The 111026-nt window shown below is 66.2% G+C and carries 105 protein-coding genes, 2 tRNA genes and 1 riboswitch; of the genes, 57 read left to right on the forward strand and 50 right to left on the reverse strand.

All coding sequences use genetic code 11. The features are described from left to right. Nucleotides 1-492: 492 nt before the first annotated feature. The 6 genes from BM075_RS17125 to mntR form a co-directional block, all read right to left on the reverse strand. Nucleotides 493-1272, reverse strand: coding sequence for a succinate dehydrogenase iron-sulfur subunit (locus BM075_RS17125; RefSeq protein WP_093361924.1), 780 nt, complete (start codon nucleotides 1270-1272; stop codon nucleotides 493-495). Nucleotides 1273-1352: 80 nt separating this feature from the next. Further along, a complete protein-coding gene (locus BM075_RS17130; RefSeq protein ID WP_093361925.1) occupies nucleotides 1353-1769 on the reverse strand; it encodes a hypothetical protein in 417 nt (138 codons plus the stop codon). Beyond that, entirely contained in the window at nucleotides 1769-3574 is a 1806-nt protein-coding gene (gene sdhA, locus BM075_RS17135) for a succinate dehydrogenase flavoprotein subunit (RefSeq protein WP_093361926.1), read from the reverse strand. The genes BM075_RS17130 and sdhA overlap by 1 nt, the downstream gene beginning before the upstream one ends. A gap of 20 nt (nucleotides 3575-3594) precedes the next feature. Then, complete coding sequence (locus BM075_RS17140) at nucleotides 3595-3987, reverse strand: succinate dehydrogenase, hydrophobic membrane anchor protein (protein WP_093361927.1); 393 nt, start codon at nucleotides 3985-3987, stop codon at nucleotides 3595-3597. A gap of 13 nt (nucleotides 3988-4000) precedes the next feature. Beyond that, nucleotides 4001-4396, reverse strand: coding sequence for a succinate dehydrogenase, cytochrome b556 subunit (gene sdhC / locus BM075_RS17145; RefSeq protein WP_093361928.1), 396 nt, complete (start codon nucleotides 4394-4396; stop codon nucleotides 4001-4003). 226 nt (nucleotides 4397-4622) lie between these two features. Continuing rightward, nucleotides 4623-5057 (reverse strand): manganese-binding transcriptional regulator MntR, encoded by a 435-nt coding sequence (gene mntR / locus BM075_RS17150; protein ID WP_093361929.1) that lies wholly within the window; start codon nucleotides 5055-5057, stop codon nucleotides 4623-4625. Nucleotides 5058-5303: 246 nt separating this feature from the next. On the opposite strand from mntR, the gene BM075_RS17155 reads away from it, so the two are divergent. Continuing rightward, nucleotides 5304-6563, forward strand: a complete 1260-nt coding sequence (locus BM075_RS17155; protein ID WP_245758891.1) for an Nramp family divalent metal transporter — start codon at nucleotides 5304-5306, stop codon at nucleotides 6561-6563. Here BM075_RS17155 and BM075_RS17160 read toward each other — a convergent pair. The 4 genes from BM075_RS17160 to BM075_RS17175 are packed head-to-tail and all read right to left on the reverse strand — an operon-like array spanning nucleotide 6560 to nucleotide 9236. Next, on the reverse strand, nucleotides 6560-7591 hold the full coding sequence (locus BM075_RS17160) for a MaoC family dehydratase (RefSeq protein ID WP_093361931.1): 1032 nt from the start codon (nucleotides 7589-7591) through the stop codon (nucleotides 6560-6562). The genes BM075_RS17155 and BM075_RS17160 overlap by 4 nt on opposite strands. Nucleotides 7592-7593: 2 nt before the next feature. Next, the gene (locus BM075_RS17165; RefSeq protein WP_093361932.1) at nucleotides 7594-7797 is read right to left on the reverse strand and encodes a DUF1737 domain-containing protein; all 204 of its coding nucleotides are present in this window, start codon (nucleotides 7795-7797) and stop codon (nucleotides 7594-7596) included. A gap of 4 nt (nucleotides 7798-7801) precedes the next feature. Further along, on the reverse strand, nucleotides 7802-8356 hold the full coding sequence (locus BM075_RS17170) for an NnrU family protein (protein WP_093361933.1): 555 nt from the start codon (nucleotides 8354-8356) through the stop codon (nucleotides 7802-7804). Nucleotides 8357-8366: 10 nt separating this feature from the next. Next, entirely contained in the window at nucleotides 8367-9236 is an 870-nt protein-coding gene (locus BM075_RS17175) for an HpcH/HpaI aldolase/citrate lyase family protein (protein WP_093361934.1), read from the reverse strand. A 476-nt stretch (nucleotides 9237-9712) separates the two neighbouring features. On the opposite strand from BM075_RS17175, the gene mdh reads away from it, so the two are divergent. The 8 genes from mdh to lpdA all read left to right on the forward strand — a co-directional run bounded on the left by mdh (nucleotide 9713) and on the right by lpdA (nucleotide 20469). Continuing rightward, complete coding sequence (mdh, locus tag BM075_RS17180; protein WP_093361935.1) at nucleotides 9713-10675, forward strand: malate dehydrogenase; 963 nt, start codon at nucleotides 9713-9715, stop codon at nucleotides 10673-10675. A gap of 299 nt (nucleotides 10676-10974) precedes the next feature. Next, complete coding sequence (gene sucC / locus BM075_RS17185; RefSeq protein ID WP_093361936.1) at nucleotides 10975-12168, forward strand: ADP-forming succinate--CoA ligase subunit beta; 1194 nt, start codon at nucleotides 10975-10977, stop codon at nucleotides 12166-12168. A 127-nt stretch (nucleotides 12169-12295) separates the two neighbouring features. Beyond that, nucleotides 12296-13177, forward strand: a complete 882-nt coding sequence (gene sucD, locus BM075_RS17190) for a succinate--CoA ligase subunit alpha (RefSeq protein ID WP_093361937.1) — start codon at nucleotides 12296-12298, stop codon at nucleotides 13175-13177. Nucleotides 13178-13445: 268 nt separating this feature from the next. Next, nucleotides 13446-16397: a 2-oxoglutarate dehydrogenase E1 component gene (locus BM075_RS17195; protein WP_093361938.1), complete on the forward strand. Its 2952-nt coding sequence runs from the start codon at nucleotides 13446-13448 to the stop codon at nucleotides 16395-16397. Between the two features lie 4 nt (nucleotides 16398-16401). Then, nucleotides 16402-17934 carry a 2-oxoglutarate dehydrogenase complex dihydrolipoyllysine-residue succinyltransferase gene (gene odhB, locus BM075_RS17200; protein WP_093361939.1) on the forward strand — a complete coding sequence of 511 codons (1533 nt, stop codon included), beginning with the start codon at nucleotides 16402-16404 and terminating at the stop codon, nucleotides 17932-17934. 14 nt (nucleotides 17935-17948) lie between these two features. Then, on the forward strand, nucleotides 17949-18077 hold the full coding sequence (locus BM075_RS25205; protein WP_425445201.1) for a hypothetical protein: 129 nt from the start codon (nucleotides 17949-17951) through the stop codon (nucleotides 18075-18077). Between the two features lie 70 nt (nucleotides 18078-18147). Then, a complete protein-coding gene (locus BM075_RS17205) occupies nucleotides 18148-19008 on the forward strand; it encodes a sulfotransferase family 2 domain-containing protein (RefSeq protein WP_143089902.1) in 861 nt (286 codons plus the stop codon). Between the two features lie 66 nt (nucleotides 19009-19074). Beyond that, a complete protein-coding gene (gene lpdA / locus BM075_RS17210; RefSeq protein ID WP_093361941.1) occupies nucleotides 19075-20469 on the forward strand; it encodes a dihydrolipoyl dehydrogenase in 1395 nt (464 codons plus the stop codon). A gap of 135 nt (nucleotides 20470-20604) precedes the next feature. Here lpdA and BM075_RS17215 read toward each other — a convergent pair whose 3' ends face one another. The 3 genes from BM075_RS17215 to BM075_RS17225 form a co-directional block, all read right to left on the reverse strand. Continuing rightward, nucleotides 20605-21300, reverse strand: a complete 696-nt coding sequence (locus tag BM075_RS17215; protein WP_093361942.1) for a sulfotransferase — start codon at nucleotides 21298-21300, stop codon at nucleotides 20605-20607. 106 nt (nucleotides 21301-21406) lie between these two features. After that, nucleotides 21407-24763 (reverse strand): carbamoyl-phosphate synthase large subunit, encoded by a 3357-nt coding sequence (carB, locus tag BM075_RS17220; RefSeq protein WP_093361943.1) that lies wholly within the window; start codon nucleotides 24761-24763, stop codon nucleotides 21407-21409. A 97-nt stretch (nucleotides 24764-24860) separates the two neighbouring features. After that, nucleotides 24861-26210: a glycosyltransferase family 87 protein gene (locus BM075_RS17225; RefSeq protein ID WP_177208399.1), complete on the reverse strand. Its 1350-nt coding sequence runs from the start codon at nucleotides 26208-26210 to the stop codon at nucleotides 24861-24863. A 188-nt stretch (nucleotides 26211-26398) separates the two neighbouring features. Between BM075_RS17225 and BM075_RS17230 the strand changes: the two genes are divergently transcribed. Then, nucleotides 26399-26713 (forward strand): DnaJ family domain-containing protein, encoded by a 315-nt coding sequence (locus tag BM075_RS17230; RefSeq protein WP_177208400.1) that lies wholly within the window; start codon nucleotides 26399-26401, stop codon nucleotides 26711-26713. Between the two features lie 21 nt (nucleotides 26714-26734). Here BM075_RS17230 and BM075_RS17235 read toward each other — a convergent pair whose 3' ends face one another. The 6 genes from BM075_RS17235 to BM075_RS17260 all read right to left on the reverse strand — a co-directional run bounded on the left by BM075_RS17235 (nucleotide 26735) and on the right by BM075_RS17260 (nucleotide 31631). After that, a complete protein-coding gene (locus BM075_RS17235; protein WP_093361946.1) occupies nucleotides 26735-27736 on the reverse strand; it encodes an aldose epimerase family protein in 1002 nt (333 codons plus the stop codon). A gap of 70 nt (nucleotides 27737-27806) precedes the next feature. After that, complete coding sequence (locus BM075_RS17240) at nucleotides 27807-28667, reverse strand: SMP-30/gluconolactonase/LRE family protein (RefSeq protein WP_093361947.1); 861 nt, start codon at nucleotides 28665-28667, stop codon at nucleotides 27807-27809. Continuing rightward, a complete protein-coding gene (locus BM075_RS17245; RefSeq protein WP_093361948.1) occupies nucleotides 28664-29269 on the reverse strand; it encodes a 2-dehydro-3-deoxy-6-phosphogalactonate aldolase in 606 nt (201 codons plus the stop codon). Before BM075_RS17245 ends, BM075_RS17240 begins: the two co-directional genes overlap by 4 nt. After that, nucleotides 29266-30174: a 2-dehydro-3-deoxygalactonokinase gene (locus BM075_RS17250; protein ID WP_093361949.1), complete on the reverse strand. Its 909-nt coding sequence runs from the start codon at nucleotides 30172-30174 to the stop codon at nucleotides 29266-29268. Before BM075_RS17250 ends, BM075_RS17245 begins: the two co-directional genes overlap by 4 nt. A 6-nt stretch (nucleotides 30175-30180) precedes the next feature. Then, nucleotides 30181-30951 (reverse strand): SDR family NAD(P)-dependent oxidoreductase, encoded by a 771-nt coding sequence (locus BM075_RS17255; RefSeq protein ID WP_093361950.1) that lies wholly within the window; start codon nucleotides 30949-30951, stop codon nucleotides 30181-30183. 125 nt (nucleotides 30952-31076) lie between these two features. After that, entirely contained in the window at nucleotides 31077-31631 is a 555-nt protein-coding gene (locus tag BM075_RS17260; protein WP_093361951.1) for a gamma-glutamylcyclotransferase family protein, read from the reverse strand. Nucleotides 31632-31703: 72 nt separating this feature from the next. Continuing rightward, a riboswitch (glycine riboswitch) is annotated at nucleotides 31704-31798 on the forward strand. A 151-nt stretch (nucleotides 31799-31949) separates the two neighbouring features. Here BM075_RS17260 and gcvT point away from each other — a divergent pair. The 3 genes from gcvT (at nucleotide 31950) to gcvP (ending at nucleotide 36427) form a co-directional block, all read left to right on the forward strand. Beyond that, the gene (gene gcvT / locus BM075_RS17265; protein WP_093361952.1) at nucleotides 31950-33071 is read left to right on the forward strand and encodes a glycine cleavage system aminomethyltransferase GcvT; all 1122 of its coding nucleotides are present in this window, start codon (nucleotides 31950-31952) and stop codon (nucleotides 33069-33071) included. 16 nt (nucleotides 33072-33087) lie between these two features. Next, on the forward strand, nucleotides 33088-33447 hold the full coding sequence (gene gcvH, locus BM075_RS17270; RefSeq protein ID WP_093361953.1) for a glycine cleavage system protein GcvH: 360 nt from the start codon (nucleotides 33088-33090) through the stop codon (nucleotides 33445-33447). Nucleotides 33448-33589: 142 nt separating this feature from the next. Then, a complete protein-coding gene (gene gcvP / locus BM075_RS17275) occupies nucleotides 33590-36427 on the forward strand; it encodes an aminomethyl-transferring glycine dehydrogenase (protein ID WP_093361954.1) in 2838 nt (945 codons plus the stop codon). Between the two features lie 160 nt (nucleotides 36428-36587). Here gcvP and BM075_RS17280 read toward each other — a convergent pair whose 3' ends face one another. The 4 genes from BM075_RS17280 to fsa all read right to left on the reverse strand — a co-directional run bounded on the left by BM075_RS17280 (nucleotide 36588) and on the right by fsa (nucleotide 39983). Continuing rightward, nucleotides 36588-37292, reverse strand: coding sequence for a CDP-alcohol phosphatidyltransferase family protein (locus BM075_RS17280; protein ID WP_093361955.1), 705 nt, complete (start codon nucleotides 37290-37292; stop codon nucleotides 36588-36590). Between the two features lie 88 nt (nucleotides 37293-37380). Further along, a complete protein-coding gene (locus BM075_RS17285; protein ID WP_093362074.1) occupies nucleotides 37381-38295 on the reverse strand; it encodes a tyrosine recombinase XerC in 915 nt (304 codons plus the stop codon). A 2-nt stretch (nucleotides 38296-38297) separates the two neighbouring features. Continuing rightward, nucleotides 38298-39011: a DUF484 family protein gene (locus BM075_RS17290; protein WP_093361956.1), complete on the reverse strand. Its 714-nt coding sequence runs from the start codon at nucleotides 39009-39011 to the stop codon at nucleotides 38298-38300. A 318-nt stretch (nucleotides 39012-39329) separates the two neighbouring features. Continuing rightward, nucleotides 39330-39983 (reverse strand): fructose-6-phosphate aldolase, encoded by a 654-nt coding sequence (gene fsa, locus BM075_RS17295; RefSeq protein ID WP_093361957.1) that lies wholly within the window; start codon nucleotides 39981-39983, stop codon nucleotides 39330-39332. A gap of 224 nt (nucleotides 39984-40207) precedes the next feature. Here fsa and BM075_RS17300 point away from each other — a divergent pair, with 224 nt between their 5' ends. Next, complete coding sequence (locus tag BM075_RS17300) at nucleotides 40208-42406, forward strand: primosomal protein N' (RefSeq protein WP_093361958.1); 2199 nt, start codon at nucleotides 40208-40210, stop codon at nucleotides 42404-42406. Between the two features lie 111 nt (nucleotides 42407-42517). Here BM075_RS17300 and BM075_RS17305 read toward each other — a convergent pair whose 3' ends face one another. Next, nucleotides 42518-43582 (reverse strand): YeeE/YedE family protein, encoded by a 1065-nt coding sequence (locus tag BM075_RS17305; protein ID WP_093361959.1) that lies wholly within the window; start codon nucleotides 43580-43582, stop codon nucleotides 42518-42520. Nucleotides 43583-43746: 164 nt separating this feature from the next. Between BM075_RS17305 and BM075_RS17310 the strand changes: the two genes are divergently transcribed. The 21 genes from BM075_RS17310 to folD all read left to right on the forward strand — a co-directional run bounded on the left by BM075_RS17310 (nucleotide 43747) and on the right by folD (nucleotide 62533). Further along, nucleotides 43747-44982 (forward strand): MFS transporter, encoded by a 1236-nt coding sequence (locus tag BM075_RS17310; protein WP_093361960.1) that lies wholly within the window; start codon nucleotides 43747-43749, stop codon nucleotides 44980-44982. Nucleotides 44983-45048: 66 nt separating this feature from the next. Continuing rightward, complete coding sequence (msrA, locus tag BM075_RS17315) at nucleotides 45049-45711, forward strand: peptide-methionine (S)-S-oxide reductase MsrA (RefSeq protein WP_093361961.1); 663 nt, start codon at nucleotides 45049-45051, stop codon at nucleotides 45709-45711. Continuing rightward, a complete protein-coding gene (locus BM075_RS17320) occupies nucleotides 45712-46275 on the forward strand; it encodes a P-loop NTPase family protein (RefSeq protein ID WP_218152874.1) in 564 nt (187 codons plus the stop codon). It begins immediately after the preceding gene. An 89-nt stretch (nucleotides 46276-46364) separates the two neighbouring features. Next, nucleotides 46365-47237, forward strand: coding sequence for a 50S ribosomal protein L11 methyltransferase (locus BM075_RS17325; RefSeq protein ID WP_093361962.1), 873 nt, complete (start codon nucleotides 46365-46367; stop codon nucleotides 47235-47237). Nucleotides 47238-47315: 78 nt separating this feature from the next. After that, nucleotides 47316-47663, forward strand: coding sequence for a hypothetical protein (locus BM075_RS17330; RefSeq protein ID WP_093361963.1), 348 nt, complete (start codon nucleotides 47316-47318; stop codon nucleotides 47661-47663). A gap of 202 nt (nucleotides 47664-47865) precedes the next feature. Then, nucleotides 47866-48369 carry a crossover junction endodeoxyribonuclease RuvC gene (gene ruvC, locus BM075_RS17335; protein ID WP_093361964.1) on the forward strand — a complete coding sequence of 168 codons (504 nt, stop codon included), beginning with the start codon at nucleotides 47866-47868 and terminating at the stop codon, nucleotides 48367-48369. Continuing rightward, nucleotides 48366-49028, forward strand: a complete 663-nt coding sequence (gene ruvA, locus BM075_RS17340) for a Holliday junction branch migration protein RuvA (protein ID WP_093361965.1) — start codon at nucleotides 48366-48368, stop codon at nucleotides 49026-49028. Before ruvC ends, ruvA begins: the two co-directional genes overlap by 4 nt. A 106-nt stretch (nucleotides 49029-49134) precedes the next feature. Continuing rightward, entirely contained in the window at nucleotides 49135-50166 is a 1032-nt protein-coding gene (ruvB, locus tag BM075_RS17345; protein ID WP_093361966.1) for a Holliday junction branch migration DNA helicase RuvB, read from the forward strand. A gap of 170 nt (nucleotides 50167-50336) precedes the next feature. Continuing rightward, nucleotides 50337-50729: a tol-pal system-associated acyl-CoA thioesterase gene (gene ybgC, locus BM075_RS17350; RefSeq protein WP_093361967.1), complete on the forward strand. Its 393-nt coding sequence runs from the start codon at nucleotides 50337-50339 to the stop codon at nucleotides 50727-50729. A gap of 156 nt (nucleotides 50730-50885) precedes the next feature. Further along, on the forward strand, nucleotides 50886-51581 hold the full coding sequence (tolQ, locus tag BM075_RS17355) for a protein TolQ (RefSeq protein ID WP_093361968.1): 696 nt from the start codon (nucleotides 50886-50888) through the stop codon (nucleotides 51579-51581). 3 nt (nucleotides 51582-51584) lie between these two features. After that, nucleotides 51585-52064 carry a protein TolR gene (gene tolR / locus BM075_RS17360; RefSeq protein ID WP_093361969.1) on the forward strand — a complete coding sequence of 160 codons (480 nt, stop codon included), beginning with the start codon at nucleotides 51585-51587 and terminating at the stop codon, nucleotides 52062-52064. After that, complete coding sequence (locus BM075_RS17365; RefSeq protein ID WP_245758892.1) at nucleotides 52057-53277, forward strand: energy transducer TonB; 1221 nt, start codon at nucleotides 52057-52059, stop codon at nucleotides 53275-53277. The genes tolR and BM075_RS17365 overlap by 8 nt, the downstream gene beginning before the upstream one ends. Nucleotides 53278-53351: 74 nt before the next feature. Continuing rightward, nucleotides 53352-54683: a Tol-Pal system beta propeller repeat protein TolB gene (tolB, locus tag BM075_RS17370; protein ID WP_093362077.1), complete on the forward strand. Its 1332-nt coding sequence runs from the start codon at nucleotides 53352-53354 to the stop codon at nucleotides 54681-54683. Beyond that, the gene (locus BM075_RS17375) at nucleotides 54662-55204 is read left to right on the forward strand and encodes a hypothetical protein (RefSeq protein ID WP_093361970.1); all 543 of its coding nucleotides are present in this window, start codon (nucleotides 54662-54664) and stop codon (nucleotides 55202-55204) included. Before tolB ends, BM075_RS17375 begins: the two co-directional genes overlap by 22 nt. Nucleotides 55205-55343: 139 nt before the next feature. Continuing rightward, nucleotides 55344-55862: a peptidoglycan-associated lipoprotein Pal gene (gene pal, locus BM075_RS17380; protein WP_093361971.1), complete on the forward strand. Its 519-nt coding sequence runs from the start codon at nucleotides 55344-55346 to the stop codon at nucleotides 55860-55862. A 10-nt stretch (nucleotides 55863-55872) separates the two neighbouring features. After that, complete coding sequence (ybgF, locus tag BM075_RS17385; protein ID WP_093361972.1) at nucleotides 55873-56697, forward strand: tol-pal system protein YbgF; 825 nt, start codon at nucleotides 55873-55875, stop codon at nucleotides 56695-56697. Between the two features lie 16 nt (nucleotides 56698-56713). Further along, on the forward strand, nucleotides 56714-57952 hold the full coding sequence (tilS, locus tag BM075_RS17390) for a tRNA lysidine(34) synthetase TilS (protein WP_093361973.1): 1239 nt from the start codon (nucleotides 56714-56716) through the stop codon (nucleotides 57950-57952). Between the two features lie 123 nt (nucleotides 57953-58075). Further along, nucleotides 58076-59998: an ATP-dependent zinc metalloprotease FtsH gene (ftsH, locus tag BM075_RS17395; protein WP_093361974.1), complete on the forward strand. Its 1923-nt coding sequence runs from the start codon at nucleotides 58076-58078 to the stop codon at nucleotides 59996-59998. Then, nucleotides 59995-60786: a methyltransferase domain-containing protein gene (locus BM075_RS17400; protein ID WP_245758893.1), complete on the forward strand. Its 792-nt coding sequence runs from the start codon at nucleotides 59995-59997 to the stop codon at nucleotides 60784-60786. The genes ftsH and BM075_RS17400 overlap by 4 nt, the downstream gene beginning before the upstream one ends. Nucleotides 60787-60842: 56 nt before the next feature. Continuing rightward, complete coding sequence (locus BM075_RS17405) at nucleotides 60843-61442, forward strand: MOSC domain-containing protein (protein WP_093361975.1); 600 nt, start codon at nucleotides 60843-60845, stop codon at nucleotides 61440-61442. 197 nt (nucleotides 61443-61639) lie between these two features. Further along, entirely contained in the window at nucleotides 61640-62533 is an 894-nt protein-coding gene (folD, locus tag BM075_RS17410) for a bifunctional methylenetetrahydrofolate dehydrogenase/methenyltetrahydrofolate cyclohydrolase FolD (protein ID WP_093361976.1), read from the forward strand. 48 nt (nucleotides 62534-62581) lie between these two features. Here folD and pdeM read toward each other — a convergent pair whose 3' ends face one another. Together pdeM and panC are read right to left on the reverse strand one after the other, a co-directional pair. Beyond that, nucleotides 62582-63250 (reverse strand): ligase-associated DNA damage response endonuclease PdeM, encoded by a 669-nt coding sequence (gene pdeM / locus BM075_RS17415; RefSeq protein ID WP_093361977.1) that lies wholly within the window; start codon nucleotides 63248-63250, stop codon nucleotides 62582-62584. 74 nt (nucleotides 63251-63324) lie between these two features. Beyond that, nucleotides 63325-64170 carry a pantoate--beta-alanine ligase gene (panC, locus tag BM075_RS17420; RefSeq protein WP_093361978.1) on the reverse strand — a complete coding sequence of 282 codons (846 nt, stop codon included), beginning with the start codon at nucleotides 64168-64170 and terminating at the stop codon, nucleotides 63325-63327. Between the two features lie 215 nt (nucleotides 64171-64385). Here panC and BM075_RS17425 point away from each other — a divergent pair, with 215 nt between their 5' ends. Continuing rightward, entirely contained in the window at nucleotides 64386-66887 is a 2502-nt protein-coding gene (locus tag BM075_RS17425; protein ID WP_093361979.1) for a GcvT family protein, read from the forward strand. Between the two features lie 78 nt (nucleotides 66888-66965). Here the strand turns inward: BM075_RS17425 and BM075_RS17430 are convergent, their stop codons facing one another. Then, nucleotides 66966-67310 (reverse strand): carboxymuconolactone decarboxylase family protein, encoded by a 345-nt coding sequence (locus BM075_RS17430; RefSeq protein ID WP_093361980.1) that lies wholly within the window; start codon nucleotides 67308-67310, stop codon nucleotides 66966-66968. A 341-nt stretch (nucleotides 67311-67651) separates the two neighbouring features. On the opposite strand from BM075_RS17430, the gene BM075_RS17435 reads away from it, so the two are divergent. Beyond that, nucleotides 67652-68098: a CBS domain-containing protein gene (locus BM075_RS17435; protein WP_093361981.1), complete on the forward strand. Its 447-nt coding sequence runs from the start codon at nucleotides 67652-67654 to the stop codon at nucleotides 68096-68098. Between the two features lie 65 nt (nucleotides 68099-68163). On the opposite strand, the gene BM075_RS17440 is transcribed toward BM075_RS17435, so the two are convergent. Genes BM075_RS17440 through xdhA form a run of 8 tightly spaced genes read right to left on the reverse strand, consistent with a single transcriptional unit; the run spans nucleotide 68164 to nucleotide 78440 of the window. Next, nucleotides 68164-69240 carry a BMP family ABC transporter substrate-binding protein gene (locus BM075_RS17440; RefSeq protein WP_093361982.1) on the reverse strand — a complete coding sequence of 359 codons (1077 nt, stop codon included), beginning with the start codon at nucleotides 69238-69240 and terminating at the stop codon, nucleotides 68164-68166. A gap of 2 nt (nucleotides 69241-69242) precedes the next feature. After that, a complete protein-coding gene (locus tag BM075_RS17445) occupies nucleotides 69243-70055 on the reverse strand; it encodes an ion transporter (RefSeq protein ID WP_093361983.1) in 813 nt (270 codons plus the stop codon). Between the two features lie 17 nt (nucleotides 70056-70072). After that, on the reverse strand, nucleotides 70073-71005 hold the full coding sequence (locus BM075_RS17450) for an ABC transporter permease (RefSeq protein WP_093361984.1): 933 nt from the start codon (nucleotides 71003-71005) through the stop codon (nucleotides 70073-70075). Further along, nucleotides 71005-72090 (reverse strand): ABC transporter permease, encoded by a 1086-nt coding sequence (locus tag BM075_RS17455; RefSeq protein ID WP_093361985.1) that lies wholly within the window; start codon nucleotides 72088-72090, stop codon nucleotides 71005-71007. The genes BM075_RS17450 and BM075_RS17455 overlap by 1 nt, the downstream gene beginning before the upstream one ends. Next, nucleotides 72087-73646 carry an ABC transporter ATP-binding protein gene (locus tag BM075_RS17460; protein WP_093361986.1) on the reverse strand — a complete coding sequence of 520 codons (1560 nt, stop codon included), beginning with the start codon at nucleotides 73644-73646 and terminating at the stop codon, nucleotides 72087-72089. Before BM075_RS17460 ends, BM075_RS17455 begins: the two co-directional genes overlap by 4 nt. Next, nucleotides 73643-74605: a xanthine dehydrogenase accessory protein XdhC gene (xdhC, locus tag BM075_RS17465; protein WP_093361987.1), complete on the reverse strand. Its 963-nt coding sequence runs from the start codon at nucleotides 74603-74605 to the stop codon at nucleotides 73643-73645. The genes BM075_RS17460 and xdhC overlap by 4 nt, the downstream gene beginning before the upstream one ends. Then, nucleotides 74602-77016 carry a xanthine dehydrogenase molybdopterin binding subunit gene (gene xdhB, locus BM075_RS17470; protein ID WP_093361988.1) on the reverse strand — a complete coding sequence of 805 codons (2415 nt, stop codon included), beginning with the start codon at nucleotides 77014-77016 and terminating at the stop codon, nucleotides 74602-74604. The genes xdhC and xdhB overlap by 4 nt, the downstream gene beginning before the upstream one ends. Then, nucleotides 77013-78440, reverse strand: coding sequence for a xanthine dehydrogenase small subunit (gene xdhA, locus BM075_RS17475; protein ID WP_093361989.1), 1428 nt, complete (start codon nucleotides 78438-78440; stop codon nucleotides 77013-77015). Before xdhA ends, xdhB begins: the two co-directional genes overlap by 4 nt. A gap of 302 nt (nucleotides 78441-78742) precedes the next feature. Between xdhA and dnaE the strand changes: the two genes are divergently transcribed. The 6 genes from dnaE to BM075_RS17505 all read left to right on the forward strand — a co-directional run bounded on the left by dnaE (nucleotide 78743) and on the right by BM075_RS17505 (nucleotide 85271). Continuing rightward, a complete protein-coding gene (gene dnaE / locus BM075_RS17480) occupies nucleotides 78743-82201 on the forward strand; it encodes a DNA polymerase III subunit alpha (RefSeq protein WP_093361990.1) in 3459 nt (1152 codons plus the stop codon). 157 nt (nucleotides 82202-82358) lie between these two features. Further along, nucleotides 82359-82766 carry a universal stress protein gene (locus BM075_RS17485; protein WP_093361991.1) on the forward strand — a complete coding sequence of 136 codons (408 nt, stop codon included), beginning with the start codon at nucleotides 82359-82361 and terminating at the stop codon, nucleotides 82764-82766. A gap of 86 nt (nucleotides 82767-82852) precedes the next feature. After that, nucleotides 82853-83698: a DUF6206 family protein gene (locus BM075_RS17490; protein ID WP_245758894.1), complete on the forward strand. Its 846-nt coding sequence runs from the start codon at nucleotides 82853-82855 to the stop codon at nucleotides 83696-83698. Between the two features lie 69 nt (nucleotides 83699-83767). Beyond that, nucleotides 83768-84088, forward strand: coding sequence for an antibiotic biosynthesis monooxygenase family protein (locus BM075_RS17495; protein WP_093361993.1), 321 nt, complete (start codon nucleotides 83768-83770; stop codon nucleotides 84086-84088). Between the two features lie 188 nt (nucleotides 84089-84276). After that, on the forward strand, nucleotides 84277-84780 hold the full coding sequence (locus tag BM075_RS17500) for a rhodanese-like domain-containing protein (RefSeq protein ID WP_425445202.1): 504 nt from the start codon (nucleotides 84277-84279) through the stop codon (nucleotides 84778-84780). Between the two features lie 83 nt (nucleotides 84781-84863). Then, nucleotides 84864-85271 carry a universal stress protein gene (locus tag BM075_RS17505; protein WP_093361995.1) on the forward strand — a complete coding sequence of 136 codons (408 nt, stop codon included), beginning with the start codon at nucleotides 84864-84866 and terminating at the stop codon, nucleotides 85269-85271. Here BM075_RS17505 and BM075_RS17510 read toward each other — a convergent pair whose 3' ends face one another. From BM075_RS17510 to uvrB, 4 genes are all read right to left on the reverse strand, one after another. Next, the gene (locus tag BM075_RS17510) at nucleotides 85272-85784 is read right to left on the reverse strand and encodes a YdcF family protein (protein ID WP_093361996.1); all 513 of its coding nucleotides are present in this window, start codon (nucleotides 85782-85784) and stop codon (nucleotides 85272-85274) included. Nucleotides 85785-85883: 99 nt separating this feature from the next. Next, nucleotides 85884-86612 carry a hypothetical protein gene (locus BM075_RS17515; protein ID WP_093361997.1) on the reverse strand — a complete coding sequence of 243 codons (729 nt, stop codon included), beginning with the start codon at nucleotides 86610-86612 and terminating at the stop codon, nucleotides 85884-85886. 114 nt (nucleotides 86613-86726) lie between these two features. Next, nucleotides 86727-86957 (reverse strand): hypothetical protein, encoded by a 231-nt coding sequence (locus BM075_RS17520; RefSeq protein WP_093361998.1) that lies wholly within the window; start codon nucleotides 86955-86957, stop codon nucleotides 86727-86729. A 531-nt stretch (nucleotides 86958-87488) separates the two neighbouring features. Further along, nucleotides 87489-89693, reverse strand: a complete 2205-nt coding sequence (uvrB, locus tag BM075_RS17525) for an excinuclease ABC subunit UvrB (RefSeq protein WP_093361999.1) — start codon at nucleotides 89691-89693, stop codon at nucleotides 87489-87491. Between the two features lie 455 nt (nucleotides 89694-90148). On the opposite strand from uvrB, the gene BM075_RS17530 reads away from it, so the two are divergent. Beyond that, complete coding sequence (locus BM075_RS17530; RefSeq protein ID WP_093362000.1) at nucleotides 90149-90460, forward strand: ETC complex I subunit; 312 nt, start codon at nucleotides 90149-90151, stop codon at nucleotides 90458-90460. 86 nt (nucleotides 90461-90546) lie between these two features. Then, nucleotides 90547-90623 (forward strand) — tRNA-Arg (locus BM075_RS17535). A 47-nt stretch (nucleotides 90624-90670) separates the two neighbouring features. On the opposite strand, the gene BM075_RS17540 is transcribed toward BM075_RS17535, so the two are convergent. The 3 genes from BM075_RS17540 to BM075_RS17550 are packed head-to-tail and all read right to left on the reverse strand — an operon-like array spanning nucleotide 90671 to nucleotide 93492. Then, entirely contained in the window at nucleotides 90671-91018 is a 348-nt protein-coding gene (locus BM075_RS17540; RefSeq protein WP_093362001.1) for a response regulator, read from the reverse strand. A gap of 4 nt (nucleotides 91019-91022) precedes the next feature. Continuing rightward, complete coding sequence (locus BM075_RS17545) at nucleotides 91023-92024, reverse strand: sensor histidine kinase (protein ID WP_177208401.1); 1002 nt, start codon at nucleotides 92022-92024, stop codon at nucleotides 91023-91025. A gap of 58 nt (nucleotides 92025-92082) precedes the next feature. Next, complete coding sequence (locus BM075_RS17550) at nucleotides 92083-93492, reverse strand: ATPase domain-containing protein (RefSeq protein WP_093362079.1); 1410 nt, start codon at nucleotides 93490-93492, stop codon at nucleotides 92083-92085. A gap of 379 nt (nucleotides 93493-93871) precedes the next feature. On the opposite strand from BM075_RS17550, the gene BM075_RS17555 reads away from it, so the two are divergent. Genes BM075_RS17555 through BM075_RS17565 form a run of 3 tightly spaced genes read left to right on the forward strand, consistent with a single transcriptional unit; the run spans nucleotide 93872 to nucleotide 96819 of the window. Next, nucleotides 93872-95089, forward strand: a complete 1218-nt coding sequence (locus tag BM075_RS17555; protein WP_093362003.1) for an NAD-dependent epimerase/dehydratase family protein — start codon at nucleotides 93872-93874, stop codon at nucleotides 95087-95089. A gap of 6 nt (nucleotides 95090-95095) precedes the next feature. After that, nucleotides 95096-95938 carry a glycosyltransferase gene (locus BM075_RS17560; protein ID WP_093362004.1) on the forward strand — a complete coding sequence of 281 codons (843 nt, stop codon included), beginning with the start codon at nucleotides 95096-95098 and terminating at the stop codon, nucleotides 95936-95938. Continuing rightward, entirely contained in the window at nucleotides 95935-96819 is an 885-nt protein-coding gene (locus BM075_RS17565) for an NAD-dependent epimerase/dehydratase family protein (RefSeq protein ID WP_093362005.1), read from the forward strand. Before BM075_RS17560 ends, BM075_RS17565 begins: the two co-directional genes overlap by 4 nt. Nucleotides 96820-96839: 20 nt before the next feature. On the opposite strand, the gene BM075_RS17570 is transcribed toward BM075_RS17565, so the two are convergent. Then, nucleotides 96840-97172 carry a GYD domain-containing protein gene (locus tag BM075_RS17570; RefSeq protein ID WP_177208402.1) on the reverse strand — a complete coding sequence of 111 codons (333 nt, stop codon included), beginning with the start codon at nucleotides 97170-97172 and terminating at the stop codon, nucleotides 96840-96842. Between the two features lie 79 nt (nucleotides 97173-97251). Further along, nucleotides 97252-98091, reverse strand: a complete 840-nt coding sequence (locus tag BM075_RS17575; protein ID WP_093362007.1) for an SDR family NAD(P)-dependent oxidoreductase — start codon at nucleotides 98089-98091, stop codon at nucleotides 97252-97254. 171 nt (nucleotides 98092-98262) lie between these two features. On the opposite strand from BM075_RS17575, the gene BM075_RS17580 reads away from it, so the two are divergent. Beyond that, on the forward strand, nucleotides 98263-98868 hold the full coding sequence (locus BM075_RS17580; RefSeq protein ID WP_093362008.1) for a LysE/ArgO family amino acid transporter: 606 nt from the start codon (nucleotides 98263-98265) through the stop codon (nucleotides 98866-98868). 61 nt (nucleotides 98869-98929) lie between these two features. Then, the gene (locus BM075_RS17585; RefSeq protein ID WP_245758895.1) at nucleotides 98930-99829 is read left to right on the forward strand and encodes a DMT family transporter; all 900 of its coding nucleotides are present in this window, start codon (nucleotides 98930-98932) and stop codon (nucleotides 99827-99829) included. Nucleotides 99830-99845: 16 nt separating this feature from the next. Here BM075_RS17585 and BM075_RS17590 read toward each other — a convergent pair whose 3' ends face one another. Both BM075_RS17590 and BM075_RS17595 read right to left on the reverse strand, forming a co-directional pair. Beyond that, on the reverse strand, nucleotides 99846-100301 hold the full coding sequence (locus tag BM075_RS17590) for a DUF1178 family protein (RefSeq protein ID WP_093362009.1): 456 nt from the start codon (nucleotides 100299-100301) through the stop codon (nucleotides 99846-99848). Nucleotides 100302-100377: 76 nt separating this feature from the next. After that, the gene (locus tag BM075_RS17595; protein WP_245758896.1) at nucleotides 100378-100857 is read right to left on the reverse strand and encodes an NUDIX hydrolase; all 480 of its coding nucleotides are present in this window, start codon (nucleotides 100855-100857) and stop codon (nucleotides 100378-100380) included. A 256-nt stretch (nucleotides 100858-101113) separates the two neighbouring features. On the opposite strand from BM075_RS17595, the gene BM075_RS17600 reads away from it, so the two are divergent. Together BM075_RS17600 and BM075_RS17605 are read left to right on the forward strand one after the other, a co-directional pair. Continuing rightward, a complete protein-coding gene (locus BM075_RS17600) occupies nucleotides 101114-102238 on the forward strand; it encodes an acetoin utilization protein AcuC (protein WP_093362010.1) in 1125 nt (374 codons plus the stop codon). A 163-nt stretch (nucleotides 102239-102401) separates the two neighbouring features. Next, nucleotides 102402-103463 carry a DUF2235 domain-containing protein gene (locus BM075_RS17605; RefSeq protein WP_093362011.1) on the forward strand — a complete coding sequence of 354 codons (1062 nt, stop codon included), beginning with the start codon at nucleotides 102402-102404 and terminating at the stop codon, nucleotides 103461-103463. Between the two features lie 10 nt (nucleotides 103464-103473). On the opposite strand, the gene BM075_RS17610 is transcribed toward BM075_RS17605, so the two are convergent. Beyond that, nucleotides 103474-103779, reverse strand: a complete 306-nt coding sequence (locus tag BM075_RS17610; protein ID WP_093362012.1) for a hypothetical protein — start codon at nucleotides 103777-103779, stop codon at nucleotides 103474-103476. A gap of 158 nt (nucleotides 103780-103937) precedes the next feature. Next, complete coding sequence (metF, locus tag BM075_RS17615; RefSeq protein ID WP_093362013.1) at nucleotides 103938-104804, reverse strand: methylenetetrahydrofolate reductase [NAD(P)H]; 867 nt, start codon at nucleotides 104802-104804, stop codon at nucleotides 103938-103940. 93 nt (nucleotides 104805-104897) lie between these two features. On the opposite strand from metF, the gene BM075_RS17620 reads away from it, so the two are divergent. From BM075_RS17620 to BM075_RS17630, 3 genes are all read left to right on the forward strand, one after another. Continuing rightward, nucleotides 104898-105806 carry a LysR family transcriptional regulator gene (locus BM075_RS17620; protein ID WP_093362014.1) on the forward strand — a complete coding sequence of 303 codons (909 nt, stop codon included), beginning with the start codon at nucleotides 104898-104900 and terminating at the stop codon, nucleotides 105804-105806. A gap of 99 nt (nucleotides 105807-105905) precedes the next feature. Further along, nucleotides 105906-106694 carry an inositol monophosphatase family protein gene (locus BM075_RS17625; protein ID WP_093362015.1) on the forward strand — a complete coding sequence of 263 codons (789 nt, stop codon included), beginning with the start codon at nucleotides 105906-105908 and terminating at the stop codon, nucleotides 106692-106694. Nucleotides 106695-106736: 42 nt separating this feature from the next. Continuing rightward, nucleotides 106737-106931, forward strand: a complete 195-nt coding sequence (locus tag BM075_RS17630) for a Flp family type IVb pilin (protein WP_093362016.1) — start codon at nucleotides 106737-106739, stop codon at nucleotides 106929-106931. Between the two features lie 36 nt (nucleotides 106932-106967). Here the strand turns inward: BM075_RS17630 and BM075_RS17635 are convergent, their stop codons facing one another. Further along, nucleotides 106968-107699, reverse strand: coding sequence for a rhomboid family intramembrane serine protease (locus BM075_RS17635; RefSeq protein ID WP_093362017.1), 732 nt, complete (start codon nucleotides 107697-107699; stop codon nucleotides 106968-106970). A 120-nt stretch (nucleotides 107700-107819) separates the two neighbouring features. Here BM075_RS17635 and BM075_RS17640 point away from each other — a divergent pair. Together BM075_RS17640 and BM075_RS17645 are read left to right on the forward strand one after the other, a co-directional pair. Beyond that, nucleotides 107820-107905: transfer RNA gene (locus tag BM075_RS17640), tRNA-Leu, on the forward strand. A gap of 131 nt (nucleotides 107906-108036) precedes the next feature. Next, complete coding sequence (locus BM075_RS17645) at nucleotides 108037-109821, forward strand: ABC transporter ATP-binding protein/permease (RefSeq protein ID WP_093362018.1); 1785 nt, start codon at nucleotides 108037-108039, stop codon at nucleotides 109819-109821. A gap of 6 nt (nucleotides 109822-109827) precedes the next feature. On the opposite strand, the gene ychF is transcribed toward BM075_RS17645, so the two are convergent. Further along, nucleotides 109828-110925, reverse strand: coding sequence for a redox-regulated ATPase YchF (gene ychF, locus BM075_RS17650; RefSeq protein ID WP_093362019.1), 1098 nt, complete (start codon nucleotides 110923-110925; stop codon nucleotides 109828-109830). Nucleotides 110926-111026: the final 101 nt, after the last annotated feature.

The raw sequence follows: 111026 nt of genomic DNA on the forward strand, positions 1-111026 counted from the left end.
GTAGCGGGCGGGCTTGGGCTTGCTCATGTACCTCGTCTAACCGCATGAATTCCCGATGTGAATCCTTCACCGGCTGAGTTCTGCAACAACGCCCCCCTAAAGCCCAATCCGCTTATATTCACGCATTACGACCGCATCTGCCAATGACGGCACCCATTGCCGAGCAGTGAAGCGTCGCAAAGGTCCTGGTTCTGTGCGCATTTTCGGAAGAAGGTTGGTTCGGCTGGCAGTGCCGAGGTCGCATGTCGTCATAAGTGCCGCTGACGTAGAGCGCAGCATTGAGCAAAAGGGCGTCTCGCCGAAATTCACCGCGTTCAAGCCGGATGGCGGCTCCGCGCCGATTTTGACCTTGAAAAGACCCTGAAACGATGCCGCCCCGCGGCAAATCGGAGGCGGCCTGAAAGGCGCGCGGGGCGAGATGCAGTGTCGGCACGTGCCATAAAAAATGCCCGGCCGCTGGGGCCGGGCATTGGGACCGTCGGGGACGGTGTCTTAGAGGATGCGGTCCTGCGCCAGCAGCCGGATTTCGGCGATGGCCTTGCCGGGGTTGAGGCCTTTGGGGCAGGTCTGCGTGCAGTTCATGATGACGTGGCAGCGGTAGAGCTTGTAGGGGTCTTCCACGTCGTCGAGGCGCTCGCCGGTGGCCTCGTCGCGGCTGTCGATCATCCAGCGATAGGCGTGCAGCAGCGCGGCCGGGCCGAGGTAGCGGTCGCCGTTCCACCAGTAGGCGGGGCAGGACGTCGAGCAGGAGGCGCAGAGCACGCATTCGTAGAGACCGTCGAGCTTGGCGCGGTCTTCCGGGCTTTGCAGCCATTCCTTCTCGGGCGTCGGGGTCTTGGTTTCCAGCCAGGGCATGATGGAGGCATGCTGGGCATAGAAATGGGTAAGATCCGGCACCAGGTCCTTCACGATGGGCATGTGGGGCAACGGATAGATCTTCACGTCGCCTTTCTGCTCCTCGATGCCCCAGATGCAGGCGAGGCGGTTGATCCCGTTGACGTTCATCGCGCAGGAGCCGCAGATCCCCTCACGGCAGGACCGGCGGAAGGTCAGCGTGGGGTCGATCTCGTTCTTGATCTTGATGAGGGCGTCCAGGATCATCGGCCCGCAGTCGTCGAGGTCGATGAAGTAGGTGTCGAGCTGCGGGTTTTTCCCGTCGTCCGGGTTCCAGCGGTAGATGACGAACTTCCGAACGTTCTTGGCGCCCTCCGGCTTGGGCCAGGTCTTGCCAGTCTTGATCTTGGAGTTCTTGGGTAGGGTGAATTGAACCATTTGGTCACCTCAGCTTGCTGCCAGCGGCACGCGGCCGCCGCATTGCTTGGGTTCGGGAAGGGAGCGAGGAGCGCGCCGCATCAGCGCCGCGCCCACTGGCAATAGAGGTCGCCCTTGTAGAGGATGGACGGGCTGCGGCCGCAATCCGTGCGGTAGTAGCCGCCCGGCGCGCGGATGGAGCGGACGACGGTGCGTTGCCGCGCCGTCAGCCCTGCATCCACGGGGCCCAGACCGAGCTTGCGCGAGGCGCAGGCGTTGATGGCATCCGCATCCGCGAAGGTCACCCGGTCGTAGGGCACGATCCGCACCGACATGGTGATGTCGCTCACGGGACCTCTCCACTGTTCCAGGTAGGCCGCACCGCCGACGCCTTGCATGCGCTTGCATTCCAGCAGAACCGATCGCTGTTCCTCTACGGCAGTCAGTGCAGAGGCGGCGCCCGGCAGGGCTATGGCAAGCGCGATGGCGCTCATCAGCAGTTTGACCCGGTCTGACATCAGTAAACCCTCGCTTTCGGTGCAATCTTGTTGAGATCGATTCCACCTTCGTCCTGGGTCGACAGCGGGTCAAGATGCACGGGGCGATACTTCAGCGTGACATCCGGCCCGTCGACCCAGGCAAGCGTGTGCTTGCGCCAGTTCTCGTCGTCGCGATCCGGGTGATCTTCCGACGCGTGTGCCCCGCGGCTTTCCTTGCGGGCCTCGGCGCCGACGATGGTCGCCATCGCGCAGTCCATGAGGTTGGTCAGCTCCAGCGTTTCCATCAGGTCGCTGTTCCAGACCAGGGACCGGTCGGTGACCTTCAGGTCCTCGACCTTGGCGGCAACCGCCTTCATCTTCTCGACCCCTTCCGACAAGGTCTTGTCGGTGCGGAAGACGGCGGCGTCGGCCTGCATGGTCTTCTGCATCTCGTCGCGGAGATCGGCGGTGGAGATGCTGCCGTCGGCGTTGCGGAACTTGTCGAACCGGGCGATGGCCGCGTCCAGGCTGGCCTTGTTCAACTCGGGGTTCGGGGCCTCCGGGTCGACGACTTCGCCGGCCTTGATGGCAGCGGCGCGGCCGAAGACCACGAGGTCGATCAGCGAGTTGGAACCGAGGCGGTTGGCGCCGTGGACGCTTGCGCATCCCGCTTCGCCCACGGCCATCAGGCCGGGTGCGATGGCGTCGGGGTTCTCTTCCGTCGGGTTGAGCACTTCGCCCCAGTAGTTGGTGGGGATGCCGCCCATGTTGTAGTGCACCGTCGGCAGAACCGGGATCGGCTCCTTCGTCAGGTCCACGCCGGCGAAGATCTCCGCGCTCTCGGTGATGCCCGGAAGGCGCTCGGCGAGCGTCTCGGGGGGCAGGTGGTTGAGGTGCAGGAAGATGTGGTCCTTGTTTGGGCCCACGCCGCGGCCTTCGCGGATCTCGATAGTCATGCAACGCGAAACCACGTCGCGCGAAGCGAGGTCCTTGTAGGTGGGCGCGTAGCGTTCCATGAACCGCTCGCCTTCGGAGTTGGTCAGATAGCCGCCCTCGCCGCGGGCGCCCTCGGTGATGAGGCAGCCCGAGCCGTAGATGCCGGTCGGGTGGAACTGGACGAACTCCATGTCCTGCAGCGGCAGGCCGGCGCGGGTGATCATGGCGTTGCCGTCACCGGTGCAGGTGTGCGCCGAGGTGGCGGAGAAGTAGGCGCGCCCGTAGCCGCCGGTGGCCAGGACGACCATCTTGGCGTTGAAGGCGTGCAGCGTGCCGTCGTCGAGCTTCCACGCCAGAATGCCCTGGCAGGAGCCGTCTTCGCCCATGATCAGGTCGGTGGCGAAGTACTCGATGAAGAACTGCGCGTCGTTCTTGACGGATTGGCCGTAGAGCGTGTGCAGGATCGCGTGGCCGGTCCGGTCGGCGGCGGCGCAGGTGCGCTGCACCGGGGGGCCTTCACCGAATTCGGTGGTGTGGCCGCCGAACGGCCGCTGGTAGATCCGCCCCTCTTCTGTGCGGGAGAAGGGCACGCCGTAGTGCTCCAGCTCGTAAACGGCCTTCGGCGCCTCGCGGGCCAGGTACTCCATCGCGTCGGTGTCGCCGAGCCAGTCGGAGCCCTTCACGGTGTCGTACATGTGCCACTGCCAGGAGTCCGGGCCCATGTTGCCGAGCGAGGCGGCGATGCCGCCCTGTGCAGCGACGGTGTGCGAGCGGGTCGGGAAGACCTTGGTCACGCAAGCGGTCTTCAGCCCCTGTTCGGCCATGCCGAGCGTGGCGCGCAGGCCCGCGCCGCCGGCCCCTACGACGACAACGTCATAGATGTGGTGGGTGATGTCGTAAGCGGTCATTTGTTCTCTTTCTCCCAGGCTCAGACGGGCACGATCATGGAAGCGATCAGGATCTTGACCAGGGCGAACAGGCCGAGGCCACAGAAGAACCAACCGAGCGCGGTGGTGATGATCATGCCGGCGAAGTCCCAGCCGTGCGGGACGTAATCCTCGAACACCTTCTTGATGTTGAAGCGCCAGTGGTAGGTCGTGGAGACCACGAAGAGGCCCATGATGACCATGTTGAATGGCCGGGTGAGCCCCTCGACGACGACCTCGTAGGGGGCGCCGATGAGTGGCGCGATGCGGAACAGGAACAGGATGACCAGCGCGGTCATCATGTAGGAGCTGTAGGTCACCTGGAGCTGATGGTCCGCCCCGTGGGCAACGGAGCCCTTGCCTTCGGCCCGCTTGCGATCTGTCAGGTAGTGCATGGCGTCCTCCGGGTCAGACGATGAGCAGGATGATCGCGGTCAGCACAGCGCCGACGACCGATCCGATGACGATTCCCCAGCCGAGCTTCTCGGCGGTTTCCAGTTCCAGGCCGACCGCCTCGTCCCAGATGAGGTGACGGATGCCGCCCAGCATGTGGTACCACAGCGCCCAGATCAGGCCGAACCACACGAGCTTGGCGAGCCAGAAATGGGTGAGCCACGCCATGTGCGCCTCGTAGGTCTCCGGACCTGCGGCGGCGGCCAGAAGCCACCAGAGCACCATGACGATACCGACCGTCGACCCGTTGCCCGTGATCCGGATGAGGATCGAGCTGACCATGAGAATGTGTGGCTTGTAGATCTGAAGGTGGGGCGACAGGGGGCGGTTCCCCCGGTTCACGTCTGCCATAGACCTGACTCCTTTGTTGACGCGGGACCGGCCCCGCCATTGCCCCCTTCTCTAATACTTCCTGAGGGCGTGTCACGTGGATGCGTGGGGAATCGGCGCGATAAATCGGCGCAACGGGTCTTCTGTATCTGGTATGCGCGGGGCGCTTTGCTAACCTGCCCAGCCGCTTAGGCGCCAGGCTGCAGGGCCAGACGGGGTCGGCGCGATTGGCCGTAGCGGCGGGCGGTCAGCTCTTCCGCAGGTGCGCCTCGAACGCCTTGAGCGTTTCGTCGGAGACGAAATGCTCCATCCCCTCCGCGTCGATCTCGGCGGTTTCGGAGGAGACGCCGACGGCGATGAGGAAATCCACCACGGTCCTGTGGCGGGCCCGCACCCGCTCGGCCAGCGTCATGCCTTCCTCGGTGAGAAACACGCCGCGATACGGCCGGGAGACGGCGAGGCCCTCACGCTTCAGGCGCGCCACGGCCTTGGTCGCGGTGGGGTGGGTGACGCCCATCCGGCTGGCGATGTCGGTGATTCGGGCTTCGCCGAACTCCTGCATCAGGTCGCCGATCATCTCGGCGTAGTCCTCCAGCACCGCCATAGCCTGGGATTCCCGCGCCCGGTTGAAACGGTCGGGTTCAACGGGCGCACCGTCATTCCTGGGGCTGTCGGTCGGCATGTCTTCCCCGTCTTGCAGGCGGCGCCAGTAATTCCGCCGGTGCCGCGAACGAGGGCATACACTACACGTGCGGTCGATTTTCGCAATGTCGCGGGGCTGTGCGGACCGCCACACGGTCAGCGTGCCGAAGACGGTTGACAACAGTTTAGCCTTGGCTACATCGACGGAGTGTCGGAGCACGTATCAAGGCGTGCCGGGGCAAGGGTTACCATGGACAGAAGTTCGACGAGTCGTGCGCAGCGTGGCATGGCGCAGGTTCTGGCGGGCAAACGACGGGGGCCGCGGGCGGCGCTGTTGTTTGCCGGGCCGGCGATTATCGCCTCCGTGGCCTACATGGACCCGGGCAACTACGCGACCAACATCCAGGCCGGGGCGGGGTACGGGTATACGCTGCTCTGGGTCGTGCTGATGGCCAACCTGATCGCGATGCTGTTCCAGGCGTTGTCGGCGCGGCTGGGGATCGTGACCGGCAAGAACCTCGCGGAGCTGTGCCGGGACAACTTCTCCCGCCCGGCGGTCTGGATCATGTGGGCGGTCAGCGAGGTCGCGGCCATGGCGACCGACCTGGCGGAGTTCCTCGGCGGTGCGATCGGGCTGGCGCTGCTGTTCCACATGCCGCTGATCGCGGGGATGACGGTGACGGCGGTCGTCACTTACGGCATCCTGCTGTTCGAGGCGCGGGGCTTCCGGCCGATGGAGCTTATCATCGGCGCCTTCGTGGGCGTGATCGGCCTGTGCTACCTGATCGAGGTTTGTATCGCCCCCATCGCCTGGGGCGAGGCGGCGACCGGGCTGCTGATGCCGACCATGCCGGACGCGACCGCGCTGCTGATCTCGGTCGGCATCATCGGCGCGACGGTCATGCCGCACGCGATCTACCTGCATTCCGGGCTGACCCAGGGCCGCACCCGCATCCGGACCGACGCCGAGCGCCGCCGGGTCGTGCAGTTTTCCAACCGCGAGGTGGTCATCGCGCTCGCCGTGGCGGGGATGGTGAACATGGCGATGGTCATGATGGCGGCCAGCGCGTTCCATCGCGGCCACAGCGAGGTGGCGGAGATCGAGACCGCCTATCACACCCTCACGCCGCTGCTTGGGGCCGCGGCCTCCGGGTTCTTCCTGGTCTCGCTGATCGCCTCCGGCATCTCCAGTTCGGTGGTGGGGACGATGGCGGGGCAGCTCATCATGCAGGGGTTCCTGCGGGTGCGCGTGCCGATCTGGTTGCGGCGGTTGGTGACGATGACCCCGGCCTTCGTAGTAGTGGCGATGGGGGTCAACGCGACGCAGGCGCTGGTGGTCAGCCAGGTGATCCTGAGCATTGCCCTGCCGGTGCCGATGGTGGCGCTCATCATCTTCACCTCGCGTCGGGACATCATGGGAGACTTCGCCACCGGCCCGCTGGTGCGGACGCTGGCGGTCGTCGGTTCCGTCGCGGTGCTCTCGCTGAACTTCGTGCTGCTGGCGCAGGTGTTCGGGGTGGCGATCCCCGGGCTGGCGGCGGGCTAGGTCGGCATCAGGGCCCAATAGTCGAGGTCGAGCAGGACGTCGGGCAGGTACTTGCCGTCGTCGCCCCGCAACTGGAAGGGCGCGCCGCCCCGGGTGGCCACCAGCCTGAGCCGGATCGCGCCGACGCCGGGCGCGGAGGTCTCGGCGGTGTCGAGCACCTCGGACCAGGCCTTCACGGTGTCGCCGGCGTAACACGGGTTCGCGTGGGCGCCGCCGTTCAGGCCGACGATCATCTGCGCGTTCGCAAGGCCGTTGAAGCTGAGCGCGCGAGCCATGGAGATGACGTGGCCGCCGTAGATGAGGCGCTTGCCGTCCTCGCGGAAGGTGGCGTCGAAGTGCACCTTGGCCGTGTTCTGCCACAACCGCGTGGCCATCATATGCTCGGCTTCCTCGATGGTGCAGCCGTCCACATGGTCGATGGTCTCGCCGACCTCGTAGTCGCCGAGCCTGTGTGGCTCTCCAGCCAGCGCGACGTCGTAGCCGGTGAAGTCGAGGCCCTCTGGCACCGCGAGATCGAAGGGGGCCAGAACGGGCTTCAGTTCCGGCACGAAGGTATCGGGGGCGGGGGCGTCGAGGTCCTTCTTTCGGACCATGACCCAGCGCACGTATTCCAGCACCGCCTCGCCGCGCTGGTTGCGGCCCGTTGTGCGCACATAGACCACGCCCGACTTGCCGTTGGAGTTCTGCTTCAGCCCGATCACCTGGCTTTGCGAATGGAGCGTGTCGCCGGGATAGACGGGCTGCAGGAACCGCCCCTCCGCGTAGCCCAGGTTGGCGACAGCGTTCAGCGAGATGTCGGGCACCGTCTTGCCGAAGACCGTGTGGAAGGTAACGAGATCGTCCAGCGGCGCGGCGGGAAGGCCGCAGGCGCGGGCGAATTCGTCGGAGGAGGCGAGCGCGTGCCGGGCGGGGTAGAGCGCGTGATAAAGCGCGCGCTCGCCGCCCGAGAGCGTGCGTGGGACGGCATGGTCGATGACCTCGCCGAGTTGGTAGTCCTCGAAGAAGCGCCCCGGATTGGTCTTGGCCATGGTCATTGATCTCCCAGCTTGAGGTCCGGGCTGTAAGTGCCCGGGGCGTCTTTCACCACCGCCTGGCCGCAGCGCATCACGCCGCGCGCCGCGTCGAAGGCGTAGGTGGGCTGGCCGTGGAGGTGCCAGCCCTTGTTCAGTGCGGCCGTCACCTTGTGGCAGAAGGCGGACGTGTCGTCCTCGGTCAGGAACCGGTAGATCTTCATGCGGTCATCCGAAGGGGTAATAGCCGAGCCAGCTGTGGATCAGCCCGATCACGATCAGCAGCACGGCGCTGGCGGCGAGAAACATCGCGTCCTTGCCGTAGGTGCCGGGCGCCGGGGCGGTCCATTCGGGCTCTGCGCGGTTGATAAGGACGGGCGCGGTCAGCGACCAGCTCAGGAGCCCGCCGAACAGCACGATGGACGCGAGATCGCCGTTCACCAGCAGGTGCGCCACGGCCCAGAGGCTGAAGCCCGCGAGCATCGGGTGGCGCATCCGGTTCAGGAGGCGGCCCTTCTTCGGCGCGGGGCTCATCATGAAGATCGCGATCAGCACGAGCAGGTTGTTGATGTGGGTGAAGAACGCCGGCGGGTACCAGACCTGCAGGACGGGCGTGCCGCGGAAGCCGATCACCATCAGGACGATCGCCACGACGAGCGCAATGGCGATGACGCCCTTGCCCTTTTCCGCGCCGAGGGACGCCCGCCGCTCCGGGGCGAACCGTTTGAGTTCATGCGCGCCCCACCAGAGCGCGACGCCGAGTATAAGTAGTATCCAGCCCATAAGGGCCTCCTCAGGTCATGGAAGAAATGGCGTCCGCCTTGGCCAGCGTCGCCTTCGCGGTGACAATATGCAGGTTCTCCACGATCTTTCCATCGACAACCGCGACGCCCACGCCCTTCGCCTCGGCCTCCTCGAAGGCGGCGATCTGGCGGCGGGCCAGCTCGATTTCCGCGTCGCTCGGGGCGAAGACCTCGTTGGCGATCTCGACTTGGGCGGGGTGAATCAGCGTCTTGCCGTCCATCCCGAGGTCCCGGCCCTGTTCGCATTCCGCGCGAAGCCCGGCCTCGTCCTTGAAGGCATTATAGACGCCGTCGACGCAGATCAGCCCGTGGGAGCGGGCCGCCATGAGGCAGGTTTGCAGCGCCATTTGCAGGGGCAGCCTGTCGGCCCGGAAGCGGCAGTTCAGCTCCTTGGCGAGGTCGTTGGTCCCCATGATGAAGCCCCCCATGCGCGGCCCGGTGGCGATCGCGTCGGCATGCAGGATGCCGCGCGGGGTTTCCATCATTGCCCAGATCTGGGTGTCGGCGCAGGCGGGGTGCGCGTCCAGCTTCTCGGCGACGCGGTTCACCTGGCCAACGCTTTCCACCTTGGGCAGCAGGACGGCTTGGGGGCCGATGTCCATCGCCGCGGCAAGGTCGGCCTCGCCCCATTCCGTATCCGCCCCGTTCAGGCGGATGATCTGGGTGCGGTTGCCGTAGCCGCCTTCGGAGAGCGTGCGGGTGAGCAGGGTGCGGGCGTTGGGCTTCTCCTCCACGGCCACCGCATCCTCAAGGTCGAAGATGATGGCGTCGACTGGCAGCGACTTCGCCTTCTCCAGCGCGCGTTCCTTCGAGCCGGGGATATAGAGCACCGAGCGGTAGGGGCGGGCGGCAAGATCCATGTCTCTCTCCTGTCATGTCGTCTCCGGGTGAGACCATACCTTCGCCGCATGCGCAAGATGTGAAATGCCGCAGCGCGGAATTGCGCAAGAAACGTTCGCGAGAATCGCGGCGTGGCGCGCGGCCCGTGTCTGACGCCCCCGCGGTGCGCCATTCGTCGCGATGATACCATCTTTCGGCGTGCGTGGCAGGCGGTGTGACGCGTCAATGCTCACCGAGGCTGCGGCAGAATCGGTCGCGGCTTGGACCGTCTGGGCGCCCGAATTCGCCTCGGACATTGGGGAGGTGCGGCCCGGCGGGGTCGCCTCGATGCGGGCATTTGCCTCCGCTTCGGGCCGTTTGCGCGGTTGGTATCGCTAACGACGCGATGTTACCGCCAGTGCAGCCTTGTGCCACGTGGCGGCAACCTTGCGCGTTGTCCTGCAAATGGCTAGGGACGGCGCCGAAACATCTTCCAAGCAACGCAGGGAACACACCAATGGCCAGACCCAAGATTGCCCTTATCGGCGCCGGTCAGATCGGCGGCACGCTCGCCCATCTCGTCGCGATGAAAGAACTTGGCGACGTCGTTCTGTTCGACATCGCCGAGGGGACGCCGGAAGGCAAGGCGCTCGACATCGCCGAGTCCGGCCCCTCCGAAGGGTTCGACGCCAAGCTGAAGGGCACCCAGGACTACGCCGACATCGCTGGCGCCGACGTCTGCATCGTCACCGCCGGTGTGCCGCGCAAGCCGGGCATGAGCCGCGATGACCTTCTCGGCATCAACCTGAAGGTGATGAAGTCCGTCGGCGAAGGCATCCGGGACAACTGCCCCGACGCGTTCGTCATCTGCATCACCAACCCGCTCGACGCGATGGTCTGGGCGCTGCAGCAGTTCTCCGGCCTGCCGGCGAACAAGGTCTGCGGCATGGCCGGCGTTCTGGACAGCGCCCGCTTCCGCCACTTCCTGTCGCTCGAGTTCGACGTGTCGATGAAGGACGTCACCGCCTTCGTGCTCGGCGGGCATGGCGACACCATGGTTCCCTCGGTCCGCTACTCCACCGTTGGCGGCATCCCGCTGCCCGACCTGGTGGAAATGGGCTGGACCACGCAGGAGAAGCTCGACGAGATCGTTCAGCGCACCCGTGACGGCGGCGCCGAGATCGTCGGCCTGCTGAAAACCGGCTCGGCCTACTACGCTCCGGCGACCTCCGCCATCGAGATGGCCGAAGCCTACCTGAAAGACCAGAAGCGTCTGCTGCCTTGCGCGGCTTACTGCGACGGCGAACTGGGCCTGAAGGACATGTACGTCGGCGTGCCGACCATCATCGGTGCCGGCGGTGTCGAGAAAGTGGTCGACATCAAGCTCTCCAAGGAAGAGCAGGCGATGTTCGACAACTCCGTCAATGCCGTGCGTGGCCTGGTTGAAGCCTGCAAGGGCATCGAGCCCAGCCTGGCCTGAGCGGCCCGCGGCATAGCCTGACAGCATTGGGCGGCAGTCGGCATCGACCGGCTGCCGCCCTTTTCTTTGGCGCCCGCAGTGTCCGCCGCCGGGACCGTCGCCCGCACGGGCCGGTGGAACTTGCCCTGTGATTCGCCGTCTGGCGGCTCGGCAGTGAATATTTGTGATCACAGCCATCGGGGGCGTGATCACAAGTGTCGGCTTTTGCGCTAACAAGTCCCCTTTCCCCGAGAAAAACGTTTTCATGCACACCATGGCATGCGAAGCAGGCGCAGATCGAAGCTAGACGGAACAGGTTCATGAACATCCATGAATACCAGGCGAAGGCATTGCTTCGCGACTACGGCGCCCCGGTAAGCGATGGCCGCGTCGTTCTGAGAGCCGAAGAAGCCAAGACGGCGGCGGGCGAACTCGACGGGCCGCTGTGGGTCGTGAAGGCGCAAATCCACGCCGGTGGCCGCGGCAAGGGCTCCTTCAAGGAGACGGACGCAGGCGAGAAGGGCGGTGTCCGTCTTGCCAAGTCGGTTGAAGAGGCCGCCATCGAAGCGAAGAAGATGCTGGGGCGCACGCTGGTGACGCACCAGACCGGGCCGGACGGCAAGCAGGTGAACCGCATCTACATCGAGGACGGCTCGGGTATTTCGCGGGAGCTCTACCTGGCGCTTCTGGTGGACCGCGCCACGTCGCGCGTCTCGTTCGTCTGCTCCACCGAGGGCGGGATGGACATCGAGGAGGTCGCCGCCTCCACGCCGGACAAGATCCTGAGCTTCTCGGTCGATCCGGCCACCGGCTACCAGCCGTTCCACGGCCGCCGCATCGCCTTCATGCTGGGCCTCGAAGGCCAGCAGGTGAAGCAGTGCGTCAAACTGATGGGGATTTTCTACAAGCTGTTCACCGACAAGGACATGGACATGCTTGAGATCAACCCGCTGATCGTGACCGACAAGGGCGATCTCAAGGTGCTCGACGCCAAGTTCGGCTTCGACGGCAACGCCATCTACCGGCACCCGGACATCGCCGCCCTGCGCGACGAGACCGAGGAGGACCCGAAGGAACTGGAAGCCTCCAAGTTCGACCTGAACTACATCGCGCTGGACGGCGAGATCGGGTGCATGGTGAACGGCGCGGGCCTCGCCATGGCGACAATGGACATCATCAAGCTCTACGGCGCGGAGCCGGCCAACTTCCTCGACGTCGGCGGCGGCGCCACGAAGGAGAAGGTGACCGAGGCGTTCAAGATCATCACCTCCGACCCGAACGTGAAGGGCATCCTCGTCAACATCTTCGGCGGCATCATGCGCTGCGACATCATCGCCGACGGCGTGATCGCCGCGGTGAAGGAGGTTGGCCTGAAGGTTCCGCTGGTGGTGCGCCTCGAAGGCACGAACGTCGACAAGGGCAAGGAGATCATCGCGGGCAGTGGCCTCAACGTGATCGCAGCCGACGACCTTTCGGATGCCGCCGAGAAGATCGTGAAGGCGGTGAAGGGATAAGCGGCGGCCCGACGCGCGCAGACACGGACCTGGCCGCAATCTGGCGGCCTTGAGGAGCCGATTGGCGCGCGCGGGCACCGGGAACGGATTATCGCGGGACCTCCCGCACAGGATTAGGAGTAGCCAGATGGCCATACTCGTCGACGAGAATACCAAGGTGATCTGCCAGGGCCTGACCGGCTCCCAGGGCACCTTCCACACCGAACAGGCCATTGCCTACGGCACTAAGATGGTCGGGGGGGTCACGCCCGGAAAGGGCGGACAGACGCACCTGGACCTGCCGGTGTTCAACTCGGTGCACGAAGCGAAAGAAGTGACCGGGGCCAACGCCTCCGTCATCTACGTGCCGCCGCCGTTCGCCGCCGACTCCATCCTGGAGGCGATCGACGCGGGGATCGAGCTGGTCGTCTGCATCACCGAGGGCATTCCGGTGCTCGACATGATGGCGGTGAAACGGGCACTGGAAGGCAGCTCGACGCAACTGATCGGGCCGAACTGCCCGGGCGTCATCACGCCGGGCGCCTGCAAGATCGGCATCATGCCGGGCCACATCCACAAGCGCGGCTCGGTGGGCGTCGTCTCTCGTTCCGGTACGCTGACCTACGAGGCGGTGAAGCAGACCTCGGACAGCGGCCTTGGCCAGTCCACGGCGGTCGGCATTGGCGGCGACCCGATCAAGGGGACCGAGCATATCGACGTGCTGGAGATGTTCCTGGCCGACGACGAGACCCAATCGATCATCATGATCGGCGAGATCGGCGGCTCCGCCGAGGAGGAAGCGGCGCAATTCCTGAAGGACGAGGCCAAGAAAGGCCGCTCCAAGCCCTGCGCGGGCTTCATCGCGGGCCGTACGGCGCCTCCGGGACGGCGCATGGGCCACGCGGGCGCGATCGTCGCCGGCGGCAAGGGCGGGGCCGATGACAAGATCGAAGCCATGCGGTCCGCCGGGATCGTCGTCGCAGACAGCCCGGCCCACCTTGGCGAGGCGGTGCTTGAAGCGATCGGCTGAATGCCGGGCTCGGGAGAGCAGGAATTGACCCACGCATCGTTTGCGATCAGGTCTAAAGGCCACACCCTTCGTCCCGGGGCGCGTTTTGCGGCCCGGGATCTGGCGGTCTCGGCCGCCGGAGACTAATTTATCTGAGCCCGGGTGGTCACATAGGAGAGCGACCAGTCGGCTCCGGGAGGACATTCTGTAACGGGAGCCCTGCGCAACGCACCGCAGCCCCGGCAACCCGCCGCCCCGCAGCGGCCAATTCATAACGCAAGGTGCCACGATGACAGAGCACAGCAAGAACGAGATCTTCCACGCGTCCAGCTTCTTGCAGGGGCACAACGCCGCCTATGTCGAGCAGCTCTACGCGCGCTTTTCCAACGATCCGGATTCCGTCGACGAGGCCTGGGCGGAGTTCTTCCGGCAGCTCGGCGACGCCGACACGCAGGTGAAGGCGGAGGCGACCGGCCCCTCGTGGGCGCGGCGGTCGAGCTATGCCGCCGATGACCTGACCGCGGCGCTCACCGGCGAGTGGCCCGCGGAGGAGGCGCGGGAGGCGGGCAAGAAGATCCGGCAGAAGGCCGCGGAAATCGGCATCGAGGTCACGGACGAGCAGATCAAGCGGGCGGTGCTGGATTCGATCCGGGCGCTGATGATCATCCGGGCCTACCGGATTCGCGGCCACCTCGTGGCGGATCTCGATCCGCTGGGGATGCGCGAGCAGACGCCGCACCCCGAGCTCGATCCGGCGTCCTACGGCTTCACCGAAGCCGACATGGACCGGCCGATCTTCATCGACAACGTGCTCGGGCTGCAGACGGCCACGATGCGGCAGATCCTGGAGATCGTGAAGCGGACCTACTGCGGCACCTTCGCGCTGCAGTACATGCACATCTCGGACCCCGAGCAGGCCGCCTGGCTGAAAGAGCGGATCGAGGGCTTCGGCAAGGAGATCCACTTCACCCGTGAAGGCCGCCGCGCGATCCTGAACAAGCTGGTCGAGGCCGAGGGCTTCGAAAAGTTCCTGCACGTCAAGTACATGGGCACCAAGCGCTTCGGCCTGGACGGCGGCGAGGCGCTGATCCCGGCGATGGAGCAGATCATCAAGCGCGGCGGCGCGCTGGGCGTGACGGACGTTGTGATCGGGATGCCCCACCGGGGGCGCCTGAGCGTTCTGGCCAACGTGCTGATGAAGCCCTACCGCGCGATCTTCAACGAATTCCAGGGCGGCAGCTTCAAGCCTGACGACGTGGACGGCTCCGGCGACGTGAAATACCACCTCGGCGCCTCCGCCGACCGGGAGTTCGACAAGAACTCCGTGCACCTGAGCCTCACGGCCAACCCGTCCCACCTGGAAGCGGTGAACCCGGTGGTTCTGGGTAAGGCGCGCGCCAAGCAGGACCAGAACCACGACCAGACCCGGACGACGGTCATCCCGGTGCTGCTCCACGGCGACGCGGCCTTTGCCGGGCAGGGCGTTGTGGCGGAGTGCTTCGGCCTGTCGGGCCTGAAGGGCCACCGCACGGGCGGGACCATTCACATCGTGGTCAACAACCAGATCGGGTTCACCACCGCGCCGCACTTCTCGCGCTCCTCGCCCTATCCGACGGATATCGCGCTGATGGTGGAGGCGCCGATCTTCCACGTGAACGGCGACGATCCGGAGGCGGTGGTTCATGCCGCGAAGGTCGCCACGGAGTTCCGGCAGAAGTTCGGGAAAGACGTGGTGATCGACATCTTCTGCTATCGCCGGTTCGGACACAACGAGGGCGACGAGCCCATGTTCACCAACCCGGTGATGTACAAGCGGATCAAGAAGCACAAGACGACGCTTCAACTGTACACCGAACGTCTCGTACAGGACGGGCTGATCCCCGAGGGCGAGATCGAGGACATGAAGGCCGCGTTCCAGTCTCACCTCAACGAGGAGTTCGAGGCCGGCAAGGAATTCAAGCCGAACAAGGCGGACTGGCTGGATGGCCGCTGGTCCCACCTGGACCGCGAGGGCGACCAGTACCAGCGCGGCCAGACGGCGATTGCGGGCGAGACCTTCGACCAGGTTGGCAAGGCGCTCGTCACGGCGCCCGACGGCTTCCCGCTGCACAAGACGGTGGGCCGGCTGCTGGAGGCCAAGAAGGAGATGTTCGACAGCGGGCAGGGCTTCGACTGGGCGACCGGCGAGGCGCTGGCCTTCGGTTCGCTGCTGACGGAGGGGTACCCGGTGCGGCTGGCGGGGCAGGATTCCACGCGCGGGACCTTCTCCCAGCGGCATTCCGGTTTCGTGAACCAGGAGACGGAGGAGCGGTACTACCCGCTCAACCACATCCGAGAGGGGCAGGCGCACTACGAAGTCATCGACTCGATGCTCTCCGAATACGCGGTGCTCGGGTTCGAATACGGCTACTCGCTGGCCGAGCCGAACGCGCTCACGCTCTGGGAAGCCCAGTTCGGCGACTTCGCCAACGGCGCCCAGATCATGTTCGACCAGTTCATCAGCTCCGGCGAGAGCAAATGGCTGCGGATGTCGGGCCTCGTGATGCTGCTGCCCCATGGATTCGAAGGGCAGGGGCCGGAGCACTCCTCGGCCCGCCTCGAGCGGTTCCTGCAGCTGTGCGGACAGGACAACTGGATCGTGGCCAACGTCTCGACCCCGGCGAACTACTTCCACATCATGCGCCGGCAGCTTCACCGTTCGTTCCGCAAGCCGCTGGTGCTGATGACGCCGAAGTCGCTGCTGCGCCACAAGCTCTGCGTCAGCAAGCGGAAGGACTTCGTGGAGGGCTCCTCCTTCCACCGCGTGCTCTGGGACGATGCGGAGACCGGCGACAACGCGATCCAGCTCAAGCCCGACGATCAGATCAAGCGCGTCGTCATGTGCTCCGGCAAGGTCTACTTCGACCTGCTCGAGGAGCGCGAGGCGCGCGGCATCGACGACATCTACCTGCTGCGCGTCGAGCAGTTCTATCCCTTCCCGGCGATCTCGCTGGTGAAGGAACTGGAGCGGTTCAAGGGCGCGGAGATGGTGTGGTGCCAGGAAGAGCCCAAGAACCAGGGCGCCTGGACCTTTGTCGAGCCGAACATCGAATGGGTGCTGACCCGGATCAAGGCTCGGCACACGCGCCCGGTCTATGCCGGCCGCGCCGCCTCCGCCTCGCCCGCCACGGGCCTGGCCAGCCAGCACAAAGCCCAGCAAGCCGCGCTCGTCGACGAAGCGCTGACCATCGAAGGAAAGTGATAAGATGACCATTGAAGTCCGCGTGCCCACCCTGGGCGAAAGCGTCACCGAGGCCACCGTCGCGACATGGTTCAAGAAGCCCGGCGACGCCGTGGCCGTCGACGAGATGCTGTGCGAGCTGGAGACCGACAAGGTAACGGTCGAGGTTCCGGCCCCCGCCGCCGGCACCCTGGGCGAGATCGTCGCCGCGGAAGGCGAGACGGTCGGCGTCGACGCGCTGCTCGCGACCCTGGCGGAGGGCGAGGGCACCGAGGCGCCCGCCGCGCCCGCGCCGAAGGAGGAGGCCGCCAAACCGGCCGAGGAACCGGCGGACGAGGGCGGGTCCGGTGGCGCCGCGGTGGACGTGATGGTCCCCACGCTCGGTGAGAGCGTGAGCGAGGCCACGGTCTCCACGTGGTTCAAGGCGGTGGGCGACAGCGTCTCGCAGGACGAGATGCTGTGCGAACTGGAGACGGACAAGGTCTCCGTCGAGGTGCCCGCGCCGGCGTCCGGCGTGCTGACAGAGATCCTTGCCGAGGAAGGCAGCACCGTCGACGCCTCCGCCAAGCTCGCCGTGATCTCCCAGGGGGAAGGCGCCGCGGCCCCGGCGAGGGCCGCGCCCGAGCCGAAATCCGAGGCCGCCCCGGCTCCGGACAACGCCGCCGCAGCGAAAGACGTGGCCGATGCGCCTTCCGCCCGTAAGCTGATGGCCGAGAAGGGCATCGACGCTGCACAGGTGCAGGGGTCCGGCCGTGACGGTCGGGTCATGAAGGAAGACGTGCTCAAGGCGCTCACCGCGCCGGCGGAGAAGCCCGCCGCCCCGCCGGCCCCGCGTGCGCCCGTCCCGGCCGAGGACGCCGCCCGCGAGGAGCGGATCAAGATGACCCGCCTGCGCCAGACCATCGCGCGCCGGCTGAAGGATGCACAGAACACGGCCGCGATCCTGACCACCTACAACGAGGTGGACATGACCGAGTGCATGGACCTGCGCAGCCAGTACAAGGACGAGTTCGAGAAGCGCCACGGCGTGCGGCTCGGCTTCATGTCCTTCTTCACCAAGGCCTGCTGCGCCGCGCTTAAGGAAGTGCCCGAGGTCAATGCGGAGATCGACGGCGACGAGATCGTCTACAAGAACTTCGTCCACATGGGCATCGCCGCCGGCACGCCACAGGGCCTCGTGGTGCCCGTGATCCGCAACGCCGACACCATGTCGTTTGCGGAGATCGAGGCCGCCATCGCCGAGAAGGGCAAGCGCGCCCGTGACGGCAAGCTGTCCATGGCGGAAATGCAGGGCGGCACGTTCACCATCTCCAACGGTGGTGTCTACGGCTCGCTCATGTCCTCGCCCATCCTGAACCCGCCGCAGTCGGGCATCCTGGGGATGCACAAGATCCAGCAGCGTCCGATGGTCATCAGCGGCGAGATCGTCGCCCGCCCGATGATGTACCTCGCGCTCAGCTACGATCATCGCGTCGTCGACGGAAAGGGCGCCGTGACCTTCCTGGTGAAGGTCAAGGAAGCCCTTGAGGACCCGCGGCGCCTGCTGATGGATCTCTGACCACGGCCGGCCTTCTGCCATTGGTTGCCGCTTCTTGTGTCGGAAAATATCCTCGGGGGGAGGCGGCCCCAGCCGCCGGGGGGCGGAAAGCCCCCCTCTCACCGCGTCGCCTGTGCGCCCTAAGGAGAAGGAGCCGTCCATGACCAGCAGTTTCAGCCGCAAACAGTGCCGTGACGCTCAGGCGGCGAAGGCCTGAGTTCGGTGGACAGCAACTTGACATATCCATTCTTTACCGGCGGGCGCGCCAAGGGCCCGACGCGGCACAGGATGCTGGCGGTGCTGTCCGAGCGGCATCCGGAGGCCTTCCCGACGCTGGACCAGGCGGCAGCTTGGTCGGAGCTCGTCTTCGTCCCCCCCAGTCGCCGCTGGGCCTTCGTGCGCAATGGAAAGGCCGGCACCACCTCCGCGCTCCGCGCGCTATTCGAGATGGAGTTCGGCGTTCCGCTGACGGTGAAGGTTACCCTGCCGACTGACATAAATTCAGATGCCGCCCCACATCAGCTGGCGGCCGCCGACGTGTTCCGCCCGTTGTCGGCCTTTCCCGCCGGTCTCTCGGCGATTGACGGCGCGTTGCGGCTGGCCACGGTCCGGCACCCCGCCAGCCGGGCCGTCTCGGCGTTTCTCTACCTCTGTTCTACCCAGTACGCCGCGCACCCGTGGTTCCTGCGCGAACGGCTCCGGATTAATGCGCTCGTGGGCTTCGACTGGGACAGCGATTTCAGGACGGCCAGCGGCTTCGAGAAGTTCTTGCGCTACATCGAAGACACGCGGGCCGCGGCGGGGCCCGGGTCGGTCAATCCCCATTGGCGGGCGCAGGTCGAGACGGTGCTGCCGGAGATCTATCGCCCGCATCTGGTCGGAAAGGTCGAGCATCTGGGCGACTTTCTGACGGAGGTCGCGGAGCGGCTGGGACAGCCGCTGAAACAAGGGGTAGGCACGGGGCGCGCGAACGCCTCCGGCGCGTCCGGCGCCGCGGATGCCTTGCTTACTCCGACCGCGCGGGCGCTTGTTGCGCGGATTTACGCTAAGGATTTTGAGACGTTCGGTTATCTGCCTGATGCGCAGAGTGCGTGACGGTTCTACGGGACAGGTGATCGTCAACAACAATATGCCCACCAGGGGCGAGGGAGATGGAGAAGAATGGCAAGCTATGACGTCATCGTAATCGGCAGCGGCCCCGGCGGCTATGTCTGTGCAATTCGCTGTGCCCAACTGGGGCTGAAGACGGCCTGTGTCGAGGGGCGCGAGACCCTGGGCGGCACCTGTCTCAACGTGGGGTGTATTCCGTCCAAGGCGCTGCTCCATGCCTCGCATCTGTTCCACGAGACCGAGCACAATTTCGAGAAGATGGGCATCAAGACGCCCGCGCCCAAGATCGACTGGGGCAAGATGCTCGCCTACAAGGACGACGTGATCGGCCAGAACACCAAGGGCATCGAGTTCCTGTTCAAGAAGAACAAGATCGACTGGCTGAAGGGCTGGGGCTCCATCCCCGAGGCGGGCAAGGTCAAGGTGGGCGACGAGGTTCACGAGGCCAAGAACATCATCATCGCCTCCGGTTCGGTTGCGGCCTCGATCCCCGGGGCGGAAGTGGAGATCGACGAGAAGGTCGTCATCACCTCTACCGGCGCGCTGGAGCTGCCGAAGATCCCCAAGAAGATGGTTGTCGTCGGCGGCGGCGTGATCGGGCTGGAGCTGGGCTCCGTCTACAAGCGGCTCGGCACCGAGGTCACCGTGATCGAGTTCATGGATGGGATCACGCCGGGCGCGGATGCGGAGGTGGCCCGTACCTTCCAGCGCATCCTCGGCAAGCAGGGGTTGGAGATCATCACCGGCGCGGCTGTCTCGAAGGTGGAGGCGGCGAAGTCCAAGGCGAAAGTCACCTACAAAATGCGCAAGGACGACAGCGAGCATCAGATCGACGCGGATGTCGTGCTGGTGTCCACCGGCCGGCTTCCCTACACCGACGGGCTGGGGCTGGACGCGCTGGGGGTGGAGATGACCAAGCGGGGCCAGATCGCGGTCGATGGGAACTATCGCACGAGCGTGCCGGGCATCTACGCCATCGGCGACGTGATCGAGGGGCCGATGCTGGCCCACAAGGCCGAGGACGAAGGCACCGCGGTCGCCGAGATGCTCGCGGGCCAGAAGCCGCACATCGACTACGCGCTGATCCCGGGCGTGATTTACACCACGCCGGAGGTCGCCTCCGTCGGCGCCACGGAGGAGCAGTTGAAGGAGGAGGGGCGGGCCTACAAGGTCGGCAAGTTCTCCTTCATGGGCAATGGCCGCGCGAAGGCGGTGTTCCAGGGCGAGGGCTTCGTGAAGCTACTGGCGGACAAGGAGACCGACCGTATCCTTGGCTGTCACATCATCGGTCCGGCGGCGGGCGACTTGATCCACGAGATCTGCGTGGCGATGGAGTTCGGTGCTTCCGCTGAAGACGTGGCGCGGACGTGCCATGCGCACCCGACCTTCTCGGAGGCGGTGCGGGAAGCGGCGCTGGCCTGCGGCGATGGGGCGATCCACGCCTGAGTTGTGCAATCTGAAAGGGCGGACGGGGGGCTGTCTGCCCCCCGGCGCCGTTCCGGCGCTCCCCCCGAGGATATTTGCGGACACAAGAAGAGTGGGCCATGCGCCCGGCCACGGGCCGGTTGCGGGGGCCGGCTGTCAGGCGGTCTCGCGCACAGCGGGCGCTTCGGCTTCCTCGGGTTTCACGATGCGCTCCGACAGAGCTTCGGCCAGGGCCTCCGGCGGGGCGTCTTCGCCCAGCCAGTCGAGCAGCGGACGCAGGCCTTCGGGATTGCCGTCGAAGGTGGCGTGGTCGATCAGGAACGTGCGTTTGGGATGATCCTCGTGCGCCATGCGGAAGCGGTGAACGGTGTGGTCCAGCACGTCCAGCACCACGTCCCGGTCCCGGTCCTGCCACCAGGCGGATTCGGCGACCTGTTCCGCGTCGCGCGTGAGGAAGATCACGTGGGGATTCTCGAAACAGGTCAGCATGAATCGCAGGATCGCCTCGAACGCCTCCTCGGTCAGCAGATCAGAGGCGTAGCGGATTTCCTTGAAACCGGTGATGCGCGTGCCTTCGGGCGGCGCGAGGATGGTGCGGGTGAAGACGCGCGCGAGCCCTTCTCCGAGCCGTTTCGGGCGCATGAACTCGGCGCCGAACCAGGGGCGGGAGACGTCCTGGCTGTCCTGCACGTGCCGCCGCTTGGAGGCCTGTGCAAGGTCCAGCGACAGTGCCAGTGGTTGGATCAAGCCGCCGTTCTCCCCGCGGATGCAGGCGCCCTCGATGCAGTTCAGCGCCTTCATCAGGGCGGTGGAGCCGGTGCGGCCGTAGGCGACGATAAATACGTGTTTCATAACGGGAACCAATTGGACTCAGACGCCGCTGCCTAGCACGCGGGCGCGGGGCGGAAAACGTTCGCTGCCGCAGCCCCATCCGCCCCGTGACATTTGTGCCTGCGCCTCACGCCTCTTGCAGTGCGCGCACCCCCAACTCACCCTCTTCGCGGGCTTTCATCGCGAGCGCGGCGGCATGGGCGGCGGCGAGCGTGGTGAAATAGGGGATCTTGTCCAGCAGCGCCACGGTGCGCATGGAGCGGCTGTCTTCCACGGCCTGCGCGCCCTCGGTCGTGTTCATGACGAGGTGCACCTTGCCGTCTTTCATCACGTCCACGATGTTCGGCCGGCCTTCGTAGACCTTGTTGACCGTCGTCGCGGGAATGTCCTGGCTCTTGAGGTAGGCGGCGGTGCCGCGGGTGGCGAGGATCTCGAAGCCGAGGTCATGCAGGGTGCGGGCGGTTTCCAGCAGTTGTTCGGACTTGTCGTCGGCCTTGATCGACAGGAACACGCAGCCTTCTGTGGGCAGGTCGGCGCCGGCGCCGATCTGGGCCTTCAGGAAGGCGCGGTGGAAACTCTTGTCGGAGCCCATGACCTCGCCGGTGGAGCGCATTTCCGGGCCGAGAAGGGTGTCCACGCCCGGAAACCGGGCGAAGGGCATGACCGCTTCCTTCACCGCGAAGGTGTCGATCTGCGGGTCGACGAGGTCGAACTTGTCCAGCGTCTCGCCCGCCATCAGCCGGGCGGCGATGGAAGCGATGGGCGAGCCGACGGCCTTGGCCACGAAGGGCACCGTGCGGGAGGCGCGCGGGTTCACTTCGATCAAGTAGATCTCCCCGTCCTTGATCGCGAACTGGACGTTCATCAGGCCGACGACGTTGAGGCCGAGCGCCAGAGCCTCGGTCTGCTGCTTGAGCTGGGCGATCAGGTCTTCGCTGAGCGAGTAGGGGGGCAGGGAGCAGGCGGAGTCGCCGGAGTGCACGCCCGCCTCCTCGATGTGCTGCATGATGCCGGCCACGTGCACCCGCGTGCCGTCGCAAAGGGCATCCACGTCGATCTCGGTCGCGCCGGAGAGGTAGCTGTCCAGCAGGACGGGGCTGGTGCCGGAGACCACGACGGCCTCCGAAATGTAGCGTTCGAGCTGGGCGTGGTCGCGCACGATCTCCATCGCCCGGCCGCCGAGCACGTAGGAGGGCCGGATGACCAGCGGAAAGCCGATCTCGCCGGCGATGCGGATCGCTTCCTCGTCGGAGGAGGCGATGCCATTGCGCGGCTGCTTCAGGCCCAGGTCGTTCACCAGCGCCTGGAAGCGTTCGCGGTCCTCCGCGAGGTCGATCGCGTCCGGCGTGGTGCCGAGGATCGGGATGCCCGCGTCGTGCAGCGCATTGGCCAGCTTCAGCGGCGTCTGGCCGCCGAACTGCACGATAACCCCGTGCAGGTGACCCTTTTCCTGCTCCACCCGCAAGATCTCCATCACGTGCTCGAAGGTCAGCGGCTCGAAGTAGAGCCGGTCGGACGTGTCGTAGTCGGTGGAGACGGTCTCCGGGTTGCAGTTGACCATGATGGTCTCGTAGCCCGCCTCCGTCAGCGCGAAACAGGCGTGGCAGCAGCAGTAGTCGAACTCGATCCCCTGGCCGATCCGGTTCGGGCCGCCGCCGAGGATGACGACCTTGCGGGCCTCCGTCGGGCGCGCCTCGCATTCGGCCTCGCCCATCGCGGGGACCTCGTAGGTGGAGTACATGTAGGGCGTCTGCGCCTCGAACTCCGCCGCGCAGGTGTCGATCCGCTTGAACTGGGCGTGCACGCCGAGGTTCTCCCGCGCGCGGCGCACGTTGGCCTCGTCCCGGCCCGTGAGCTGGGCAAGGCGGGCGTCGGTGAAGCCCATCATCTTCAGCTCGCGCAGGCCGGTTTCGGTGTGCGGCAGGCCCTCCTTGCGGATGCGGGCCTCCGCGCCGACGATTTCGCGGATGCGGGCGAGGAACCAGGGGTCGTAGTCGGTGATCTCCTGAATCTCGTCATCGGAGAAGCCGAAGCGCATCGCCTGGGCGATCACCCGCAGGCGGTCCGGTGTCTTGAGGGAGAGCGCGCGGGTCACGGCCTTGTCGATGGCCAGTTGGTCGTTCTTTTCGCGGCCGACAAGGAACTGCGGCACCACCGGATCTTCGCTTTCGGCGTAGACCATGTTCTCCGGCCCCGGCAGGCCTTCGATGGCGACCTCGTCGAAGCCAGTGAGGCCCGTTTCCATCGAGGCCAGCGCCTTTTGCAGGGATTCGTGGATCGTCCGGCCGATGGCCATGGCCTCGCCCACGGACTTCATGGCGGTGGTCAGTTCGGGCTTGGAGCCGGGGAACTTCTCGAAGGCGAAGCGCGGGATCTTGGTGACGACGTAGTCGATGGTCGGCTCGAAGCTCGCCGGCGTCACCTTGGTGATGTCGTTATCGAGCTCGTCGAGCGTGTAGCCGACGGCGAGCTTTGCCGCGATCTTGGCGATGGGGAAGCCGGTGGCCTTGGAGGCCAGCGCCGAGGAGCGGGAGACGCGCGGGTTCATCTCGATCACGACCATCCGGCCGTCCTCGGGGTTGATCGCCCACTGCACGTTGGAGCCGCCGGTCTCCACTCCGATCTCGCGCAGTACGGCGATGGAGCCGTTGCGCATGATCTGGTATTCCTTGTCGGTCAGCGTGAGCGCGGGCGCGACGGTGATGGAATCCCCGGTGTGGACGCCCATCGGGTCCACGTTCTCGATTGAGCAGACGATGATCGCGTTGTCCGCGCGGTCGCGGACCACCTCCATCTCGAATTCCTTCCAGCCGAGCAGGCTCTCGTCGATGAGGATCTGGCCGACGGGCGAGGCCTCCATGCCGGAGCGGCAGTAGTATTCGTAGTCGTCGCGGTTGTAGGCCACGCCGCCGCCGGTGCCGCCGAGGGTGAAGGCGGGGCGGATGATCGCGGGCAGGCCAATGGTCTCCAACGCTTCCTTGGCCACTTCCAGGCCCGCCTTGACGTCACGCTTGCCGTCCGGGCCCTTGGGCGCTGTGACGATGGTCGCCTTGGGGTTCTCCAGCCCGATCCGGTCCATCGCCTCACGAAAGAGCTTCCGGTCCTCGGCCATTTCGATGGCCGCGCGGTTGGCGCCGATCAGCTCCACCCCGTACTTGTGCAGCACCCCCATGTCGGCCAGCGCCAGGGAGGTGTTGAGGCCAGTCTGCCCGCCCATGGTGGGCAGCAGCGCGTCGGGGCGTTCCTTTTCGATGATCTTGGCGACGACCTCTGGCGTGATCGGCTCGATATAGGTCGCGTCGGCCAGTCCGGGGTCGGTCATGATGGTCGCGGGATTGGAGTTGACCAGGATCACCCGGTAGCCCTCCTCGCGCAGCGCCTTGCAGGCCTGCGCCCCGGAGTAGTCGAACTCGCAGGCCTGCCCGATCACGATCGGGCCCGCGCCGATGATCATGATGGACGAGATATCGGTGCGTTTGGGCATGTGTGAGTCTCCGGGCAGCGGGGGCGGGCGCAAATTGCCTGCGTTATAGACAGCACGCGTGGGGGCGCAAGGGCTCAGCGGCGATGCAGCATGGCAGCTATTCCGTCGGACGGGGGGAAGGCGCGACGTTGACTGCGAGAAGAACGGCGATCAGCCCCGCCACGCCGACGGAGACGACCCCCAGATCCCCGGGGCCCAGGTCGTGGAGCGCCCAGAACGCCTGGCGGCTTGTCGCGACCGCGATCCCGGCGAAAAGCGCATATCCGATGGCCGGTCGCATCAGTCTGGGGAGCGCTGGCAGGAGGAGCAATGGCAGGAGGTTGTAATGGATCCAGCCGAGGGGACCGAAAAGGTTCACCAGAAGCGTGACCGAGATCAGACGCACCACCAGACGGTCGCGGGGGGCGCGCATCCGGCTTTTCCAAAAGACGGCGGCGAGCAGGGCTACGAACAGGACCTTGTTAAGAAGGAGAATTGCCGAGGCGGCCGCCCCATCGAAGACAACGTTTCGGTCGGATAGGTCGACCGGCGGGACGAATCCCGTCGCGCCGCCCAAGGCTGCCATCAGCGGTCCTGCGGCGAAATTCGTCGAACTCAGGAAGAGCGTGCCACTGACGGCTTTCAGGCTGTCGAGAAATGTCAGGTGGAGTTCGACCCCCGCCGCGACGAAGCCCACCAGACCGATGGCGGCGCACACAGCCAGGAAGGTGCCGAGGCTGCGCCAGTTCCTGTCCATCACGAAGATGAGCGCAAAAGCCGCCGGAGCGAGTTTGATTGCTGCGGCCAGCGCGAGCAGCGCGCCAGCGGTGGCTGAGCGGCCAGTTCGATACCGCTCGAAGGCCCAGAGGATAAGGAAAACGACGAGAATCTGCGGCTGCAGGAGCTTGACCGCGAAGATGGAGATCATGGAGGTCACGAGCAGGACGCTGCTGAGGATGAGCCAGACGCCGAGTGTCCGCAAAGACCCGTCGGCGATCCGCCAGGCGAGCAGCGGGCTGAGGCCGAGCAATGGGATTTGCACCAAAGCCGCAGCGAAAAAGAACTGCTCAGGCGTCAGGGCGAGGGAAATCGGTGCCACGACGGCGGCCCACAAGGGGGGGTAGACATAGGGCGTCACGAATTGGCCCGTCAGACCAAGCGACTCGATGTGCGGTTCCCAGAGCGGGGGGGATGTGCCGAAGAACGTTTCCGGCGCATCGTAGAGAATGTCCGTCCGGCCGATGTCGAAGAGATGGCCCGCGATGTAGACGGCCGAGAGATCGGAGGGAAACGCAGTGACAGCGAGATAGAACAGCCACGCGCAGGCCCCGAGCAAAAGCAGGCCGCCGATGACGGCGAGGGTGACCGCCCGGCGGCCCGTCGTCGCTGTCGAGGCCCCGTCGCGGCTGGCGGTCGAGGCATCCACGGGGTTGGGACGCGCGGGGTCCCGCGGGGGCTGGAGTGGCATCGGACTCGCTAGGATCAGGGGCGGCGGTTCTTGGGGGCAACCTAACAGACGTCGGACGCGGCGGAACTCCCAACCAGTTCGCTGCATGATGCGCGCGGTATCAAAGACACAAAGGCGGGCGTCAAATGGTCCCCTTGCGTGAGAGGGGTCGGACGGGGCTTAGCTGCCGGAACCGCAAGGGAACCGTCATGTCGCATCCGCTGAACCTGATGATCGAACACATGCTGCGTCAGAAGGAGTCCGAGGGCGAGTTCGATAACCTGCCGGGCTCCGGCCGGCCGATCGAGGGGCTTTCGGACGGGGCGACGTCGGTTCACGACCGCGTGCTGAGGGAGTCCGGGGCCAAGCCGGTGCCCGTTCTTCTGAACATCGAGATTGCCGCGATCCGGGATCGGCTGGCGGCGGCCAGCGACCCGCAGGAGCGCAAGGCCCTGATGAAGGAGCTTGCGGACAAGCAGACCCGGCTGGCGATCGAGATCGAAGCCTACGGCAAGTACGACTGAGGCGGGCCGCCGCCGGCTGCTCTATGTCCGGCTGAAGCGGAACCGCGTGACCTGCTCCCAGTCCTGCCCGGGATCCAGCCGGATGTCCGGGAAGGACGGGTTGGATGGTGCGTCGGGCCAGAACTGCGCTTCCAGCGCCAGGCCCGCGCGCGGACCGTACCGGTGCCCGTCGTGCCCCTCCGTGCCGCTGGCCGGGAGGTGGCGTGCGTCATAGACCTGCAAGCCGGGCTCGGTGGTCTCGATCGTCATGGTTAGCCCGTCAGGCGCCGACAGGGTCGCCACCGGGCGCAGGGCGACGCGCTCCCGGCCGAGGCAAAAGTTGTTGTCCAGCACATCGTGCTCCGTCAGCGCGCGGGGCGTGCGGAAATCCATTTCGGTGCCCTCCACGGGCCGGACTTCGCCCGTGGGCAGGGCACTCTCGTCGACCGGCAGCACGTGGTCGGCGGCCACCTGCAACGTGTGGCCGTGGAATGTGTCGGCGTCCGAGAGATTCCAGTAGCTGTGGTTGGCGAGGTTCACCAGCGTCGGCGCGTCGGTGCTGGCGCGCAGCCGGAGCGTGAGGGTCGGGCCCTCGCCCAGGGTGAAGTCCACCTCGAACCGGCGGTTTCCTGGCAGCCCGCCTTCGCCGTCTGGCACATCCGTGACCAGCGTGAGTGCGGTGTCGCTTGCCGACTGGACGCGCCAGACCTTGTAGCTCAGCCCCGTGGCGCCGCCATGCAGGTGATGGCCCCCCGCGCCGTTGGCCTCGAAGGCAAGGCGCTGGCCGTCGAACGCGCATGTCGCGTTGGCGATACGGTTGGCCACCGGTCCGGCGATGGAGCCGAAATATTGCAGCGGTGCGTTGTCGCCGTAGTCCGACGGCTCCGGGCTGCCCAGCGTCAGCGAGCGGTCGAGCCCGGCGAGCCGCAGATCCTGCAACGTTGCGCCGTGGGTCAGGACGGCGATGGAGATCGTGCCGTTGTTGAGCGCTATCCGTTCGACGGCCTCGCCGGTCGCGGTCGTCCCGAAGGGGGTGCGGGTCATCGTGGGTCCTTTCCACTGTCTCGCGGGGCCGCCTGCAGCGGTCCCGGCGCCGTCTGGTTGGGTGTTGCGCTCAGAGGAGCACCCGGTGTTCCTGCTGCCCTATCGCGATGCCCTCGGCGGCAAAACACATGCCGTTCTCCGGGTGCGCGGCCAGACGGTCCTCCGGCAAGCCGTCGCGGGCCGAGGTGACGAACAGGGTGTCGAGCGCCTCCCCGCCGAAGGCCGGGCAGGTGGTCAGCTCCGCCTGCACCGGGACCGCGCGCAGGAAGGCGCCGGAGCGGTCGTAGGCAGCGACGCGGGCGGCGCCATACTGCGCGTTCCATAGCGTGCCGTCGGTGTCGATCACGGCACCGTCGGGGGCCCAGTCCTCACCGCGCATATCGATGAAGACCTCGGACTCGCCTGCCGGCCAGCCGTCCGCCGCGTTCAGGCGGATCTTGCGGATGACGTGTTCGGTGGAGTCGCAGTAGCAGGCAAAGGTGCCCTCCGGGTCGAAGGAGATCGCGTTGGGGATGGTGATGCCGGGGAGGATGCGGCGCAGCTCGCCCTTGTAGTAGCGGTAGATCGCGCCCGCCCCCGGCTCCTGCTCGATCCCCATCGTGCCGATCCAGAAGCCGCCCCATGGGTCCGCCCGGCCGTCGTTGGGGCGGTTGGTGGGCATGTCGGGTTCCAGCTTGCAGATCTCCTGCCGCTGGCCCGTGTCGATGTCGAAGCAGAAGAGCGCCCCCTGCGAGGCGATCAGGAGGGTGTTTTCATCCACCCAGCCGGCGGCGGTGACGAAGCGGCCGAACTGCCAGACGCGGGTTTCGCCCTCCGCGCGGGTCAGGAGCTGCCGGCTCAGGATGTCGAACCAGAAGAGTTGTTTGCGGGTCGGGTGCCAGAGCGGGCCCTCGCCGAGCTTGCAGGGGGTGGCGTCGAAGATACGGGTCATTTGCAGGCCTCGTCGTATGCGCTCACGATGCTCGCCGCGCGTCGCGACAGCTCGGAGATGTCCATTCCGGCGGTGTAGAGTGCCGATCCGATGCCGAAGCCGTTGGCGCCGGCGGCGATCCAGTCGGCAAAGTTCTCCGCCCCAGCGCCGCCCACGGCGTAGACGTCCGTTTCGGCGGGAAGCACGGCGCGCAGGGCCTTGAGCCCGCCCGGGCCGGCCATGTTGCCGGGGAACAGCTTCAGCCCGTCGGCGCCTGCATCCAGCGCCGCGAAGGCTTCGGTGGGGGTGAAGATGCCGGGCCAGGAGGCCATGTCCCGCGCCTTGGTGGCGCGGATGACCGCCGGGACGCAGTTGGGCGACACGACCAGCCGCCCACCCGCCGCGGCGACGTCGGCAACCTGCATTTCCGTCAGGACGGTGCCTGCGCCGATGAGGGCGCGCGCGCCCACGGCCTCCGCCATGCGGCGAATGCTCTCCAGCGGTTCGGGCGAGTTCAGCGGCACCTCGATCCGGTCGATCCCGGCGTCGATCAGCGCTTCCGCGGCCGGGACGGCGTCCCGAGGGGTGATGCCGCGGAGGATGGCGATGATGGGGCGGCTCATGCGTGGGTCTCCTTGGCGTGGGACTGGGCCGCGACGAGGCCCTTCAGGACCATCTGGTCGCCGTCCGCGACCGTGGCCGGAACGCCGAGCGGCGCCAGCGCCTCGGCGTAGCGCCGCGCGATGGTGGAGGCGCCGACGATGGCCACGTTCTGGCCCAGCCAGTAGGGGCGGGCGGCGGCAAGTTCCGCGCCAATCAACAGCCCGGAAAGGCGGGCGCGCGCGGCCTCCGCAGGCAGGCCGGAGAGCAGCCCTTCGGCGCGGAGCGAGAACAGGCGTGCGGCGAGCTTCTCGGGGCGGGAGACCGCGTCGTCCACGGCCTCCGCGAAGGCTGCGCCGTCCCATCCGTCCGTCTGCACGGAGTGACGCAGGACGGTCTGGGTGGCCAGCGCCGAGAAAAGCTCGCCGGTCATGAAAGTCTGGAAGCTGACCACTTCGCCCGCGCTGACGTGGACCCATTTGGAATGGGTGCCGGGCAGGCAGATCACGCCGTCGAACCGGGGGTTTAGGGATTGAAACCCGGCGATCTGGGTCTCCTCCCCGCGCATGACATCGGCGGGGTCGGACTGGCTGAGGCCGGAGACGATCCGGAACCGCAGCCGGGGATCGCGGGTCGGGGCGGCGGTCAGCACGGGGTCGAGCGGGGCGCAGGGAACGGGACGGTAGGGCGCCTCGACCCAGCCCTGGCGCGCGCCGACCATGCCGCAGGCGACGGCGTCGATCGGGCCGTCGTCGGTCAGATGCGCGCCGACAAGATCCATGAAGGCCGGTTCGAACGCGTCCGGCGCCAGCCCTCCCATGCCTTTGCCTGCGCTCTCGGCCCAGAGGACGGCACCCTCGGCGCTCATCCCCCAGGCACGGAGCGAGGATGTGCCCCAGTCGACTGCGATCCAGTCCGCGTTACCCATTGTCACTCATCCTGTCGTCACCACACCACCATCGAGCACCAGCGCCTGCGAGGTCATTGCCGCCGATGCGTCTGATGCCAGAAACAGGACTCCGCCCACAATATCTTCGGGTGTCAGCGTCCGCTTCAGGCATTGACGGTCGAGTTGCGCCGCGATGCTTTCCGGCGTCAACCATTTTTCGAGTTGCCGTGGCGTGACGACCATGCCTGGCATGACCGAGTTGACCCGGATGCCGTCCACACCGAACTCGCGGGCCAGCGTGCGGGTGAGGCCATTGATGCCGGCGTTTGAGACGACGTAGGGAGCGTAGCCGCAGGTCGCCATCATGTAGCTGATCGAGGACATGTTGACGATCGCCCCGCCTCCCATCGCCTGCATTCCCGGAATCACCGCCTTGGCGGCGAAGAAATAGGGGGTGAGGTTGATGGCCAGCGAGGCGTCCCAGAAGGCTTCGTCCACGTCGAGCGTGGCGTGGCGCTGATCGTTGGCGGCGTTGTTGACGAGAACGCGGATGGGATCGTGTTCTTCGGCCGCGGCCTCGATGGCCTCCCGCAGGGCGGCGGTGTCGGTGACGTCGCAGGGCAGGAAGAGCGGGCGGTTGCCCGTCTTGTCCTCCATCTCGTCGCAGAAATCGGTGGCGTCGGAGCGCTGCACGAAGGCGACGCGGCTGCCCTGTTGCAGGAACCCTTCGGTGAGGGCTGCGCCGATGCCGGAGCCGCCGCCCGTGATGAAGACGGAGGCGCCGGCGAGATCGGGGAAGGTCGGGGTCTGGGTCATCGTTCGCTCCCTTCGGGACTCCGTTTCTGCCATGGCTTACACACGGTGCGCAAATTGCAACGGGGCGGACCGTCGCGAAACGTGGTGTGCAGCCGCCGCGCAGGAGCCGGGGCGCGCGGGCGTGCTCAGGCCCAGTGGACCTGGAGGGCGGCGAGATGCGCGTCGACGATGCCGCGCTGGCGGTCGGTCAGGGGGCGGTGACGGGCGTAGAGCGGGGCGGCGCGGTCGTCGATGACGGGGGCGTTCCAGCCGGCGGTGCTGGCGAAGAACCGCTCCACGCCGGCCTCCCCGAAGACCTCGAGGAAGCCCTGCACGACGACATCTATATAGGTGAGCCGCAACGGGTGGATCACGCCGGGCGGGGACGCGTGGCGCGCCGGCACGGCAAAGACCTCCGCCGCGACCTCGGTGCTGCTGTCGTGGAGCCGTGCGGTGACGTCGTGTGGGTCGTAGGCCTCCTCCCGGGCGTCGAGCGCGGGCCGGTCGGCGCCGGGCACCCGCGCCACGAGGCCGTCGATCTGTGCATCGGCCGGTTCCACCGACAGGTAGGCGAGCGGCCGCAGCCGGGTGTGCACCCAGACCCGCCGCCAGCCGTGGAGCGTGGCGGGACGCGTGTCCTGATAGCCGTGCGTCGCCCGATTGACGAGGGAGCCGTAGCCGAAGATCTGCCTGTCCGTCATGCACACCCTGTCGCGCCGTCGGCGGCTGAAAGCAAGTCTTGCCGGAAGGGGTTGCATTCGCTATGCGAAACGGGACCCTGTGTCGGGAGAATCCGGTCCTGCTGGACCGGTGCCGAAGGAGCAACCGCCCCGGTAAACTCTCAGGCGCAAAGGACCGCGCAGGGGAAGACACTCTGGAGAGTGGGGCCAGCCGGCCCCCGCCGACGGGATAACGATCTCAGGCGACAGGACAGAGGGGGCATCGACCAGCGGCGCGAGTCGCAGGAAACGGTGCCGACGGTGATCCCCGCCGGCCTGGGACGAGAGAGGGAAGGGCCGGTGGAAGACCTGAAGAAGACACCCCTGCACGCATTGCATCTGGACCTTGGCGCGCGGATGGTGCCGTTCGCCGGCTACGAGATGCCGGTGCAATATCCCCTCGGCGTGATGAAAGAGCACCTGCACACGCGGGCTGCGGCGGGCCTGTTCGACGTCAGCCACATGGGTCAGGTGTTGCTGGACGGCTCGCAGGCGGCGGCCGAACTGGAGGCACTGGTGCCGCAGTCGCTGCTGGGGCTGGAGGAGGGGCGGCAGCGCTATGCCTTCTTCACCCATGCAAACGGCGGCATCCTCGACGACCTGATGGTGGCGAATCGCGGCGATCACCTGTTTCTGGTGGTGAACGCGGCGTGCAAGGTGTCCGACGTGGCCCACCTGCGCCGGAACATGGCGCTGAGCGAGGTGATCCCGGTGACGGACCGGGCTCTGCTGGCGTTGCAGGGACCGGCGGCCGAGGCCGCGCTGGGGCGCATCGTGCCGGTCGCCGAGATGCGGTTCATGGATGTGTCCGTTCAGGAGAGCGATTACGGCGAACTCTGGATCTCGCGGTCGGGCTATACCGGCGAGGACGGCTTCGAGGTGTCCGTCCACGAGGCGCAGGCGGAGGCGTTTGCCCGCGCGCTGCTGGAGATGGAGGAGGTCGAACCCATCGGCCTCGGCGCGCGCGACAGCCTGCGCCTGGAGGCGGGGCTCTGCCTCTACGGCCACGATATCGACACGACGACGGACCCGGTGCAGGCGGCGCTGACCTGGGCGATCCAGAAGGTGCGGCGCCCGAGCGGATCGCGCTCCGGCGGCTACCCCGGCGACGCGGTGATCGGCCCCAAGCTTGCGGCCGCCGAGATCGACCCCGACGACACGCGCCGCGTCGGCCTTGTCCCGGAAGGGCGGGCGCCGATGCGCGAAGGCGTGCAGCTTTTCGAGACCGAAGACGCGCGGACGCCCATCGGCCGCGTCACCTCCGGCGCCCCCGGGCCGACCGTCGGTCACCCGGTGGCGATGGGCTACGTGCCGGTGCGGCTGTCGCTGACCGGCACGCAGATCTGGGGCGAGGTGCGCGGCAAGCGCCTGCCCGCGCGTGTTGCCCCCATGCCTTTCGTGCCGCCAACCTACAAACGATGATGAGGAGTGCGCTTGAATGAAATACACTGAAGACCACGAATGGATGAGCCTCGACGGCGACATCGTCACCGTCGGGATCACCGACCACGCCCAGGAACAGTTGGGCGACATCGTCTTCATCGAACTGCCGGAAGTCGGCACACAGGTGACGAAGGGCGACGAGGTGGTCGTGATCGAGTCCGTCAAGGCGGCCTCCGATATCGTGGCGCCGCTCGACGGCGAGGTGGTGGAAGTGAACGAAGCCATCGTCGATACGCCGGGGAACGTGAACGAGGACGCCGAGGGCGACGCGTGGTTCTTCCGCGTGAAGATCGAGGACACCTCGCAACTGGACGAATACATGGACGAGGACGCCTACAAAGACCTCATCGCCTGACCCATGGCGCCCGACCGGCCACGGGGTCGGCCGGGCCGGCGGTTCCGCCGTGGATTCGCCCACAGGGACGCAGACGGACCCGGCGGCGCAGCCGAGGGTCCTGACGCTCAACAAGAACGACTGACACACCGGAAACAGCCGCATGCCATTTCAGCCCACCGCCTATGACCCGTACGACTTCGCCAACCGCCGGCATATCGGCCCCTCGCCGGAGGAAATGGCCGAGATGCTGGAAGCGATCGGCGTCGACAGCCTCGACCAGCTCATAGAGCAAACGGTGCCTGCGCGCCTGAGGCAGGACGCGCCGCTGGCCTGGCCCCCGCTCGCCGAGGGCGACCTGCTGGTGAAGATGCGCAAGGTGGGGGGCAAGAACCGCGTGCTGCAGTCGCTGATCGGGCAGGGGTACTACGGGACGATCACCCCGCCCGCGATCCAGCGGAATATTCTGGAAAATCCAGCCTGGTACACGGCCTACACGCCCTATCAACCGGAGATCGCACAGGGTCGGCTGGAGGCGCTGCTGAACTTCCAGACCATGATTTCGGACCTCACCGGGCTGGAGATCGCCAATGCGTCGCTGCTGGACGAGGGCACGGCGGCGGCCGAGGCGATGGTGATGGCCCAGCGGGCGGCGAAGTCCAAGGCACAGGCCTTTTTCGTGGACCACAACTGCCACCCCCAGACCATCGCCGTGATCGAGACGCGCGCCCGGCCCCTCGGGATCGAGATCGTCACCGGGCCGGCGGATTCGCTGGATGCGGGCAAGGTCTTCGGGGCGCTGTTCCAGTACCCCGGCACGGACGGCAAGCTGCGCGACTTCACGCCGGAGATGGAGGCGCTCCACGCCGAAAAGGCGATCGGCATCGTCGCCGCCGACCTGCTGGCCCTTCTGCTCCTGAAGGAGCCGGGCGCGATGGGCGCGGACATTGCCGTGGGCTCTGCCCAGCGGTTCGGCGTGCCCATGGGCTACGGCGGGCCCCATGCGGCCTTCATGGCCTGCCGTGACACCTTCAAGCGCACCATGCCGGGGCGGATCGTCGGCGTTTCGGTCGACGCGCGCGGCAATAAGGCCTACCGGCTGAGCCTGCAGACCCGCGAGCAGCATATCCGCCGCGAGAAGGCCACCTCCAACGTCTGCACCGCGCAGGCGCTGCTTGCCGTCATGGCGTCGTTCTATGCCGTGTTCCACGGGCCGAAGGGCCTGCGCGCTATCGCCGAGCGGGTGCACGTCATGGCCGTCCGGCTGGCGGAGGGCCTGCGGGAGGCCGGGTTCGTGACCGACCCGGAGGAGATCTTTGACACGATCACCGTGGAGGTCGGCCCGTTGCAGGGCGCGATCCTGCGCGCCGCCGTGGCCGAGGGGATCAACCTGCGAAAGCTGGGTACGACCCGCATCGGCATCTCCGTGGACGAGACCTGCGTGCCGCAGACAATCGAGGCCGTCTGGCGCGCCTTTGGCATCACCGCCGAGTTCGGCACGCCGGAAGGCGTGGCTCTGCCCGAGGCGCTGCTGCGGGAGACGGAATATCTCACCCACCCCATCTTCCAGATGAACCGCGCCGAGGCGGAGATGATGCGCTACATGCGCCGGCTGGCCGACCGTGACCTGGCGCTCGACCGGGCGATGATCCCCCTCGGCTCCTGCACCATGAAGCTCAACGCCGCCGTGGAGATGATGCCGATCACCTGGCCCGAGTTCGGCCAACTCCATCCCTTCGCGCCCCGGGAGCAGGCGGCTGGCTACGCCGAGATGATCGAGGATCTGTCGGCCAAGCTCTGCGAGATCACCGGCTACGACGCCATGTCGATGCAGCCGAACTCCGGCGCACAGGGCGAATACGCGGGTCTCCTGACCATCGCCGCCTATCACCGGGCGAACGGCGAGGATCGGACGGTCTGCCTGATCCCCACCTCCGCGCACGGCACGAACCCCGCTTCCGCGACGATGGCGGGCATGAAGGTTGTGGTGGTGAAATCCGCCGCGAACGGCGACATCGACCTCGACGACTTCCGCGCCAAGGCGGAGGCGGCGGGCGACACGCTCGCGGCGTGCATGATCACCTACCCGTCGACCCATGGCGTCTTCGAGGACACGGTGCGCGAGGTCTGCGCCATCACCCACGAGCACGGCGGGCAGGTCTACCTGGACGGGGCGAACCTGAACGCGATGGTGGGCCTGGTGAAGCCGGGCGAGATCGGCGCCGACGTGAGCCACCTGAACCTGCACAAGACGTTCTGCATCCCCCACGGGGGCGGTGGCCCCGGCATGGGGCCGATCGGCGTGAAGGCGCACCTCGCGGCCCACCTGCCCGGGCATCCGGCGACGGGCGGGGAGGAGGGGCCTGTCTCCGCCGCGCCCTATGGCTCCGCCTCGATCCTGCCGATCTCCTGGGCCTATTGCCTGCTGATGGGCGGCGCCGGGCTGACGCAGGCGACGAAGGTGGCGATCCTGAGCGCCAACTACATCGCCGCGCGCCTGTCTGGCGCCTATGGCGTGCTGTTCAAGGGCCGGCAGGATCGCGTGGCCCATGAGTGCATCCTCGACACCCGCCCCTTCGCGGACGCGGGCGTGAACGTGGACGATATCGCCAAGCGGTTGATGGACAGCGGCTTCCACGCGCCCACCATGTCCTGGCCCGTGTCCGGCACGCTGATGGTTGAGCCCACGGAATCGGAGACCAAAGCGGAGCTCGACCGATTCATCGACGCCATGCTGTCGATCCGGGCCGAGATCGCCGCCGTCGAGGCGGGCGACATCGCCATCGCGGACAGTCCCCTCCGCCACGCCCCCCACACCGTGGAGGATCTCGTGGCCGACTGGGACCGCAAATACCCGCGCGAACAGGGATGCTTCCCGCCGGGGTCCTTCCGCGTCGACAAATACTGGCCGCCCGTGGGCCGCGTGGACAACGCCTTCGGCGACCGCAACCTCGTCTGCACCTGCCCGCCGGTGGAGGCCTGGGACACCGCCGCCGAGTAACGCCGGGCACTGCCTCGGGCGCGGCGCGCCTCGGCCTGGCTTCTTGTGTCCGAAAATATCCTCGGGGGGGAGCGTCCCGGCCCGGCCGGGGCGCGTGGGGGGCAGACAGCCCCCCTCCACCAGTTCCGCCCGCACTTCCCTCAGGGCAGGGGCGCGCGCCTCAGGCGTCAGACAGTCGGCGGTGGGGGAAAAGCTGCTGCACGGCGCCGGCCGTGAGCAGGTAGAGGCTCGAGACCACCAGCCCCACCTTCGCCCAGCTCTGCGGGTCGAACGCCACCCAGGCCGCCCAGGCGGCGCAGACGATCCAGACCAGCGCCATCGGCAGCGACACGGCCCGCCAGCGCCGGGTGCGGACCGGGTGGATGAAGCGGATGTTGGTGAACATCGTCGGCGCAAGCACGATTATCGCTACCAGTACAACCCATGGCGGCGGATGGATCGCGAAGACCACGAGGACGAACATGTTCCAGCAGCCGGGAAACCCGGAGAAGGATTTGTCGTCGGTTTTCATCCGCGTGTCGGCGAAATAGAGCGCCGAGGTAAACGTGATGGCAATCAGCGCCGCCCAGCCGGTCCAGCCCGGCATCAGCCCGGAGGCAAAGAGCGCGAAGGCGGGGATGAAGACATAGGTCAGGTAGTCGATGATCAGGTCGAGCAACGCACCGTCCACCTGCGGCGCGTGGGACAGAACGTCGTACTTTCGCGCCAGCGGCCCGTCGATGCCATCCACCGCAAAGGCCACGACCAACCACAGGAACATCATCGGCCAGTCGTAGCTGACAGCCGCGAGCAAGGCGAGCATCGCCAGCACCGCGCCCGTGGCGGTCAGAAGATGGACGGAATAGGCGCGGTGTTCTGGTTTCATGCGTCCTTCTGGGCGGCACGGATTGGTCGCCCACTCTACTTCATTCTCGCCGGGATGGAATGGCTCCGACTCGGATTTTCCAGGCCGCTTAGGCCCGCGGGTGCGCGTTGCGGTATATTTCCATAAGCCGGGCCGTGTCGACCGCCGTGTAGGCCTGCGTGGTCGAAAGAGAGGCGTGGCCGAGCAGTTCCTGAATCGCGCGCAGGTCGCCGCCGGCCCCGAGCAGGTGCGTGGCAAAGCTGTGCCGCAGGGCGTGCGGCGTGGCGGAGGCGGGCAGGCCGAGTTGCAGCCGGGTGCGTTCCATTGCCCGGGCGATCATGCGCGGGTTGAGCGGCCCGCCGCGCTGGCCGCGGAACACGGCCTCGCCGGGCGGGAGGTCGAACGGGCAGAGCGCGACGTAGTGAGCCACGGCCTTTCGCGCGGCGTCCAGCACCGGAACCATCCGCTCCTTGCCGCCCTTGCCGCGGATGCGCAGCGAGTCCCCGAGCGGGAGGACATCGCCGGTAAGACCAAGCGCTTCGGAGATCCGCAGACCACAGCCGTAGAGCAGGGTAACGACCGCGACATCCCGCGCGGCGATCCAGGGCTCCTGCGATTGAAGTTCCACCGTGTCGATGACCGACTTCGCCGCGTCGACGGCCAGCGGACGAGGCAGCTTGCGACGGTACTTCGGCGCCCGGGCGGCGAGGATTGCGGTGGCGTCGAAGCCGTCGCGTTCCGCCATCCATCCGGCGAATCCCTTGACGGAGGAGAGCGCCCGGGCCAGCGAGCGCGCGGCCACGCCACGCCCCCGCTCGTGCGCCATCCAGGCACGCATGTCCGAGATGGTGAGCCGGGCAAGCGGCGCCGGACCCAGGCTTTCCCCGTGGTGCTCCGTCAGGAAGGTGAGGAAGCCCTGCACGTCCCGCCGGTAGGCGATCACCGTGGCCGCGGCCGCCCCGTCGACCGCTCTCAGGTGATCGGTCCAGCGGGTGAGCGCGTCCGCGAGCGCGGGCGAGATCAGGGTCAGCCCAGCCACCGGCGCATCTGCCGTTCAAAGATTCCGGCGAAGAAGCTCAGAAGGTCGGTCGCCTGGTTGGGGCGGAACTGGTGCGGGTCCTCGGCGCCGAGCGCGAGCATCCCGCGCTGCCGGCCTTCACCGAAGTTCAGCAGGATGAGCGCCTCGGAGTTGATCCATTGCGTCGCCTCGCCGTAGAGCCGGTCGGAGTTCGGCCGGAGCTGGCGCAGGGTGACGGGCCGGATCGGCGCGCCTTCGCGCCCCTGGGTCACGTAGTCGTTGATGTAACCCGGCTCCACCACGCTCAGAACGTCGCCAAGCCGGCCGAGCGCCGCGTCGCCTTCCTTACCGGACGGCGATTCGAGAACCAGCCGGATGCATTCGACTCGCAGGATCGCCGCCACCTCGCTGCCCAGCCCCTTCAGGAAGCCTTCGAAGGTGATCGGGTCCAGCATCGCCAGGATCGCCCGGTGGATCTGGTTGGTGCCGGCCAGATTGTCGTAGGCCGCCGCGATCACCGAGCGGTGCGTGTCCTCCAGCCGGTCGAGCCGGCTTTCCAGCCGTTCCATCGCGATGCCGCGCAGGTCGATGATGTTGGTGCCGAGCGCCTTCTCGTTGGCGGCAATGAGCGCATGCATGATGTCGCGGTCGTCCAGAATGACATCCGGCTCGGACAGAATTTTCTCGCGCATCTCATCCAGATCGACCGCCACTTCGTTCATGCCCGTTCCGTTCACGTCTACGACACGCCTAAACTCTACACGCGCCTTGGTTTTCGTCCGACAGTTTTTTGCACGTCCTCGGGCGGGGTGGTCCAGCGCCATGCCGGATTTGGTCAACGATGTGTTTCCGGTCGCGGCCCCCTCGCCACAGTTGAACCCCGCCGCACCCGAATTAATTCGCGGGCAGGTCACATTGTCGACCCGCTCCAACCGATAGGTCGGGGCCAGTTGTTTAATGAGTTGAGCGTTATCCCCCAAGGGTCCCGGCCGGCCGCCAGTTGGCTCCGGCGTCGACCGGGTCCCTTGGAAATTTCGCTGTCAGAGGATTGTCTGCCCCGTGCTGGCCCAGTCCTTCAGGAAGCCCTCGAGCCCCTTGTCCGTCAGGGCGTGGTGGACCATCGCCTTGATGACGCCCGGCGGGGCGGTCGCGACGTCCGCGCCGATCAGGGCTGCCTCCTTCATGTGGTTGACCGACCGAATCGACGCCGCGAGGATCTGCGTCTCGAAAGCGTAGTTGTCGTAGATCGTCCGGATTTCCGCGATCAGGTCCATTCCGTTCAGGCTCAGGTCATCGAGCCGGCCGAGGAACGGCGAGATGAACGTCGCCCCGGCCTTGGCCGCCAGGAGCGCCTGGGTGGGCGAGAAGCAGAGCGTGACGTTGACCATACGTCCCTCGTCCGTCAGCGTCTTGCAGGCCTTCAAACCGGCCCACGTCAGGGGCACCTTAACAGCGATGTTGTCGGCGATCTTCGCCAGTTCCCGTCCCTCGGCGATCATGCCGTCGGCGTCGAGGGCGACGGTCTCGGCGGAGACCGGGCCATCCACCATGTCGCAGATCTCCTTCGTGACCTCCTTGATGTTGCGCCCCGATTTCATGATGAGCGAGGGGTTCGTGGTGACGCCGTCGACCATGCCGAGGTCGTTCAGTTCGGCAATGGCGTCCACATCTGCCGTGTCGATGAAGAATTTCATGGTGTCCTCCTCTGAAAGCTGCGGATTCCGCAGATTACGTGTTACCGCAATCGGCGGCTTTGCGGGAGTCCTGTGGGTGGCGGCATGAACGGGCAAGCCTGCGGGGCAGCCTTGCCCTGCGTCGCCGATCTGCGATACCGAACGGACGCCCTTGCACGCGATCTGCGGACCCGGCGGCGCGCGCGCCGCCGGAGACGGAGGCCGGGGCCCGGAAGAAAGGCACTATGGAACCAAGTCGCGAATTCGCCCCCGGCGACACGGTCGCCGTTCTGACCACCCAGCCTCTGGACAGGCTCCTGGACTACACCGCGCCGGAGACGGGCTGTGCCACTGGGAGCTTCGTCGAGGTGCCGCTCGGTCCCCGGCGGGTGCTGGGCGTGGTCTGGGGGCCGGGGCAGGGCGACTTCGACCGGGCGCGGCTGCGGCCGGTGGAGCGCGTGCTCGACGTGCCGCCGATGCGGGAGGAGATGCAGGTCTTTCTCAGCCGCGTGGCAGAATACACCCTCACCCCCATGCCCGCCGCGCTGCGGCTGGCGACCCGCGCCCCGGGGCTGAGCGACCCGCCCTCCATGCGCACGATCTACCGCCGGGGCACGGAGCAGCCCGACCGGATGACTGACGCCCGCCGCCGCGTGCTGGAGGTGTTGGAGGAGTATGGCGGGCTGGCCTTCACCATGATGGAACTGTCGGCCCAGGCCGGGGTGAGCAACTCGGTCGTCAAGGGGCTGGTCAAGCAGGGCGTCATCGCGGAAGAGGCCGCCCCGCGCGACCTGCCGTTCCCGCACCTCGATCCGGCCCTGCCGGGCCACGCCCTCAGCGACGCCCAGGCGGAGGCGGCGGCGACCTTGCGGCAGGCTGTTGCCGGGGGCGCCTATGGCACGACGCTGCTGAAGGGGGTGACGGGCTCCGGCAAGACGGAGGTCTATCTGGAAGCGGTGGCCGAATGCCTTGAACGCGGCCGTCAGGCCCTCGTCCTGCTGCCGGAGATCGCGCTCACCGGCGAGTTCCTTGCTCGGGTGGAAGCCCGCTTCGGCGCCCGCCCGGCGGAGTGGCATTCCGGCGTCACCCTGACGGAGCGGCGGCGCACCTGGAGGATGGTCGCCACGGGTGGCGCGCAGCTTGTCGTCGGTGCGCGCTCTGCGCTCTTCCTGCCGTTCCGGGAACTGGGGCTGATCGTCGTCGACGAGGAACACGACACCTCCTACAAGCAGGACGACGGCGTCCTCTACAACGCCCGGGACATGGCGGTCCTGCGGGCCTCCATCTGCTCGGCGCAGGTCGTGCTCGCCTCCGCCACGCCCTCGCTCGAAAGCTGGGCCAATGCGGAGGCCGGGAAATACGCCCGGCTGGAACTCGGCTCCCGCTTCGGCGCGGCTGAACTGCCGGACATGCAGGCGATCGACATGCGGCCGGACAAGCTGCCGGCCGGGCGCTGGATCTCGCCTCGGCTGGCCACGGCAATCACGCAACGGATCGAGCGCGGCGAACAGGCGCTGCTGTTTCTGAACCGGCGCGGGTATGCCCCGGTCACGCTCTGCCGCGCTTGCGGGCACCAGATCGGCTGCGACCAGTGCGACGCCCGCATGGTGGAGCACCGGTTCCAGAAGCGCCTCGTCTGCCACCAGTGCGGCGAGACCAAGCCGATGCCGGAGGCCTGCCCGTCCTGCGGGGTGGAGGGCCGTCTGGCACCGGTCGGCCCGGGCGTGGAGCGGCTGGCGGAGGAGGTCGTGGGCCTCTTCCCCGATGCGCGCCTCGCGGTGCTGTCCTCGGACCTCTTCGGCTCCGCGCGGGCGTTGAAAGCCCGCATCGAGGAGATCGCTGCGGGCGGGGCCGACATCGTCATCGGCACCCAGCTTGTCGCCAAGGGACACAACTTCCCGCTGCTGACGCTTGTCGGGGTAATCGACGCGGATCTCGGCCTGCAGGGATCGGACCTGCGCGCCGCCGAACGCACGTTCCAGCTCGTCCGGCAGGTGGCAGGCCGCGCCGGCCGCACGGCGGACCGGCATGGGGTGGCGATGCTGCAAACGTATCAGCCGGACCACCCGGTGATCCGCGCGATCCTGTCCGGCGACGAGGAGGGATTCTGGACGGCCGAAGCCGACGAGCGCCGTGCCGCCGGAGTGCCTCCCTATGGCCGCATGGCCGGCATCGTCCTGTCCTCGCCGGACGTGGCGCAGGTGTTCGACCTCGGCGCGGAGATGGCCCGGCGGGACGAGCCGCTCCGCCAGATCGGGGCGCAACTGTTCGGGCCGGCGCCTGCGCCCATCGCCCGCATCCGCGGCCGTCACCGGGTGCGCTTGCTGGTCAAGGCGCGTAAGGACGCGCCCTTGCAGGCGGCCCTAACCCGCTGGCTCGCCCAGTTCAAACTGCCTGCGAACCTGCGCCTCGCGGTCGATATCGACCCCCAAAGCTTCTGGTAGCCAGCCGCGGCCCCGTCTTGTGTCGGAAAACATCCTCGGGGGGAGCGCGGCCCGATGGCCGCGCCGGGGGGCAGACAGCCCCCCGTCCGCCCGCGTTGCCGGCGCCTCCGCTCAGGCCGTGACCGTCGACGCGCCTTTCTGGTCCACCAGGTAATCCGTCGCCACCGCGCCGACCCACATACAGGTCAGCGCCACCCAGGCCGTGCCGACGAAGATGGACGTGCCGGTGACGCCCGCGCCGATGGCGCAGCCTCCTGCCAGCATCCCGCCGAAGCCCATCGCCGCCGCGCCGATCATCGAGCGCTGCATGTTGCCCGCCCCTTCAAACCCCTGCGCCTTCAACTCGCCCGAGACGGCAGCCGCCAGGAACGCGCCGAGGAAGACGCCGGGCACCAGGCCGATGTCGAATTCGAGCACCGTGTCGGGCACCAGGAAGAACATCAGCGTGTTGGCCGAGGGTCCGGTGAAAGTCGCGCTCTCGATCTGTATTGGCTCAAACGCCACCTGGGAGAGCGCGTACGTGAGTACCCAGCCGACCGCCACGGCGAAGCCGACGCCCGAGGCCATGAAGAGCTTGGCCACGCCCAGATTGTTGCGCATGGACAGGTGGATTGCCAGTGCTGCCAGCACGAGGCCGAGACCCAGCCCGGCGGCGGCGGGCAGGTGCGCCGCGGCCAGCACGTCGACGTTTCGCCCGCCCTCGGTGATCCAGAGCGAGGACAGCCCGTCGCGGATCGGCGACAGCCATCCATGCAGCGACATCTGCGCGACCACGGCGAAGACGAGCCCCGAGACCAGCGACCGCAGGTTGCCCGTGGCCGCCAGCACCAGCAGCCGCCCCGAGCAGCCGCGCGCCAGCACCATGCCCATCCCGAACAGCAGCCCGCCGATGATCGCGCCGGACCAGGTGCCCGGCACCGCCATCATCCGCGCGTCCTCCGCCCGCATCAGCCCCAGCATCTGCGCCGCCTGCACCCAGACCATAGCGGTGGAGAAGGTAAGCAGCCAGATCGACATGCGCGGACCCAGCACGCCGCGCGCGAATTCCACGGTCGCAGCCCGCAGGCAGAAATTCGAGCGCTGGGCGGCGACACCGAACAGCATGCCGGTGATCAGCCCGAACAGGGCCGCCGTCGGCTCTTCGCCGATTCGCTCGACGATCGAGAGGATGTCCATCAATGTTCCTCGTGCGTGTTCTATTCAGATATTTGCATGATATGTGCCGTAGCGGAAACCGCTCCGCCTTGATCTGGATCAGCAGACCGTCCCGCGCCCCACCTGTGAGCACATGCACGCTCAAGCCCCTTCCCAAGTGCCTGCCTTGGAGCTAATGGCCGATCATGCGTACTCTTCCGCTCTCCGAAGCTCGGGTTCAGCCGGTCTGGCGCCGCCCCGTCGTGCTCCTGTTCGTAATGGCCGCGGCCATGCCGATCTCCTTCGCCACGTGGTCGGCGCTGCTGAACAACTTCGTCATCGAAGTCGCGAACTTCGACGGCTCCGACATCGGCTGGCTCCACACGGTGCGGGAGATCCCGGGCTTTCTGGCCATCGGTGTCATTCTTCTGATCCGGTTCATGCGGGAACAGGTTTTGGGGCTGGTCTCGCTGATACTGCTGGGCGTGGCGACCGCGCTGACGGCGTGGTTTCCGAATTTGGCTGGCATCCTGACCATCACCATGCTCAGTTCGATCGGCTTTCACTACTACGAGACCGTCAATCAGTCGCTCCAGCTCCAGTGGCTGGACAAGGCGCGGGCGCCTAGGGTGCTGGGCTGGTTGCTGGCCACCGGGTCGGCGGCGACGCTCGTCGCCTACGGGCTGATCGTCGTGACATGGCGCGCCTACGATCTCCAGTTCAACACGGTCTACATGACGGCGGGCCTCGTGACGGCGACGGTCGCCGTTCTGTGCCTCGCGTTCTTCCCGCAGTTCGAATCGCCCACACCGCAGGTGAAGACCTTCGTTTTGCGCCGTCGTTACTGGCTCTACTACGCGCTGCAATTCATGGCCGGCGCCCGGCGGCAGATCTTTGTCGTGTTCGCGGGGTTCATGATGGTGGAGCGTTTCGGGTTCGACGTGCACCAGGTGACCGGCCTCTTCATGTTCACGCTGGTGGCGAACATGGCGATCGCGCCGCTGATCGGTTCGGCCGTGTCCCGATTTGGTGAAAGGCGCGCGCTGATTTTCGAATACGCCGGTCTCGCGCTGATCTTTGCCGCTTATGGCGGGATCTACCTGTTTGGCTGGGGCGTGGTGCTGGCAGCGGGGCTTTACGTGCTCGATCACATCTTTTTCGGTCTGGCGCTGGCGCTCAAAACCTACTTCCAGAAGATCGGCGATCCGGCGGACATGGCGCCCACGGCTGCCGTCGCTTTCACGATCAATCACATCGCCGCGGTCTTCCTGCCCGCCTCGCTGGGGTATCTCTGGCTGGTCGCGCCCCAGGCCGTCTTCGTGCTGGCCGCCGGCATGGCTTGCGTTTCCCTGGGCTTGGCCCTGCTGATCCCGCGCCATCCGAGCCCCGGCAACGAAACCGTCTTCGCCCGCCTTCGCCCGGCCTCCGCGCCGGCGGAGTGAGCGCCCAACTGGACCGAAGCGCGGCTCGCCCCCATATCTGTCGAAACCGGCAGAAGGAGACGCTGCATGTTCCTGTTCAAGCGCGACAAGATGGAAATGGTTCGCCCCGAAGACGCTTTGCCCGGCCGCCCCGACCCCATTCCGACGGCCACCACCCACTTTGTTTTCGACCGTCCCCTGACGGCGGAGGTGCCCGACGGGCTCGAGGTGGCGATCTTCGGCATGGGGTGCTTCTGGGGTGTCGAGCGTCTGTTCTGGAAGCTCGATGGGGTTTGGCTCACGATGGCGGGTTACGCCGGCGGCACCACGCCCAACCCGACCTACGAGGAGACCTGCACTGCCAAGACCGGCCATACGGAGGCGGTTCGCGTGGTCTTCGACCCGGAGGTGATCTCCTACGATGCGCTCCTGCGTGTGTTCTGGGAGGGCCATGACCCGACGCAGGGGATGCGGCAGGGCAACGACCTCGGAACCCAGTACCGCTCCGCGATCTATACCACCACACCGGAGCAGCACGCCGCCGCCCTCGCCAGCCGGGACGCCTACCAGGCCGCCCTGTCGGCCGCCGGACGCGGCGCGATCACGACGGAGATCGCCGACGCGGGGGCGTTCTACTTCGCTGAGGACTATCATCAACAGTACCTTGCGAAAAATCCTGCGGGATATTGCGGAATCGGTGGAACCGGGGTCACCTGCCCCGTGGGTACGGGCATCGCGCCCGGGGAGTGAGTGCAGGGAGCGTTGGCGGGGCATCGCATCCACATATTCGGGGCCAGCGGGGCCGGAACTTCCACGCTCGGGCGGGCGCTGGCAACGGTCTTGGCATCCCAGCATTTCGATGTGGACGATTTCTACTGGCGCCCCACCGACCCGCCGTTTCGTGCCAAACGCTCGATCCCGGAACGCCGTGCCCTGATGGAGGCCGTGTTCCTGCCCCGGCGGGACTGGGTTCTTTCCGGCTCGGTGGATAGCTGGAGCGAGGGCATCGACGACCGTTTCACCCTGGCGATCTTCCTCGATCTGGACATCGAGACCCGCCTCGCCCGCCTGCGCGCGCGCGAGGCGTTGCGCCTGAAAGGGGCCTCGCGGGACGCTGCGGAGGAAATGGCGGCCTTCCTCGAATGGGCGGCCGCCTATGACGACGGCCTGCTTCCGGGGCGGAACCGTGCGCGGCACGAGACCTGGGCCAGCGAACTGGCCTGCCCCGTACTGCGGCTGAATTCCGCCCCGCCGGTCGAGGTGCTGGTGGGGCGTGTCCTGGCGTCTCTTGACGCCGGTCGCCAGCTGGCCTAGCCGCCGGGATGGCCGCTGCGGTCAGGCAAGTGCCCCGCCTGCCCCCCGCCGCCCCTGCATCCGTTACCCGTCCGCCGGAGGATCCCGCCATGCCGACCTATACCGCCCTGACCACGCTCGCCGGAAAGGAGCCGGCCGAGACGCTCGGCGCGGCCATGGAGCGGCTGGAGCCGGAACCCACGGGCATCGGCGTCTTCGAGATGGAGGACGGATCGGGCCTGTGGGAGGTCGGCGGCTATTTCCTGGAACCGCCGGACGAGACCGCGCTGGCGCTGCTGGCCGCGGCATATGGCGCAAGCGACTTCGCCATTTCCGAGCTGCCCGAGGTCGACTGGGTCGCCAAGGTCAAGCGCGAACTCGCGCCAGTGCGGGCGGGGCGGTTCTTCGTCTACGGCAGTCACGATGCCGACACGGTTCCCGAAGGGTGCGAACCGCTGCTGATCGAGGCCGCCATGGCCTTTGGCACCGGTCACCACGGCACCACGCAGGGGTGTCTGCGCGCGCTGGATCGTCTGGTGACGGCCGGCGAAACGCCCCTGCCAGTGGCCGACATCGGTTGCGGCACCGCGGTGCTGGCCATGGCCGCCGCCCGCGTCTGGCCCGGCACCATGATTGCCTCGGACATCGACCCCGTCGCGGTGGACGTGGCCCGGGCCAATGCGGACGCCAACGGACTGGCCGACCGGCTGCTATGCGTTGAGGCCACAGGCTTCGGGCACCCGGACATCAACGCAGCAGGACCGTTCGGCCTCATCTTCGCCAATATCCTCAAGGCACCGCTGATTGCGCTGGCCTCGGACCTGTCGAACGCCCTGAAGCATGGCGGTTACGCGATTCTCAGCGGCCTGCTGAACGATCAGGCCGACGAGGTGGTGGCGACCTATGCCGCACACGGGCTGATTGTCCATGAACGGGAAGAAATCGGCGATTGGTCGACGCTCTGTTTGCGTAAAAACTTATAGATTATACCGAATTAAGCCATATTCGGCCCCTATCCTGAAGGCTGTCGTAGTATCCAGCAAAGGGATTTGGACGCTGTCATGAGCGATTCCCATTTTAAAGAGTTTTTTGGACGTCTCGAGCGTATCGACAAGATTCACCGCAGCGGCGGCGGTTTCGAAGCCGATGGAACCCTCGGGCAATCTCACTACACCCGCGAGCGCGCGCGCCGCGCCCGACGCGCTGGGCTGCGGCCGGCCCTCCTGGTTGTCCTGTTCATGGTGGTTCTCAAGGGGTTCTTGCTCGCCTCGCAAGGCGAGGAGGTCTATCGCGCGAAGCTGTCGGCCCTCAGATCTGGATCCGTGATCGAAATGGCCGGTGCCTATGTCATGGCACAGGACCCGATCAGCAATGTCATTGCCGTATGGGTCAAGCCGCTGGTCGACTGACACCCGCGTACTGCCCGCCGACGCTTCTGAACCTGACGTTCCCTGGCAGACAGGGCGCGCCGTTTCGTCTTCCGGTGCGTCGAAAATGGGCATCTCCCACAGAGACGATCATCGGCCGCGACGAATGGCGTTGGCCGATGTTCGCTTTTCGTGCTAACCGGAGGAAAAGCCGGAAAACGGACACAGGCAGAAAGGCAAAACCATGCGAGTCATCGGCATCGATCCGGGCCTTCGCACCCTGGGCTGGGGCGTGATCGAGGTCGCGGGGTCGCGGCTTTCCCATGTGGCGAACGGGCTGTGCTGCTCTTCCGGAACGGACCTGGGCGCGCGCCTGCTCTCCCTGCATGACCAACTGACCGACATTGTCTCCCGCTTCGCCCCGACGGCGGCGGCGGTGGAGCAGACCTTCGTCAACCGCGACGGGGCTGGCACGCTGAAGCTTGGGCAGGCCCGCGGAATTGCCATGCTGGTGCCGGCGCAGGCAGGACTGCCGATCGGGGAATACGCCCCCAACGCTGTGAAAAAGGCCATTGTTGGTGTGGGCCATGCCGACAAGATGCAGATCGCGCACATGATGGGCGTGCATTTCCCCGGGGTCGAACTGGCCGGTCCCGACGCCGCCGACGCGCTTGCCATCGCCGTCTGCCACGCCCACCACCTGCAATCGGCCGGCCGCCTGCAGGCCGCCATCGCGAGGGCGTCATGATCGGGCGGCTCGCCGGGCGGATCGACTATCGCGGTCCCGACCATGTTCTGCTGGTCGTGAGCGGGGTCGGCTACATCGTGCATGTGTCCGACCGAACGCTCATGTCGCTGCCCGCCACGGGTGAATTCGCCGCGCTCTACACGGACCTCGTGGTACGCGAGGATCTGCTCCAGCTCTTCGGTTTCCCCACCTTGCAGGAGAAGGAGTGGCACCGGCTGCTCACCTCCGTCCAGGGGATCGGCGCGAAGGCCAGCATGGCAATTCTCGGCGCGCTGGGGCCGGACGGAACCAGCCGCGCCATCGCGTTGGGCGACTGGACGGCCATCCGCGCCGCCCCCGGCGTCGGCCCGAAGCTCGCACAACGCGTCGTCAACGAGCTGAAGGACAAGGCGCCGGCGGTCATGGCGATGGCCGGCGCGCTGGCGGACGTTGTGGAACCGGATGCGCCCGGCTCCGACACCCGCCCAGCTCGGCAGCCACGCCCGACCCCGGCGGCCGCGCCGGCCGCGCAGTCCGAAGCGCTTTCCGCGCTGATCAACCTGGGCTACCAGCAGGGAGAAGCCGCTGCCGCCGTGGCCGAAGCCCGCGCCGAGGACCCGGAGGCCGAGACCGCCGCGCTGATCCGTTCGGCTCTCAGAAAGCTCGCGCCGAAAGGATGACCATGGGCCTTCTTGTTGGTGAAACTACCCTCGGGGGGGCGCCGCAAGGCGCGGGGGGCAGACGGCCCCCCTCCACCAGGGACACACGCGCCTCCGGAGCCCACCCATGACAGACCCCGACCCCATCTTGCGTGCCGACGCGCAGCCCGAGGACGGCGGTGAAGACCGCGCGCTCCGGCCGCAAACGCTGCATGACTTCATCGGCGAGGCCGAAGCACGCGCCAATCTGGCCGTCTTCGTGGAAAGCGCGCGCCGACGGGGCGAGGCGATGGACCACACGCTGTTCCATGGCCCCCCAGGCCTGGGGAAAACGACGCTCGCCCAGATCGTCGCGCGGGAACTGGGGGTCAATTTCCGCATGACCTCCGGCCCGGTGCTCGCCCGGCCGGGTGATCTTGCCGCGATTCTGACCAACCTCGAGGCGCGCGACGTGCTCTTCATCGACGAGATCCACCGCCTGAATCCGGTGGTGGAGGAGGTGCTGTATCCGGCGCTGGAGGATTTCGAGCTGGATCTGGTGATCGGCGAAGGGCCGGCGGCGCGGACGGTGCGGATCGAGTTGCAGCCCTTCACCCTCGTGGGCGCGACCACCCGGCTCGGCCTCCTGACGACGCCCCTGCGCGACCGCTTCGGCATCCCGACACGCCTGCAGTTCTATACCGTCGACGAGCTACATGAGATTGTCAGCCGCAATGCGCGCCTGCTGGGCCTGCCGGCGGAGCCGGAGGGTACCCGCGAAATTGCCGCGCGCTCCCGCGGCACACCGCGCATCGCCGGGCGGCTGTTGCGCCGCGTGGTCGATTTTGCGCTGGTGGAGGGCGACGGCCGGCTGACGCGCGCACTGGCCGACAGCGCCTTGACACGGTTGGGGGTGGACAGGCTGGGGCTGGACGCAGCCGACCGGCGCTACCTGCGGCTGATCGCGGAGAACTATGGCGGCGGTCCGGTGGGCGTGGAGACGATGTCGGCCGCGCTCAGCGAAAGCCGGGACGCATTGGAGGAAGTGATCGAGCCGTTCTTACTGCAACAGGGCCTGATCCAGCGCACGCCGCGCGGGCGGATGCTGGCGCACAAGGCGTGGGCGCATCTTGGCCTGCCGGTGCCGCAAAGCCCGGGGCAGGGGACGCTGTTCGGTTGACTGCGCCTGCGGCAGGCGGGGAGGGGGCATTCTGCCCCCGCGCCTCGCGGCGCTCCCCCTGAGGGTATTTGCGCCAACAAGAAGCACTGGTGCGTTCTGCTGGCGTGGGGATCTTGCGGATGCGGGGCGATCCGCATAGCCCGCAGGCGGGACCATGGGGAGGCTGGCCGATGCCGCATTTGCACACGCTTCGCGTCTATTACGAAGACACCGATATGGCGGGGATCGTCTATTACGCGAACTACCTGAAATTCATCGAACGGGGCCGGTCGGAATGGGTGCGCGCGATCGGCGTGGATCAGGCGGCGCTGAAGGAGGAGTGGGGGATCGTTTTCGTCGTGCGGCGGGTCGAGGCGGACTTCCTGTCTCCGGCGAAAATGGACGATGTGCTGACCGTCGAGACGGTGCTGGCGCAGAGCCGCGGGGCGAGTTTCGTGATGGATCAACGCATTCTGCGGGGAGAGGCGGTGTTGTTCACGGCGCGTGTCGTGGTCGCGACGATGTCGACCGGGGGCAGGCCGGTGCGGTTGCCGGCGGACCTGCGGTCGCGGATGGCCGGCTGAGGCGGCGGATATCCGCGCACGATTCGACCCGGTGGGCAGCGCGTGGGGCAATCGAACCGGCGGTGCGCCTTCGTGTTGGCCTTTCCCGATCAATGGGGATAAATTGCGGCCCAAACCCTGACGCCGACAGAGCGGCGCGCAACACGAGCAGGCAGTATGGATCCCTCGACCCTCCCCCTCGGCACGGAGATGGATTTTTCCATGTGGGCGCTCTTCGCCCGTGCCACCTTTACGGTGAAATTGGTGATGCTGATGCTGATCCTGGCATCCTTCTGGGGCTGGGCGATCATCATTCAGAAGCACATTAGCTATCGGCTTGCACGGCGCCAGGCGCATGCGTTCGATTCGAGATTCTGGTCGGGCGAGCCGCTCGATGAGCTTTTCGACGAGGTCGGGCAGGACCCGAGCAGCCCGTCGGAGCGGATTTTTTCGGCGGGAATGATCGAGTGGCGCCGGTCGCACAGGGAGGACGGCGGGCTGATTGCCGGCGCGCATGCGCGGATTGACCGGTCCATGGATGTGGCCATCGCCAAGGAGGCGGAGGATCTGAACCGTGGTCTTGGCTTTCTGGCCACGACGGGGTCCACCGCGCCGTTTGTCGGCCTGTTCGGAACGGTCTGGGGGATCAAGAACGCCTTCGAGGAGATCGCGATCGCGCAGAACACGAACCTCGCGGTTGTCGCGCCGGGCATTTCGGAAGCGCTGGTGGCCACCGCGCTCGGCTTGCTCGCGGCTATCCCGGCGGTGATCTTCTACAACAAGCTCAGTTCGGACAGCGATCACATTGTCGGCGGCTACGAGAGCTTTGCCGACGAGTTTTCGACGATCCTGTCCCGCCAACTGGATTCCTGAGCCATGGGGGCCGGGGTTATCAAAGGGCAGGGTGGGGGCGGAACGCGGCGGCGGCAGCGGTCGCGGCGGCACCCGCGGGCCATGTCGGAGATCAACGTCACGCCCTTTGTCGACGTGATGCTGGTGCTGCTCATCATCTTCATGGTGGCTGCGCCGATGCTGACGGTTGGCGTGCCTGTGGAATTGCCGAAGACCGCCGCGCAGGCCTTGCCGCACGAACAGGAAGAGCCGCTCGTGGTCACGTTGACCGCCGATGGCGAGGTGTCGATCATGTCGACCGCCGTGGCGGAGTCGGAACTGGTCAGCCGACTGCGGGCAGTGGCGGCGGAGCGTTCGGACGACAAGGTGTTTCTGCGCGCTGACGGGGCGATCCCCTATGAACGGGTCGTGACCGTCATGGGGGCGCTGAACGCGGGCGGGTTTTCCAACATCGGCCTGGTGACCGAGACCGGCGGGCCGACGCTCGATGGCGGGGATGGCTGAGACGGCCTACATGAATACCGGGGTAAAGATCTCCGGGGCCGCGCACGCCGCGCTGATCGTCTGGATGGCCGTCGGCGGGCTGTTTTCCTTTGGCCGCCCCGACCGGATGGAATTTTCCGAGGTGACGCTGGTCACTGGCGAGGAGTTCGCGGCGATGATCGCCGCGGGCAGCGCAGCGCCGCCGGATGTGCCGAACTCTCCGGCGGTACCCGACGTGCCGCAGCCTGCGGAGGTTGCCCCCGAAGCGCCTGCGCCGGAAACGCAGAGCGAACCGGCGGAGGCGCCCGTTCCGGCGGAGGCCGCACCGGAGACGTCAGAACCCGCGCCCGAGTTCGATGACACGTTCGAGGTGCCCCAAGCGGAGGTTGCCGAGGAGGCGCCGCCCACGCCCACGCCGCCCGACGTTTCGGACGGGGCGGCGATGGTGCTGGCGCCCGATGCCGCGCCTGCGCCGCGCGCCGCGCCGCGTATTGCGCCGGAGCCTGCCGCCGCGCCGGAGCCGGATGCCGCAATCGCCGACGAGGTGCAGGAAGCGCGCCGCTCCGACGAGACAGCTGCCAGCGAGGCGCCAGCAGACCCGCAGGAGGCGACCGCGCCGGAGGAGGCGACGACGCGCATCGTGCCGGATGCGGTGGAGGACGCGGGCGGCACGCAGGTGGCTTTGGCGCCGGCCGAAACGCCGCGCCCGGCCAGCCGTCCGAAGCGACCCGCCCCGACGCCCGCATCCCAGCCGGCGCAGACGCCCACGCGCGAGGCTCCGGCCCCCGCCGAGCCCGAGGTCGAAGATCCCATTGCCGCTGCTGTAGCCGAAGCGGTGGCGGAAGAGTCGTCGCCCACCGGAAATGGCGCGGGCGAGGCGCAGGCCGGCAATGGCACTGCGCGCACCGGCCCGCCGATGACAGCCGGGGAGAAGGATGCGCTCCGGATCGGCGTCCAGCGGTGCTGGAACATCGGGTCGCTCAGTTCCGAGGCGCAACGCGTCACCGTCACCGTCTTCGTCCGCATGACGCCGGATGCCCGGCCCGACGTGTCCTCGATCCAGATGATCGACTTCGACGGCGGCCCGGAGGCGGCTGCGAACCGCGCATACGAGGCCGCGCGCCGGGCGATCATCCGCTGCGGCAGCGACGGATACGACCTGCCACCGGAGAAATTCGGCCAGTGGCAGGAAATCGAGATGGTTTTCAACCCAGAGAATATGAGGATACGCTGATGCTCCGGACCTATGGCTTCTCCCTGCGTCCCCCGCTCCCCGGTCGTCAGCTCCGAACGAAAGGGTTCAGACAGATGGTCTTTCGCAGTCTTGCCGTTGCCCTGGCCATGGTGCCGGTGGCCTTCTTTCAGCCAGTTCCTGCGGCCGCGCAGAACGGACCGCTTCGGATTGAAATCACCGAAGGCGTGATCGAGCCGCTGCCCTTCGCGCTCCTGGCGTTCCTGCCGGAGAACGAGGCCGCGACGCAGATCGCCGCCGACATCTCCCGCGTGATCGCGGCTGACCTTGAGGGCACGGGCCTGTTCCGGCAGATCCCGGCGGCGGCACATATCAGTGGCGTCACGAGCTTCGAGGCGCCGGTCGCCTTCGCGGACTGGAAGGCGATCAACGCGCAGGCGCTCATAACCGGCGCCGTCTCGGTGGACGGAAGCGGGCGAGCGACAGTGAAGTTCCGCCTCTACGATGTGTTTTCCGGCAAGGAGATGGGTGAGGGGCTGCGCCTGGGCGGGTCCACCACGTCCTGGCGGCGGCTGGCGCACAAGGTGGCCGACCAGGTCTATTCCCGGATCACGGGCGAGGGTGGGTATTTCGACAGCCGTGTCGTTTTCGTCGCCGAGAGCGGGCCGAAGAACGCGCGGGAGAAACGTCTGGCGGTGATGGATTACGACGGCGCCAACGTGCAGTACCTGACCGACAGCTCGTCCATCGTCTTGGCGCCGCGTTTTTCGCCCACCGGAGACCGGGTGCTCTACACGTCCTACGCCACGGGCTACCCGGAGATCTACGTGATGCGGGTGGGTGACGTGCGTCAGCAACCGCTGGCGGACGGCGCGGGCACCATGACCTTCGCGCCCCGGTTCGGCCCGGACGGGCAAACGGTGGTCTATTCCCGCTCCGTCGGCGGCAACACCGACATCTTCGTCAAGCGGATCGGGGGGCAGGCGATCCAGCTCACCAATACGCCGTCCATCGAGACGGCGCCGAGCTATTCCCCCGACGGCTCCCAGATCGTGTTCGAAAGCGACCGTTCGGGTACCCAGCAGCTCTATATCATGGCGGCGACGGGCGGCGAGGCGCGGCGGATCTCCTTCGGGCCGGGGCGCTACGGCACGCCGGTCTGGTCGCCGCGCGGCGATCTGATCGCCTTCACCAAGCAGAACCAGGGCCGTTTCCATATCGGCGTGATGCGCACCGATGGTTCCGAGGAGCGGCTTCTGACGGCCTCGTTCCTCGATGAGAGCCCCACCTGGGCGCCCAACGGTCGTGTGCTCATGTTTACCCGCGAGAGTGCGGGCGCGGGCGGGCAGCCGGCGCTCTACACGGTGGATATCTCCGGCCGCAACCTGCGGAAGGTGCCGACACCCGGCGCGGCCTCGGACCCTGCATGGTCGCCGCTCCTGCCGTGACCCAGACGCTACCACCCCTGCTCCAGCGCGACCTCAAGCGGCTGGTCGCCGGCTTCCCGGAATATCCACCCCTGACCACGCGGCTGGAGCAGACGATCCGCATCGGGACGGGGTTCCACCACAGGTGGTACACCAGCCAGCGGGAACACTGGCTGGCCGCGATGACCGCCAAGGAGCGCGAGGTGCGTCAGGCCGGCTTGGATGCCCGCCAGATCACCGCCGGGGACCGTTGGCGCTACGTCAACTGCATGCCGATGATGTTCTGGCTGGCGGAATGTGCGCAGGTCGACCGGACGCTTCTGGATGCGGCGGGCCACATGGCGGCGGTTGCGGCGGCGAGGGTGCGTCATGACTGTCCCCAGCACGGCCGGTCCATGCGCAATGTCCTGCCGTGGAAAACCGTCGAACGGGCCCTGCTCAAGGTGGAACCGGTGGTGGACGAAGACGCCGCGATCGCAGCGGGCGATGCGGCATTCGCCCGATTGGCCGCCCTCGTGCCGGGTTTCAAGCGCTTCCTCTAGGGCACTTTGCTCATTTGAGCCGGCAACGCGTGCGAAAATCCAACAGCCGTGGGCCTGGGGGGCAAACGGGGCGTTTGCAAGCTGCCGAGGGGGTGCTAGGAGAGGCCAGAGGCAATAAACAGCTCATGGAGCAGAGATCATGGCCCATCCGGCGGTAACGGCAATTCTCCTGATCGGTGTGATTGGGCTCGGTGCATGTACGCGGCCCGACAGATTCGGCTCCGGCACGGGGGATTACAGCGCCGGTGGCGTGGGCGCTGGGATGGCCACGGGCACGGCAAGCGACCCGGCCTCTCCGGCTTACTTCCAGGCGTCGGTCGGGGACCGGGTCCTGTTTCTGGTCGACCAGTCCAGCCTGACGCCCGAAGCGCGGTCCACGCTTGACGGGCAGGCGGCATGGTTGTCCACCAACCCCGCCTACAACGCCACCATCGAGGGTCACGCGGACGAACAGGGCACGCGAGAATACAACCTCGCCCTCGGCGCCCGCCGCGCCAACGCGGTGCAGGAATACCTGATTTCGCGCGGGGTGGCCGGGGCGCGGCTCGATACCGTAAGCTACGGCAAGGAACGCCCCATCGAGATCTGCTCCGAGGAAGCCTGCTACGCCAAGAACCGCCGCGCGGTGACGGTCCTGCAGGCGGGGCTTGGAAGCTGAGGAGGCACCCATGCGCCTGACCCTGCTGGCCGCCGCGCTGGTGGCCGCACTACCCATGGCCGGAGTGGCACAGGACCGCACCCAGACGCTTGCCGACATCCGGCAGGAGCTGTCGGTCCTTTACGTCGAGTTACAGACCCTGAAGCGGGAGCTTTCGACGACGGGGCCCGTCGCGACCCCTGCCCCCTCCGCCTCGCTGCTGGACCGGGTGGACGTGATCGAGTCCGAACTGCAGCGCCTGACCGCCAAAGCGGAAGAAATGGAATACCGCATCGACCGGATCGTGACCGACGGGACGAACCGCATCGGCGACCTGGAGTTTCGGCTGTGCGAGCTGGAAGAGGGCTGCGACCTGGGGGCGCTTGGCGACACGCCCACGCTCGGCGGCGGCGCGCTGCCGGAGGCGCCCGCGGTCGCGCTGCCGAAAAACGAAACAAATGGGGCCCAGCTTGCCCTAGGGGAACAGGCTGACTTCGATCGGGCGAAGGAGGCGCTCGATCAGGGCAGCTTTCGCTCCGCCGCAGACCTCTTTGCGGCCTTTGCGGAGGCCTACCCGGCCGGACCGCTGACAGCCGCCGCCCTGTTCCACCAGGGGGGCGCGTTGAGCCAGCTTGGCGAGATCGCCCCGGCAGCGAGGGCGTATCTGAATGCCTTCTCCGCCGATCCCACCGGGCCGGAGGCGCCGCAGTCGCTGCTCCGTCTCGGACAGAGCTTGGGCGAGCTGGGACAGTCCGGCGAGGCTTGCATCACGCTCGAAGAAGTCGGCACGCGCTTCCCTGGCAGCGAGGCCGCGGCGGAGGCACAGACTTCGCGGCTCAACCTGGGATGCCTGTGAGGGCACGCCTGCCCGAATGACCCCTGAACGACGTCTGGAGGAGGCGTTGGCCCGCCTCCTGCCAAGCCCACCGCCGGCTCGGATCGGGGTGGCAGTCTCCGGTGGGGGCGACTCCGCGGCGCTGATGCACCTTGCCTCCGCCTGGGCGACGCGCGCAGGCGTTGCGCTGGAGGTGGCGACCATCGATCACGGGTTGCGCGCCGAGGCGGCGGCCGAGGCGGCACTGGTGGCGTCCGGCGCCGAAACGCTCGGTCTGCCGCACGAAACGCTCCACTGGCGGGGCTGGGATGGTCGTGGCAACCTCCAGGATCAGGCGCGGCGGGCGCGCTACGGATTGCTGACGGCTTGGGCGCAGAGGCGCGGGCTGAGGGCGGTCCTTCTCGGTCACACGCGGAACGACAACGCGGAATGCGTTCTGCTCGGGTTGTCGCGAGGAGCGGGGCTGGACGGTTTGTCGGGGATGCGGCCGGCGTTCCGCCGGAGCGGGGTGCTGTTGGTCCGGCCGCTGCTTTCCGTTCCGCGCGAGGCCCTGCGGGACTGGCTCCTGGCGCGTCATCTGCACTGGATCGACGATCCCTCGAACGAGGACAACAGGTTTGCGCGGGTCCGCGCACGCGAGGCGCTGGATCGCCTGTCGGCGCTTGGCATCACCGCAGAAGCGCTCGCCCGATCTGCGGAGAATCTGCGCCGTACCCGGGAGGGCCTGCAGGAAATCCTGCGCGCTGAGGCGCGCGCGCACTGCTCGACAGAGGCCGGGGACGTGATCGTCGCTCCCGGCGCGCTGGAGGCCATGCCGGAGGAAATCGCCCGCCGTTTGCTGAACGCCGCACTTCGCTGGGTCGCCTGCGCCGACTATCCGCCGCGGGCGCAGAACGTCGCGCTGCTCATGGGCGACGGGGAGGCCCGCCACGCGGGCATGACGCTCCACGGCTGCCTCGTCCGCGAAACGCCGGACGGGCTGCGGATCTCCCGCGAGCCGGAAGCCGCGCGCCGCGCGCCGACCGCCGGGCCCGAGGACCTATGGGACGGCCGCTGGCAGGTAGCTGGCCCGTTCCAGCCAGACATGGTGGTTCGCGACCTCGGCGAGGCGGGTCTGTCGCAGGCGGCGGACTGGCGCGCCTCCGGCCTGCCGCGCGCGACCTGTCTGGCCTCACCCGCCGTCTGGCAGGGCGAAACCCTTCGCGCGGCGCCGCTTCTAGAGCCCAACGGCGACTTCGTGGCGCGCGTCGTCCCGGACTTCTTCGAGGGACTGTGATATGACCGTGACGGGCGGATTCTCGCGGGTGACGGTTATCGCGTTGAACCTCGCGTCCGATTCACTATTTTAGAACGAACCGGCCAGTACACCGCTACTGCCAGAGTGAGGAGATTCACCCCCGTGGGAAACGCCCGCAATATCGCTTTCTGGGTTGTGCTGTTTTTGCTGATCCTGGCGCTTTTCAACCTCTTCAGTGGCGGCCAGAGCACGATGGCCACCCGCAACCTGAGCTATTCGGAGTTCATCCAGCAGGTCGATGACGGCACGGTATCCTCCGTCACCATCGATGGCGAGCGGGTTCGGGTGCGCGGGACGGATGGAAATATCTACTCCACCGTGATTCCGGAAGGCACCGACATCGCTGACCGCCTGGTCGGGGAAGGCATCGAGGTTACGGCCGAGCCGCAGCAGCAAAACGGGCTGCTCGCCTATATCGGCACGCTCCTGCCCTTCATCATCCTGATCGGCATCTGGATCTTCCTCATGAACCGGATGCAGGGCGGCGGGCGCGGCGGAGCGATGGGCTTCGGCAAGTCCAAGGCGAAGCTGCTGACCGAAAAGCAGGGTCGTGTGACCTTCGACGACGTGGCCGGCATCGATGAGGCCAAGGAAGAGCTCGAGGAAATCGTCGAATTCCTCCGCAATCCGCAGAAATTCTCCCGCCTCGGGGGCAAGATCCCGAAGGGCGCGCTGCTTGTCGGCCCTCCGGGCACCGGTAAGACGCTGCTCGCGCGCGCCATCGCGGGCGAGGCCGGCGTGCCGTTCTTCACGATCTCCGGCTCCGACTTCGTGGAAATGTTCGTGGGCGTCGGCGCCAGCCGCGTGCGCGACATGTTCGAGCAGGCCAAGAAGAACGCGCCCTGCATCGTTTTCATCGACGAGATCGACGCCGTGGGCCGGTCCCGTGGCGTGGGCTACGGCGGGGGCAACGACGAGCGCGAACAGACGCTGAACCAGCTTCTGGTGGAGATGGACGGCTTCGAGGCCAACGAAGGCATCATTATCGTCGCGGCGACCAACCGCCCCGACGTGCTAGACCCGGCGTTGCTGCGGCCCGGCCGTTTCGACCGTCAGGTGCAGGTGCCGAACCCCGACATCAAGGGCCGCGAGAAAATCCTCGGCGTCCATGCCCGCAAGGTGCCGCTTGGCCCGGATGTGGACCTGCGCATCATCGCCCGCGGCACGCCCGGTTTCTCCGGCGCCGACCTCGCCAACCTGGTGAACGAGGCGGCCTTGATGGCGGCCCGCGTCGGCCGGCGATTCGTGACGATGGAGGATTTCGAGAACGCCAAGGACAAGGTCATGATGGGCGCCGAACGCCGCTCCATGGTCATGACCGAGGACGAGAAGAAGCTGACCGCCTATCACGAGGCCGGCCACGCCATCGTTGGCCTGAACGTTCCCCAGCACGACCCGATCCACAAGGCGACGATCATCCCCCGTGGCCGGGCGCTCGGCCTTGTGCTGTCGCTCCCCGAACGCGACCAGCTTTCGGTGACCTACACCAAGTACAAGTCCAAGATCGCCATGGCGATGGGCGGCAAGGTGGCGGAGGAGTTGATCTTCGGCAAGGAGAACGTCACCTCGGGCGCGGCGTCGGACATCCAGCAGGTGACCAAGATCGCGCGCGCCATGGTGACGCAGTTCGGCATGTCGGATGAGCTCGGCAACATCGACTACGCCAACGAGCAGCAGTCCTACCTCGGCAACTACCAGGCCGCGGCCAATGCCTCCCCCGATACGCAGGAGCGGATCGACGAGGAAGTGCGCCGGCTGGTGGACGAGGGCTATGAGACGGCCAAGCGCATCCTAATCGAACGGGCGCAGGATCTGGAAAACCTCGCGCAGGGCTTGCTGGAGTACGAGACGCTCACCGGGCCTGAGATCCAGAAAGTGATCGACGGCGAGCCCTTGAACCGTGGGGATGACGACGACACGCCCGCCGATCACGGCAGCACCCCGTCGGTCACGGCGATCCCGAAGACCAACAAGCCGAAATCGACGAAGACCGATCCCGGGTTGGAGCCGGACCCGACGGCATGACGGACCTGGCCGGCAAGGATTGGGACCCCGGGATCTATCAACGGTTCCGGGGTTTGCGTATGCGCCCGGCTCTCGACCTGCTCAACGCGGTGCCCGAGTTGCCGGACGGTCCGATCGTGGATCTCGGCTGCGGCACTGGCCCGATGGGTGCGGTGCTTTCGGCCCGATTCCCCGGACGCAGTCTCATTGGGGTTGATACGTCTTCCAACATGCTGGCGGAGGCACGGGCGACCGACAGCTACGACGACCTGATTGAAGCCGACATCGAAACCTGGGCGGCGGATGCTCCCCCGGCGCTCATTTTCGCAAACGCCTCCCTGCAGTGGCTTCCGGAACACGCGGTCCTCCTGCCGCGTTTGGCAACGATGCTGGTCCCCGGCGGAACGCTGGCCGTCCAGATGCCGCGGCAGCAGAAGGAACCGTCCCACGCCCTGCTGCGCCGGTTCTCGGCAGAAATGTTCCCTGATCGGTTCGACTGGCAGGACTACCGCCCGCCGGTCGCCACACCCGAAAGCTACGTGGATATGCTGGAGCCGCTTGGACAGGTGACCGCGTGGGAGACCATTTATCATCAACGCCTTGGCCCATCGGCGGACGGCCACCCGGTGCGCGCGTTCACCCAGTCGACCGCCGCGCGGCCCATTCTGGATAGGCTGTCCGAGACGGAGGCAGCGGATTTTCTGGCCGCCTATGACAGCGCGCTCACCTGGGCTTACCCGGCAAAAGCGAACGGCGAGGTTCCGTTCCCCTTCCGCCGTTTTTTCCTGACACTGACTGTCCCAACCTGAAAAGCTGTGCGTAGGCCGTGCGATTGCCTCGGCCAGCACGGCGAGGAGCACCCGACATGCCCGCACTGAAACCCACCGGCCGTGCCGGCACCATCGTCTGGCTCGGTCACGTGCCGAACCGCGCGTCGGCGCTTCGTTCGATTGCGCTCGAAACGGCGGAACTGACCTTCTCCGGGCTGGCTGGAGAGGATCACGGCGGTCTCACCCGGCCCTCCTGTTCCCGGGTCGTCGCGCAGTACCCGCGAGGGACGGAGATCCGCAACACGCGGCAGATCACCCTCGTGTCCGAGGAAGATCTCGCCGCCATCGCATCCGGCATCGGGGTGAGAACCTTCGACCCCGCCTGGCTCGGAGCCAACGTCGTCGTGTCGGGCCTCCCAGACTTCAGTCACATCCCCCCGTCTTCCCGTCTGCAGGCCCCCTCCGGGGCGACGGTGACGGTGGACATGCAGAACCGCCCCTGCAGCCTCCCGGTCGAGGAGATCGAAGCCGACGCTCCGGGCCACGGCGCGGCCTTTCGGGCCGCGGCAAAGGGGCGGCGCGGCGTGACCGCGTGGGTGGAGCGGGAGGGCAGGTTTCGCATTGGCGACAGCCTGAGCCTCCACATTCCGGACCAGCGCCCCTGGAGCCCGCTCCCGGACGTGCGCGCCGGCTGACGTTTCGTTCCCGCGCCGGGCCTTTCCGATCTGACGCGCCGGACGGCAGAAGGCCACATCGCGGGGGCGGAAAAGTCCGTTTGCCCGGGAGTTGGGCCTTTTTCTCCGCAGCGGCGCTGTCTATTGCTGCCCTGATATTGGCATCTAGGCCCGGAGCGGACGTTCGGCATGTGGAGCGCCAGGCAAGGAGGCGAGCAATGACGGCACAGATCATCGACGGGAAGGCCTTTGCCGCCCGGGTTCGAGGGAAGGTGGCGGCGCATGTGGCGCGCCTTGTCGCGGATCACGGGCTGACGCCGGGGCTGGCGGTTGTTCTGGTCGGCGAGGACCCGGCGAGCCAGGTCTACGTACGCAACAAGGGCAAGCAGACGAGGGAGGTTGGCATGCTCTCCGTGGAGCACCGCCTGCCAGAGGATGCCTCCGAGGCCGACCTTTTGGCGCTCGTCGAAGAGCTCAACGCCGATCCGAAGATCCACGGCATCCTCGTGCAGCTCCCGCTGCCGGACCACATGAACGCCGATCTTGTGATCAACGCCATCGACCCGGCGAAGGACGTCGATGGGTTCCACATTTCGAACGTCGGCCTGCTCGCCACCGGACAGAAGGCGATGGTGCCATGTACTCCGCTGGGCTGCCTGATGATGCTGCGGGAGCAGCACGGATCGCTCTCCGGCATGGAGGCTGTTGTGGTCGGCCGGTCAAACATCGTGGGCAAGCCGATGGCGCAACTGCTGCTGGGCGAAAACTGCACCGTCACGGTTGCCCACAGCCGTACGCGGGATTTGCCGGAAGTGGTGCGGCGGGCGGACATTGTGGTCGCGGCGGTCGGCCGGCCCCAAATGGTCCCTGGCGACTGGATCAAGCCCGGCGCGACGGTCATTGACGTGGGCATCAACCGCATTCCGCGCGAGGACGGCAAGTCCCGCCTGGTGGGCGATGTGGAGTTTTCCTCCGCCGTCGAGGTGGCGGGCGCGATCACGCCGGTGCCGGGCGGCGTCGGGCCGATGACCATCGCGTGCCTTCTGGCAAACACCGTGACGGCGGCATGCCGGGCGAACGGGTTGCCGGAGCCTGAGGGGCTGACCGTCTGAGGGCCCAATTTTGCAGGGATCGTGACCGAGGTCAGGGTCCCGTCACGCTCAGCCCGCCACTGCCGGGAACACGACCGGCGTCGGTCCGGTCAGGATCGCCCGCGCGCCGGGCCCCATGAGGGCGCGCAACTCGGGGGCCGTGATGTCGAGGCCGCCCGTGAAGGTGCCGAAGGCTGGCAGGATCAGCCGCTCCCCGTCTGTCAGGAAACATGGCCGCCGCACGCGCCGGCCGCCGCCGCCGAGACACGCTTTGGGATGATAATGGCCGGAGACTTCGCCCGGCTGCGCGCCCTGCGCAGCGACGTGGCGGAAGCACAGGCCGCCGATCCGCAGTTCCGCCCGATGGCTGCCGTCTAGGGCAAGCGGGCCGGGATCGTGGTTGCCCTCGATCCAAACCCAGGCGCGCCCGGCAATCAGCCGGGTCAGCCACGCCCGCGCCTCCTGCTCCAGTGCCTCGGCGGCCGCGAGATCGTCGAAGCTGTCACCGAGGCAGACCACAGTGGCCGGGTCCAGCCGCGCGATCTCGGCGTCGAGGCGCGAGAGCGTGTCGCGACTGTCATAGGGCGGCAGCAGCCCGCCGCCGCGCCGCGCGATCCGCTCCGATTTCCCCAGATGCAGGTCGGAGACGCAGAGCAGCCGCCATTCCGGCCACCAGAGAGCGCCGGACGGCATCGCGCAGAGCATCGCGCCCGTCAGGGAAAAACTGAGCGTGTTCATGCTGTGTTCCTGCCGCGCCGCGCCGCAGTTTGCAAGCCCGATCCGCGCCCCGTGCGGCCCCGAAGGCTTTTCGCTCAGAGAAAGATCTCGCGCTGGTCGATCAGGAGGACGCCACCGAACTCGGCCGACAGCATCACCGCCAACGGTCCCGACGGGGGGCCGGACAGCGGTTTCAACGTGCCCGGCTCGGCGATGTCCACGGACTTCAGCGTCGCGCGCGGCTCGGCGCGGATCATCTCGACGACGGCGTCTCGCATGGCCTCGACGGTTGTGCCCGCAGCCGCCATCTCCTCCGCCCGATCAAGCGCCCGGTTCAGGACGAGGGCGGCGGTGCGGTCCTCCGGCGACAGACGCACATTGCGGGAACTGAGCGCCAGCCCGTCGGGCTCCCGTACCGTCGGACAGCCGACGATGCGCACTGGAAAGTGGAGGTCGCGGACCATCGTCCGGACCACCTGAAGCTGTTGATAGTCCTTCTCTCCGAAGCAGGCGACGTCCGGCGTGACCAGGTTGAAGAGCTTCGCCACCACGGTCGTGACGCCCCGAAAATGGCCCGCGCGCAGTTCTCCGTGCAGGGCCTCGGCCAGCCGCGTCGTCTCCACGATGGTCTCGTGGCCGTCGGGATACATCGTCTTCGCTGTCGGCAGGAACACGGCCTCCACATCCGCTTCCCGCAGAATCGCCAGGTCGCGTTTCGTGTCGCGGGGGTAGGCCTCCAGATCGGCCGGGTCGCCGAATTGGGTCGGGTTGACGAAGATCGAAACGATGACTCGTTTGGCCTCTCGCGACGCGCGCTCCACAAGCGACATGTGGCCGGCATGGAGATATCCCATGGTCGGCACCAGGGCGATGCTAAGGCCCTGTTTCCGCAGCCAACGGACATAGGCTCGAAGTTCGTTCGGGGTGGTGCAGACTTCCATAAATGGAATGCGTAGCAACTCGGCAATGGGAGCGCAAACGCGTCATTGGCCGAAGCAGAAAAAAATGTGGATCGTCTCCTACCGTCACGCGCACGGGGCGGAGGCACAGGCCGGACGAGGTCGCTTTCCGCCACCCAAGGGTCGGCGGGGTATTGAGCGAATTGGTCGGGCTGCGGTTTACTTCGGTCATGTCTTCGCAGCAGGGATGCCGGCCCATGAAAACTCATGTGAAAGCCCTCGTCGTCGGCGGCGGCGCCGTTGGAACCGCAATCGCCTATCACCTTGGGAAGGCCGGCTGGGACACGATGCTGCTGGAGCGCGACGAGCTGACCTGCGGCTCCACATGGCACGCAGCGGGGCTGTTGCCGCTTTTCAACATGTCCTTCGCGACGTCGCATATCCACGACTACTCGGTGAAATTCTACAAGACGCTGGAGGCGGAGACCGGCCTCAACCCCGGCTTCTCGGTGGTGGGCAACCTGCGGATGGCGCAGAGCCAGGCGCGCATGGACGAGTACATGCTCTACGCCACCACGGCGGAAACCGTCGGCATCCCCTACGAGTGGCTCAGCCCGGCACAGATCAAGGAGCGCTGGCCGCTGGTCCGGACGGAGGACCTGATCGGCGCGCTGTTCCACCCGACCGACGGCTACATCAACCCTGCCGACGTGACGATGGCGATGGCCAAGGGCGCGCGCCAGTTCGGGGTGGCGATCGAACGTAAGTGGCAGGTGGACGCCTACGATTGGACCGGCTCGGAATGGCGCATGACCTGCACAAAGATGGCGGAGAAGGGCGGTAACCTCGTGGCGACCGACGAGCAGACCGTGATCACCGCCGAGCATGTGGTGACGGCCACCGGCAACCATGCACAGCGCACGGCGCGCCTGCTCGGGCTGAAGATCCCGGCGATTCCGGTGGAGCACCAGTTCATCGTGACCGAGCCCGACCCGGAACTGCTGGCCTATCGGAAGGCGGGCGGGGCGGAGCATCCGGTGCTTCGTGATGCCGATGCGAAGTGGTACGTCCGCGAGGAGCGCGGCGGCTGGATCCTCGGGCCCTACGAGGAGGGCGCGCCGGCCCGGTTCAAGTATGCCGTGCCGGAGAGCTTCCGCGCCGATCTGTTCCAACTCGATCTTGAGCGGATCGAGGAGGAATACATGTCCATGATCCACCGGATTCCCTCGTCGGAAACGGTGGGTCTGAAGGACGATTTCAACGGCCCGATCTGCTACACGCCCGATGGCAACCCGCTGCTGGGTCCCGCGCCGGGGCTGCGCAACATGTGGCTGGCAGAAGGGTTCTCCTTCGGCATCACGGCAGCAGGGGGCACGGGGCATTACCTCGCGCAGATGATGGTGGAGGGCGAGGCCGAGATCGACATGGCCGCGCTCGACCCAAAGCGCTACGGCCCCTGGATGACCACGGAATATGCGGTGCAGAAGAACGAGGAATGCTATTCCCACGTCTACGTCCTGCACCACCCCGACGAGGAGCGGGAAGCCGCGCGGCCGCTGCGAACGTCACCGGCCTATGACCGCCAAAAGGCGAAAGGCGCGCAGTTCGGGCAGGTGAACGGCTGGGAGCGGCCGAACTACTACGGGCCGGTGGATGCGCCAGACGGGTTCGACCGCGAGGCGCGCAGTTTTCGCCGCGGCGGCTGGTGGCCTTATGCGGTGGAGGAAGCCAAGGCGATCCGGGAGGGCGTCGGGCTGATCGACGCTACGGCGTTTGCCAAGCATGCGGTGACCGGCCCCGGTGCGACGGCCTTTCTGGACTGGTTCACCTGCAACCGGCTGCCGAAGGTGGGCCGGATCAACCTGACCTATGCGCTGACCACGGCAGGGACGGTCCGGAGCGAGTACACGATCGTGCGGCGCGGGTCGGACTCCTATTACCTCGTCTCCGCCGGAGCCTGGGCGGCCTATGACGCCGATTTCCTGCGCAAGACGGCGGAGGATTTCATGGCGGGTGGCGGTGAGTATGTCGCCATACAGGATGTGACAACTCAGTGGGGCGTCTTCGCCATTGCCGGGCCGAAATCGCGCGACGTCTTGAACAACCTGGTCCGCGATGCCGTGCCGGAGACCGTGCTGTCCAACAAGCGGTTCCCATGGCTTTCGGTGCGGGACATCGAACTCGGCATGGTGCCGACGATGGCCCTGCGCGTCGCCTACACCGGGGAACTGGGGTGGGAGTTGCACCACCCCATCGAAATGCAAACCCACCTCTGGGACCGGCTGATGGACGCGGGTGAGGCGCACGGGCTGAAGCTCGTCGGTGCACGGGCGCAGAACTGGTTGCGACAGGAAAAGAGCTATCGCGCATTCGGCACCGAACTGGGCAGGGATGCAACGCCGCTGGAAGCGGGGCTCGACCGGTTCGTGGATCTCTCGAAGGACTTCCACGGCAAGGCGGCAATGGAGGCGACGGGCATCCGCAGCAGTTGCGTGACTGTTCTGGTCGACGGTCCGGAAGATGCCGACCCCTGGGGGCGTGAGGCGCTGTATTCGGGCGGTCAGCTCGTTGGGCGCCTGACCTCGGGCGGCTATTCCGCGGCGTTCGACCGGTCGATCGGGATGGGCTACGTTCGGCCCAACCTTGCGCAACCGGGGCAACGGCTGGAGGTGAAGATGTTTGACCGGCTGTGGCCGGCGGAGATCACCGAAGAGAGCCCGTACGACCCGTCGAACGAGACGATCCGCAAGGACGGCTGAGGCGCCCCTATCTGCGGTGCGCAGCCCCCGCCGATCTGGCAGGGGCATCGGGTGTAGACTGTGAGTGCTGGTGCCGCCTCAGGCCGTCTCACCGACGAGCTGATCCCAGGCGGCCAGCGTCTTGGACGCGTACATCAGGGCCGGGCCGCCGCCCATCTGGACCGCAACGCCAAGGATGTCGGCCAACTCCTCGCGGGTGCCGCCAGCCTTGGCGAGTGCCTTCACGTGGAAGCCGATGCACGGCTCGCAGCGCAACCCGATGGCGATGCCGAGCGCCACCAGTTCCTTTGTTTTGTGGTCCGTGGCGGACCCGGAGGTGACGCCCTGCTCCAGCGCGCCGAAGCCCTTCATCGTCTCGGGCGCGGACCGGCGCAGCTCCTTCAGGTTGCCCTTCATGTCGTCGAGATAGTCGTTCCAATCCATTGCCAGTCACTTTCCTGTCGAGGCCGGCGGGGCGTGCCGATCACGTCCGTCCGGGGCGGCTCCGGCGTGCCCACGCGGGTGGAGGACCCCGCGTTGGGCACAGGAGCAGTCGGACCCCGTTTGCGTCAGACATGCAGTGATCGCAATATGATCGACGGTCGCAGGGCCTGCGACGCGCCATCCGCGCCTTGCTACATCGGCGAGCGCACGCGGGGCAGTAAACGCGATTCGACTTTCGGCGGAGTCTTGCAAACGCAAGGATCGCAAACTTCCTGACAGGGTGAGATTCTGTTACGTTATTGCCAATCTGCGGGCGGACGTTTCCAAGGAAAGACCGGCTCATGATTATCAGAACGATCTCAGATGTGGTGCACGGGCGTCCCTTCGTGTCCGTCGGTCCGTGGGAGACGGTACGAACCGCCTGCGACCGCCTGAACGCGGCCGATGTCGGCGCGGTGTGCGTCTTGGATGGGGACCGGCTGGTGGGGATTCTCTCGGAAAACGACGTGATCCGCCGGGCGATCGCGCAGGGCCGACCGACGTCGGAAACCGCGGTGGATCAGATCATGACCCCTGACCCGGTGACGGTCGACCAGTCCGTCAGCCTGTCGGACGCGATGCAGATCATGCTCAGGGGCGCATTCCGGCACTTGCCTGTGATGGCGGCCGGCCGGCCGGTCAATATGCTCTCGATGCGGGATATTCCCACGGAGTACCGGCTGATGGTGGAATGCTATCAATCCTACGTCGTCGAAACGCCGCGGGTGACTCAGCCCCTGACAATCTGACCGGCCGATAAGAAAATGGCCCGCGCGTGCGGGCCATCTCCGTGTTTCTTCAGGCCGGAATGGCTTTACTGCGGGATTTCGCCCGACAGGCCCTCGACGTAGAAGTTCATGCCGGCCAGGGTGCCGTCGTCGGCCACTTCGCCTTCGGCGAGCCACGCCGACCCGTCCTGCTTGTTCAGCGGACCGGTGAAGGGGTGGTAGTCGCCCGACGCGATGGAATCGCGGATTTCCTCGGCCTTCGCCTTCACGTCCTCCGGCACGGCATCCGTGATGTCACCGATCTTCACCATGCCTTCTCCGATACCGGCCCAGGTGTCCTTGCTCTCCCAGGTCCCGTCCATCACGGCTTGCACGCGCTCGATGTAGTAGGGGCCCCAGTTGTCGATGATCGAGGAAACCCGAGGCTTCGGCGCGTACTCGGCCATGTCGGAGGCCTGCCCGAAGGTGATGACGTCGCCGGCTTCCTGCGCGGCCGCCTGTGGGGCGGTGGAGTCCGTGTGCTGCAGGATCACGTCCGCACCCTGTTCGATCAGCGCCTTGGCGGCATCGGCTTCCTTGGCCGGGTCGAACCAGGTGTAAGCCCAGATCACCGAGAACTCGACGTCTGGGTTGACCTTCTTGGCGTGGATGTAGGCAGAGTTGATGCCGCGGATTACTTCCGGGATGGGGTAGGAGCCGATGTAGCCGATCTTGTTGGTCTTGGTCATCATCCCGGCGATCGTGCCCTGCACCGCGCGGCCCTCGTAGAAGCGGGCCGAGTAGGTGGAGACGTTGTCCGCGCGCTTGAAGCCGGTGGCGTGCTCGAACTTCACGTCCGGGAACTTGGCGGCGACGTTGATCGTCGGGTCCATGTAGCCGAAGGACGTGGTGAAGATGATGTCCGCCCCGCCGAGCGCCATCTGGGTCATCGCCCGCTCGGCATCGGCGCCCTCGGGTACGCTCTCCTGATAGACGGTTTCGACCTTGTCGCCGAAGTGCTCTTCGAGGGCCAGCCGGCCCTGGTTGTGCTCGTAGGTCCAGCCGCCGTCACCGATCGGACCGACGAAGATGAACCCCGCCTTCACTGAATCCTGCTGTGCCGTGGCCGCTGTGGCCAGCCCGAGGGCAAGCGCGGTTCCCGCGAGCAATCGTTTCAAGTTCATCCTTACTGTCTCCTTGTTGGTTTTCGCTTGAGTGGTGCGAGGTCCTTGCGAACCTCGCGTTCTATTTCTTCAAGTCCCTCGCCAAGCTCCTCCTCGACCTCGCGCTCGATCTTCTCCGAGATCTCGGTATTGAGCAGCGCGGTCGTGATGATCGCGGTTGGGACGGCGATCACGCCAAGCCCGATGAAGAGGATTCCGGAGGTGAAGAGTCTCCCCTGCGGGGTGATCGGATACATGTCCCCGTAGCCCACGGTCGTGAAGCTGACAACGGCCCACCAAAGGCTCCGGGGGATGGAGGTGAACACCTCCGGCTGGGCGTCGTGCTCGAAGATGAAGATGCCGACACCGGCAATGTAGAGCACGATCAACGCCAGGAACGCGAACACAAGCAGTTCGCCCCGGCTTTTCGCCAAGGCGGTCTCCAGCCGGTGCAGTGCCCTGTTGGCGTGGAGCAGCTTGAGCAGCCGAATGAGGCGCAGAAGGCGAAACGAACGCAGCGCGGCCCATTGCGACTGAACGATCAGCAGCGCGGGCAGGCAGGAGAGGAAGTCGATGATGCCCCAGAAGCTGAAGATGTAGCGGAGCGGTTTGCGGGCGCAGACGATCCGGGCGACGTATTCGACCACGAAGACGGCGATCACGAGCGCCTCGAAGCCGATCAGCACTTTGTGGGCCCAGACCGGCAGACCCTCCACCGTTTCCAGCGAGATGGCGAGACCTGAGGCGACGATGAGCCCCTGGTGGGCATAGGCCCATCCGCGTCCGTGGTCCGGGTGCGTCCCGTCCAGGATCTGGATGTATTCCTCGCGGCGCATCGGTCGGGCTGATCACGTCAGGCGGAAGCGTGAAAGGACCGGCCGAGCGCCGCGGGCGCGTCGAGCGCGGCGCGGCCACGGCCGGAGGACATGATGACCAGCACGATGATCGTGATGAGGTAGGGCGACATGGCGAGGTACTCCACCGGGATCTTCATGCCCGCGGCCTGGAGGTTGAGTTGAAGCACCGTCAGCCCGCCGAAGAGGTACGCCCCGATCAGCACCCGCCACGGCCTCCACGAGGCGAAGACGACGAGGGCGAGCGCGATCCAGCCGGCACCGGCGGTCATGCCTTCGGTCCATTGCGGCACCCGGACGAGGCTCAGGTAGGCCCCGCCGAGCCCCGCACAGGCACCGCCGAAGGCGATGGCCATGAGGCGGATGCGGATGACCTTGTATCCGAGGGCGTGGGCGGCATCGTGGTTCTCGCCGACCGCGCGCAGGATCAGACCGGCGCGGGTGTACTTCAGCATCGCCCAGACGCCGGCGACGATGAGGATGGAGATGTAGACCATCGCGTCGTGACGGAACAGGATCGGGCCGAGAATGGGAATGTCGGAGATCAACGGAATGTGGATGTCCGGCACGCTGAGCCCCTTGATGCCGACATAGCCCTGGCCGAGCAGCGCCGAGAGCCCGAGGCCGAAGAGCGTGAGCGCAAGGCCCGTGGCGACCTGGTTGGACAGCAGAAACTGCGTCAGTACCCCGAAGAGCATTGAGAGCGCCGCACCCGCGACGGCGGCGGCAATGAACCCGAGCGTGACGCTGCCGGTGCCGGTAGCGACGGCGAAACCGCTGATCGCCCCGGTGATCATCATCCCCTCGACGCCGAGGTTCAGGACGCCGGAGCGCTCCACCACAAGTTCGCCGATCCCGGCCAGCAGGATCGGCGTGGCGGCCACCATGAGCGACGCCAGCAGCAACACCCAGTTGATCGACGACATATCCATCAGGCCACCCCCTCCCGTTTCGTCAGCCGAATGCGGTAGTTCGCGAAGACGTCGAGCCCGAGCAGGAAGAAAAGCAGCATCCCCTGGAACGCCTGGATCGCGGCGGCGGGGATCTGAAGCGTGGCCTGCGCGGCCTCCCCGCCGATGTAGGTCAGCGCCATGAGCAGCCCGGCGAGCAGGATGCCGATGGGGTGCAGGCGGCCGAGGAAGGCCACGATGATTGCGGTGAACCCGTAGCCGGAGTTGAAGTCGATGGAGATCTGACCGGCCGGCCCCGCGACCTCGAAAAGCCCCGCCATGCCCGCAAGCGCGCCCGAAAGGCCCATGCAAAAGACGACCAGTGCTGTCGGGTTGACCCCGCCGAACCGCGCCGCGCGCGGGCTTTGCCCGGCCAGCCGGATGTGGAACCCGGTCAGGTGCCGCGAGAGCAGGATGTAGGCGAAGATCACCGCCACGAGGGCCGCGACCACACCCCAATGCGCGCCTGTGCCCGGGATGAGCTCCAGGTTGGCGGCGGACGGGTACTGTTGGAGGTTGCGGGAGCCGGGGAAGCCGGACGCCTCCGGATTACGCAGCGGCCCGAGCGCCATCGCCGCCAGCAGTTGCTCGGCCACGTAGACCAGAAGCAGCGAGACGAGAATTTCGTTGGTGTTGAACCGCACCTTCAGGATTGCCGGGATCATGGCCCAAACCAGCCCGCCCGCCGCCCCGGCAATCACCATCAACGGAAAGATCAGCCAGCTTTCCGTCGGATAGAACGCAAGCCCCACCGCCGCACCGCAGATGGCACCCATGATGTATTGGCCCTCGGCGCCGATGTTCCAGATGCCCGCCCTGAACCCCATGGCGAGGCCGACAGCGATCAGGATGAGCGGCCCGGCCTTCACCAGCAGTTGCCCACGATAGTAGAAGGCAAATTCGCCGAGAATGGGGTCGTAAAAGATCGTCTTGATCGCCAGGAACGGGTTCTTGCCCAGCAAGGCGAACATCAGTCCCCCGGCGATCATCGTCAGCAGCACTGCCAGAACGGGCGTTGCCCATGTCCAGAAGGTCGAGGGCGTGGGGCGTTTTTCCAGCGCGATCACGGGCGGTGCTCCACGTAGGTCTTCTTGATGTACTGGGCTTCGTCGGTGTGGGCCACGTCCATGTCGTGCGCGCCGCCCAGCATCAGGCCGATCTGCTCCATGCTCAGCCCCTTCGCCGGGCGCGGGGCAGAGAGGTGGCCAGCGTTCAGGGCGGCGAAGCGGTCGGAGACCTCAAGCAATTCGTCGAGGTCCTGACTGATGACGATCACCGCCGCCCCTTGCGCGGCAAGATCCAGGATCGCCTGTCGGATCGCGGCCGCCGCCGCCGCGTCCACGCCCCAGGTGGGTTGGTTGACGACGAGCACATCGGGACGTTGCAGGATCTCCCGGCCGATCACGAATTTCTGCAGGTTGCCGCCTGAAAGCGCCCGGGCCGCGACGCCGGGGCCGGGGGTGCGCACGTCGAAGGACTGGATGATCGTTTCGGCAAACCCGCGCGCCTTGCCCCAAAAGACGAAGCCCTGCCGGGTGAGGTCCTGCCGCTGCCATCCCGAGAGCACGGCGTTCTCGGTCAGGCTCATGTCCGGCGCGGCGGCGTGGCCCAGCCGTTCCTCCGGCGCCGCCAGCAGGCCAAGCGTGCGGCGGGCGTTGGGGCCGAGGTGGCCGACGGGCTTGCCGCGCAGGCGCACCGTTTCGCTGGCCCCCACCGTCTCGCCCGAAAGCGCGCTCAGAAGTTCGTCCTGCCCGTTGCCGGCGACGCCGCCGATGCCCAGAACCTCGCCCGACCGAACCTCGAAGCCGATGTTCTGAAGCCGGGTGCCGAAGGTCGCCACGTGCTCGCTGGTCAGCCCCGCCACCTGCAGCACCACCTCGCCGGTGGAGGCCGGCGGCCGGTCCGGCCGATGCAGCGCCTGACCCACCATCAGTTCCGCCAATTCGGCGGCCGAGCGCTCTCTGGGGTCGCAGGCACCCACCACCTTTCCGCGCCGCAGGATCGTCGCCCCGTCGCAGAGCGCCCGGATCTCCTCCAGTTTGTGGGAAATGTAGAGGATTGAGGTCCCCTCCGCCTTCAGCTTGTTGAGCGTGGCAAAGAGGATCTCCACCTCCTGCGGGGTGAGCACGGAGGTCGGCTCGTCCATGATGAGCAGCTTCGGGTCTTGCAGCAGGCAGCGGACGATCTCCACCCGCTGGCGTTCACCGGCCGACAGATCCCCGACCAGCCGGCGGGGGTCCAGCGGGAGGCCGTAAGCGTGGCTCACTTCCCGGATCTCGCGCGACAGCTCGCGCATCGGCGGCGGATTTTCCATGCCGAGCCCGACGTTCTCCGCCACCGTCAGCGCTTCGAACAGGGAAAAGTGCTGGAACACCATCGCCACGCCAGCGGCGCGGGCAGCGCGGGGTTCGGGCGGAGCGAACGCCTCCCCGTGCAGGCGCATGTGGCCGCTGTCGGGTTTCACCAGCCCGTAGATCATCTTGACCAGGGTCGACTTGCCGGCGCCGTTCTCGCCCAGCAGCGCGTGAATTTCCCCCGGCGCGATGGAAAACGACACGTCATCGTTGGCGACGACACCGGGATAGGCCTTGGTCAGCCCCTGAACAGTGAGAAGATCGGTCACGCGGGGCGGTCCATGGCTGTTTCGGAGGCGGTGCTTGCGGATTGGAGTAGCAGGGCGATTGTTCCAATCGCAATGGCTTGCGGGTGTTTTCCCAAGCGGGCATCCCCGATCGGGCAGACGATGCGTGAGATTTCGGCATCGCGATGACCGAGCTGGCGGAGCCGCGACTGGAAACGCCGCCATTTCGTGGCAGACCCGATCACCCCGGCAGAGGCGAAGCCGCGGTCGAGCACGGCATGGCAGAGCGCCAGGTCCAGAGCGTGGGAATAGGTGAGGATCAGGTGATGGGCATCCGCCGGGGCGTGGGCAACCGCGCGCGCGGGATCGGTGGCGACCATCAGGGACGCGCCGTCCGGCGGCACGTCCGGAAAGCGGTCCGCGTGGGTGTCCACCCAGGTCAGGTGCCAGTCCGGCAGCGGAGCAACGATTCCCGCGATGGCCCGACCCACGTGGCCCGCGCCGTAGAGCCAGAGGGCGTGGCGGGGCGTGGTCATGGGCTCTGCCAACCAGCCGTCGTAGAGGCCGGGCGACGGCGGAGCGGAGCCGTTGCGAATGTCCCTCAGGAACTGCCGCAGGCGGATCGAGGCGGCGGCCGGCGCGTCTCCGACCGGCCGGATGACCCATCCATGCCGCGCCGCCTGGATCACGCGGTCCAACGCGGGGGCATCCCAGACTTCCGTCGCGAGCGTCACCGCGCCGCCGCAACACTGCCCGAGCGCCGGGCCGAGCGCGTGGCGAACAAGCTGCCCGCCGCCGCTGGCCAAAGCGGCGCGCGCGGCCCGGGTCGCCTCCAATTCGAGCGCGCCGCCGCCGATGGTGCCGGATTGCCCGGACCGCCAGATCAGCATCGACGCGCCCGCCTCGCGCGGGGTGGAGCCCTTGACCTCCGCCACCACGACGCGGGCGACCCGCCCATGTGCAGAAATGGCCTGTCGAAGGTCGTGGGCGTCGAAGCTCATCCGCACACCCTCTCGACGGCGGCCAGGATGCGTTCCGGCGTGGCGGGGGCGTCGAGCGACGGGTAACCCGGCCCGCAGGCCGCCACGGCGTCCGACAGGGCGAGGAAGGCGGAGATGCCCAGCATGAAGGGCGGCTCGCCCACCGCCTTGGAGCGATAGATGGTCTCCGACGGGTTCGGCGCGTCCCAAAGGTCGACGTTGAAGATGTCCGGCCGGTCGGAGCAGGCCGGGATCTTGTAGGTGGAGGGCGCGTGGGTCATTAGCCGCCCCTTGTCGTTCCAGACCAATTCTTCCGTCGTGAGCCACCCCGCGCCCTGTACGTAGCCGCCTTCGATCTGGCCAATGTCTAGCGCGGGGTTCAGCGAGGCGCCTGCGTCATGCAGGATGTCTGTCCGCAGGATGCGGTTCTCGCCCGTCAGGGTGTCGATCACCACCTCCGTCACCGCCGCGCCATAGGCGAAATAGAAGAACGGCCGCCCGCGCCCCTTGATCCGGTCCCAGGAGATGTCCGGCGTCTTGTAGTAGCCGGTGGCGCTGAGGCTGATCCGGGCGATGTAGGCTTGGGTGACGACCTCCTCGAACGTCAGTCGCTCGCCGCCAACCGTGACCATGCCGTCCGCGAAAACGATCTTGTCCGGCGTGGTCTGAGAGCGTTCGGCAAGAAACGTCGCCAATCTGTCGCGAATCTCGTCGCAGGCGGCCTTGACCGCCATGCCGTTCAGGTCCGAGCCGGAGGAGGCTGCGGTGGCGGAGGTATTTGGCACCTTGCCGGTGTCCGTCGCGGTGATCTTGACCCGGCTCACGTCCACCCCGAACCGGTCCGCGGCCACTTGAGCGACCTTCTGGAACAGGCCCTGTCCCATCTCGGTGCCGCCGTGGTTCAGGTGGATCGACCCGTCCGTGTAGACATGGACGAGGGCGCCGGCCTGGTTCAGGTGGGTGAGCGTGAAGGAGATGCCGAACTTCACCGGCGTCAGCGCGATGCCCTTCTTCAGAATCGCATTGGCCGCGTTCCAGTCCCGGATGGCGGTGCGGCGGGCGTCGTAGCCGGATGTCTCCGCAAGCCGGTCGGTCATCGCGTTCAGGATGAAATCCTCGACCGGCATGTGATACGGCGTCGTCTGCACATCCGGGGAGGACGGCGTGGGCGTGGCGACGCCCTCGATGGCCTCGACCGCGCCGCGGGAATTGGGGTCCTCGTCCGCTGCGGTGTGGACTCGTTCCTGCACCGTGTTCTGGGGGGATGCGTGTACCGGGTCGCCGCGCGTTTCGGCATAGTAGTTCGCCCGCCGCACTTCCAATGGGTCCAGCCCAAGGGTGTGGGCGATGTGGTCCATCACCCGTTCGATGCCCAGCACCCCTTGCGGGCCCCCAAAGCCGCGAAAGGCGGTGGCCGACTGGGTGTTGGTCCTGAGGCGATGCGAGGTGATCCGCACGTCCGGCAGGTGATAGGCATTGTCGGCGTGCAGCATCGCCCGGTCGGCCACGGGCAGGGAGAGATCGAGCGCCCAGCCACAGCGGCAGAATTGCTCGAAGGCGATCCCTTGTATGTGCCCCTCGGCATCCACGCCGGCACGGTAGTCGATGCGGAAATCGTGCCGCTTCCCGGTGATGACCATGTCGTCGTCGCGGTCATAGCGCATCTTGCATGGTTGTCCGGCCGCCCGCGCAGCCACGGCGCAGGCCACGGCCAGCGCGTTGCCCTGGCTCTCCTTGCCGCCGAAGGCGCCTCCCATGCGGCGCACTTCCACCCGCACGCCATGCATCGGCACGCCCAGAGCCTCCGCCACCTTGTGCTGGATCTCCGTGGGGTGCTGGGAGGAGCATTGGACGACCATGTCCCCGCCCTCCTGCGGCAAGGCAAGGGCGGCCTGTCCTTCGAGATAAAAGTGCTCCTGCCCGCCGATCTCGATAGAGCCCTCGATTGCGCGGTCCGCTTCGGCAATCGCCGCCTCGGGGTCTCCGCGCTCGTAGATCCTCGGGCCCTCCTCGAAACGCCAGTCGGCAGCGAGGGCTTCGTCGATTGTCAGGATCGGCGTGCGTTCTTCGTATGTGACCCGCCCAAGGCGGGCGGCTTTGCGGGCAGCGAGGTGGCTTGTTGCGACGACGAGGAACAGCGGCTGGCCGAGGTACTGGATGTCGCCGGTCGACAGCATCTCCTCGTGGAAGGCAGGGGCAGGGGAGACGTCATTCTCCGCCGGGAGATCCTCGGCGGTGAGTACTGCCACGACACCTGGCGCGCCGGCGACGGCGGCGAGATCCATCGACGCGATCCGGCCAGCGGCGATCGTGGACAGGCCGAACGCCAGGTGCAGGCAGCCGCGCGGTGTCGGGATGTCGTCCAGGTAGCGGGCCTCTCCGGTCACATGCAGGCGGGCCGCGTCGTGGGGCAGCGGGCGGGTGACGCTCATGGCCGCACCTCCAGCACGTTGGTTGCCGTTCCGGCCGTGTCGGCAAAGCACCGGCGCAGCATGTTCTCGGCCGCGCGAAGCCGGTAGCCGGCGGAGGCGCGCATGTCGGAGATCGGCGCAAAATCCTCCGCGAAGGCGGGCAGCGCGGCGGTGACGGTTTCCTCGGTCCACGGGTTGCCCGTCAGAGCGGCTTCGACGGTCCGGGCCCGTTTGGGCGTCGCGGCCATGCCGCCAAAGGCGATCCGCGCTTCGGTGACGGTTTGGCCCTCGACCCGGATGTTGAAGCAGCCGCAGACCGCAGAAATATCCTGATCGAAGCGCTTGGACAGCTTGTAGCAGCGCAGCGCATCGGGTTGCCGCGGGATGCCGATGGCCTCGACGAATTCGCCCGGTTCGCGATCCTGTTTGCCGTAGGCGAGGAAGAAATCCTCGAGCGGCAGGGTGCGGCGGGTGTCGGCCTTGCGCAGGTGCAGGGTGGCGCCGAGGGCAATCAGGGCGGGTGGGGTATCGCCAATGGGGGAGCCGTTGGCGATGTTCCCGCCGAGGGTGGCGGCGGCGCGGATCTGGACGCTGGCGAAGCGGCGGAGCAATTCGGCCAGGGCGGGATGATGCTCGGCCATCACCGGCAACAGGTCCGCCATCGTTACCATGGCGCCGATGCGGATTTCGCTATCCGTCGTCTTGATCCGCTTCAGGTCCGCGCAGCCGGCGAGGAAGGCGACTGGGGATAATTCCCGCAGGCCTTTCGTGACCCAGAGGCCGACGTCGGTGGCACCGGCCACGAGGGTGGCGTCCGGGTGTTCGGCGTACCACGCGGCAAGCTCGTCGGAAGAGCCGGGCATTGCGGCGTTGTCGGAGAGGGGAGGAGGGGGGCTGTCTGCCCCCCGCGCGCCTGCGGCACGCCCCCCCGAGGGTATTTCCGTCCACGAGAAGTCGGGGGCCTGCGCAAGCCAGTCCGGCGGGGCGGAGGCAGCTGCCGATTCTGCCGCGCGGACGATGGGGGCGTAGCCCGTGCATCGGCAGAGGTTGCCGGCAAGTTGGTCGTCGAAATCCGTCCGGCGGTTCGTGTGGGCGGTGGCGAGAGACACGACGATGCCCGGCGTGCAGAAGCCGCACTGCGAGCCATGCTGGTCGATCATCGCCTGTTGCACCGGGTGGAGTTGGCCGTCCGGGCCGGTGAGGCCTTCCACCGTGCGTACGGCTTTCCCGTGCAACTGCGGCAGGAAGAGGATGCAGGCGTTCAGGCAGCGCGGCGCGTCGCCCGGGGCCGTGACCATGACGGTGCAGGCCCCGCAGTCGCCCTCGTTGCAACCTTCCTTCGTGCCGCTCAGGCCGCGCTCCTCCCGCAGCCAGTCGAGCAGGCTGCGCGTCGGCGCGGCGTCCGCGTGAATAGTCTCTCCGTTGAGAAGAAACGAAATCTCCATGAGGTCGTCCGCCGCGTTACCCAAGCCCCACCTTGCGCGCCTTCGATGCGGCGTAGAAAGCGCGCGGCGTTGTCATTCCGCATGAGCAAAGCCAAATCCGCATCGCATTGCAAGCGGTGCGGGCGATTTGTGCCCATCCGGCTTGCATCCGCTCAAGAAATGGGCGCCAGTGCTGGCGCCTACGCCTCTCCGGGCATAGCCTCAGGAGATTTCGCCGGTCTGGCCGCGGCTTATGGGCTATCCACAGAATCCTCGCCCGGAGCCTGTTTTCATGGTTCGTTCGCCTCGGTACTCTCCGCATCATGAGCAGTTCCCCCCGATTCATTCATCTCCGCCTCCATACCGAATACTCGCTTCTCGAAGGGGCGATCCGGACCAAGAAGCTCCCCGGCCTGTGCAGGGCCATGGGGATGCCCGCGGTTGCGGTGACGGACACCAACAACATGTTTGCAGCGCTGGAATTTTCGATGACTGCGCGTGATGCGGGCATTCAGCCGATCATGGGCTGCCAGGTGGACCTGGAGTATGAGCCGGTTCTGCCGGGGCAGAAGCCGGTCGCTCCGGCGCCCGTCGTGCTGCTGGCGCAGGACGAGGCGGGGTATGGCAACCTGATGAAGCTCAACTCCTGCCTCTACCTGCGGGGGGATCATCAGCGCCCGCATGTAACGCCAGAGGAACTTGAGGCGCATGCGGAGCGACTGATCTGCCTGACCGGCGGTGCGGACGGGGCGTTGGGGCGGATGGTGCGGGCGGGCCACGAGCCGAAGGCGCGAGCGATGCTGGAACGGCTAGCGGCGGCGTATCCTCAGCGGCTCTACGTCGAGGTGCAGCGGCATCCGGGGGATGACGGGGCGCCGGAAGCGGAGCGGCTGACCGAGCGCTTCTTCGTGGAGACGGCCTATGAGATGGATCTGCCGCTGGTTGCGACCAACGACGTCTATTTCCCGAAGCCCGAATTCTACGAGGCGCACGATGCGCTCATCTGCATCGCCGAGGGCGCCTATGTCGACCAACAGCAACCGCGCCGGCGGTTGACGCCGCAGCACTACCTGAAAACGCCGGAGGAGATGGCGGCGCTGTTTGCCGACCTGCCGGAAGCGATCGAGAACACGGTGGAGATCGCGCGGCGTTGTCATGTCCACGCCGAGCGGCGCAAGCCGATCCTGCCGACCTTTGCCGAGAACGAGGTGGAGGAGCTGCGGCGGCAGGCGCACGAGGGCCTGGAGAAGCGTTTGGCGGTGATCCCCCACGCGGCGCCGGTGGAGGACTACGAGAAACGGCTGGAGTTCGAACTGGGGATCATCGAGTCGATGGGGTTCCCCGGCTATTTTCTGATCGTGTCGGATTTCATCAAGTGGGCGAAGGCGCATGACATTCCCGTCGGGCCGGGGCGGGGGTCCGGTGCGGGCTCGCTGGTGGCCTATGCGCTGACGATCACCAACCTCGATCCGCTGCGGTACTCGCTGCTGTTCGAGCGGTTCCTGAACCCGGAGCGGGTTTCGATGCCCGACTTCGACATCGACTTCTGCATGGATCGCCGGGAGGAGGTCATCCACTACGTGCAGGAGAAGTACGGCCACGAGAAGGTCGGGCAGATCATCACCTTCGGCGCGCTGCTGTCCAAGGCGGCGGTGCGGGACGTGGGCCGCGTCCTTCAGATGCCGTTCGGGCAGGTGGATCGCCTCAGCAAGATGATCCCGGTGGAGGGGGTGAAGCCGGTTTCCATCGAGAAGGCGTTGGCAACGGAGGAGCGGCTGCGGGAGGCGGCGAGGTCCGAGGAGGTGGTGGACCGGCTGCTGACCTACGGGCAGCAAGTGGAGGGCTTGCTGCGGAACGCCTCTACACACGCTGCGGGCGTGGTCATCGGTGACCGGCCGCTGGACTGGCTGGTGCCGCTTTACCAGGACCCGCGCTCGGACATGCCGGCCACCCAGTTCAACATGAAATGGGTGGAGCAGGCGGGGCTGGTGAAGTTCGACTTCCTCGGGCTCAAGACCCTCACGGTTATCCAGAACGCGCTCGACCTGCTGAAGCTGCGCGGGGTGGAGGTCGATATCGACCATATCGACCTTGAGGATGCGAAGACCTACGAACTCTATGCCGCTGCCAAGACGGTCGCGGTGTTCCAGGTAGAAAGCTCGGGCATGATGGACGCGCTTCGGCGCATGAAGCCCACCTGCATCGAGGATATCGTGGCGCTTGTGGCGCTCTACCGGCCCGGGCCGATGGAAAACATTCCCACCTATTGCGAGGTGAAGAACGGGCTGAGGGACCGGGAGTCGGTGCATCCGCTGATCGACCATATCCTGGAGGAGACGCAGGGCATCATCGTCTACCAGGAGCAGGTGATGCAGATCGCTCAGGTGATGGCGGGCTACAGCCTCGGCGGCGCGGATCTGTTGCGGCGGGCGATGGGCAAGAAGATCAAGGAGGCGATGGACGCGGAGCGGCCGAAGTTCATCAAGGGGGCTGCCGAAAACGGGGTGGACAAGAAGAAGGCGAGCGAGGTTTTCGACCTGCTGGAGAAGTTCGCCAACTACGGCTTCAACAAGTCCCACGCGGCGGCCTATGCGGTAGTGTCCTACCAGACGGCCTGGCTCAAGGCGAACCACCCGGTGGAGTTCATGGCCGGCATTATGAACTGCGATATCCACCTGACGGACAAGCTGGCCGTCTATGCCGAGGAAGTGCGGCGGGGTTTGGAGATCGAGATCGTGCCGCCCTGCATCAACCGCTCCATCGAGACGTTTTCGGTCGACGACGGCAAGATCGTCTACGCCCTGGCTGCGCTGAAGAACGTCGGGATGGAGGCCATGCACCTGATCGTCGAGGGGCGGGGGAACAAGCCTTTCGTGAACCTGTTCGATTTCGCGCGGCGGGTTGACCTGAAGCACGTGGGCAAGCGGCCGCTGGAGATGTTGGCACGGGCCGGGGCGTTCGACGTGCTGGACCGGAACCGGCGGCGCGTGCTGAACTCGCTCGATCCGCTGGTTGCCTATTCGGCGGCGATCCACGAGCAGCGGACGTCCAACCAAGTTTCGCTTTTCGGGGAGGCGGGGGAAGATCTGCCTGAGCCGAGGCTGGCCCGGGCGGATGACTGGCTTCCGGCCGAACGGCTGACGGAGGAGCATGCGGCGATCGGCTTTTACCTCTCCGGGCACCCTTTGGACGACTACATGGGGATGCTAAAACGGCGGGGCGTGAAGACGTTTCAGGAGGTTCAGGAGATCGTTAAGAACGGCCCGGCCGTGGTGAAGATGGCAGGCTCCGTGGCCGGCAAGCAGGAGCGAAAATCGGCGCGCGGTAACCGGTTCGCCTTCGTACAGATGTCGGACCCGACGGGGCTGTTCGAGATGACGGTCTTCTCCGAGACGCTGGAGAAGGCGCGCGATCACCTGGAGGCGGGTCAGAATGTGGTCGTGACGGCGGAGGCGACGTTCGAGAGCGAGCAACTGAAACTGTTGTGCAAGGGCGCGCATCCGGTGGAAGGGGAGGGCGGGCGCGGCGATGACGCCAGCGGCTTTCGCCTCTTCGTGAACGACGGCAGTGCGCTGCCAGTGCTGCAATCCATCCTCGCCCGCACTGCCGAGGCCGGTCCGGTGCGGATGAAGGGGCCGATACGGGTGACATTGCTGAACCCGGACTTGCCGGGGGAAGTGGAGATGGAAATCGGCTCCAACCTGCCAGTCAGTCCGCAGGTGCGCGGGGCACTGAAGGCGGTTCAGGGCGTGGTCGACGTGGAGGATCTGGACGCCAGGTGATCCGGCCCTGCGCCGCCCGCGCTCTATCGGCGAGGGTCTTCGGAGGACGCTGTCGGATACGGGGCGCAAATGGTCGTCGTGATGCACCTATCTGACCTAAATCAAGGTTTTACCATGCGCCGTCAGCTAACGTCCGAGCGCCAAGGAGGCCACTGAGATGTACGAAAACGTTCTTGTTCCGGTTTCCTTCGAAGCAGACCGCAACGCTCGCGAGGCGATGGATATCGCGCAAGCGCTGCGCTCCGAAGGAGGCAAGATCACCCTGCTTCATGTCATGGAGCATCTGCCCCAGTACGCGACCGAGTACCTGCCGTCGAACCATCTGGAAAAGGCACGCTCGGATATCAGCAACGGCCTTGCGACGCTCGCTGAGAATGTACCGAATGCGGAAGTCGTTGTTGTCGAGGGACACTCGGCCCGAACGATCCTGGACTATGCCGACGAAGTGGGCTGCGATTGCATCGTGATCGCCAGTCACCGGCCCGGGATGCAGGACTACTTCCTCGGCTCCACCGCCGCACGGGTGGTCCGCCACGCCAAGTGTTCGGTGCACGTGGTCCGCTGACACGTTCGACACCTGTTTCCCTCCGCTCGCGGCAAGGCTAATGTGCGCGCCTGGCGGCACGGCGCCGCGGGGGTACGGAAATGGGTGTGCGTGAGACGGATGCAGAGCTTCGGCGGTTGATCGAGGCGTCGGAGAGCGTCCGAGGCGCGCCGATCTCTCGCTTGGGGTACTTCTGCGCCCCGTTCCGTCCGGTAGACGGGCCGTTCTCCGACTCCGTTGTGAAAGTCTATCGGTCACGGGCGGACGACGCGGCGCTGGATCGGCTGGCGGAGGCTCATTCGGCCTATGTCATCGCGCTACGGGAATGCGGTATCCGTTTGCCGGATACGGAGCTGCATCTGGTGCAGAGTCAGGGCAGGCGCGTGCCGGTGATCGTGCAGGCGGCCTTGCCGGCCGACAGCCTCATGCGTCCGCACATGGAGCGCGCCGACCTGGAAACGGCGCTCGCCCTCATGGAATCGGCGGGGGAGGTGATTGCCACCTTTGCGACCGGCGTTGTCGGCCGCCCGGAACGCATCGGGTTTCATCCCTCGATCCGCAATCTTGCGGTACTGGACGGACAGGGCATCTTCTTCGACACCTTCCCGCCGCTTATCGGCTACAGCCGGGACGAGATGGGGCAGTTGCTCATCACCTACTCCGGGTCGCCGCTCATGCGGGCGGTTGGGCCGCTGTTGCGTGCCCGCGTGACGGGGATCCAGGACGAATGGTATTCGCCGGCCGACATGCTGGTGGGTCTCGTCGGCAGCGCGTGCCGGCTCCGCCCCGCCGAGGCCGACGCATTTCTCGCCTGGGGACGGGATTTTTCCGCCCGCCGGATGCAACCCCATGTGGACGAGATCCACCGGCATCTGGACACGCCGCCGCAATTGCCCGGGTACTGGACGGCGGCCCGCAGGCTGCTCGGATTGCAGGGAAAGCCGAATATCTGACCGTCGCAGAAATCCCTTCGCAGCCGCGGCGCGCGTGCTAGGGTCGGTTCCGTAGCCAGGGAGAGCCTTATGCCGACGATTTCCAAATCCAACACGTTCCAGACGGTTATCACCACGTTCGAGATGAGCCCCGGAACCTGTCAGGACCTCGTGGATGCGCTAACCGAAGCCTACCGGACGTTCATTTCGAAACAGCCGGGCTTCATCGGGGCCGGGCTGCATGTGAACGACGCGCAGACGCGAATCGCCAACTATTCCCAGTGGGAGCGGCGAGAGGACTTTCAGGCGATGCTCCGCAGTCCGGAGATGCGCGAACACAACCGCCGCTTCCACGAGTTGTGCCGCAGTTTCGAGCCGGTGATGTACGACGTGGTCGAAACCTTCAACTAAACCCGCGTCCTGGAACTGCCCAGCGATGCACCCGACAGATACGTGCTGGCGCCGGACGGGCTTCGGGCTATGAGTCTCACAGCACAGGAATTTGGGAGGATTCGATGCGTTATCCGTTTGCCGTCGCGTTTGTGGCTCTCGTCTTGCCGGTCTCCGCGCCCGCGCAGGAGGTTGCCGTTACCAAGGGAATGCCGAGTGTGACCGTGGAAACCGACAGCGGCCCGGTCGAGATCTCCCGCATTCAGGATACGTCCAACGTCTTGACCGGGGAGTGGGCGCAGACCTCTCGCGCCTGCCCGCCGTTCTGCATCCAGCCGATCTCGCCCGCGGAGGGGGTGACGACCATCGGCGAGCTGGAACTGCTGGACATGCTGACCGATCCCGACGCCGTCGTTGTAGACAGCCGTGTGACCCCTGACTTCCAGGGCGGCTCCATTCCGGGGGCCGTTTCGATGCCCTACACGGAGATGGTCGACCATCTGGCGGAGCTTGGCTGCGAAATCGATTTCGAGGGCTGGGATTGTGAAGGCGCGAAGCCCGTGGCGCTCTTTTGCAACGGCCCGTGGTGCGGGCAATCACCGGAGGCGATCCGGCGGATCATCGAGGCCGGCTACCCGCCCGAACGCATCCACTACTACCGGGGGGGCATGCAGGTGTGGCGCCTCCTCGGCCTGACGGTCACCGGAGACTGACCGCGCGGCAGGCGTGACCTGCATCAAGGCGCGGGCCGCGGGATTGCGCAATCCTTGGGGGCCACCGCTTTGGGAGGGGTGTCATGTACAAGAAAATCCTCGTGCCGATTTCGTTCGACGACGACGAGAAGGTCGATCGCTCCATCGCCGCAGCCCGGGCGATGGCTGACGACGATGCGACCATCACCTTGCTTCACGTGGTCGAGCACGTGCCGGCCTATGCGATTTACCACATACCTGACGACTTGATGGAGGCGACGCGCGAAGGACTGGCGAAGGAGCTCCAACGGCTCGCGTCTGACGTGCCGCATGGCGAGGGGATGCTGGTGGAGGGACATGCCGGCCGGACCATCCTCGACACGGCCGAGGAGGTTGGAACCGACTGCATCGTCATCGCAAGCCACCGCCCGGGGATGCAAGACTACCTGCTGGGCAGCACTGCAGCACAAGTCGTGCGTCATGCGCCCTGCACCGTGGTCGTCGTGCGCTGATCAGCCGAACGCGCCGGGCCAGAAGCGGTAATAGAGCCACGCGGGTACCTCGCGTAGGCGCCAGCGCAGGTGCCGCCAGCGTGCATCGTTTACAGTCGGGGACGCGCTTCGGGTGCTGAGCCCCAGGCGCCGGGCAATAAGCCGGGCGCGCGGCGCGTGGTAGCCGTCCGTCACCAGGACGACCTCGTCGATGCCGGCCTGCGCGATCAGCGGCAGCGCAAAGGCGATGTTCTGGAGGGTATTCGTGGAGCGGCTTTCGTTCAGGATTGCGTCTTTCGGTACCCCTTCCGCCCCACAGATTTGCGCAATCATCTCGGCTTCGCTCGGTGGGTGCCGGCCGACGCCGCCGCATCCGATGACAACCTGCACGCGCCCCTCGAGCCACAATGCCGCCCCGTGACGCGCACGGCGTTCGAGCGCGATGGAGGGACGCGCGCCGGGAAGGACGGCCGCGCCGAGCACCAGGGCGGCGGTTGTGGGAATGTCTTTGCCCGAAGGCGGAGAGTTGGTCATCCGGCCAGGTCATCGTGGCAGTTTGGACGAAGGCTACGGTAGCGTCCTGGCGGGGTCCGAGCAACGCTCTTGGGGCGGACTCGCCCCGGGTGACGTCGATCAGAAATCGAGCCAGGCGCCGAGCTTCAGCCCTTGCGCGTTGTCGTTCTGCATCCCGAGCAAGATCGCCGATTCCACGCTGATGCCATGGCCGAACCGGCGCACGTACGTCGGGACTGCACGCACATAAATCGGCCCGTCGACTCCGGCGCCGCTCTGGATCTGGAGGTAAAGCATCGACCTGTCGGTGGCGTTGTAGCCAAGGGTGCTGTCGATCTTCCAGTAGCGCTCCTCCGCGTCCACCTGCCAACCGAGTTTCCCGTCGACCTCCACCCATCCGTCGCCCCAAGGGCTCTGGTACCCCCGGCCATAGGCAAGGCCGGCACGCAGAACCGAATCTTTCCGGTCGAGCCAGTCGCGCACGGGCCCGTAGCCGATCTGGGCGCCGTAGTGGTTTTTCCAGTCGAGGTTGCCGAGAGCGGCGGCGATAAACAGGATCGCGGAACTGAGGTTGGACTCTCGCCGGGAGAAGCTGTCGAGCCCGAACGTCAGGCGTTCGGATATGCCGTATTCGGCATAGACGGCGGATTCGTTTGTGAGCTCGAGTTCAGGCTTTTCGGAGAGGGGGCCGGATATTTCCTTCACGTACCCCACGGCATCCCCGAACGTCGTCCACGAGACAGAGAGGAAGCCGTTGCCCTTGCCGCGAGGCCACGCCCCTCCGGCGGTGGCCGACGTGCCGACCGCTGCCAGCAGGCTGATCAATAGGAGGAAGAGAGCGCGTCGCATGCCCCAGGCGCAGAAGTGTTCAGGTCAACAGGCGCCAATGAAACGCAACGCGAAACGTGGTGGTGCTATCGACGGAGGAGAAGCCTATGTGGGAACGATGGTCCCACGGCTCCGTCAGGAGTGGTTGGAGAACCCGGCCGGAACCATGGTCGAGGCGTCGATCGGGCGATCCGATTTGGTCATGTACCAGCGAAGTGCGACAATCGCGGTCAAGGCCACGCTGCTCGCCCATGCAGTTCCGATGCCCCACATGATGACGGTCGCAACGCTGCCGCCGGAAAGAGCCGAGGCCGCCGCAGTCGCGACAGCGATGAAGATGGAAACCAGGAAGATGCCGAGCGCCATTTTTACGCCTCCCGATTGATGGCCCGCCTTGGCCTGTTGTCTTTACCTAGCGGGCAATACGTTGCCAGAAGGTTAAAAGGCGGCAGGCGAATTAGCCGCAAAGGCACCCTTGCGCCGAAACGGGGCACAAATGTGGCGTACGGGTGGCGAGAGTTTCAAAATTGTTCCCAAGAAGTTAATGTGTCGCAATCAAAACTGGGCTGACGGCGGTCGCGCACCCGAAAAATGATCAGTTGCCAAGGGATTAGACTTGGCCGGTCTGGCCGGAAAAGTTTGCGGTCAGGAGTGGATCCGCGTCGGAATGCGCTCTATCGTCCGGCAAGATGCGTGAAAGGAACTGAACAATCTGCGAACGGCGCAAGTATTATTCTATCGCCATTCAACGATTAATATTTCGAACCGGCACGCCCCGCCTTTCAGCTTTTCACCGCGGCAGTTGCGGAGCGCGAATCCCGGGAATCGGTCGTAGACGTTGACGTATCTTTCCGAGACGCATCGCAAGTGCGCGGGCGTCCCTAGATGGCGTTGCGGTTACGCCCTCCCGCCCTTTTTCCTCTTGATGCCGCCCCGCTGCCCCGGCCGTCCAGCCTTTGACCGCCCGACCCCTTTCTGTGCCGCCTCGGCCGCGGCCTCCACCGCGGACTGGCGCGCCAGCGGGTCGTCCGCGACCGCGAGGTCCACCGCCTCCAGCCGCTTGATCTCGTCCCTGAAACGCGCGGCTTCCTCGAATTCCAGGTTCTCGGCAGCCTTGCGCATCTGATCGCGCAAGCCATTCAGGTGTGCCTCCAAATTCGCGCCGTGCATCGGCGCGTCGAGTTTCGCGGTCACCCGGGACATGTCCGCATCGCCCTTGTAGAGCCCGGCGAGGATGTCCTCGACATTCTTTCGAACGGTCTCTGGCGTGATGCCGTGCTCCTCGTTGTAGGCGATCTGCTTCGCGCGCCGGCGTTCCGTCTCTTTCAGGGCGCGCTCCATCGAGCCGGTGATGCGGTCGGCATACATGATGACGCGCCCTTCCGCATTCCGCGCGGCACGACCGATGGTCTGGACCAAAGAGGTCTCGGAGCGCAGGAAGCCCTCCTTGTCGGCGTCCAGAATGGCCACGAGCCCGCATTCGGGAATGTCGAGCCCTTCCCGCAGCAAGTTGATGCCCACCAGCACGTCGAAGGCGCCGAGCCGCAGGTCCCGCAGGATCTCGATCCGCTCGATGGTGTCGATGTCAGAATGCATGTAGCGGACCTTGATCCCCTGCTCGTGCAGGTATTCGGTCAGATCCTCCGCCATGCGCTTGGTCAGGGTGGTGACGAGCGTTCGGAAGCCCTTCGCAGTCACGCGTCGTATTTCGTCCAGGAGGTCGTCCACCTGCATCTCGACGGGACGAATCTCGACCTCCGGGTCCAGGAGGCCGGTCGGGCGGATCACCTGTTCGGTAAACACGCCCCCAGTTTGCTCCAGCTCCCACGAGGCCGGCGTGGCGGAGACGAAGACGGACTGCGGCCGCATCGCGTCCCATTCCTCGAACTTGAGGGGGCGGTTGTCCATGCAGGAGGGCAGGCGGAAACCGTGCTCGGCGAGCGTGAACTTGCGCCGATAGTCGCCCCGGTACATGCCGCCGATTTGGGGCACGCTGACGTGGCTCTCGTCGGCGAAGACGATAGCGGTGTCGGGGATAAATTCGAACAGCGTCGGGGGCGGCTCGCCGGGCGCGCGGCCGGTGAGGTAGCGCGAGTAGTTCTCGATGCCGTTGCAGACCCCGGTGGCCTCCAGCATCTCCAGGTCGAAGTTGGTCCGCTGCTCCAGACGTTGTGCCTCCAACAGCTTCCCTTCGCCCACGAGTTGATCGAGCCGCTGGCGAAGCTCCTTCTTGATGCCCTCGATGGCCTGTTTCATCGTCGGCTTGGGCGTGACGTAGTGGGAGTTGGCATAGATCCGAATTCGCTCGAAGCTGTCGGTCTTTTCGCCCGTCAGTGGGTCGAACTCGGTGAGCGCTTCCAGTTCCTCACCGAAGAACGACGCGCGCCATGCGCGATCCTCCAAGTGGGCGGGCCAGATCTCCAGAACGTCTCCACGCACCCGGAAGCTGCCGCGCTGAAACGCCTGATCGTTGCGCCGGTATTGCTGCGCCACGAGATCGGCCATGACCTTGCGCTGGTCGTACTCGCGGCCAACGTGCAGGTCCTGCGTCATCGCCCCGTAGGTTTCAACCGAGCCGATACCGTAGATACAGGAAACGGAGGCCACGATGATGACGTCGTCGCGCTCAAGCAGGGCGCGGGTCGCGGAGTGGCGCATCCGGTCGATCTGCTCGTTGATCTGCGATTCCTTCTCGATGTAGGTGTCCGAGCGCGGCACGTAGGCCTCGGGCTGGTAATAGTCGTAGTAGGAGACGAAATACTCCACCGCGTTCTCCGGGAAGAACCCCTTGAACTCCCCGTACAATTGCGCTGCCAGCGTCTTGTTAGGCGCGAGGATGATCGCCGGGCGCTGCGTCTCCTCGATGATCTTGGCCATGGTGAAGGTCTTGCCGGTGCCGGTCGCGCCCAGCAGAACCTGGTCCCGCTCGCCGTCGCGCACCCCGTTCGCCAGCTCCACGATCGCCGTCGGCTGGTCGCCCGCCGGCTCGAACTCCGCATGCATGGTGAACCGCTTGCCGCCTTCGAGTTTCTCGCGCGTCCGGACGTCCGGCGCCGGGGCGTGCATCAATGGCATGGACTTGTCGGAATGGGTGTAGGGCATGGATGTCTCGTCTGGCTGGGGCGCGGTCAGCTTTCGTTCATTTCGGGTGCTCCGGGCAAAATGGCAAATTTTTTCCCGTCCGTCCGACGGAATTGTGAGGGGGCGACGCTGCGGGAGCTGATGACATATGAGGCGGATTGGACGCGCGCTGCAACCGCTCGATACGTGGCCCGTCGAAGCGGCTTGACGGCGGGCGCGGCTGTGGGGCGCCTCGCCCGTCCTGCCTCGGCGTAAATGTGCCGAGTCCCGGCCCGGACGATTGCTGATTCGGCGAATATTTCTCACTCTGGTTGAACGCAGCAGAGAGGCTGCCGGCCGGCGTGCATCCCCAACCCGCTCCCTCGTCGCCGGCTGGCAGCCGCCTGCGTCAGCGCGCTCCCCCAAAACGTCCATTCGCCCCTTGCGCGATCCGCCGCGCTTGGCGATAACCTGCGCAGAAGCCAAGGAGATCGCCCATGCGTGCGCGCATCTATCAGCCGGCCAGAAACGTGATGCAGTCCGGCACCGGCAAGACCAAGGTGTGGTACGTCGAAATCGTTCCCGAGGACGGGACGAAGATCGACCCCTTGATGGGCTGGCCGGGCCAGACGGACGTGCACAGCCAGGTGAAGCTGCGGTTCGATACCAAGGAGGCGGCGCTCGACTACGCGCGCGAAAATGGCCTCGATTTCGTGGTGATCGAGCCCAAGAAGCGCAAGCCAAACATCCGCAAGAACGGCTATGGCGACAACTTCGCCACGAACCGCCGTACGGTATGGACGCACTGAGACCCGTTGAGGCCTTTGACCCTTCGTGAACGCGCCTGCAACTTGGCTTGCAATCGGCGCTCTGGCTGCGCAATAGAGGGGCCAGTGGCCCCGTAGCTCAACTGGATAGAGCGAGCGCCTTCTAAGCGCTAGGTTCCGGGTTCAAGTCCTGGCGGGGTCGCCACTGCACCGCAGGCTGGCCGACGCTCTCTGCCTCTCAGCAATGGGCCATCACGCAGGCAGGCTCTGTTCCAGCAGCGCTATCAATGCAGCGTCGTGAAACGGTTTCTCCAGCACGGCCACCGCTGGGCTTCCGCTCAGATCGATCACGGACGTCTGCCCTGACACGATGATGGAGGGAATCCCACGCGCATGGAGGTCTCTCACGAGAGCCACCCCGGTCGGGCCGTCGGCAAGGTCGAGGTCCACCAGAACCATGTCCGGCCGGTTCGCGTCGCACTCTTGCAGACACGCGGTCCGCGTCGTGACGATGCCTGCGCTTTCGAAACCGCTGTCTTCAAGAAGCATCTCGATAGACATGGCTATCACGATGTTATCCTCACAAATCATGATTTTCATGCCGTCACCTGAAATGTACCGTAGGGCCGACCGAGTCTTCCGGCGGGCAAATCACAGTGTCCCGGGGGCCACTTCCTTCAACCAGCAAGCCGTCTTGTTCATACGCGACGTTTGCCGGGCTGCCGAAGACTGACGCCAGAGACGCGCCGATGAACCGTGATCCATATCCCATGGTCTCGGGCTGGGTCAGTGTGAAGGGCACGGTTTCTTTCCATCTGAACCACGCCGTATCCCCATCGGTACGGAAGTCGACGACAACCGTGCCGACCGGATGGGAGAGCGCGCCATATTTGACCGCGTTGGTCACCAGCTCATACAGGCAGAGTCCGAGCGAATGGGCCGCCGCGGGAAACAGGTTCACCGGCTCCGTATGGAGCTGGAGCTTGTCGCCGTCCATGTAGGGGCGCAAGAGCTCCTGGAAGAGCTCGTCGCACCGGACGCCCACGGTATCCATCTGCATCAGCATTCCGTGGACGTTGTTCAACGCATCCAGACGTTCGAGAAAGTCGTCATAGCTGTCCTTCCCGGTTCCGGTCGTCCGGCGTGTCAGCCGAGCGATGGACTGAACCGTGGTAATGAGGTTCTTCACCCGGTGGTTCAACTCGCGCCGAAGCAGCCGCTCCATGCGCAAATGGTCCCTCACCTGGTACTGGCGAAGCCGGTTGCTCATCGAACTTTGCACCGCGGTCTGGAATTCGACCCAGCTCAGGGGGCGTGACAGAACCACCAGCCGGGCGCGAGTGAATTGCGCCCGAACGGCCTCCCGCAGGGCGATCGCGCCGGACCTCTCTCCCGCCAGCAGGATCACAGGCATCTCCGACCAGTCATCCTGACGTCCGAGGCGCGTGGAGAATTTTTCCAGCGACTCCTCGGACAGGGATTCCTGAGCAATGATGAGCGATCCGAATTCTTCCATCGTTCCTTCGGGGATCTCGTCGGTTGACCGTATGGTCTCCAAGGGAAAACCGATCTCGCGGATCGCTTTCGAGAGGATATTGGCATCCATGCCTCGCGGCGTGATAACGAGCAGCGGCGGAAGGTCTTTGCCAGTATGTGGGAGAGTATCAGCGTGCGGCGGGTCCGACATCCACATTCCCGCTTTCTATAACCAGCTCCCGGACATCGAGTTCATGCGGTCCGTGCCGCTTCTTGACCGCCACGATGTCGCGATGAACCCGGCCTTTCTCCTCGTGCATCCGGAGAAACAACACGGTGTCGCCGAGGAAGCTGACGTCTACGGGCGTGTTCGAGTTGTGACCAAGCAGGCCGTGCTGCGCGACGATCAGAATGGTCAGGACGTTCTGGCGCGAGACGTGCTTGAGGAGCGCCTGGATGTCGAACAGGGCCTGCGAATGGTCCGTCAGGGATGACATGTAACCGGTGAAGCTGTCGATCACCACCACCCGAAGGTCGTCCGCTTCTGCCTCTTTCTGCACGAGCTGCGTGAACTCACCGGCGCTGATCTCATCTGGATTGAAATCGTATATGTGCAGTCGCCCGTCTTGGTAATAATCCCGCAGATCCATCCCGAGGCCTTCGGAGCGCCGGAAGAACGTCTCGATACGTTCCTCGAAAAGGAATAGGGCGACGCTCTCGCCCCGGGCCAGTGCGGCGGTCGCGTAAAGGGAAGCGATGGTGGACTTGCCAGTGCCTGCCTGACCGACGACCATTGTCGTCGTGCCCGGCTCCAGCCCGCCGCCGAAGATGGAATCTAGGCGTTCGCGGCCCGACCGGATCAACTCCCCGTCCAGCGAGTCTACGGGGCGTTCGCGGGGGGAAAGGCGTGGATAGACCACAACCCCTTCGCCCTCACGAATGTCCATGTCGTGCCAGCCGGCGAAGATCGGTACGCCCCGCATCTTCGCGACCTGCATGCGCCGTTTCGCCCTGCCATAATCCGGCAGTTGCTTGTCCAGCGTGGAGACGCTGTGAACGACGCCGCGGGACTCCAGCTCCCCATTATCGTTTGTGTCGACGTCGGTATCGACGAGGAGGACCGTAATGCCCTTGCGCGCAATGTAGTCCCGGAAGCCGATGAGTTCGCGCTGATAGCGGGGCACGTCCGGGCTGAGCAACCGGATCTCGAGAAGGGAATCATAGACGAGTCGCGCAGGCTCGAATTCGTCGATCGCGCCTTGAACCGCGCGCCGCGTCTCGTCGAGCCGCAGGTCCGCCGTCTGGAAAATGCTTTGCTCCGAGAAGCCCCCCGCTTCGTGCGCACTGACTTCGATCACCTTGATGCCGTCCAGCGACCAGCCATGGGACGCGGCGATGCGTTGGAGGTCGAGTTCGGTCTGGCTGAGTGTCACATAGAGACAGGTTTCGCCTCGGTCCCGGCCTTCCATGAGGAATTGCAGCGCGAGCGTGGTCTTTCCCGTTCCCGGAGCCCCCTGCAGGAGGTGGATACTGTTACGCGGATAGCCGCCTCGCAGCACGTGATCGAAGCCCGCGCAACCCGTTCCAATTTGATCCATCGCATTCCCCTTGATCTTCCGGTGAACGCACGCGGCCTTCTCAGCGTGTCGTTGCACCATTGCGGCTATCAAATAGGCGTGAGGAGGCGTCAGGCCAGCGAAAAGCGCCAATGTAGCCCGTTTTAACGTAGGTGACGGTGGACATGGGGGTCGTCCGGGAGGCGATGGGAAGGTTTGCGCGCAACCGCATGTGATCCCCGCGCCACACCGAAAGGGACATCCCGCAGCGGGGGCGTTGGGACGCCGGAGTCCGGCACCGACGGCATTCGCAGCTTGCGGTGTCGTACAGGTTTCATTCGACATCCGGCCGGTTGGACGGTAAGCGGACGCCCCAAGGGAAAGTGCAAGAAACCGGCGCCCCGCCGGAGAGGAGTTGACCATGCGTATTGCGGTTCTTGGAGGAGATGGCTTTTGCGGCTGGCCGACCTCGCTGCACCTGTCCAACCTGGGCCACGAGGTTCACATCGTCGACAATCTCTCGCGCCGCTGGATCGATACCGAGCTGGGCGTTCAGTCCTTGACGCCGATGGACTCCATCCAGGAGCGATGCCGGATCTGGAAGCAGGTCTCAGGCAACGAGATCCGGTTCCACCTGCTCGACCTGGCCAAGGAATACCAGCGTCTGCGGTTGTGGCTGGACGAATACCGCCCCGATGCGATCATCCATTTCGCCGAACAGCGCGCCGCGCCCTATTCGATGAAGTCGGATCGTCACAAGGTCTACACGGTCGACAACAACGTCAGCGCCACCCACAACCTCCTGACCGCTTTGGTCGAGACCGGCATCGACGCCCACCTCGTCCACCTGGGCACCATGGGGGTCTATGGCTACTCCACCATCGGCGCACCGATCCCTGAGGGCTACCTTGACGTTTCGGTGGAGACGGACAGCGGCGCGAAGGGCATGGAGATCCTGTACCCGACGCGTCCGGGCTCGGTCTATCACATGACCAAGTCGCTCGATCAGATCCTGTTCCAGTTCTACGCCCAGAACGACGCGCTCCGCATCACCGACCTTCACCAGGGCATCGTCTGGGGCACCCATACCGACCAGACGAAGCGGCACGAGCAGCTCATCAACCGGTTCGACTATGACGGCGATTACGGGACGGTGCTGAACCGGTTCCTGATCCAGGCCGCGATCGACTATCCGCTGACCGTGCACGGCACCGGCGGGCAAACCCGCGCCTTCATCCACATCCAGGACACAGTGCGGTGCATCGAACTGGCGCTTGGGGATGCGCCGGAAAAGGGCGAGCGTGTGAAGATCTTCAACCAGATGACCGAAACCCACCGGGTGCGGGATCTGGCGGAGATGGTGGCGCGCATGACCGGCGCGGAGATCGCCTTCCTGCCGAACCCACGCAAGGAAGCAGCCGAGAACGAGCTGATCGTGAAGAACGACCATTTCATCGACCTCGGCCTCAACCCCATCAAGCTGGAATCCGGCCTGCTGGAGGAGGTCGTGCACGTGGCGAAGAAATACGCCCACCGTGTCGACCGCAAGCATGTCCCCTGCGTCTCGGCCTGGACGAAGGACATCGCCAAGCGCGTTGTGCACGATCCGGAGGCGGCGCACCTCAAGTCCGTGTCCTGACGCGTGATGGTGGAAGGACTGCTTGCCGAAGGGGCTCCGGCGAGTCGCCACGCCTATGTGACGCTCGTCACCAACGCCGACTATGCCCTCGGCGCGAAGGCGCTGGTACGGTCCATCGGGATGACCGGCACCGACGCCGATTGCGTCGTGCTCCATACCGCCGCTGTGGACGACGTGGACCTTGCGCCCCTGCGCGATCTGGGCGCGCGTCTTGTCCGCACGGATCTGTTGCCGACCTCGGCGGCCTTCAACGCGGCCCATGCCCGCGACCGACTGCACGGCCTCGCGCCCTTCACCAAGGGTGAAAAGCCGCCGTTCCACACCCCGCTCGACAACTTCGCCAAGCTGCGCCTCTGGCAGATGGAAGAATACGAGAGCGTGGTCTTTATCGATGCCGATGCGTTGGTGCTGAAGAACTGCGACCGGCTGTTTGAGTATCCGGAGTTTTCCGCTGCACCGAACGTCTATGAAAGCCTCGCCGATTTCCACCGGATGAACTCCGGCGTCTTCTGCGCTCGCCCCGACGCGGCTACGTTCGACCGGATGCTGTCGGAACTCGACGCGCCTGGTGCCTTCTGGCGGCGGACCGACCAGACCTTCCTGCAGCATTTCTTTCCGGATTGGCACGGGCTGCCGGTGTTCGACAACATGCTGCAATACGTGTGGTTCAACATGCCGGAGCTGTGGGACTGGCCATCGATCCACATCCTGCATTTCCAGTACGAGAAGCCGTGGCAGGACCCCCATCCCAAGTCCGCGCAACTGGCCCCGCTAATCGCGTTGTGGGAGGCCTATGCCGGCGACGGGCCAGTGCCGGTCATTGCCACGCTGCCCGGGCCGCTCGCGTGAGACTGGCCGTCACCGGCGGCACCGGGCTGGTGGGCCGGTTCATCGTCGAGGAGGCACTGGCGGCGGGAGATGACGTGGCGGTTTTGAGCCGTTCGGCGCCGCTGCCGGGGAACTTCGGTGCCCCGGTCGTTCACGTACCCTATGACCTTGCCGGCCCGGTCCCGCCGCTCGTAGGATACGACGCCCTTGTACATGCCGCGTTCAGCCACCTTGCCGGGCGGTATCGGGGCGGCGAGGGGGGGGATCCGGCGGGCTTTTTGCGCGCTAACCTCGATGGATCGGTTCGGCTGTTCGAGGCGGCGAAAGCGGCCGGTGTTGGTCGCGTCCTGTTTCTCTCCTCCCGCGCGGCCTATGGTGCCTGGCCGCCGGGTACGGTTCTCCGCGAGGATATGGAGCCGCGGCCGGATACGCTCTACGGGGAGGCGAAGGTTGCGGCCGAACGTGCCCTGACTGGTTTGACCGCGCCAGGGTTTGCCACGTCGAGTTTGCGTGCCACCGGGGTCTACGGCGCCGTCGCACCCGGTCAGGCGCACAAGTGGCAGCCCCTCTTCGCGGATTTCCAGAACGGCACGCCGATCGCGCCGCGCGTGGCCACCGAAGTCCACGGGGCGGATCTCGCCTCGGCCGTGCGCCTTTTGCTGACCTTGCCGGCGGACGAGCTTGCCGGCGCGATTTTCAATGTGTCCGACCTCATTCTGGATCGGCGCGACCTTTTGGCGGAAGTGGCTCGGCTCACAGGCGTGAGCACGCCGCTCCCGGATCGGGCGGATGCCGGTCAGGTGAACGTCATGGAGACCCGCCGACTTGAGGCGCTCGGCTGGCGGCCGGCCGGAATGGAGGGGCTGCGGCAAGCGCTTCCGGCGATGCTCCGACTGGACTGAGACCCGCCGCAGCCAAGGCGTCAGGCGCCCGGCGGGATGTACCCGGATGCCGCACTGCCGGCCTCGCTCGCAAGCTTCGCGAATTCCGCCGTGCTCCACACGCAATGGGTGTTGAAATCCGTCGCGATCCCTTCGGAGCCGACGATCATCGCGACTTTCGCCGGCACGCCCACATTGTCGGCGTCCAGGATCATCATCACGTCGGCGTCGCCGGTGATGAAGTAGTGCTCCACCAAGGTCCCTCCCGCCGAACTGACCAGTTTGTCCAGCACCGGCCTGCGGTCGTCGCCCTTGGCCATGAAACCCTTGATCGCCACCGACGTCAGTTTCGCGGTCATGATGAATCTCGGCATGTGTTCGTCCTCCCTGTCGCACCTCGTTCGGTGCCCGGGAAGCATACCACAGATCGGCGCGAGTTCGGTCGGCGGTACCTCAGGACTTGACGAATGCCTCGAATGCGTCTGCGTATTCCGGGTGCCAGCGCGACAGCGGTGGGCGGTTCTCGATGATATCGCCGATGGCCCAAGCCATGCGCTTCTGGTCGAGTGCCCGGGATACGTCATTGTCCGGGCAGAGAATGTAGAAGTCCCCCTCGGCCAGCCGCTCCATCATGAATGCCGCCGTCTGCTCCGGCGTCCAGGCGCCCTCGGGCTTCTCGGACCGCCCCGAAGCCGTCAAGCCGGTGAAGACGAAACCGGGGATCAACAGGTGAGCCGTGATCTTGGCTCCCTCGGTGTTGCGCAGATCGTACGCCAGCGCCTCCGTGTACGCCTTCACGCCCGCTTTGGCCACGTTGTAGGCCGGATCGCCGGGCGGCGTGGTGATGCCCTGCTTGGATCCTGTGTTGATGATCATCCCCGGCCTACCACGGTCGATCATGCGCGGCGCGAAGCTGTGGGTGCCGTGGATGATGCCCCAGAGGTTCGTCTCCAGAACCGCGCGCCACGCCTCCATCGGCCCGAACATGGAGCTGCCGGGCTGGATCCCAGCATTGTTAACCAGCACGTCCGTGCCGCCGAAGCGGTCCGCGACCGCCTGTTCCAACGCGATTACCTGCTGCAGATCGGAGACATCCGTGGCGCTCGTCATCACGTCCGTAGCGCCTGCACCGCGGAGCGCCGCCTCTGCCTCCGAAAAGTGGTCGGGCCGATTGTCCACCACCACGAGGGTCATGCCACGGGAGGCGAATTCCTTCGCGATGGCGAGCCCAATCCCGGCCGCGCCTCCGGTCACGACGGCCACGGCATCCGGTTTGAAAACTGTGTCAGACATGATCCCCTCCTTTTCGGTCCGCCTGCAGCCTATGCCCGCACCGTCAGCGGTGGAAGGCCAAACCCGGCCGGCGATCCGGTCTGCCGCCACGGCAGCCGCGCAGCGACTGACGACCCGCTTGGCACCGCGCCGCGTCACCACTAAGACGTGGGACTCTTGTGTGGAGGCGACATGGCCGCAGAGGCATTCATCCAGGGCTTCGGCCTTGCACTCACTCTGATCCTTGCGATTGGGGCGCAGAACGCCTTCGTCCTGCGTCAGGGGCTCCGGCGCGAGCACGTGCTGGCGGTGGTGCTGATCTGTGCGGTGTCGGACGCGGTTCTGATTTCGGTGGGTGTTTTCGCCTTTGCCGCAGCGGAACGCGTGATGCCGGCGGTCGTGCCGCTCCTTCGGTGGGGCGGGGCAGCGTTTCTGCTGGCCTACGGCGCGCTCAGCTTTCGCAATGCGTGGCGTGGCGGCGAGGCGCTGGAGGCCGGTGCAGGCGGGCCGCGGGCGCTCCGGCCGGTCGCGCTGACGTGCCTGGCGTTGACCTGGCTGAACCCGCACGTCTACCTCGACACTGTGGCGTTGATCGGATCGGTCTCCACCGCCTTTCCGGAGGCGCGGCTTGCCTTCACGGTCGGGGCTGCCTCCGCCTCCTTCGCCTTCTTCTTTGCGCTTGGCTACGGCGCGCGGCTGCTCCAGCCGATCTTCGCACGGCCCTTGAGTTGGCGCGTGCTCGACGTGGCCGTGGGCTGCGTGATGTGGGCCATCGCGGCGGGGCTGGTGCTGGGATGAGCCCGCCGCCGGGGCGAATTCCGCCTTGTCGTGTTGCGTGCGATGGGCTCTGGTCTGCGGGATGACACAGACTCTCGCCGCCCCCGCCACACGTCCGCTTGCCGGCATCCTCTGGATGTTGGTCACGGGGCTGTGTTTTGTGGGCGTTCAGGCGACGGTCAAACACCTCGGCCCCCGCGTGCCGCCCATCGAGGCCGCATTCCTGCGCTATCTGCTGGGGCTTGTGTTCCTGCTGCCGATGCTGCCCGCGCTGGCACGAACCCATCTGACCCGGCGGGCCTGGCTGCTGTTCGCGCTGCGGGGCGTCACACAGGCGACGGCGGTGATGTTCTGGTTCTTCGCCATGACCCGGATCACCCTCGCCGAGGTCACGGCGATGAACTACCTCAACCCGATCTACGTCACCATCGGCGCGGCCCTTTTCCTGGGCGAGCCATTGGCAGCGCGGCGGGCGGCTGCGATCGCCGTGGCCTTCGCCGGGGCGCTAATCATTCTCCGCCCGGGCGTCCGGGCGTTGGACGCTGGACACGCCGCCATGGTCGTCACCGCTTTGGCGTTCGCGGCCTCTTACCTGATCGCCAAGCTGATGACCGGTTCCGTCGGCCCGTCCGTGGTGGTCGCGATGATGTCGATCATGGTGACGATCGTGCTGGCGCCCTTCGCAGCGGCCGTCTGGGTGCCGCCGAGTTGGGGCGACCTGGGGTGGCTGATGATCGTGGCGGCCTTTGCGACGGCGGGGCACTACGCGATGACGTTGGCCTTTCAGGCGGCGCCGTTGGCCGTCACCCAGCCCGTCGCATTCTTGCAACTCCTCTGGGCCACCCTCGTCGGAGCGATTGTCTTCGGCGAGCCTGTGGACGGATGGGTGATGCTCGGCGGCGGGCTGATCATGGGTTCAGTCTCCTTCATCGCCTGGCGGGAGGCACGCTTGCGGATGGCGGGAGCCCCGTCCGCGCTCTGAACCTGCGGGTGCGGGATCAGCTGGTTTTTCGCCGGGACAGGAAGGGAAGGGGAAGGACGGGGATGCCATCCTCGATCAGGCTCTTCGCCTCGCTGGCGTTCGCTTCCCCGTGGATGGAGCGACGGGGCGAGTCGCCCTCGTGGATCGCGCGGGCCTCCCGCGCAAAATCCTGCCCGACATAGTCGCTGGTGGATTCGATCTTCTTGCGCAGCTCGGCCAGCGCCTTTTCCCTATCGGACGCCGGTTCGGACAGCGGATGCGCAGCCGCTCCGCCCGCGTCCTCGGTTTCGACCTTACGGTTTGCCCCGTGCGTCCGGACGCTGGGCGCCATGATCGCCTTTTCGACATCGACCGAGCCGCAGATGGCACAGGTGACCATTTTCGACGTCTTCAACGACTCATAGGCCGCCGCAGAGGCGAACCAGATTTCGAAACGGTGTTTCTCCGCGCATATGAGGCTGTACTTGATCATCCGAGTCAGATTTAGCCACTCGGGCGACTGAATAGTAGTGCCGTTCCGCTACATTTCGCCGTGCTGTGGCGCGAAGTCACCCGAGCTTTGCGGGGTCGAAGTCCTGCAGGATGCGCCGCAATTCCGGTTCGGCAACCTTTCTGGCGGCCTTCTTGGGCGAGAACCATTTCCGGCGCCGCTCCTTGCCTTCCGGGTATTTGGTGGCCATGGATTTTGCCTTGATCGGGTAAACGGCCACGACGCAGGGCAGGTCCTCCTCGCCCGCCGCCTCGCCGATTTTCAAGTAGCCGTACACGCCGAGGCAGGTGTCCTTCGCCTTTCCGCGGATCCCGGCTTCTTCCCAAGCCTCGACCGCTGCCGTTTCCGCGGGCGACAGGGTGTCAATGGGCCAGCCCTTCGGAATGATCCAGCGCCGCCGGGTGCGCGATGTGATGAGCAGGATCTGGGGTTTCCCTTTTACGATCCTGTAGCACAGGGCACCGTACTGGGTCCGCGCGCTCCCTTTCGGATGTCCCGCAAGCGAGGCGGGCATTTCTGCAATAGCCTTGAGATCCAAGTCTTCACCCTCACCAAATTTATTATCGAGTCCCGCCAGACGGTGATCGGCGGGTTGAGCCTGTCGAATAGAACTCCTTCATGTCGTCGGGGCCTTGCATATTGACCCAACTGCACGATGTGCATCGAATCTTGGCAAGGGTAGGGCATCTGTCAAGCTCCCCCGGTGGCCGCAGCTCCGGGACGTGCCGCTGGCTCGATCAGGCGCAGGTCATATATCTTCCGATGGCGGAGTGCCGCGGAGGAGCACAGGAGTGATGCCGAACGTGCAAGCTGTGTTTATCGGCTCGGAGATCTATCGGAAGTCCAGCTACGGCCCCTGGCATCCGCTGCGCGTGCCGAGGGTTTCCACGGTGATGGACCTTGCCCGTGCCCTCGGCTGGCTGCCGCGAGAGCAATACGCCGTGTCGCCCCGCGCGCGGCCGGCGGCGCTGACCTCCTGGCATCGGCCGGACTATATCGCGGCACTTCAGAGGGTGGAGACGACGCAGGTCGCCACCGAAGAGGACCGGGCGCGCTATGGACTTGGGACGCCATCGAACCCCGCATTCCCGGAAGTGTACCGGCGCCCCGCGACCGCCGCGGGCGGGTCCCTGCTGGCCGGCGAGATGCTGGCGGAGGGGGGCGTGGTCTACCATCCCGCCGGTGGTACGCACCACGGCCTGCCCGGGCGGGCCAGCGGCTTTTGCTATCTCAACGATCCGGTCCTGGGCATCCTGTCGCTCCGCCGAATGGGCGTGCGCCGGATTGCCTATGTGGACATTGATGCCCATCACCCGGACGGGGTGGAACTGGCCTTTGACGGCGACCCTGAGATCCGGATGATCTCGGTCCACGAAGAGCGGCGGTGGCCCTTCACAGGAGCTTTGGGGGATTGCGCCGGTGGGTCCGCCGTAAACCTTCCGGTGCCGCGGGGCCTGAACGACACCGAGATGTTGTGGATACGCGAGGCGCTGATACTGCCGCTCGTTGATGCCTTCGCCCCTGATGCCGTGGTGTTGCAATGCGGCGCCGATGCCGTCGAGGAGGACCCGCTGTCTCGCCTGTCGCTGTCAAACAACGCCCATTGGGAGATCGTCGCTTCCCTTCGGCCCCTCGCGCCGCGTTACCTCGTGCTGGGCGGCGGCGGGTACAACCCTTGGTCTGTGGGTCGGCTGTGGACTGGGGTCTGGGCGCTTTTGAGCGGCCGGGAGATCCCAGATCGGTTGCCCGCCGAAGGTCAGGCCGTGCTCCGCGCGTTGCGCTGGCAGGGAAACCGGCGCGGCAAGTCACCGCCAGAGCACTGGTTCGACACACTGCGCGACACCCCGCGGCCCGGCCCGCTGCGTGACGAGATACGGGACCGTGTAGCCTATCTGCGCCGCCGGGAGGGGCTGCGCTGAGCGGGGCGACACGGTGAGCTAGTCCTGCACATGTGAAATGCCGTGCTTTGGAAAGAAGCTGTGTCGCTCCCATTTCAGTGGTACACTTAACCTCGGGAGGCGTGGAGTTTGGCGTGAAACGGTTGCACGGGTATCGGTGGAGGAGCGAAGCGATGGGTTTCCCATGCGCCTGAACCGCCAAATTGCCGCGTGGTCCCGCCTGAGGCGTAGTAGGCGGCACAGACAGTCGCGCCCCGCCAGCCGCAAACGCGGCGTTGCCACCCACGTCATCGTGCTCGACGGAACCATGTCCACGCTCAAGGCGGGTCAGGAGACCAATGCCGGGCTGACCTACAAGCTCCTCGCGGACGAGGGGCCTCGCGCGGGTTTGTCCCTGCTCTATGATGCGGGGGTTCAGTGGCCGGACTGGTTCAGCACCCACCACGTCATTTCCGGCCGCGGCATGAACCGCAGCATCCGCATGGCCTATGGGTTCCTGGCCTCGCGCTATCGGCCCGGCGACCGGATTTTCCTGTTCGGCTATTCCCGTGGCGCCTTTGCCGTGCGCTCCCTCGGGGGCGTGATCGACAGGCTGGGTCTGCTCCAGGCGCAGCATGCGACGGTGCGGAACGTGCGCCAGATCTGGCGCCACTACGAGTGGGCGCCGGAGAGCGACGCGGCCGATGCATTCTCGCGCGCCTACTGCCATCGGGAGGTGCCCATCGAAATGATTGGCGTCTGGGACACTGTGAAGGCGCTCGGCTTGCGTTTGCCTTTGCTGTGGCGGCTGACGGAGCCGTCCCACGCCTTTCACAGCCACGCGCTCGGGCGCCACGTGCGCCGGGGATGCCATGCGCTTGCGCACGACGAAACGCGTTTGGCCTTTTCGCCGGAGCTATGGGAAACGCAGGGCAACCGCGCCGGGGTAGTGGTGGAGCAGCGCTGGTTCCCGGGATGTCATGGCGACGTCGGAGGTCAACTCGGCGGCTTCGACGACGCGCGGCCGAGGTCGAACGTTCCGCTGGTGTGGATGCTGGAACATGCCGAGGCCGCTGGCCTGCTGTTGCCCAGCGGTTGGCGAACACGCTTCCCGCAGGACATCACCGCTCCCTCCATCGGCACATGGCGCGGATGGGGAAAGTTGTTTCTTTTGCGGGAGCGCCGGCGGATCGGCTTCGACCCATCGGAGACCTTTCACCCTGCCATAGACAGAGCGATGGACCTGGCGGCGATTGCAGCAAGCTGACCTTCGGGATTTAGCCCCGAAGCCGCCGTGCGTTCGTGTCTGCCTTGATGTGGAGAGGGGCGATGGCGGCGCTCGCGATCGTCCCGAAATCTCCACCGTGGGTGGCGGCTTCCCCGGCATTCTGCGCGGCAAGCGCGAAGGCGGCCGGTTTTTCGAGTACCATGAGAACCGCCTCTGACGGTGGGAGCGTTCCGGTGACCATTGCCAGGGAGCGGCGCCAGATGACCTCGTTTGCAGCCATCATTGCTTCACCATACTCGGTGAGAGCGTTCTCCCAGTTCCGAACCGATTGCGCGAGCATCTGTAAACCGAACATTTCACTCTCCAGACAAGTGGTTCCCGACGCTACCATGCGCACCGGTAACATTCACCAATTTCTTGTTGACGAATTATGACGGAAATTACCGTCCGGTTATCTAACGTCAGGCGCGGACATTTGTTCCGCAAAAATCCTTCACTGCGACGCGGGCCGGATCACGCAACGTCTTCCAAATGCACTTCGGGCGTCACGCCGATTGCGCGGCAGATATCCTGGGTCAGATGCGGCTTGTTGAGCGTGTAAAAGTGCAGGTGATCCACTCCGCCCTCCACAAGCTGCGTGCAAAGTTCGGATGCCACGGCAATTGACAACAGGTCTTCGCGTCCGTCCCGCTGCGCCTTTTCGAAAGCTTCGTCCAGCCAGGCGGGCACCTTAGCCCCGCACCGCAAGGCGAACCGCCGCGCGTTCTTCCAGTTCTCGATGGGCAGGATGCCAGGCAGGATCGGGGCGTCGATCCCCGCCTTCGCGCACGCGTCGCGGAAGCGGAAGAATGTGTCCGCCTCGAAGAAGAACTGCGTGATGGCGGCGTCGGCTCCGGCGTCGATCTTCCGCTTCAGCCATTCGACGTCTGCAGTATCGCTCGCAGCCTCCGGGTGACGGTCCGGGTAGGCGCCGACGCGAATGGTGAAGTCCCCGGTGTCACGCAGGGCCGAGATCAACTCGCAGGTGTCCCGAAAACCGTCGGGATGGGGCTCGAACCGGTCAGACCCCTTGGGCGGGTCGCCGCGCAGGGCCACGATGTCCCGCACGCCTGCATCGGCATACTGGCGAACGATTTCCAACGTCTCTTCGCAGGTCGCGTCGACGCACGTCAAGTGGGCCGCGACGCGCAGGTTGGTCGTATGATGGATGGCCGACACGGCCTCATGGGTCAGCCGCCGCGTGGTGCCGCCAGCGCCATAGGTCACGGAGACGAATTCGGGGCGGAACGGGGCAAGAGCCTGTACGGTCTCGTGCAGGCGGAAGGACGCTTCCACCGAACGCGGCGGGAAGAATTCGAAAGAGACGTGCGGGGCGGTCATGGCGGGTTCGGGTCCTCTTGTGTCGCTATTGGGGATTGCACATCCTCGCCAATGAAGCAATTTCATAATTCTCACGAACGTTATGAGTCGCGCATGCATATCGATCTCCGCCACCTGCGATCCATCAAGGCCATTCACGACGCTGGCGGGTTGGCGCGTGCAGCCGAACTCCTGAATATCACGCAGTCGGCCCTGAGCCACCAGGTGAAGGGGCTGGAAGAGCAGGCGGGGATGGAGCTTTTCGTCCGCCGGTCGAAGCCGCTGAAGCTTTCGGCAGCGGGCCTCCGTATGCTCCGGGCCGCCGAACGAATTCTGCCCGAAGTGGCTGCCTTGGAAGAAGAATTTCGTTCGGTCAGGGCGGGCAAGTCTGGCCGCCTGCACATCGCCATCGAGTGCCACGCCTGTTTCGAATGGCTGTTTCCGGTGCTGGAGGAATTCCGCAAGGCCTGGCCCGACGTGGACGTGGACATTCGCCCCGGCCTGGCCTTCGATGCGCTGCCAGCTCTGTGGAAGGAGGAGGTCGATGTGGTCGTCTCCTCCGATCCGGAGGAGATCGAGGGCGTCGCCTTCAACGCGTTGTTCGATTATTCGCCTGTCTTCGTCGCATCCGCCCGCAACCCGCTGGCGGAGAAGCCGTTCATCGAGCCGGAGGACTTCCGCGAACAGATGCTCATCACATATCCGGTGGAGCGCACCAAACTCGATGTCTTCAGCCAGCTTCTGATGCCCGCCCGGGTGGAGCCGCGCGCGGTGCGCCAAGTCGAGTTGACCGCCGTGATTCTTCTGCTTGTTGCCTCCAATCGCGGGGTTGCAGTCTTGCCAGACTGGGTCGTGAGGGAGGTGCGTTACAACTCGGACTACGTCACCCGCCCCCTGACGGAACATGGGCTGACCCGCAGGCTCTATGCCGCCACGCGCAGGGATGACATCGAGAAACCGTTCATGGCGCATTTCCTTCGCCTCGCGCGGACCATCCCGGTCAAGTTGCAGCGGGAGGGCTGAGGGGCACAGGAGACGCCGGCGGGGCCGCAAGCCGAATGCCCTTGGATTCCGCACGGGCGCGTCGTATAGCGCCGCCCTGTTGCAAAGGAGCCGGGGTCGATGCAAGGCAGCGCCAATCTCAACGTCATGGTCAAGGCCGCGCGCAAGGCGGGGCGGTCGCTGGTCAAGGACTTCCGGGAGGTGGAGAACCTTCAGGTCGGCTCCAAGGGGCCCGGGGAATTCGTGTCAAAGGCGGACATGGCGGCGGAACAACTCATCCGCGAGGAGCTGTCCACGGCGCGCCCGCAATACGGCTGGCTGGGCGAGGAGACAGGCGAGGAGGAGGGGAAGGACCCCACCCGCCGGTGGATCGTGGACCCGCTGGACGGCACGACGAACTTTCTCCACGGCCTGCCTCACTGGGCGGTCTCCATCGCGCTGGAGCACAAGGGCGAGATCGTGGCGGGCGTGGTGTTCGACGCGGCCAAAGACGAGCTGTTCGTCGCTGAAAAGGGCGCAGGCGCCTGGATGAACGACACGCGTATCCGGGTGTCGGGCCGCCGCCAGATGAGCGAGGCGCTGTTCGCTACCGGTATTCCGTTCTCCGGCAAGCGCACGCTTCCGGCCATGATGCAGGACCTCGCTGTGCTCATGCCGCAATGCGCCGGCGTGCGGCGGTGGGGTGCGGCATCTCTGGATCTGGCGTATCTCGCGGCGGGCCGGTACGACGGCTACTGGGAGCGGGAATTCCACCCCTGGGACGTGGCTGCCGGCATCCTTCTGGTCCGTGAGGCGGGCGGCTTCGTCGAGCCCTTGCGGGACGGCGGCGACATGTTCGCGGATCGGTCGCTGGTCGCCGGAAACGGCGAGATCTTCGTCAAATTTGCAGAGACACTTCGCCGCCGCTAAGGCGTCTGAATCGGGCCATAATCACCAACTAGCCTCGGTCACATGATAGACCGTGCCCAGATATTTCATGCCCTCTCCCGGTTCGGCCGGGACGAAGACGGCGCAGTGACAACGGACTGGGTGTTGTTGACGGCTCTATTGATCGGATTGGTGCTCGCGACCTTCAACACGATTGGTGGTACCGTTGTGGATACTGCCATCGAGATGACCGACCACGATATTAAGACCACCTTCTGATCGGTCGTCCACAGTTACACACCCTTGAGCGGCACCTTACCGGCGCTTCCTCCGCACCGCGGGAATTTCGGTGCGTCCATAGGTGATCGGCGGATGCGGCGGCACTCCGTGCGTATTGGCCCAGAAGGCCGTGCCACCGCGGCGCATCCATGGCAGCAGCGTCAGGATGACCCCGGCAACAAAGCCGCCCGCATGCGCGCCATACGCAACCCCGCCGAGGTCGGGGTCGGCGGCTGCCGCCCCGACGATCTGAATTCCGAACCACAGAAACAGCATCAACCACGCCGGGACGGTGATGATGCGGAAGATGATGATAATGATCACAAGGATGTCGATTCGCGCCCTTGGGAACATCAGAAGATAGCCGCCCATAACGCCCGCAATGGCGCCCGACGCGCCGACTGTGGGTACCATGGAGCCGGGCGAGAGGGCCACTTGTGCAATCCCCGCCACCACGCCGCTTCCAAGGTAGAACAACAGGAACCCGACGTGGCCGAACTCGTCCTCCAGATTGTCGCCGAAGATCCAGAGAAACAGCATGTTTCCGAGCAGGTGGAGGATACTTCCGTGCAGGAACATGGAGGTGATGAAGGCGTGCGGGCTGGGGTATGCCGGTATCAGCGCATAATGGGCGTAGAACTGCATAAGGGCGCGATCGTCCAGCATCAGGTTCCAATTGGCAAAAAATATCCCCACGTTCACCACGATGAGCGCGTAGGTGACGTAGGGCGTTCGGCCTGACGGGTTGTGATCGCGGATCGGAAACATGGTCGGAGGCTAGTGTCCACGGCGAGACAATCAAGCCTGCTTCCGCTCGACGCTGAGAGCGAACGTAGGCCGTCAAGCCGCTTGATGCCCGCGGACTTACGGCCTAGGACGAAGCTCCCTGCGGGCGTGGCGGAATGGTAGACGCATGGGACTTAAACTCCCTGGGGCAGTAGCCCGTACCGGTTCAAGTCCGGTCGCCCGCACCACCGTTCAAATGAAACGCGGGCTTGCCTGAGCGGCCTCTGCGGATTGCCAGCGGCCCGCGTCTGCTTCATCCTTCCATCCCACGGGACGAGGCCCTTTACCTGCAGCGCGGAGGTGGGGCCGGACGGTGCGCATGCGGCTCGGGGTGGTCGAAGTGTCCGAAATGATCGTCGAAAAGGACCGGCTCGGGCCCCAGGTGCGATCCCTGTGGCAGGCTCTTCGAGCAGGTCAACATACGCGGCGCATCCTGTGGATGGTCGCGGCTATGCTGATGGCGATCGTCGCGAACGCGGTCGGGCAGGTTCGGCTGAATACCTGGCAGGGCGACTTCTACAACACGCTCGAGGGGCGACAGGTGGATGCGTTCTGGCATCAGGCAGTCGTCTTTCTCGTCATCGTGGCGGCCTTGCTGACGCTCGTTGTGATCCAGACGTGGCTGACCGAAATGCTCAAGCTGCGGCTTCGGGAGGCCCTCACGACCGATCTTCTGAACACGTGGCTGGTGCCTGCGCGCGCCTACCTGCTCCGGTTCGCGGGCCAGATTGGTATGAACCCGGACCAACGGCTGCACGAGGACGCCCGAAAGCTGACCGAACTCACGGCCGGCCTGGGTATCGGCCTCGCGCAGTCGAGCCTCCTTCTTGTCAGTTTCATCGGCGTTTTGTGGGGCCTGTCCGCCAACGTGACGTTCCGTTATGGGGGCGCGCAGTTCGGAATCCCGGGCTATATGGTCTGGTGTGCCCTTGCGTATTCGCTTGGCGGCTCGCTGCTGGCCTGGCGGGTCGGACGGCCTCTCGTCGGGATTAACGCGGGGCTTTATGCGGCCGAGGCGGAGTTGCGGTTCTCGATGGTGCGGCTGTCGGAATCCGCAGAAGGGGTCGCGCTCTACCGGGGGGAGGCTGACGAGCGCGCCCACCTCGGGCGGCGGCTGACCGAGGTCATCGACATCATGGTCAACCGTGCCTGGGGTCTGGCGCAACTGACCTGGGTCACCTCCGGCTACGGCTGGCTGGCGCTCATCTTTCCGATCCTCGTGGCTGCCCCCGGCTACTTCTCGAACGACCTGACCTTCGGGGCGCTGATGATGGTGGTTGGGGCGTTCTTTCAGGTCAACCAGTCGTTGCGGTGGTTCGTGGACAACGTTCCCACGATCGCCGATTGGCGGGCGACCCTTCGCCGGGTCACCGCTCTGCGGCACGCGCTCCAGAACATTGACGGGCTGACGCCGGACCGGGGAGCGGGTTCGCGGATTCGCCTCACGCGGAATGCGGAGCCCCGGCTGGAGTTGCTTGGGGTCTCTGTATCGCTGCGGGACGGGGTCACGCGGATCGAAGGGGGCGATTTGGCGGTAAACCGGGGTGACCGGCTGCTGATTACAGGGGATCCCGAATCGGGCAAAAGCACAGTCTTCCGTTCTATCGCCGGCCTGTGGCCATGGGGCGAGGGGGAGATCCGGTTGCCGGAGCCTGACAAGATGCTCTTCCTTCCGAACAGACCGTACCTGCCGTCCGGCACGCTGGAGGAAACGATTGCCTATCCCGATGCGCCTCCGCTGAACGGTGGAGCGGCCGCAGCACAGGCGCTCACCTCCGTAGGGCTGGGTCATCTGGTCGGCCGACTGTCCGAGGAGGCGCGGTGGGACCGGGAATTGAGCCTAGAAGAACAGCAGCGCCTCGGCTTCGCGCGTGCCCTTGTGCAAAGGCCGGGTTGGCTGCTGATCGACGATGCCGCGTCGGCTGTGGGCCACCGTGCGCGACGCGATCTGATGCTTGCGTTGACGAAATCCCAACCGGATCTCACCATCGTCGTGTTCGGCCGGGACGATGACGCCAGCGACGGCGAACTGTTCACGCGGTGCACTCGCGTGGTCCGCGATCCAGCGCCGGGGAACGACGAAACACCGGCAGCGCCGGAGTGACCGGGGCTAGGCGTTGAAGAGGAAGTGCAGGACGTCGCCGTCCTTCACTTCGTATGTCTTGCCTTCCACACGCATTTTGCCGGCTTCTTTCGCGCCCTGCTCGCCGCCGAGCGCGACGAAATCGTCGTAAGCGATGGTCTCCGCCCGGATGAAACCGCGTTCGAAGTCCCCGTGGATGACGCCGGCGGCTTTCGGTGCGCGGTCGCCCTTGTGGATCGTCCAGGCGCGGGCCTCCTTCGGGCCGACGGTGAAGTAGGTCTGCAATCCGAGCAGATCGTGACCCACGCGGATGAGCCGATCCAGTCCGGCCTCTTCCAGCCCGAGCTCTGCCAGGAACATCTCAGACTCCTCCGGGTCGAGCTGGCTGATCTCTTCCTCGATCTTGGCGGAAATCACAACGCTCGCCGCGCCCTCTTCCGTCGCCATCTTTTCCACCGCCTCGGTATGGGCATTGCCGGTGGCCGCGTCCTCCTCCGCGACGTTGCAGACGTAGAGGATCGGCTTGGTGGTCAGCAACTGCAGCATCGCCCAGGCCTTCTCGTCCTCGGCGTCCACATCGACCGTGCGGGCGGGCTTGCCGTCCTCCAGCGCCGCGAGCGCCGCCTTGAGCAGGCGCTCCTGCTGAACCGCGTCCTTGTCGCCGCCCTTCACCTTGCGCACAAGGCCGTGAAGGCGCTTCTCGATGCTCTCCATGTCCGCCAGCATCAGTTCTGTCTCGATCGTCTGAGCGTCCGCCACCGGGTCCACCCGGCCGTCGACGTGGGTCACATCACCGTCTTCGAAGCAGCGCAACACGTGCGCGATGGCGTCGCATTCACGGATGTTGGCCAGGAACTGGTTGCCCAGCCCTTCGCCGTTGGACGCGCCTTTCACCAGCCCCGCGATGTCGACGAAGGTCATCCGGGTGGGAATGATCTGCTTGGACTTAGCAATGGCGGCGAGCTTTTCCAGCCGCGGGTCGGGCACGGCCACTTCGCCGACGTTCGGCTCGATGGTGCAGAAGGGGAAGTTGGCAGCTTGCGCGGCCGCGGTGCGGGTCAGCGCGTTGAACAGGGTGGACTTGCCCACGTTCGGCAGGCCAACGATGCCGGTCTTGAAGCCCATGACGGTCCCTCTGCGGAAAAAAACTCGCCGCCTTCTAGTGTCCCGCGCTCCGGCCCGCAAGCAACCTCGAAGTATTCGCGGTTCTCCCGTAGTCTGGCCAG

This window comes from Tropicimonas isoalkanivorans, from assembly GCF_900112335.1.
GTDB lineage: Bacteria > Pseudomonadota > Alphaproteobacteria > Rhodobacterales > Rhodobacteraceae > Tropicimonas > Tropicimonas isoalkanivorans.

What these genes read in the sequence shown, in the direction of transcription:
- BM075_RS17175 (WP_093361934.1), bottom strand. Translation starts at nt 9,236, where the DNA reads ATGGATCTTGCCGCCCGCCCCTACCGCTCGGTGCTCTATATCCCCGGC.
- mntR (WP_093361929.1), bottom strand. Translation starts at nt 5,057, where the DNA reads ATGCCGACCGACAGCCCCAGGAATGACGGTGCGCCCGTTGAACCCGAC.
- BM075_RS17195 (WP_093361938.1), top strand. Translation starts at nt 13,446, where the DNA reads ATGACAGAGCACAGCAAGAACGAGATCTTCCACGCGTCCAGCTTCTTG.
- tolQ (WP_093361968.1), top strand. Translation starts at nt 50,886, where the DNA reads ATGGATCCCTCGACCCTCCCCCTCGGCACGGAGATGGATTTTTCCATG.
- BM075_RS17160 (WP_093361931.1), bottom strand. Translation starts at nt 7,591, where the DNA reads ATGGCCAAGACCAATCCGGGGCGCTTCTTCGAGGACTACCAACTCGGC.
- BM075_RS17625 (WP_093362015.1), top strand. Translation starts at nt 105,906, where the DNA reads ATGCAAGGCAGCGCCAATCTCAACGTCATGGTCAAGGCCGCGCGCAAG.
- BM075_RS17430 (WP_093361980.1), bottom strand. Translation starts at nt 67,310, where the DNA reads ATGGATTGGAACGACTATCTCGACGACATGAAGGGCAACCTGAAGGAG.
- sdhC (WP_093361928.1), bottom strand. Translation starts at nt 4,396, where the DNA reads ATGGCAGACGTGAACCGGGGGAACCGCCCCCTGTCGCCCCACCTTCAG.
- BM075_RS17645 (WP_093362018.1), top strand. Translation starts at nt 108,037, where the DNA reads ATGCGGCTCGGGGTGGTCGAAGTGTCCGAAATGATCGTCGAAAAGGAC.
- BM075_RS17215 (WP_093361942.1), bottom strand. Translation starts at nt 21,300, where the DNA reads ATGAAACACGTATTTATCGTCGCCTACGGCCGCACCGGCTCCACCGCC.
- pdeM (WP_093361977.1), bottom strand. Translation starts at nt 63,250, where the DNA reads ATGAACACGCTCAGTTTTTCCCTGACGGGCGCGATGCTCTGCGCGATG.
- BM075_RS17405 (WP_093361975.1), top strand. Translation starts at nt 60,843, where the DNA reads ATGCCCGCACTGAAACCCACCGGCCGTGCCGGCACCATCGTCTGGCTC.
- BM075_RS17530 (WP_093362000.1), top strand. Translation starts at nt 90,149, where the DNA reads ATGCGTGCGCGCATCTATCAGCCGGCCAGAAACGTGATGCAGTCCGGC.
- BM075_RS17305 (WP_093361959.1), bottom strand. Translation starts at nt 43,582, where the DNA reads ATGGACATCCTCTCGATCGTCGAGCGAATCGGCGAAGAGCCGACGGCG.
- BM075_RS17255 (WP_093361950.1), bottom strand. Translation starts at nt 30,951, where the DNA reads ATGACCCAGACCCCGACCTTCCCCGATCTCGCCGGCGCCTCCGTCTTC.
- gcvP (WP_093361954.1), top strand. Translation starts at nt 33,590, where the DNA reads ATGCCATTTCAGCCCACCGCCTATGACCCGTACGACTTCGCCAACCGC.
- ruvA (WP_093361965.1), top strand. Translation starts at nt 48,366, where the DNA reads ATGATCGGGCGGCTCGCCGGGCGGATCGACTATCGCGGTCCCGACCAT.
- ruvB (WP_093361966.1), top strand. Translation starts at nt 49,135, where the DNA reads ATGACAGACCCCGACCCCATCTTGCGTGCCGACGCGCAGCCCGAGGAC.
- BM075_RS17170 (WP_093361933.1), bottom strand. Translation starts at nt 8,356, where the DNA reads ATGGGCTGGATACTACTTATACTCGGCGTCGCGCTCTGGTGGGGCGCG.
- BM075_RS17245 (WP_093361948.1), bottom strand. Translation starts at nt 29,269, where the DNA reads ATGAGCCGCCCCATCATCGCCATCCTCCGCGGCATCACCCCTCGGGAC.
- pal (WP_093361971.1), top strand. Translation starts at nt 55,344, where the DNA reads ATGGCCCATCCGGCGGTAACGGCAATTCTCCTGATCGGTGTGATTGGG.
- BM075_RS17520 (WP_093361998.1), bottom strand. Translation starts at nt 86,957, where the DNA reads ATGGCGCTCGGCATCTTCCTGGTTTCCATCTTCATCGCTGTCGCGACT.
- BM075_RS17375 (WP_093361970.1), top strand. Translation starts at nt 54,662, where the DNA reads ATGGTCGCCGCTCCTGCCGTGACCCAGACGCTACCACCCCTGCTCCAG.
- BM075_RS17550 (WP_093362079.1), bottom strand. Translation starts at nt 93,492, where the DNA reads ATGGATCAAATTGGAACGGGTTGCGCGGGCTTCGATCACGTGCTGCGA.
- BM075_RS17560 (WP_093362004.1), top strand. Translation starts at nt 95,096, where the DNA reads ATGGTGGAAGGACTGCTTGCCGAAGGGGCTCCGGCGAGTCGCCACGCC.
- BM075_RS17605 (WP_093362011.1), top strand. Translation starts at nt 102,402, where the DNA reads ATGCGCCTGAACCGCCAAATTGCCGCGTGGTCCCGCCTGAGGCGTAGT.
- BM075_RS17225 (WP_177208399.1), bottom strand. Translation starts at nt 26,210, where the DNA reads ATGCCACTCCAGCCCCCGCGGGACCCCGCGCGTCCCAACCCCGTGGAT.
- BM075_RS17300 (WP_093361958.1), top strand. Translation starts at nt 40,208, where the DNA reads ATGGAACCAAGTCGCGAATTCGCCCCCGGCGACACGGTCGCCGTTCTG.
- BM075_RS17555 (WP_093362003.1), top strand. Translation starts at nt 93,872, where the DNA reads ATGCGTATTGCGGTTCTTGGAGGAGATGGCTTTTGCGGCTGGCCGACC.
- BM075_RS17280 (WP_093361955.1), bottom strand. Translation starts at nt 37,292, where the DNA reads ATGAAACCAGAACACCGCGCCTATTCCGTCCATCTTCTGACCGCCACG.
- gcvH (WP_093361953.1), top strand. Translation starts at nt 33,088, where the DNA reads ATGAAATACACTGAAGACCACGAATGGATGAGCCTCGACGGCGACATC.
- BM075_RS17165 (WP_093361932.1), bottom strand. Translation starts at nt 7,797, where the DNA reads ATGAAGATCTACCGGTTCCTGACCGAGGACGACACGTCCGCCTTCTGC.
- ychF (WP_093362019.1), bottom strand. Translation starts at nt 110,925, where the DNA reads ATGGGCTTCAAGACCGGCATCGTTGGCCTGCCGAACGTGGGCAAGTCC.
- BM075_RS17230 (WP_177208400.1), top strand. Translation starts at nt 26,399, where the DNA reads ATGTCGCATCCGCTGAACCTGATGATCGAACACATGCTGCGTCAGAAG.
- BM075_RS17585 (WP_245758895.1), top strand. Translation starts at nt 98,930, where the DNA reads ATGACACAGACTCTCGCCGCCCCCGCCACACGTCCGCTTGCCGGCATC.
- BM075_RS17495 (WP_093361993.1), top strand. Translation starts at nt 83,768, where the DNA reads ATGCCGACGATTTCCAAATCCAACACGTTCCAGACGGTTATCACCACG.
- tolR (WP_093361969.1), top strand. Translation starts at nt 51,585, where the DNA reads ATGGGGGCCGGGGTTATCAAAGGGCAGGGTGGGGGCGGAACGCGGCGG.
- dnaE (WP_093361990.1), top strand. Translation starts at nt 78,743, where the DNA reads ATGAGCAGTTCCCCCCGATTCATTCATCTCCGCCTCCATACCGAATAC.
- sdhA (WP_093361926.1), bottom strand. Translation starts at nt 3,574, where the DNA reads ATGACCGCTTACGACATCACCCACCACATCTATGACGTTGTCGTCGTA.
- carB (WP_093361943.1), bottom strand. Translation starts at nt 24,763, where the DNA reads ATGCCCAAACGCACCGATATCTCGTCCATCATGATCATCGGCGCGGGC.
- BM075_RS17125 (WP_093361924.1), bottom strand. Translation starts at nt 1,272, where the DNA reads ATGGTTCAATTCACCCTACCCAAGAACTCCAAGATCAAGACTGGCAAG.
- BM075_RS17575 (WP_093362007.1), bottom strand. Translation starts at nt 98,091, where the DNA reads ATGTCTGACACAGTTTTCAAACCGGATGCCGTGGCCGTCGTGACCGGA.
- BM075_RS17425 (WP_093361979.1), top strand. Translation starts at nt 64,386, where the DNA reads ATGAAAACTCATGTGAAAGCCCTCGTCGTCGGCGGCGGCGCCGTTGGA.
- BM075_RS17400 (WP_245758893.1), top strand. Translation starts at nt 59,995, where the DNA reads ATGACGGACCTGGCCGGCAAGGATTGGGACCCCGGGATCTATCAACGG.
- BM075_RS17130 (WP_093361925.1), bottom strand. Translation starts at nt 1,769, where the DNA reads ATGTCAGACCGGGTCAAACTGCTGATGAGCGCCATCGCGCTTGCCATA.
- BM075_RS17290 (WP_093361956.1), bottom strand. Translation starts at nt 39,011, where the DNA reads ATGAACGAAGTGGCGGTCGATCTGGATGAGATGCGCGAGAAAATTCTG.
- BM075_RS17445 (WP_093361983.1), bottom strand. Translation starts at nt 70,055, where the DNA reads ATGCGCCGCGAGGAATACATCCAGATCCTGGACGGGACGCACCCGGAC.
- BM075_RS17440 (WP_093361982.1), bottom strand. Translation starts at nt 69,240, where the DNA reads ATGAACTTGAAACGATTGCTCGCGGGAACCGCGCTTGCCCTCGGGCTG.
- sucC (WP_093361936.1), top strand. Translation starts at nt 10,975, where the DNA reads ATGAACATCCATGAATACCAGGCGAAGGCATTGCTTCGCGACTACGGC.
- xdhA (WP_093361989.1), bottom strand. Translation starts at nt 78,440, where the DNA reads ATGGAGATTTCGTTTCTTCTCAACGGAGAGACTATTCACGCGGACGCC.
- odhB (WP_093361939.1), top strand. Translation starts at nt 16,402, where the DNA reads ATGACCATTGAAGTCCGCGTGCCCACCCTGGGCGAAAGCGTCACCGAG.
- BM075_RS17310 (WP_093361960.1), top strand. Translation starts at nt 43,747, where the DNA reads ATGCGTACTCTTCCGCTCTCCGAAGCTCGGGTTCAGCCGGTCTGGCGC.
- folD (WP_093361976.1), top strand. Translation starts at nt 61,640, where the DNA reads ATGACGGCACAGATCATCGACGGGAAGGCCTTTGCCGCCCGGGTTCGA.
- BM075_RS17600 (WP_093362010.1), top strand. Translation starts at nt 101,114, where the DNA reads ATGCCGAACGTGCAAGCTGTGTTTATCGGCTCGGAGATCTATCGGAAG.
- BM075_RS17620 (WP_093362014.1), top strand. Translation starts at nt 104,898, where the DNA reads ATGCATATCGATCTCCGCCACCTGCGATCCATCAAGGCCATTCACGAC.
- BM075_RS17240 (WP_093361947.1), bottom strand. Translation starts at nt 28,667, where the DNA reads ATGACCCGTATCTTCGACGCCACCCCCTGCAAGCTCGGCGAGGGCCCG.
- BM075_RS17435 (WP_093361981.1), top strand. Translation starts at nt 67,652, where the DNA reads ATGATTATCAGAACGATCTCAGATGTGGTGCACGGGCGTCCCTTCGTG.
- BM075_RS17325 (WP_093361962.1), top strand. Translation starts at nt 46,365, where the DNA reads ATGCCGACCTATACCGCCCTGACCACGCTCGCCGGAAAGGAGCCGGCC.
- BM075_RS17505 (WP_093361995.1), top strand. Translation starts at nt 84,864, where the DNA reads ATGTACAAGAAAATCCTCGTGCCGATTTCGTTCGACGACGACGAGAAG.
- BM075_RS17235 (WP_093361946.1), bottom strand. Translation starts at nt 27,736, where the DNA reads ATGACCCGCACCCCCTTCGGGACGACCGCGACCGGCGAGGCCGTCGAA.
- mdh (WP_093361935.1), top strand. Translation starts at nt 9,713, where the DNA reads ATGGCCAGACCCAAGATTGCCCTTATCGGCGCCGGTCAGATCGGCGGC.
- tolB (WP_093362077.1), top strand. Translation starts at nt 53,352, where the DNA reads ATGGTCTTTCGCAGTCTTGCCGTTGCCCTGGCCATGGTGCCGGTGGCC.
- BM075_RS17260 (WP_093361951.1), bottom strand. Translation starts at nt 31,631, where the DNA reads ATGACGGACAGGCAGATCTTCGGCTACGGCTCCCTCGTCAATCGGGCG.
- BM075_RS17450 (WP_093361984.1), bottom strand. Translation starts at nt 71,005, where the DNA reads ATGGATATGTCGTCGATCAACTGGGTGTTGCTGCTGGCGTCGCTCATG.
- sucD (WP_093361937.1), top strand. Translation starts at nt 12,296, where the DNA reads ATGGCCATACTCGTCGACGAGAATACCAAGGTGATCTGCCAGGGCCTG.
- xdhB (WP_093361988.1), bottom strand. Translation starts at nt 77,016, where the DNA reads ATGAGCGTCACCCGCCCGCTGCCCCACGACGCGGCCCGCCTGCATGTG.
- metF (WP_093362013.1), bottom strand. Translation starts at nt 104,804, where the DNA reads ATGACCGCCCCGCACGTCTCTTTCGAATTCTTCCCGCCGCGTTCGGTG.
- BM075_RS17330 (WP_093361963.1), top strand. Translation starts at nt 47,316, where the DNA reads ATGAGCGATTCCCATTTTAAAGAGTTTTTTGGACGTCTCGAGCGTATC.
- BM075_RS17610 (WP_093362012.1), bottom strand. Translation starts at nt 103,779, where the DNA reads ATGTTCGGTTTACAGATGCTCGCGCAATCGGTTCGGAACTGGGAGAAC.
- ybgC (WP_093361967.1), top strand. Translation starts at nt 50,337, where the DNA reads ATGCCGCATTTGCACACGCTTCGCGTCTATTACGAAGACACCGATATG.
- xdhC (WP_093361987.1), bottom strand. Translation starts at nt 74,605, where the DNA reads ATGAGCTTCGACGCCCACGACCTTCGACAGGCCATTTCTGCACATGGG.
- BM075_RS17365 (WP_245758892.1), top strand. Translation starts at nt 52,057, where the DNA reads ATGGCTGAGACGGCCTACATGAATACCGGGGTAAAGATCTCCGGGGCC.
- ybgF (WP_093361972.1), top strand. Translation starts at nt 55,873, where the DNA reads ATGCGCCTGACCCTGCTGGCCGCCGCGCTGGTGGCCGCACTACCCATG.
- lpdA (WP_093361941.1), top strand. Translation starts at nt 19,075, where the DNA reads ATGGCAAGCTATGACGTCATCGTAATCGGCAGCGGCCCCGGCGGCTAT.
- BM075_RS17155 (WP_245758891.1), top strand. Translation starts at nt 5,304, where the DNA reads ATGGCGCAGGTTCTGGCGGGCAAACGACGGGGGCCGCGGGCGGCGCTG.
- BM075_RS17515 (WP_093361997.1), bottom strand. Translation starts at nt 86,612, where the DNA reads ATGCGACGCGCTCTCTTCCTCCTATTGATCAGCCTGCTGGCAGCGGTC.
- fsa (WP_093361957.1), bottom strand. Translation starts at nt 39,983, where the DNA reads ATGAAATTCTTCATCGACACGGCAGATGTGGACGCCATTGCCGAACTG.
- BM075_RS17590 (WP_093362009.1), bottom strand. Translation starts at nt 100,301, where the DNA reads ATGATCAAGTACAGCCTCATATGCGCGGAGAAACACCGTTTCGAAATC.
- BM075_RS17510 (WP_093361996.1), bottom strand. Translation starts at nt 85,784, where the DNA reads ATGACCAACTCTCCGCCTTCGGGCAAAGACATTCCCACAACCGCCGCC.
- uvrB (WP_093361999.1), bottom strand. Translation starts at nt 89,693, where the DNA reads ATGCCCTACACCCATTCCGACAAGTCCATGCCATTGATGCACGCCCCG.
- BM075_RS17485 (WP_093361991.1), top strand. Translation starts at nt 82,359, where the DNA reads ATGTACGAAAACGTTCTTGTTCCGGTTTCCTTCGAAGCAGACCGCAAC.
- BM075_RS17250 (WP_093361949.1), bottom strand. Translation starts at nt 30,174, where the DNA reads ATGGGTAACGCGGACTGGATCGCAGTCGACTGGGGCACATCCTCGCTC.
- BM075_RS17570 (WP_177208402.1), bottom strand. Translation starts at nt 97,172, where the DNA reads ATGCCGAGATTCATCATGACCGCGAAACTGACGTCGGTGGCGATCAAG.
- ruvC (WP_093361964.1), top strand. Translation starts at nt 47,866, where the DNA reads ATGCGAGTCATCGGCATCGATCCGGGCCTTCGCACCCTGGGCTGGGGC.
- BM075_RS17580 (WP_093362008.1), top strand. Translation starts at nt 98,263, where the DNA reads ATGGCCGCAGAGGCATTCATCCAGGGCTTCGGCCTTGCACTCACTCTG.
- msrA (WP_093361961.1), top strand. Translation starts at nt 45,049, where the DNA reads ATGTTCCTGTTCAAGCGCGACAAGATGGAAATGGTTCGCCCCGAAGAC.
- BM075_RS17540 (WP_093362001.1), bottom strand. Translation starts at nt 91,018, where the DNA reads ATGAAAATCATGATTTGTGAGGATAACATCGTGATAGCCATGTCTATC.
- tilS (WP_093361973.1), top strand. Translation starts at nt 56,714, where the DNA reads ATGACCCCTGAACGACGTCTGGAGGAGGCGTTGGCCCGCCTCCTGCCA.
- BM075_RS17635 (WP_093362017.1), bottom strand. Translation starts at nt 107,699, where the DNA reads ATGTTTCCGATCCGCGATCACAACCCGTCAGGCCGAACGCCCTACGTC.
- panC (WP_093361978.1), bottom strand. Translation starts at nt 64,170, where the DNA reads ATGGAAGTCTGCACCACCCCGAACGAACTTCGAGCCTATGTCCGTTGG.
- BM075_RS17545 (WP_177208401.1), bottom strand. Translation starts at nt 92,024, where the DNA reads ATGGATGCCAATATCCTCTCGAAAGCGATCCGCGAGATCGGTTTTCCC.
- BM075_RS17630 (WP_093362016.1), top strand. Translation starts at nt 106,737, where the DNA reads ATGATAGACCGTGCCCAGATATTTCATGCCCTCTCCCGGTTCGGCCGG.
- BM075_RS17500 (WP_425445202.1), top strand. Translation starts at nt 84,277, where the DNA reads ATGCCGAGTGTGACCGTGGAAACCGACAGCGGCCCGGTCGAGATCTCC.
- BM075_RS17140 (WP_093361927.1), bottom strand. Translation starts at nt 3,987, where the DNA reads ATGCACTACCTGACAGATCGCAAGCGGGCCGAAGGCAAGGGCTCCGTT.